This is a genomic window from Brochothrix campestris (assembly GCF_046058945.1).
Lineage (GTDB): Bacteria > Bacillota > Bacilli > Lactobacillales > Listeriaceae > Brochothrix > Brochothrix campestris.
Genome location: NZ_CP175511.1, coordinates 862,796 through 978,138, shown reverse-complemented (window position 1 = coordinate 978,138; position 115,343 = coordinate 862,796). Strand labels below are relative to the sequence as shown.

The 115,343-nt window shown below is 41.0% G+C and carries 113 protein-coding genes, 1 tRNA gene, 1 pseudogene and 3 other annotated features (2 of these 118 running past the window's edge); of the genes and pseudogenes, 29 read left to right on the top strand and 86 right to left on the bottom strand.

Translation table 11 applies throughout. From position 1 onward, the window contains the following. From ACJYYY_RS04915 to ACJYYY_RS04895, 5 genes are all read right to left on the bottom strand, one after another. Positions 1–736, bottom strand: the start of a protein-coding gene (locus ACJYYY_RS04915; RefSeq protein ID WP_408869181.1) for a glycoside hydrolase family 38 C-terminal domain-containing protein. The gene continues 1,874 nt to the left of window position 1, outside the view; only the first 736 of its 2,610 coding nucleotides appear in the window; it begins with the start codon at positions 734–736; the stop codon falls past the left edge of the window. A gap of 22 nt (positions 737–758) precedes the next feature. Continuing rightward, positions 759–1,211 (bottom strand): PTS sugar transporter subunit IIA, encoded by a 453-nt coding sequence (locus ACJYYY_RS04910; protein ID WP_035313153.1) that lies wholly within the window; start codon positions 1,209–1,211, stop codon positions 759–761. A 20-nt stretch (positions 1,212–1,231) separates the two neighbouring features. Further along, positions 1,232–2,710, bottom strand: a complete 1,479-nt coding sequence (locus tag ACJYYY_RS04905; RefSeq protein ID WP_232217883.1) for a PTS fructose transporter subunit IIC — start codon at positions 2,708–2,710, stop codon at positions 1,232–1,234. A 231-nt stretch (positions 2,711–2,941) separates the two neighbouring features. After that, the gene (locus tag ACJYYY_RS04900; RefSeq protein WP_035313157.1) at positions 2,942–3,631 is read right to left on the bottom strand and encodes a response regulator; all 690 of its coding nucleotides are present in this window, start codon (positions 3,629–3,631) and stop codon (positions 2,942–2,944) included. Further along, positions 3,628–5,166, bottom strand: a complete 1,539-nt coding sequence (locus tag ACJYYY_RS04895) for a hypothetical protein (RefSeq protein WP_408869180.1) — start codon at positions 5,164–5,166, stop codon at positions 3,628–3,630. The genes ACJYYY_RS04900 and ACJYYY_RS04895 overlap by 4 nt, the downstream gene beginning before the upstream one ends. A 387-nt stretch (positions 5,167–5,553) precedes the next feature. Between ACJYYY_RS04895 and ACJYYY_RS04890 the strand changes: the two genes are divergently transcribed. Together ACJYYY_RS04890 and ACJYYY_RS04885 are read left to right on the top strand one after the other, a co-directional pair. Further along, positions 5,554–6,882, top strand: a complete 1,329-nt coding sequence (locus ACJYYY_RS04890; protein ID WP_035313158.1) for a 2-hydroxycarboxylate transporter family protein — start codon at positions 5,554–5,556, stop codon at positions 6,880–6,882. Positions 6,883–6,925: 43 nt separating this feature from the next. After that, positions 6,926–8,083 carry an NADP-dependent malic enzyme gene (locus ACJYYY_RS04885; RefSeq protein ID WP_035313162.1) on the top strand — a complete coding sequence of 386 codons (1,158 nt, stop codon included), beginning with the start codon at positions 6,926–6,928 and terminating at the stop codon, positions 8,081–8,083. 152 nt (positions 8,084–8,235) lie between these two features. Here the strand turns inward: ACJYYY_RS04885 and guaA are convergent, their stop codons facing one another. The 3 genes from guaA to ACJYYY_RS04870 form a co-directional block, all read right to left on the bottom strand. Continuing rightward, positions 8,236–9,771 (bottom strand): glutamine-hydrolyzing GMP synthase, encoded by a 1,536-nt coding sequence (guaA, locus tag ACJYYY_RS04880; protein ID WP_035313184.1) that lies wholly within the window; start codon positions 9,769–9,771, stop codon positions 8,236–8,238. A 128-nt stretch (positions 9,772–9,899) separates the two neighbouring features. Next, on the bottom strand, positions 9,900–10,721 hold the full coding sequence (gene nadE / locus ACJYYY_RS04875) for an ammonia-dependent NAD(+) synthetase (protein WP_035313164.1): 822 nt from the start codon (positions 10,719–10,721) through the stop codon (positions 9,900–9,902). Positions 10,722–10,736: 15 nt separating this feature from the next. Continuing rightward, positions 10,737–12,230: a nicotinate phosphoribosyltransferase gene (locus ACJYYY_RS04870; RefSeq protein WP_035313165.1), complete on the bottom strand. Its 1,494-nt coding sequence runs from the start codon at positions 12,228–12,230 to the stop codon at positions 10,737–10,739. A 208-nt stretch (positions 12,231–12,438) separates the two neighbouring features. On the opposite strand from ACJYYY_RS04870, the gene mscL reads away from it, so the two are divergent. Both mscL and ACJYYY_RS04860 read left to right on the top strand, forming a co-directional pair. Beyond that, a complete protein-coding gene (gene mscL, locus ACJYYY_RS04865) occupies positions 12,439–12,825 on the top strand; it encodes a large conductance mechanosensitive channel protein MscL (protein WP_408869179.1) in 387 nt (128 codons plus the stop codon). A 384-nt stretch (positions 12,826–13,209) separates the two neighbouring features. Then, on the top strand, positions 13,210–14,460 hold the full coding sequence (locus tag ACJYYY_RS04860) for a LysM peptidoglycan-binding domain-containing protein (protein ID WP_408869178.1): 1,251 nt from the start codon (positions 13,210–13,212) through the stop codon (positions 14,458–14,460). A 53-nt stretch (positions 14,461–14,513) separates the two neighbouring features. On the opposite strand, the gene rapZ is transcribed toward ACJYYY_RS04860, so the two are convergent. From rapZ to ACJYYY_RS04795, 13 genes and pseudogenes are all read right to left on the bottom strand, one after another. Continuing rightward, positions 14,514–15,392 (bottom strand): RNase adapter RapZ, encoded by an 879-nt coding sequence (gene rapZ / locus ACJYYY_RS04855; RefSeq protein WP_035313173.1) that lies wholly within the window; start codon positions 15,390–15,392, stop codon positions 14,514–14,516. Positions 15,393–15,412: 20 nt separating this feature from the next. Next, positions 15,413–17,143, bottom strand: a complete 1,731-nt coding sequence (locus ACJYYY_RS04850) for a phospho-sugar mutase (RefSeq protein WP_035313175.1) — start codon at positions 17,141–17,143, stop codon at positions 15,413–15,415. A gap of 45 nt (positions 17,144–17,188) precedes the next feature. Further along, positions 17,189–18,145, bottom strand: coding sequence for a glycosyltransferase family 2 protein (locus ACJYYY_RS04845; RefSeq protein WP_035313177.1), 957 nt, complete (start codon positions 18,143–18,145; stop codon positions 17,189–17,191). Positions 18,146–18,222: 77 nt separating this feature from the next. Beyond that, positions 18,223–19,350, bottom strand: a complete 1,128-nt coding sequence (locus tag ACJYYY_RS04840) for a CDP-glycerol glycerophosphotransferase family protein (protein ID WP_408869177.1) — start codon at positions 19,348–19,350, stop codon at positions 18,223–18,225. Positions 19,351–19,972: 622 nt separating this feature from the next. Beyond that, positions 19,973–21,010: pseudogene (gene tagH / locus ACJYYY_RS04835) on the bottom strand (teichoic acids export ABC transporter ATP-binding subunit TagH); the annotation flags it as partial. A gap of 18 nt (positions 21,011–21,028) precedes the next feature. Continuing rightward, positions 21,029–21,787 (bottom strand): ABC transporter permease, encoded by a 759-nt coding sequence (locus ACJYYY_RS04830; RefSeq protein WP_051456956.1) that lies wholly within the window; start codon positions 21,785–21,787, stop codon positions 21,029–21,031. 196 nt (positions 21,788–21,983) lie between these two features. Next, the gene (locus tag ACJYYY_RS04825; protein ID WP_035314808.1) at positions 21,984–22,505 is read right to left on the bottom strand and encodes a type 1 glutamine amidotransferase domain-containing protein; all 522 of its coding nucleotides are present in this window, start codon (positions 22,503–22,505) and stop codon (positions 21,984–21,986) included. A 250-nt stretch (positions 22,506–22,755) separates the two neighbouring features. Next, the gene (locus ACJYYY_RS04820; protein ID WP_035314824.1) at positions 22,756–23,958 is read right to left on the bottom strand and encodes a phosphoglycerate dehydrogenase; all 1,203 of its coding nucleotides are present in this window, start codon (positions 23,956–23,958) and stop codon (positions 22,756–22,758) included. Beyond that, positions 23,955–25,052 (bottom strand): 3-phosphoserine/phosphohydroxythreonine transaminase, encoded by a 1,098-nt coding sequence (serC, locus tag ACJYYY_RS04815; protein WP_408869176.1) that lies wholly within the window; start codon positions 25,050–25,052, stop codon positions 23,955–23,957. The genes ACJYYY_RS04820 and serC overlap by 4 nt, the downstream gene beginning before the upstream one ends. 393 nt (positions 25,053–25,445) lie before the next feature. Continuing rightward, positions 25,446–27,116: an alpha-glucosidase gene (locus ACJYYY_RS04810; RefSeq protein WP_035314807.1), complete on the bottom strand. Its 1,671-nt coding sequence runs from the start codon at positions 27,114–27,116 to the stop codon at positions 25,446–25,448. Between the two features lie 13 nt (positions 27,117–27,129). Beyond that, positions 27,130–28,140, bottom strand: coding sequence for an aldose epimerase family protein (locus ACJYYY_RS04805; RefSeq protein WP_035314806.1), 1,011 nt, complete (start codon positions 28,138–28,140; stop codon positions 27,130–27,132). Then, complete coding sequence (gene pgmB, locus ACJYYY_RS04800; RefSeq protein ID WP_035314805.1) at positions 28,137–28,802, bottom strand: beta-phosphoglucomutase; 666 nt, start codon at positions 28,800–28,802, stop codon at positions 28,137–28,139. Before pgmB ends, ACJYYY_RS04805 begins: the two co-directional genes overlap by 4 nt. Positions 28,803–28,804: 2 nt before the next feature. Continuing rightward, positions 28,805–31,069 carry a glycoside hydrolase family 65 protein gene (locus ACJYYY_RS04795; RefSeq protein ID WP_035314804.1) on the bottom strand — a complete coding sequence of 755 codons (2,265 nt, stop codon included), beginning with the start codon at positions 31,067–31,069 and terminating at the stop codon, positions 28,805–28,807. A gap of 205 nt (positions 31,070–31,274) precedes the next feature. On the opposite strand from ACJYYY_RS04795, the gene ACJYYY_RS04790 reads away from it, so the two are divergent. Beyond that, on the top strand, positions 31,275–32,921 hold the full coding sequence (locus ACJYYY_RS04790; protein WP_035314803.1) for a PTS transporter subunit IIBC: 1,647 nt from the start codon (positions 31,275–31,277) through the stop codon (positions 32,919–32,921). A 1-nt stretch (position 32,922) separates the two neighbouring features. Next, positions 32,923–33,738 (top strand): endonuclease/exonuclease/phosphatase family protein, encoded by an 816-nt coding sequence (locus tag ACJYYY_RS04785; protein ID WP_408869175.1) that lies wholly within the window; start codon positions 32,923–32,925, stop codon positions 33,736–33,738. A 69-nt stretch (positions 33,739–33,807) separates the two neighbouring features. Here ACJYYY_RS04785 and ACJYYY_RS04780 read toward each other — a convergent pair whose 3' ends face one another. The 8 genes from ACJYYY_RS04780 to ACJYYY_RS04745 all read right to left on the bottom strand — a co-directional run bounded on the left by ACJYYY_RS04780 (position 33,808) and on the right by ACJYYY_RS04745 (position 41,704). Beyond that, complete coding sequence (locus ACJYYY_RS04780) at positions 33,808–34,794, bottom strand: LacI family DNA-binding transcriptional regulator (protein ID WP_035314801.1); 987 nt, start codon at positions 34,792–34,794, stop codon at positions 33,808–33,810. A 73-nt stretch (positions 34,795–34,867) separates the two neighbouring features. Next, the gene (locus ACJYYY_RS04775; RefSeq protein WP_408869174.1) at positions 34,868–35,665 is read right to left on the bottom strand and encodes a D-alanyl-D-alanine carboxypeptidase family protein; all 798 of its coding nucleotides are present in this window, start codon (positions 35,663–35,665) and stop codon (positions 34,868–34,870) included. 198 nt (positions 35,666–35,863) lie between these two features. Then, entirely contained in the window at positions 35,864–36,811 is a 948-nt protein-coding gene (locus tag ACJYYY_RS04770; RefSeq protein WP_035314799.1) for an ABC transporter permease, read from the bottom strand. Between the two features lie 3 nt (positions 36,812–36,814). Continuing rightward, entirely contained in the window at positions 36,815–37,861 is a 1,047-nt protein-coding gene (locus ACJYYY_RS04765) for an ABC transporter permease (protein ID WP_408869173.1), read from the bottom strand. Beyond that, the gene (locus ACJYYY_RS04760) at positions 37,854–39,389 is read right to left on the bottom strand and encodes an ABC transporter ATP-binding protein (RefSeq protein ID WP_035314795.1); all 1,536 of its coding nucleotides are present in this window, start codon (positions 39,387–39,389) and stop codon (positions 37,854–37,856) included. Before ACJYYY_RS04760 ends, ACJYYY_RS04765 begins: the two co-directional genes overlap by 8 nt. Before the next feature lie 91 nt (positions 39,390–39,480). After that, a complete protein-coding gene (locus ACJYYY_RS04755) occupies positions 39,481–40,545 on the bottom strand; it encodes a BMP family protein (protein ID WP_035314794.1) in 1,065 nt (354 codons plus the stop codon). A 230-nt stretch (positions 40,546–40,775) separates the two neighbouring features. Then, positions 40,776–41,279, bottom strand: a complete 504-nt coding sequence (locus ACJYYY_RS04750) for an SMI1/KNR4 family protein (RefSeq protein WP_035314793.1) — start codon at positions 41,277–41,279, stop codon at positions 40,776–40,778. A 137-nt stretch (positions 41,280–41,416) separates the two neighbouring features. Beyond that, on the bottom strand, positions 41,417–41,704 hold the full coding sequence (locus ACJYYY_RS04745; RefSeq protein WP_035314791.1) for a DUF1033 family protein: 288 nt from the start codon (positions 41,702–41,704) through the stop codon (positions 41,417–41,419). A 113-nt stretch (positions 41,705–41,817) separates the two neighbouring features. Here ACJYYY_RS04745 and ACJYYY_RS04740 point away from each other — a divergent pair, with 113 nt between their 5' ends. After that, positions 41,818–42,108 carry an acylphosphatase gene (locus tag ACJYYY_RS04740; RefSeq protein ID WP_232217942.1) on the top strand — a complete coding sequence of 97 codons (291 nt, stop codon included), beginning with the start codon at positions 41,818–41,820 and terminating at the stop codon, positions 42,106–42,108. A 55-nt stretch (positions 42,109–42,163) separates the two neighbouring features. On the opposite strand, the gene ACJYYY_RS04735 is transcribed toward ACJYYY_RS04740, so the two are convergent. The 13 genes from ACJYYY_RS04735 to ACJYYY_RS04675 form a co-directional block, all read right to left on the bottom strand. Then, positions 42,164–43,633 carry an ATP-binding protein gene (locus ACJYYY_RS04735; RefSeq protein WP_408869172.1) on the bottom strand — a complete coding sequence of 490 codons (1,470 nt, stop codon included), beginning with the start codon at positions 43,631–43,633 and terminating at the stop codon, positions 42,164–42,166. A gap of 11 nt (positions 43,634–43,644) precedes the next feature. Continuing rightward, positions 43,645–44,328, bottom strand: a complete 684-nt coding sequence (locus tag ACJYYY_RS04730; protein WP_035314790.1) for a response regulator transcription factor — start codon at positions 44,326–44,328, stop codon at positions 43,645–43,647. A gap of 294 nt (positions 44,329–44,622) precedes the next feature. Continuing rightward, positions 44,623–45,480: a prephenate dehydratase gene (gene pheA, locus ACJYYY_RS04725; protein ID WP_035314789.1), complete on the bottom strand. Its 858-nt coding sequence runs from the start codon at positions 45,478–45,480 to the stop codon at positions 44,623–44,625. A 64-nt stretch (positions 45,481–45,544) separates the two neighbouring features. Next, the gene (obgE, locus tag ACJYYY_RS04720; RefSeq protein WP_035314820.1) at positions 45,545–46,828 is read right to left on the bottom strand and encodes a GTPase ObgE; all 1,284 of its coding nucleotides are present in this window, start codon (positions 46,826–46,828) and stop codon (positions 45,545–45,547) included. A 103-nt stretch (positions 46,829–46,931) separates the two neighbouring features. After that, positions 46,932–47,675 carry a tryptophan synthase subunit alpha gene (gene trpA, locus ACJYYY_RS04715; RefSeq protein ID WP_035314788.1) on the bottom strand — a complete coding sequence of 248 codons (744 nt, stop codon included), beginning with the start codon at positions 47,673–47,675 and terminating at the stop codon, positions 46,932–46,934. Continuing rightward, complete coding sequence (trpB, locus tag ACJYYY_RS04710) at positions 47,662–48,876, bottom strand: tryptophan synthase subunit beta (protein ID WP_035314787.1); 1,215 nt, start codon at positions 48,874–48,876, stop codon at positions 47,662–47,664. The genes trpA and trpB overlap by 14 nt, the downstream gene beginning before the upstream one ends. Next, positions 48,876–49,454: a phosphoribosylanthranilate isomerase gene (locus tag ACJYYY_RS04705; protein ID WP_035314786.1), complete on the bottom strand. Its 579-nt coding sequence runs from the start codon at positions 49,452–49,454 to the stop codon at positions 48,876–48,878. The genes trpB and ACJYYY_RS04705 overlap by 1 nt, the downstream gene beginning before the upstream one ends. After that, positions 49,451–50,194, bottom strand: a complete 744-nt coding sequence (gene trpC / locus ACJYYY_RS04700; RefSeq protein ID WP_051456954.1) for an indole-3-glycerol phosphate synthase TrpC — start codon at positions 50,192–50,194, stop codon at positions 49,451–49,453. The genes ACJYYY_RS04705 and trpC overlap by 4 nt, the downstream gene beginning before the upstream one ends. Continuing rightward, positions 50,191–51,786: an anthranilate phosphoribosyltransferase gene (trpD, locus tag ACJYYY_RS04695; RefSeq protein WP_408869171.1), complete on the bottom strand. Its 1,596-nt coding sequence runs from the start codon at positions 51,784–51,786 to the stop codon at positions 50,191–50,193. The genes trpC and trpD overlap by 4 nt, the downstream gene beginning before the upstream one ends. After that, positions 51,783–53,114, bottom strand: a complete 1,332-nt coding sequence (gene trpE, locus ACJYYY_RS04690; protein WP_408869170.1) for an anthranilate synthase component I — start codon at positions 53,112–53,114, stop codon at positions 51,783–51,785. Before trpE ends, trpD begins: the two co-directional genes overlap by 4 nt. 71 nt (positions 53,115–53,185) lie before the next feature. Beyond that, positions 53,186–53,429 (bottom strand) — a binding site (T-box leader). Between the two features lie 56 nt (positions 53,430–53,485). Continuing rightward, positions 53,486–53,869, bottom strand: a complete 384-nt coding sequence (locus tag ACJYYY_RS04685) for an OsmC family protein (RefSeq protein ID WP_051456952.1) — start codon at positions 53,867–53,869, stop codon at positions 53,486–53,488. An 87-nt stretch (positions 53,870–53,956) separates the two neighbouring features. Next, complete coding sequence (glsA, locus tag ACJYYY_RS04680) at positions 53,957–54,880, bottom strand: glutaminase A (RefSeq protein ID WP_035314784.1); 924 nt, start codon at positions 54,878–54,880, stop codon at positions 53,957–53,959. Continuing rightward, positions 54,880–56,277, bottom strand: coding sequence for an amidohydrolase (locus ACJYYY_RS04675; protein WP_035314783.1), 1,398 nt, complete (start codon positions 56,275–56,277; stop codon positions 54,880–54,882). Before ACJYYY_RS04675 ends, glsA begins: the two co-directional genes overlap by 1 nt. A 279-nt stretch (positions 56,278–56,556) precedes the next feature. On the opposite strand from ACJYYY_RS04675, the gene ACJYYY_RS04670 reads away from it, so the two are divergent. Then, positions 56,557–57,198, top strand: coding sequence for an O-methyltransferase (locus tag ACJYYY_RS04670; protein WP_051456950.1), 642 nt, complete (start codon positions 56,557–56,559; stop codon positions 57,196–57,198). 103 nt (positions 57,199–57,301) lie between these two features. On the opposite strand, the gene ACJYYY_RS04665 is transcribed toward ACJYYY_RS04670, so the two are convergent. From ACJYYY_RS04665 to ACJYYY_RS04605, 13 genes are all read right to left on the bottom strand, one after another. Continuing rightward, positions 57,302–58,513, bottom strand: coding sequence for an MFS transporter (locus ACJYYY_RS04665; RefSeq protein WP_408869169.1), 1,212 nt, complete (start codon positions 58,511–58,513; stop codon positions 57,302–57,304). Between the two features lie 186 nt (positions 58,514–58,699). Further along, positions 58,700–59,596, bottom strand: a complete 897-nt coding sequence (rarD, locus tag ACJYYY_RS04660) for an EamA family transporter RarD (RefSeq protein ID WP_035314781.1) — start codon at positions 59,594–59,596, stop codon at positions 58,700–58,702. A 70-nt stretch (positions 59,597–59,666) separates the two neighbouring features. Next, entirely contained in the window at positions 59,667–59,960 is a 294-nt protein-coding gene (rpmA, locus tag ACJYYY_RS04655; RefSeq protein WP_035314780.1) for a 50S ribosomal protein L27, read from the bottom strand. Positions 59,961–59,965: 5 nt separating this feature from the next. After that, positions 59,966–60,307, bottom strand: a complete 342-nt coding sequence (locus tag ACJYYY_RS04650; RefSeq protein ID WP_035314778.1) for a ribosomal-processing cysteine protease Prp — start codon at positions 60,305–60,307, stop codon at positions 59,966–59,968. Positions 60,308–60,335: 28 nt separating this feature from the next. Beyond that, the gene (rplU, locus tag ACJYYY_RS04645; protein WP_035314776.1) at positions 60,336–60,644 is read right to left on the bottom strand and encodes a 50S ribosomal protein L21; all 309 of its coding nucleotides are present in this window, start codon (positions 60,642–60,644) and stop codon (positions 60,336–60,338) included. Between the two features lie 16 nt (positions 60,645–60,660). Next, positions 60,661–60,733 (bottom strand) — a sequence feature (ribosomal protein L21 leader region). 65 nt (positions 60,734–60,798) lie between these two features. Then, a complete protein-coding gene (locus ACJYYY_RS04640) occupies positions 60,799–61,179 on the bottom strand; it encodes a RidA family protein (RefSeq protein WP_408869168.1) in 381 nt (126 codons plus the stop codon). Positions 61,180–61,300: 121 nt separating this feature from the next. Further along, on the bottom strand, positions 61,301–62,092 hold the full coding sequence (gene minD, locus ACJYYY_RS04635) for a septum site-determining protein MinD (RefSeq protein ID WP_035314774.1): 792 nt from the start codon (positions 62,090–62,092) through the stop codon (positions 61,301–61,303). Between the two features lie 2 nt (positions 62,093–62,094). Next, positions 62,095–62,778: a septum site-determining protein MinC gene (locus ACJYYY_RS04630; RefSeq protein ID WP_408869167.1), complete on the bottom strand. Its 684-nt coding sequence runs from the start codon at positions 62,776–62,778 to the stop codon at positions 62,095–62,097. 30 nt (positions 62,779–62,808) lie between these two features. After that, entirely contained in the window at positions 62,809–63,360 is a 552-nt protein-coding gene (gene mreD, locus ACJYYY_RS04625) for a rod shape-determining protein MreD (protein ID WP_051456948.1), read from the bottom strand. Between the two features lie 16 nt (positions 63,361–63,376). Beyond that, positions 63,377–64,228: a rod shape-determining protein MreC gene (gene mreC, locus ACJYYY_RS04620; RefSeq protein WP_035314773.1), complete on the bottom strand. Its 852-nt coding sequence runs from the start codon at positions 64,226–64,228 to the stop codon at positions 63,377–63,379. Positions 64,229–64,312: 84 nt separating this feature from the next. After that, positions 64,313–65,329 carry a rod shape-determining protein gene (locus ACJYYY_RS04615; RefSeq protein ID WP_035314771.1) on the bottom strand — a complete coding sequence of 339 codons (1,017 nt, stop codon included), beginning with the start codon at positions 65,327–65,329 and terminating at the stop codon, positions 64,313–64,315. A gap of 381 nt (positions 65,330–65,710) precedes the next feature. Next, on the bottom strand, positions 65,711–66,373 hold the full coding sequence (gene radC / locus ACJYYY_RS04610) for a RadC family protein (RefSeq protein WP_035314770.1): 663 nt from the start codon (positions 66,371–66,373) through the stop codon (positions 65,711–65,713). Further along, on the bottom strand, positions 66,354–67,025 hold the full coding sequence (locus tag ACJYYY_RS04605; protein WP_035314769.1) for an A24 family peptidase: 672 nt from the start codon (positions 67,023–67,025) through the stop codon (positions 66,354–66,356). Before ACJYYY_RS04605 ends, radC begins: the two co-directional genes overlap by 20 nt. A gap of 207 nt (positions 67,026–67,232) precedes the next feature. Between ACJYYY_RS04605 and ACJYYY_RS04600 the strand changes: the two genes are divergently transcribed. Continuing rightward, the gene (locus ACJYYY_RS04600; protein ID WP_408869234.1) at positions 67,233–67,985 is read left to right on the top strand and encodes an ISL3 family transposase; all 753 of its coding nucleotides are present in this window, start codon (positions 67,233–67,235) and stop codon (positions 67,983–67,985) included. Between the two features lie 262 nt (positions 67,986–68,247). On the opposite strand, the gene ACJYYY_RS04595 is transcribed toward ACJYYY_RS04600, so the two are convergent. The 7 genes from ACJYYY_RS04595 to ACJYYY_RS04565 form a co-directional block, all read right to left on the bottom strand. Beyond that, a complete protein-coding gene (locus ACJYYY_RS04595; RefSeq protein WP_035313993.1) occupies positions 68,248–69,540 on the bottom strand; it encodes a folylpolyglutamate synthase/dihydrofolate synthase family protein in 1,293 nt (430 codons plus the stop codon). Between the two features lie 17 nt (positions 69,541–69,557). Beyond that, complete coding sequence (locus ACJYYY_RS04590; protein ID WP_035314007.1) at positions 69,558–72,194, bottom strand: valine--tRNA ligase; 2,637 nt, start codon at positions 72,192–72,194, stop codon at positions 69,558–69,560. A 48-nt stretch (positions 72,195–72,242) separates the two neighbouring features. Continuing rightward, positions 72,243–72,458: a binding site (T-box leader), on the bottom strand. 86 nt (positions 72,459–72,544) lie between these two features. Next, positions 72,545–73,840, bottom strand: coding sequence for a glutamate-1-semialdehyde 2,1-aminomutase (gene hemL, locus ACJYYY_RS04585; RefSeq protein WP_035313991.1), 1,296 nt, complete (start codon positions 73,838–73,840; stop codon positions 72,545–72,547). Between the two features lie 13 nt (positions 73,841–73,853). Continuing rightward, the gene (yihA, locus tag ACJYYY_RS04580) at positions 73,854–74,435 is read right to left on the bottom strand and encodes a ribosome biogenesis GTP-binding protein YihA/YsxC (protein WP_035313990.1); all 582 of its coding nucleotides are present in this window, start codon (positions 74,433–74,435) and stop codon (positions 73,854–73,856) included. 97 nt (positions 74,436–74,532) lie between these two features. After that, positions 74,533–75,783 carry an ATP-dependent Clp protease ATP-binding subunit ClpX gene (gene clpX, locus ACJYYY_RS04575; protein WP_035313988.1) on the bottom strand — a complete coding sequence of 417 codons (1,251 nt, stop codon included), beginning with the start codon at positions 75,781–75,783 and terminating at the stop codon, positions 74,533–74,535. A gap of 251 nt (positions 75,784–76,034) precedes the next feature. Beyond that, positions 76,035–77,315: a trigger factor gene (gene tig / locus ACJYYY_RS04570; protein ID WP_035313985.1), complete on the bottom strand. Its 1,281-nt coding sequence runs from the start codon at positions 77,313–77,315 to the stop codon at positions 76,035–76,037. A 125-nt stretch (positions 77,316–77,440) separates the two neighbouring features. After that, on the bottom strand, positions 77,441–78,304 hold the full coding sequence (locus ACJYYY_RS04565) for a hypothetical protein (protein WP_035313983.1): 864 nt from the start codon (positions 78,302–78,304) through the stop codon (positions 77,441–77,443). A 209-nt stretch (positions 78,305–78,513) separates the two neighbouring features. On the opposite strand from ACJYYY_RS04565, the gene ACJYYY_RS04560 reads away from it, so the two are divergent. Next, positions 78,514–78,587: transfer RNA gene (locus ACJYYY_RS04560), tRNA-Arg, on the top strand. A gap of 120 nt (positions 78,588–78,707) precedes the next feature. Here ACJYYY_RS04560 and ACJYYY_RS04555 read toward each other — a convergent pair. Continuing rightward, the gene (locus ACJYYY_RS04555; RefSeq protein ID WP_035313981.1) at positions 78,708–79,091 is read right to left on the bottom strand and encodes a hypothetical protein; all 384 of its coding nucleotides are present in this window, start codon (positions 79,089–79,091) and stop codon (positions 78,708–78,710) included. Positions 79,092–79,435: 344 nt separating this feature from the next. Here ACJYYY_RS04555 and ACJYYY_RS04550 point away from each other — a divergent pair, with 344 nt between their 5' ends. Next, positions 79,436–79,927, top strand: a complete 492-nt coding sequence (locus tag ACJYYY_RS04550; protein WP_035313979.1) for a DoxX family protein — start codon at positions 79,436–79,438, stop codon at positions 79,925–79,927. Positions 79,928–79,980: 53 nt separating this feature from the next. On the opposite strand, the gene ACJYYY_RS04545 is transcribed toward ACJYYY_RS04550, so the two are convergent. Further along, entirely contained in the window at positions 79,981–80,241 is a 261-nt protein-coding gene (locus ACJYYY_RS04545) for a DUF896 domain-containing protein (RefSeq protein WP_408869166.1), read from the bottom strand. Positions 80,242–80,328: 87 nt separating this feature from the next. Then, positions 80,329–82,449, bottom strand: coding sequence for a DNA topoisomerase III (gene topB / locus ACJYYY_RS04540; protein ID WP_408869165.1), 2,121 nt, complete (start codon positions 82,447–82,449; stop codon positions 80,329–80,331). Positions 82,450–82,700: 251 nt separating this feature from the next. On the opposite strand from topB, the gene ACJYYY_RS04535 reads away from it, so the two are divergent. Next, entirely contained in the window at positions 82,701–82,922 is a 222-nt protein-coding gene (locus ACJYYY_RS04535) for a DUF2187 family protein (protein WP_035313977.1), read from the top strand. A gap of 21 nt (positions 82,923–82,943) precedes the next feature. On the opposite strand, the gene ACJYYY_RS04530 is transcribed toward ACJYYY_RS04535, so the two are convergent. Continuing rightward, positions 82,944–83,621, bottom strand: a complete 678-nt coding sequence (locus tag ACJYYY_RS04530) for a hypothetical protein (protein WP_408869164.1) — start codon at positions 83,619–83,621, stop codon at positions 82,944–82,946. A 244-nt stretch (positions 83,622–83,865) separates the two neighbouring features. Here ACJYYY_RS04530 and ACJYYY_RS04525 point away from each other — a divergent pair, with 244 nt between their 5' ends. The 4 genes from ACJYYY_RS04525 (at position 83,866) to ACJYYY_RS04510 (ending at position 86,439) form a co-directional block, all read left to right on the top strand. Further along, the gene (locus tag ACJYYY_RS04525) at positions 83,866–84,096 is read left to right on the top strand and encodes a hypothetical protein (RefSeq protein WP_035313975.1); all 231 of its coding nucleotides are present in this window, start codon (positions 83,866–83,868) and stop codon (positions 84,094–84,096) included. Between the two features lie 175 nt (positions 84,097–84,271). Then, on the top strand, positions 84,272–84,793 hold the full coding sequence (locus ACJYYY_RS04520; RefSeq protein ID WP_408869163.1) for a YcxB family protein: 522 nt from the start codon (positions 84,272–84,274) through the stop codon (positions 84,791–84,793). A gap of 169 nt (positions 84,794–84,962) precedes the next feature. Then, a complete protein-coding gene (locus ACJYYY_RS04515) occupies positions 84,963–85,505 on the top strand; it encodes a hypothetical protein (RefSeq protein ID WP_035313973.1) in 543 nt (180 codons plus the stop codon). A gap of 19 nt (positions 85,506–85,524) precedes the next feature. Continuing rightward, complete coding sequence (locus ACJYYY_RS04510) at positions 85,525–86,439, top strand: ketopantoate reductase family protein (protein WP_035313972.1); 915 nt, start codon at positions 85,525–85,527, stop codon at positions 86,437–86,439. 73 nt (positions 86,440–86,512) lie between these two features. On the opposite strand, the gene ACJYYY_RS04505 is transcribed toward ACJYYY_RS04510, so the two are convergent. The 3 genes from ACJYYY_RS04505 to racE all read right to left on the bottom strand — a co-directional run bounded on the left by ACJYYY_RS04505 (position 86,513) and on the right by racE (position 88,566). Then, positions 86,513–87,025 (bottom strand): metallophosphoesterase, encoded by a 513-nt coding sequence (locus tag ACJYYY_RS04505; RefSeq protein WP_408869162.1) that lies wholly within the window; start codon positions 87,023–87,025, stop codon positions 86,513–86,515. Positions 87,026–87,146: 121 nt separating this feature from the next. After that, positions 87,147–87,755, bottom strand: a complete 609-nt coding sequence (locus tag ACJYYY_RS04500) for an XTP/dITP diphosphatase (RefSeq protein WP_035313971.1) — start codon at positions 87,753–87,755, stop codon at positions 87,147–87,149. Between the two features lies 1 nt (position 87,756). Continuing rightward, positions 87,757–88,566, bottom strand: coding sequence for a glutamate racemase (gene racE, locus ACJYYY_RS04495; protein WP_408869161.1), 810 nt, complete (start codon positions 88,564–88,566; stop codon positions 87,757–87,759). 157 nt (positions 88,567–88,723) lie between these two features. On the opposite strand from racE, the gene ACJYYY_RS04490 reads away from it, so the two are divergent. Further along, positions 88,724–89,149 (top strand): DUF2507 domain-containing protein, encoded by a 426-nt coding sequence (locus ACJYYY_RS04490; protein ID WP_035313968.1) that lies wholly within the window; start codon positions 88,724–88,726, stop codon positions 89,147–89,149. Between the two features lie 4 nt (positions 89,150–89,153). Here ACJYYY_RS04490 and ACJYYY_RS04485 read toward each other — a convergent pair whose 3' ends face one another. Next, positions 89,154–89,924 (bottom strand): Cof-type HAD-IIB family hydrolase, encoded by a 771-nt coding sequence (locus ACJYYY_RS04485; RefSeq protein WP_408869160.1) that lies wholly within the window; start codon positions 89,922–89,924, stop codon positions 89,154–89,156. A gap of 448 nt (positions 89,925–90,372) precedes the next feature. On the opposite strand from ACJYYY_RS04485, the gene ACJYYY_RS04480 reads away from it, so the two are divergent. The 4 genes from ACJYYY_RS04480 to ACJYYY_RS04465 all read left to right on the top strand — a co-directional run bounded on the left by ACJYYY_RS04480 (position 90,373) and on the right by ACJYYY_RS04465 (position 95,068). Beyond that, the gene (locus tag ACJYYY_RS04480; RefSeq protein ID WP_408869159.1) at positions 90,373–90,582 is read left to right on the top strand and encodes a DNA-dependent RNA polymerase subunit epsilon; all 210 of its coding nucleotides are present in this window, start codon (positions 90,373–90,375) and stop codon (positions 90,580–90,582) included. Positions 90,583–90,588: 6 nt separating this feature from the next. Beyond that, positions 90,589–92,265 (top strand): ribonuclease J1, encoded by a 1,677-nt coding sequence (gene rnjA / locus ACJYYY_RS04475; RefSeq protein WP_035313962.1) that lies wholly within the window; start codon positions 90,589–90,591, stop codon positions 92,263–92,265. Positions 92,266–92,424: 159 nt separating this feature from the next. Next, complete coding sequence (locus ACJYYY_RS04470) at positions 92,425–93,627, top strand: MFS transporter (protein ID WP_408869158.1); 1,203 nt, start codon at positions 92,425–92,427, stop codon at positions 93,625–93,627. A 247-nt stretch (positions 93,628–93,874) separates the two neighbouring features. Continuing rightward, complete coding sequence (locus ACJYYY_RS04465) at positions 93,875–95,068, top strand: MFS transporter (RefSeq protein ID WP_408869157.1); 1,194 nt, start codon at positions 93,875–93,877, stop codon at positions 95,066–95,068. Between the two features lie 76 nt (positions 95,069–95,144). On the opposite strand, the gene solA is transcribed toward ACJYYY_RS04465, so the two are convergent. Further along, on the bottom strand, positions 95,145–96,281 hold the full coding sequence (solA, locus tag ACJYYY_RS04460; RefSeq protein WP_035313959.1) for an N-methyl-L-tryptophan oxidase: 1,137 nt from the start codon (positions 96,279–96,281) through the stop codon (positions 95,145–95,147). Positions 96,282–96,460: 179 nt separating this feature from the next. Here solA and ACJYYY_RS04455 point away from each other — a divergent pair, with 179 nt between their 5' ends. Genes ACJYYY_RS04455 through ACJYYY_RS04435 form a run of 5 tightly spaced genes read left to right on the top strand, consistent with a single transcriptional unit; the run spans position 96,461 to position 100,080 of the window. Next, positions 96,461–96,988, top strand: a complete 528-nt coding sequence (locus ACJYYY_RS04455) for a hypothetical protein (protein WP_408869156.1) — start codon at positions 96,461–96,463, stop codon at positions 96,986–96,988. A 4-nt stretch (positions 96,989–96,992) separates the two neighbouring features. After that, positions 96,993–97,799: an SDR family oxidoreductase gene (locus ACJYYY_RS04450; RefSeq protein WP_035313957.1), complete on the top strand. Its 807-nt coding sequence runs from the start codon at positions 96,993–96,995 to the stop codon at positions 97,797–97,799. A 12-nt stretch (positions 97,800–97,811) separates the two neighbouring features. Continuing rightward, positions 97,812–98,618, top strand: a complete 807-nt coding sequence (locus tag ACJYYY_RS04445) for a transporter substrate-binding domain-containing protein (RefSeq protein WP_408869155.1) — start codon at positions 97,812–97,814, stop codon at positions 98,616–98,618. 18 nt (positions 98,619–98,636) lie between these two features. After that, positions 98,637–99,356, top strand: coding sequence for an amino acid ABC transporter permease (locus ACJYYY_RS04440; protein ID WP_408869154.1), 720 nt, complete (start codon positions 98,637–98,639; stop codon positions 99,354–99,356). Further along, positions 99,349–100,080, top strand: a complete 732-nt coding sequence (locus tag ACJYYY_RS04435) for an amino acid ABC transporter ATP-binding protein (RefSeq protein WP_035313954.1) — start codon at positions 99,349–99,351, stop codon at positions 100,078–100,080. Before ACJYYY_RS04440 ends, ACJYYY_RS04435 begins: the two co-directional genes overlap by 8 nt. A gap of 114 nt (positions 100,081–100,194) precedes the next feature. Here the strand turns inward: ACJYYY_RS04435 and ACJYYY_RS04430 are convergent, their stop codons facing one another. The 5 genes from ACJYYY_RS04430 to ACJYYY_RS04410 all read right to left on the bottom strand — a co-directional run bounded on the left by ACJYYY_RS04430 (position 100,195) and on the right by ACJYYY_RS04410 (position 104,399). After that, positions 100,195–100,872: a TrkA family potassium uptake protein gene (locus tag ACJYYY_RS04430; protein ID WP_035313953.1), complete on the bottom strand. Its 678-nt coding sequence runs from the start codon at positions 100,870–100,872 to the stop codon at positions 100,195–100,197. A gap of 15 nt (positions 100,873–100,887) precedes the next feature. Next, the gene (locus ACJYYY_RS04425) at positions 100,888–101,520 is read right to left on the bottom strand and encodes a response regulator transcription factor (RefSeq protein WP_035313952.1); all 633 of its coding nucleotides are present in this window, start codon (positions 101,518–101,520) and stop codon (positions 100,888–100,890) included. After that, positions 101,513–102,574 carry a sensor histidine kinase gene (locus tag ACJYYY_RS04420; protein ID WP_051456877.1) on the bottom strand — a complete coding sequence of 354 codons (1,062 nt, stop codon included), beginning with the start codon at positions 102,572–102,574 and terminating at the stop codon, positions 101,513–101,515. The genes ACJYYY_RS04425 and ACJYYY_RS04420 overlap by 8 nt, the downstream gene beginning before the upstream one ends. Next, on the bottom strand, positions 102,571–103,290 hold the full coding sequence (liaF, locus tag ACJYYY_RS04415; RefSeq protein ID WP_035313951.1) for a cell wall-active antibiotics response protein LiaF: 720 nt from the start codon (positions 103,288–103,290) through the stop codon (positions 102,571–102,573). Before liaF ends, ACJYYY_RS04420 begins: the two co-directional genes overlap by 4 nt. Positions 103,291–103,454: 164 nt before the next feature. Further along, positions 103,455–104,399: a S1 RNA-binding domain-containing protein gene (locus tag ACJYYY_RS04410; protein ID WP_232217910.1), complete on the bottom strand. Its 945-nt coding sequence runs from the start codon at positions 104,397–104,399 to the stop codon at positions 103,455–103,457. A gap of 150 nt (positions 104,400–104,549) precedes the next feature. Between ACJYYY_RS04410 and ACJYYY_RS04405 the strand changes: the two genes are divergently transcribed. Then, positions 104,550–104,861 (top strand): hypothetical protein, encoded by a 312-nt coding sequence (locus ACJYYY_RS04405; RefSeq protein WP_051456876.1) that lies wholly within the window; start codon positions 104,550–104,552, stop codon positions 104,859–104,861. A 54-nt stretch (positions 104,862–104,915) separates the two neighbouring features. On the opposite strand, the gene trmB is transcribed toward ACJYYY_RS04405, so the two are convergent. The 4 genes from trmB to pepV all read right to left on the bottom strand — a co-directional run bounded on the left by trmB (position 104,916) and on the right by pepV (position 109,016). After that, positions 104,916–105,554 (bottom strand): tRNA (guanosine(46)-N7)-methyltransferase TrmB, encoded by a 639-nt coding sequence (gene trmB / locus ACJYYY_RS04400; protein WP_035313950.1) that lies wholly within the window; start codon positions 105,552–105,554, stop codon positions 104,916–104,918. Positions 105,555–105,557: 3 nt separating this feature from the next. Continuing rightward, complete coding sequence (locus ACJYYY_RS04395; RefSeq protein WP_035313941.1) at positions 105,558–106,352, bottom strand: phosphotransferase family protein; 795 nt, start codon at positions 106,350–106,352, stop codon at positions 105,558–105,560. Positions 106,353–106,721: 369 nt separating this feature from the next. After that, positions 106,722–107,570, bottom strand: coding sequence for a D-amino-acid transaminase (gene dat / locus ACJYYY_RS04390; RefSeq protein WP_035313939.1), 849 nt, complete (start codon positions 107,568–107,570; stop codon positions 106,722–106,724). Positions 107,571–107,606: 36 nt separating this feature from the next. Further along, entirely contained in the window at positions 107,607–109,016 is a 1,410-nt protein-coding gene (pepV, locus tag ACJYYY_RS04385; RefSeq protein WP_035313937.1) for a dipeptidase PepV, read from the bottom strand. A gap of 174 nt (positions 109,017–109,190) precedes the next feature. Here pepV and ACJYYY_RS04380 point away from each other — a divergent pair, with 174 nt between their 5' ends. Continuing rightward, positions 109,191–110,039, top strand: coding sequence for an ADP/ATP-dependent (S)-NAD(P)H-hydrate dehydratase (locus ACJYYY_RS04380; RefSeq protein WP_035313935.1), 849 nt, complete (start codon positions 109,191–109,193; stop codon positions 110,037–110,039). 64 nt (positions 110,040–110,103) lie between these two features. Here the strand turns inward: ACJYYY_RS04380 and folD are convergent, their stop codons facing one another. From folD to ACJYYY_RS04350, 6 genes are all read right to left on the bottom strand, one after another. After that, positions 110,104–110,955 (bottom strand): bifunctional methylenetetrahydrofolate dehydrogenase/methenyltetrahydrofolate cyclohydrolase FolD, encoded by an 852-nt coding sequence (gene folD / locus ACJYYY_RS04375; protein WP_035313934.1) that lies wholly within the window; start codon positions 110,953–110,955, stop codon positions 110,104–110,106. A 53-nt stretch (positions 110,956–111,008) separates the two neighbouring features. Then, on the bottom strand, positions 111,009–111,401 hold the full coding sequence (gene nusB / locus ACJYYY_RS04370; protein ID WP_035313932.1) for a transcription antitermination factor NusB: 393 nt from the start codon (positions 111,399–111,401) through the stop codon (positions 111,009–111,011). Between the two features lie 41 nt (positions 111,402–111,442). Then, positions 111,443–111,805, bottom strand: coding sequence for an Asp23/Gls24 family envelope stress response protein (locus tag ACJYYY_RS04365; protein WP_035313930.1), 363 nt, complete (start codon positions 111,803–111,805; stop codon positions 111,443–111,445). A 20-nt stretch (positions 111,806–111,825) separates the two neighbouring features. Continuing rightward, positions 111,826–113,181, bottom strand: coding sequence for an acetyl-CoA carboxylase biotin carboxylase subunit (gene accC / locus ACJYYY_RS04360; RefSeq protein ID WP_035313928.1), 1,356 nt, complete (start codon positions 113,179–113,181; stop codon positions 111,826–111,828). A 12-nt stretch (positions 113,182–113,193) separates the two neighbouring features. Next, the gene (gene accB / locus ACJYYY_RS04355) at positions 113,194–113,637 is read right to left on the bottom strand and encodes an acetyl-CoA carboxylase biotin carboxyl carrier protein (RefSeq protein WP_035313925.1); all 444 of its coding nucleotides are present in this window, start codon (positions 113,635–113,637) and stop codon (positions 113,194–113,196) included. A gap of 189 nt (positions 113,638–113,826) precedes the next feature. Then, positions 113,827–114,888 carry a Xaa-Pro peptidase family protein gene (locus ACJYYY_RS04350; RefSeq protein ID WP_035313924.1) on the bottom strand — a complete coding sequence of 354 codons (1,062 nt, stop codon included), beginning with the start codon at positions 114,886–114,888 and terminating at the stop codon, positions 113,827–113,829. 175 nt (positions 114,889–115,063) lie between these two features. Here ACJYYY_RS04350 and ACJYYY_RS04345 point away from each other — a divergent pair, with 175 nt between their 5' ends. Further along, positions 115,064–115,343: the 5' end (the start) of a DUF1385 domain-containing protein gene (locus ACJYYY_RS04345; protein WP_051456875.1), read on the top strand. 692 nt of this gene lie beyond the right edge of the window; 280 of the gene's 972 nt are visible here — the first part of the coding sequence; it begins with the start codon at positions 115,064–115,066; its stop codon lies beyond the right edge, outside the window.

The window sequence follows — 115,343 nt, the reverse complement described above, 5'->3', positions numbered from 1 at the left end:
AGGCCTGATAGTTGCTTTCGACCAACTCATATTGCCCGTTGAAGGCCTTGTTGTAGGCTGAGATACGCTCACCTAGCTGATAGTCGACGTAACGTTGATCGCCTCCGACAGGTAATAGAAGCTCGTCACTCGTTGCGCCCTCCGCAATTTGTGTTAACATTGTTTCATTCACATCTTGTTCAATTAAACCGACTCCGACAAAATAGCCGTCTTTAATGTTAGCCACCGTCACAACTGAGCCATCTTCACTCGCCCACTGAAATTCACGGACGCGCGTTTGTTTGTGAGAGACACCGCGCCAAAAGACCGCTTCGGTCATGCCAAAGCCATTATATATTTTAGGCATGTCTTTACCTTGACCAAATGAATCAGGGAGATAGCCTATCTTCATTGCACCACCAAGTTTGTTTGCTTGGGCCATGCCAATGTTGAGGTTTCGTACAATTGACTCTCCCGCAATAATGAGTTCATCTGTTTGGGTGTACCATGGGCCAATTTGTAAGCGGTTGGCTCGCACGAGTCGTTCGATTCGCGGTGCCTGTTCAGGGCACGTTGCTAAATATTCATCCAGAATGCTCATTTGACCATCGAGTAAATAATAAGCGATTTTTTGCTCCTCTAACGCCTGTAGTACCTCATCCATCTGGTAGACGAATTGAATGAACGATTCGTTATTGGTGAAATACCACTCAAAATCCCAATGGGTATGGTGAATTACATGTACTTTTTTTGTCATTGTCAGCACCCTCTATTTCAATTTAGAAATCAATCTCATTAATTAACGCCGCTAACGTCACGGGGTCTTGTTCATGTAACACATTTGAACGAAACTCAGCATCAATTAAACGACGCGCAATCAAACTGAGTAATTTCAAATGTTCGGCGGCCCCTTCATTTGGAATGGTTAGAGCAAAAGCGACATGAATGGCTTTGCCATCGAGCGCCTGCCAGTCGATGGGATGCTTAAAGCGCACTAAAAACAACCCTGGCTTGATCACGAATTCCCCTTGACTGTGGGGAATCGCTAAATGATCTTTGAACCCTGTTGTGGCCTCGGATTCTCGTTGTTGCAAACCTAATTTATAGCCCGTTTCATCGGTGACATAGCCTCGTTCATAGGCAAAGTGGGCAATGACTTGAAAAGCCTCTGCCTGCGTTGTGGCTGTTTCATCAAACAAAAGATGGGTCTCGTTAAAAATCGTTGGGTTCATCTGCTATTGCCTCCTTTAAATTACTTACTCGTTATCGTGGTACGATTTTTACGCATGACACCAATGAGTAGCGCTGTCGTTAAAATCCCTGCACACACACATAAAATCCACGTGATAAACGGAATCGGTTGTTCCACGTAACCTACGAATGTACCTAACGGCGAGCCAATTCCACCGAAGAACTTACAACCCGTGGCAGCCACTAATCCTCCGGCGACGGCCGAACCAGCGACATTGGCGACAATCATCCGCAAGGGATCGGCGGCGACAAACGGGATTGCGCCTTCGGTCACACCGACGATGCCCATCCCAAAAGCGGCACTGGCTGCCACTTTTTCATCTTGTGAAAACTTCCGTTTAAATAAAATCGTCGCTAACCACACACCAAGGGGTGCAACTGAAATAGCGGCTTGCGTCGCTGTTTGTGGCACGAAATTAGTCCCATCAACGCCGTATTTTGCCATTGTATCGGTGAACACTGCCGTCCCAAAAACGAGGGCCGTTTTATTGACGGGACCACCTAAGTCAAAGCCAATCATCGCACCACAGACAACCCCGATAATAATCGGCGCACCGGCGTATGATTTATTAAGCGTATCGAGCCCACTGTACATCGCATCCATCCCGTGTGCTAAGGGTGAACCAATCACATAGAGCACGATTAAGGTAATAAGACCGGTTGCGACAAAGGGAATAATCATAATCGGTACAACAGGTTGAATCAATTTTGGAAATTTGATTTTCTTCAAACCTTTGACCATGTAGCCGACGATAAAGGCAACGAGGATGGCTCCGATAAAACCACCTCCTGCTTCTGCCCCTAAAAAGTCTGGATCATTGGCCAAATAAGCGCCAATCATTGCCGGCGCAATCGCGGGTTTATCCGCAATGGAGTTGGCAACAAAACCGGCGAACAACGGAATCATCAATTTAAAACCAATTTGGCCGACGTAAAATAGTTTCGACATTAAAAAACCCATCTGCGTCTGCGTATCAAAGCCCCAGTTGACAATCCGTCCTAAATCATCACGTTGAAAAGCGTATAAATTGGCAATTAATAAAATCAAACCGGCGGCGACAACCATCGGCACCATGTAGGAAATTCCACTCATTAAATGCGTGAAAATTGTCGTTTTTTCAGTGTCGTTGCCAATTTGAACTTTACCCACCTTCGAGCCTTTTTTTCCGAATACCTCTGCTTCACTGAAGGCTGTTGCGATTAAACCTTTGGCATCTTCAATTGCTGGTATTGATTTCGTTACATACAGTCGTTTACCGGTAAAGCGAATCGGATCGATTTTAATATCCGACGCCACGATAACAAGGTCTGCGGACGCAATATCGGCCGCACTTAACACGTTTTCGGCACCAATCGCTCCATTTGTTTCAACTTTCACGTCATACCCTAATGCTTTTGCGGCTTGTTCTAACGATTCGGCGGCCATATATGTGTGGGCAATCCCCGTTGCACAAGCCGTTACTGCGACAATCTTTTTCATCAAATCCCCCCAAAATTTCAATTTAGAAGCGCTTTCATACGCTTAATATACTATAGATGAACGAAATTAACTACTAGTCCTTAACAACTAGGTCGTAGTTTCAGAAGTTAGACATATGTCGGTTTTTTTATCAGCGTTCTGTTGGTTAAGTAAAAAAACAACTCGGAGTGAGTTGTTTTGTATTGAATACATGCTAATCTTTCACGGCCGATAAAAGCATATGTCTCCTTACTAATCACCTGGCAGCAAGTAATAGTAGCATTTATACGGGCGACCAATTTTGGTATAAATACTTTTAACTTCCAAGTGCTTTATTGACTCTAAATAATACAGATATTTACGTACAGAAACATGTGATAAGCCCGTTAATTGAACAACTTCATGGACTCTAAACGGTTGTTCCAATTTCACTATTACGCTTGTAATTAAGTGTAATGTTTCCTTTGACAAGCCTTTTTCTAGCACCTTGCTCTGCTTTGTTAATCCCTCTTGACATGATGATTCACCTGTCAGATAATCAATCATTTTTTGGTTCAGTGTTTCCTCAAGTAGTTTTTCGGATTTTTCAAAAAAACGATTGATACTTTTTTCAAATCTGTCAAATGTGAACGGTTTAATTAAGTAATCAAGCGCACCTAACTGAAAACTCGATTGCACACAACTTGTTTCATTAGCCGCTGTAATTAATATTACCTCTACTTTTATTAATTCATGCCGGATTATGCGTAACATATCCAATCCATTATTTTCTTTTAAATGTATATCTAGTAAAATTAGATCTACGCTTTTATCTTTAAGTAATTCGATTGCACTTTCCACATAATTTGCTGAATAGACATTTTCAAACCGATTAATTCTTTCTAAATAATTTCTATGAATAAACTCAACCATCGGATCGTCTTCAACAATTAATACATTCATAATAAGTCTCCTTCATATTTAATTTTAAAAATGAAAATCATCTCTGTTGGCTTTTTATCAATAAAAAAACTACCTTCTGTCGCCTTTAGTAGCTCCTTAAAATAATTTCCTTTAAAGATGCTGATTATTTTTTGACATTCTTCTTTATTTCGCTTTGTTTTATATTTTGAAATTAATTGTTCCTTTTCACAAGAAATGATTACCGCTAATTCTTGTGGACCTTGCTCTTCAATAAAAACATGGTGTATGTAGCGATATAAATTAACAATAGCAATTGTTTTTTCATAGTTTAAATTATTTGGCAGTTCAGAAGCTACCTCTATCTGTAAACTAATATTATAATTCGAAAAAGTCTCCCTTTCTCCTACTAAAAAACCTGCAATCATCGGGTTTTTCACCAAGATAGAAATGCTATTGGTAAACATTTCTTCGGGCGCTAAAATATCATTGAGATATATTTTCAACTGGATATATGCCTCTAAATCAACCAAACCATAAATGACATGTAGTTTGTTCATAAATTCATGTGATTTATTTTGTAATGTCGATGCATACGAGGTTGTATTCTCCAATTGATCCATAACTAATAGTGATGCAGTTGCATTTCGCAAAAAAACGATAAAGCCCACTGTTTTTTTTCTAACTACTATCGGTGCAATCGAAATAAGATAATCTTGTCCATTTTGACGATACAGCTGTTCGTCCTTCTTCTTAAAATCATAATGATCATTATCCTGTATTAAGACATCAATACCTTTTCCTTCAAGCAAAGAGAACTCTCCACCCAATTGGACATACAAAGTTTTTGCTGCCGTATTTGCTAAGGTAATTATCCGTTGATTATCTGTTACCAAAATCACATCTTTTGTCTCGTTAAGCATCGCATTTCTTTCTTCTAACAACCTAGTTATTTCTTTAGGTTCTAGATTGAGTAATTGACGTTTCAAGTAATATGCAACTAGAGATGAACCCATTAAAGCTATCAAAATACTAATCGTAAGTGAACATGCATATTCCTCACTTGCATGTTCAACTAACGCTTCTAAATTCGGTAACTTTATTCCAATTGCAACGACACCAATTTGTTCTGATCCTGAAAATATTGGAACAAATCCTCGAAGCGACTGACCTAACGTACCATTGCTAATGGATATTTGTTCTTTCCCTAAAAGCGCTTCTTTCTCATCACCACCTTCAAATCGTTGCCCAATTTCATTTGTATTCGGATGAGTGAGACGAATACCATCCATGTTCATAATAACAACAAAATCCAACCCATGTATTTCTGCTATTTTGTTTGTATACTGCTCCAATGCTACCGACGATTTATTCGATTGCAATGCACGTTTAATGCTATCTTCTATTGCTAATTGTTTGCCTATTCCCAGTAACAACTTTTCCTCTTCCTTTTTTATCTGCTTTTTATTCTCGTGAATAATCAATCCATAAACGACCGTATTTGATACGATTAATACTGCAATGAAAATAACAGATAATAGTAACCATAAACTGATACCCTTCTTCATAAATTTCATTAGAAAGTCACTCTCCTCCTCTCATTAAAAATAAACTTACTTTTTCCGCACTCCTCTTAAATCTTATATCTGTGGTACTAAGTTAGCTTCACTCTACTCCATTTTACACTATGATTAAATGTTTATTCAGTTTTTTAATCCAAAGAACTAGTCATAAGGACACATTTGAGTCATTGCGTTTTTAGTTTAACATCCATATGAATGCTTCTTGTTTTTCATTTTTTATCTCAACAGCTAACTTTTTCTGTCTTTTAAAGTAAGTTGTGGTTTGAATTTCTTGCCGAAGGTCATTTAAACTAATTAAACTACTTAAATTAGTTTAATTAACTTCATTATTTTTATACATGCCTCTAAACTAAACGTATAAGAAAGATAGGAGGCTACATAATGAAAAATAACAAACTAGTCACAACATCCGATACAAAAAGTCATTTTATTGGAAGATGGATGGAAATACGGATTGGTTATACTCCACTACCTGTCTACATTGTTTTAGCAACTATTATAATGATTACGGCATTCTTACAACAATTACCAGTAAACATGCTCGGTGGCTTTGCCGTTATCTTAACGATGGGATGGTTACTAGGTACAATCGGTGCAAATCTTCCTGTACTAAAACACTTTGGTGGCCCAGCTATTTTATCTTTACTTTTACCTTCGATATTAGTTTTTTTCAACTTAATTAATCAAAACGTGTTGGATTCGGCCAATATTTTAATGAAAGAAGCTAATTTTTTATATTTCTATATTGCATGTTTAGTTTGCGGAAGTATCCTTGGAATGAATCGTAAAATACTTGTCCAAGGGCTAATGAGAATGATTGTACCCATGATGGCTGGGATGATTTGTGCAATGGGAGTAGGAACCGCTGTCGGTGTTCTTTTGGGGTTAGATTGGAAGCATACTCTTTTCTTCATTGTCACTCCAGTACTAGCAGGAGGTATTGGTGAAGGAATTCTTCCTTTATCTTTAGGATACAGCGCTATCGTCGGTACTGGTAGTGAACAACTCGTAGCTCAACTTATACCAGCAACAATTATTGGTAATTTTTTTGCCATTATGTGCGCTGCTCTTTTATCGCGATTCGGTGAAAAACATCCTAAATATTCAGGTAATGGGCAACTTGTAAAGACTTCAAATGTAGACGATATGGCGGATTCACTCGATGAAGACAAGCGGCCTCTCGATATAAAATTAATGGGTGCTGGTGTTCTTGTTGCCTGTACACTTTTTATAACAGGTAGCTTATTACAGCATTTGACAGGCTTTCCTGGTCCAGTTTTAATGATTCTGGTTGCTGCCTTTTGTAAATATATCAACATTGTGCCAAAAGAAACACAATTAGGGTCAAAACAATTATATAAGTTCATTTCAGGAAATTTCACTTTTCCGTTAATGGTTGGTTTAGGTTTATTGTATATACCATTAAAAGATGTTGTTGGCGCATTGTCTTGGCAGTATTTCATTGTGGTTATCAGCGTGGTTTTCACAGTAATCGCTACCGGGTTCATCGTTTCACGTTTTATGAATATGTATCAGGTCGAAGCCGCAATTGTTTCTGCCTGTCAAAGCGGGATGGGGGGAACTGGTGACGTTGCGATTTTAAGCGCGACGAATCGTATGAATCTAATGCCCTTTGCCCAAGTTGCTACACGCTTAGGAGGTGCTATAACAGTAATTATCATGACTGCTCTTTTAAAAATATTCTTTTAAGTAGACTTATAAAAAAAAATACTATCACATTGGAGGAATAAAAATGATGAAAAATGTTACAGATTTAGCAATTGAGCAAGCCCGACTAAATGGCGGAAAAATAGCCACGGTATCTAAAGTAAACATCAATACACGCCATGATTTGAGTGTTGCATACACGCCTGGTGTAGCTGCCGTTTCTTCACTTATTGCAGCGGACAAACGTCTAGCTCGTGAACTCACCATTAAGAAAAACACAGTTGCTGTCATTAGCGATGGTTCTGCGGTATTAGGTTTAGGCAATATCGGAGCTGAAGCATCACTCCCTGTTATGGAAGGTAAAGCCGCTTTGTTTAAACGTTTCGCTAACGTTGATTCTGTGCCAATTGTTTTAGATACACAGAACACTGAGGAAATCATTCGTATTTGCAAGGCTATTTCACCTACCTTTGGAGGGATTAATTTAGAAGATATTAGCGCACCGAGATGCTTTGAAATCGAAAAACGTTTGATAGCTGAATGTGACATTCCCGTCTTTCATGATGATCAACATGGCACCGCAATTGTCGTTTTAGCAGCGGTTTATAACAGCCTCAAACTCATTAACACTAACTTAGCTGATGTGAAAATTGTGATAAACGGAGGTGGATCTGCTGGTTTATCTATTGCTAAAAAGTTCCTGGCAGCTGGTGCTGAAAATATTATAGTAGTCGATAAATCAGGCATTATAAGTGAAAGTGACGTTGCCTCTTTGGCTCCTCATCATCTTGAGATTGCAAAAGTAACAAATAAAAGCAATCTTTGTGGTACACTCGAAGATGCCTTAATAGATGCAAATATTTTTATAGGCGTCTCTGCTCCTGGTGCTCTTCATAAAGAATGGATTAAGAAAATGGCTGATAAACCAATCATTTTCGCTATGGCTAATCCCGTTCCTGAAATTTTCCCTGATGAGGCACTGGAAGCTGGTGCCTATATAGTCGGTACAGGCCGCAGTGATTTTCCTAATCAAATCAATAATGTCCTAGCTTTCCCGGGTATTTTTCGAGGCGCCTTGGATGCTAAAGCAACTAAAATAACCGAAAAAATGCAACTTGCTGCTGCAGCAGGTATCGCTAGTTTAGTCCCGGAAAACGAGCTGAGTCCCACTAACATTATTCCTGATGTGTTTCAAGAAGGGGTCGCTAGAGTGGTTGCTAAGGCTGTGATAGCTTCTTTTTAACTAAAAGAATTGAATGCTTGTTCTGATAGTGAAAATGTAACTTAACACGAATGATAAACGGGCAGGCTATTAATCTTGCCTTTTCAATAGGACATAAAAAAACCGTCACTCCTCAGAGTGACGGTTTTCCTTTGACTATTGATAAAGTGAGCTTATTCCCACTCAATTGTTGCTGGTGGTTTAGACGTAATGTCGTACGCGACACGGTTAACGTGAGCCACTTCATTGACGATACGTTGTGAGATAACTTCAAGCACTTCGTAAGGAATACGCGCCCAGTCACCTGTCATACCATCGATTGAAGTAACGGCACGAACAACCACTGTGTGATCATACGTACGTTCGTCACCCATTACCCCAACGCTTAACACGTTTGGTAAACAAGTGAAGTATTGCCAGATGTCACGGTCAAGGCCGGCTTTAGCAATTTCGTAACGTAAAATCGCATCTGATTCACGCACGATTTCAAGTTTATCTTCGGTTACTTCACCAAGTACACGAATACCTAAACCAGGACCAGGGAACGGTTGACGCCAAACAAGTTTTTCAGGCATACCTAATTCGATCCCTAACGCACGCACTTCGTCTTTAAATAAAGTGTTTAATGGTTCGATTAATTCGAATTGCATGTCTTCTGGTAAACCACCCACGTTATGGTGTGATTTAATTGTTTGCGCCGTTGCTGTCCCTGATTCAATGACGTCAGTATATAACGTCCCTTGAGCTAAGAAGTCAACGCCATCTAACTTAGTCGCTTCATCATCAAACACGTAGATGAATTCGTTACCAATGATTTTACGTTTTTTCTCTGGATCAGACACGCCCGCTAATTTACTCATAAAGCGTTCTTTTGCATCTACTTTGATGATGTTCATGTTAAAGTCACCGTATAATGTTTCCATTACTTGCGTGCCTTCATCTTTACGTAACAAGCCATGATCAACAAAGATACAGGTTAATTGATCGCCAATTGCACGGTGAATTAACACACCAACAACTGATGAATCAACCCCACCACTTAACGCAAGTAAGACTTTTTTGTCGCCTACTTTTTCGCGGATAGCCGCCACTTGTGCGTCAACAAAGTTTTCCATTGTCCAATCGCCTTTACAGCCACAAATATCAATCGCAAATTGACGTAACAATTCATTACCATAAACAGAATGACGTACTTCTGGATGGAATTGCACCGCATAAATGCGACGTGCTTCGTCAGCAATTGCAGTAATTGGGCATGATGGGCTTGTTGCTGTAATCGCAAAGCCAGCTGGGGCTTCAACAACTTTATCGCCATGACTCATCCAAACCACTTGGTCGTTTGGTGTGCCATTGAATAATGGGGCATTATCAATCACGTTGATTGATGCTTTACCATATTCACGGTTTGTTGCGCCTTCAACACGGCCACCGAAGTGTGTACTTAACAATTGCATACCGTAACAAATACCTAAAACAGGGATACCCATGTCGAAGAGACGTTCATCACAACGGAAGGCATCTTCATCATACACACTGTTTGGTCCACCAGATAAAATAATACCTGTTGGGTTCAAGGCTTTCATTTCTTCTAATGTAATTGTGTGTTCATGTAATTCACTGTATACACCAAATTCACGAATACGACGTGTAATCAATTGATTATATTGGCTACCAAAGTCTAAGACAATGATTTTTTCTACATCTTGCATCGGTTTAATACTTCCCAAAAATGTCACCCCACTCAAATATTTAGCTCTAGGCTATATCTTACTTATGATAACGAAAAAACACGTGTCAGTCAAGATAATTAGTCGAAAAAAGACCGCTTTTTTACGCTTTATTTTTTCCAAAATGAATCGAACACGGTAATCGGTAAATGCCGTTTATGTTCGGATTTGATGTACCATCCTTCGATTTTAGCCTGTGCCGTTTCGGACACAGCTTTGCCTTCGAGGTAGTCATCAATTTCATCATAGGTAACACCTAAGGCCACTTCATCGGATAAGGCTGGTCGATCTTCTTCCAAGTCAGCTGTCGGTGTTTTTGTATAGAGATGTTCCGGGCAACCTAAGGCTTGCAATAACGCACGACCTTGGCGTTTATTAAGACGGAACAACGGATTCAAATCGGTGCCACCGTCGCCATACTTCGTATAAAAACCAGTAATCGCTTCAGCCGCATGATCGGTTCCGATAACAGCACCCCCGCGGGCACCGGCAATCGCATACTGTGTCACCATTCGTTCACGCGCCTTAATGTTACCTTTCACGAAGTCACTTAAGTTCACACCAGCCGCCACAAGGGCCGCTTCAGTCGCGTCAACACTCGCTTTAATATTAACGGTCACTAATTCATCGGCCGCAATAAAAGCAAGGGCATCTTGAGCATCGGCTTCATCCAATTGCACCCCATAAGGTAGGCGCACGGTCACTAACCGCACATCGGCTCCTTCGGCCCGTGCTTCTTCAACCGCAATTTGGGCTAAGCGCCCCGCCAAGGTTGAATCTTGACCGCCACTTACTGCCAACACGAGTGTTTTTAAAAACGGGTGTTGTTTTAAATAGTCTTTCATAAAAGCAACACTTGTGCGAATTTCGGCTTGCACGTCAATCACAGGCTTCGTATGCAAGGTTGCAATAATTTCCGTTTGTAACGACATCTTCAGCACTCCTTTTTATAGTTCTGACCGATCAAAGTGAACACTGGTTGTTTCTTTGACATGGTCACGAATTTGTTTAATGTTTTCGTTGCGGTTTTCCCAACATTTATCGCTGAGGTCGACCGGGTATTCTTCTGGGTTTGAAATGCGTAAGTACTCATCCCACAACACTTTTTTACGCTCTTCGGCAAAGGCTTTAATCTCTTTCACATGTGGTAGATCATAAACGAGCTCACCATCGACAAATATATCGTGTAAGATTTCTTTGGCCGTAAAGTTTGAAACATCTTTTTGGATGTACGTGTGTACTGGATGGAACATCGTTAAGGTCTCGACACCGTCCATTGACTCATCGGCGAGGGTAATGTAGTCGCCTTCAGAATGTTGGCTCTCATTATCGATGATACGGAAGATGTTTTTGCGTCCTGGTGTTGTGACTTTCGAGCTGTTGCTTGACAGTTTAATCGTATCGGTATAATGGCCTTCATCATCGGCAATCGCCACCATCTTATAAACACCACCCAATGACGGTTGATCGTATGCGGTAATTAACTTTGTTCCCACACCCCACGTATCGATGCGGGCATTTTGGGCTTTGAGATGCATAATCATGTTTTCATCTAAATCATTCGAGGCCACAATCTTCGCATCTGGATAACCGGCGTCATCGAGCATTTCACGCGCTTTTTTAGATAGGAAGCTTAAATCGCCACTATCAATCCGAATGCCGGCAAAATTAATTTTATCGCCGAACTCATTCGCGACTTTAATTGCATTGGGAATGCCTGAATGTAATGTATCGTACGTATCAACTAAGAAAACGCAGTCCTTATGGCTTGTTGCATACTTTGTAAAGGCGACATATTCATCTTTGTACGCCTGAATCATCGCATGCGCATGTGTGCCTGACACAGGAATATCGAACAGTTTACCGGCACGAACGTTACTGGTTGAATCAAACCCTCCAATATAAGCCGAACGTGTGCCCCATAAAGCGGCATCAAATTCTTGGGCACGACGGGTACCAAATTCCATTACCGAGGCTTCAGGACCCGCGACGTAACGAATACGTGACGCCTTCGTTGCAATCAGCGTCTGATAGTTAATCGCATTCAACACTGCGGTTTCAATCAATTGACACTCTGCCAAGCCCGCTTCGACTTGAATAATCGGTTCGTTGTTAAAGACAATTTCGCCTTCAAGTACACTTCTAATCTTACCTTTGAACTTAAAGTCTTTTAAATACTGTAAAAAGGCTTCAGGATAATCGGTGTTTTCGCGTAAATAAGCAATATCTGAATCGGTAAAGGTCAATGTTTGAATGTAGCGAATGACACGTTCAAGACCTGCAAAAACAGCAAAGCCTGCATCAAAAGGCATTTTACGAAAATAAGCCTCAAACACCGCTTTTCTGTCAGCAATCCCATCTTCCCAGTATACTTTCATCATATTGATTTGATAAAAATCCGTGTGAAGAGAATAGCTATCATCAGGATAATTCGTCGTCATATTAATACTTCCTCTCGCATTTCATGCTATTTTTTGTACTCACCTTATTATACACATCTTTGCATAACAGGTGAACAAACTTTGCTTATTTTAACGGTGTCTTCGCGTATTTATGGATTTTATAATTGTTTTTTGTTTAGGCATTGCTAATCTCGCAAATATATCAGATAATTGTAGATGTACTATAATTTTTAGGGAGGTTATACATATGTGGAAAGAATTCAAAGAGTTTGCACTTAAGGGCAATGTGCTTGACTTAGCGGTCGGGGTTATTATCGGCGGCGCGTTCGGTGTCATTGTTAAATCACTCGTTGATGATATCATTATGCCATTAGTCGGAATTATCATTGGCGGGATCAATGTGTCTGACTTAGCAATCAAAGTTGGCGAAGCTACCTTAAAATACGGCTTGTTTTTACAATCGATCATTAACTTTTTAATTATCGCGTTCTCAATCTTCATGTTCTTGAAAGTCGCGAATACATTAATGCGTAAACGCGGTCAAGAAGCTGAAGTTGTTGAAGCTGTTGAAGAAACAAAAACAGAACAATACTTAAAAGAAATCGCTGAACTGCTTGCTGAAAAGAAAGCCTAATTAAAAAGCGTCATAATAGAACTGTAAATCGCTACGTTTCAAACAGTGATTTGCAGTTTTTTTCTGTTATCACGTATTCATACTTATATTAAGGGCTTTTTTTCGATTAAGCAGCTAACAATCGGGGAGAGAGTATCTTATTACAGGGGGGTCAATCTTACTTGTTTCATTGGTTGCTGTTCCACTTCATTTAAATCCCTTTACCTCGACTATTCCCCCTCCAATTCATGTACATTTGCTCTTTTTTGAGAAAAACCTCAAAAAAAAGTACCATTAAGCTCATCATTTGGTATAATTAATATAAGTATGAAGACCTAATGTACAATTGGCTCTAAATACACATCATCTTACTATTAACTTCAATTTAAAGGAGCAAATACAAATATGAAGAAAACTACAATAATTACAGGACTTAGTGCAATTGCCCTAAGTTCAGTAGTCCCGACCGCTTCAGCAGATACAACGACAAACGATAGCTATACGGTTCAAGCTGGGGATACTCTCCAAAAAATCGCTGCAAAATTCGGCGTTACTGTGGATACGTTACGTGCTAACAATCAATTAGGCAAGTACCTTACGATTGGACAAAAATTAATAATCACACAAACATCAGCCAATTTCACTGATACAAGCCAAGCACTTCCTTCCGGTAGTACAGCAGAATTTGCTAACGCGTTGGCAGCAACAGCTAGTCAAACCAATTTAAGCGATCATTACTTTACAAGTGTCATGATTGCGCAAGCGATTTTAGAATCACAGAGTGGGCGATCAGGACTGGCTCAAAACTACAATAACTACTTTGGCATTAAAGGTGCTTATGAAGGACAGAGCATTAATCTTTCAACGCAAGAAGAAGTTAAAGGTAGTTACACTACGATTAATGCAAGTTTCAGAGTTTACCCTTCACCAGCTGCCTCTGTACAAGATTATGTCGATCTTTTCACACGTACAAGTTGGGCAAGTTCACATTATGCTAAATTCATTAATGCCAAGACGCCTGCAGAAGCTACACAGGCTTTAACAGGAATCTATGCTACCGACAGTGCTTATGGCACAAAATTACTCCAATTAATAAATACTTATCAGTTAGAGCAATACGATACACAGGCTGCTAATAATCCAAACACTACTGGAGACACAACCTTCACTACGTATAAAGTAAAAGATGGTGATACGCTTAAAAAAATTGCGACTAAATATAAAACAACCTATGAAGCGATTGCTGCAACTAATAAAATTGCCGCACCATATACAATTTATCCTAAGCAAGAACTTAAAATTGCCATTATTAAAACGCCCACACAGGTCAAAACTTATACGGTTAAAAAAGGCGACACATTAAGCGCTATTGCTTACAAACACAAAATGACGTACACTGACCTGGCTGCCATCAATCACATTACGTCACCATACACTATCCAAGTGGGTCAAGTGATTTCCTTAGCCAAAAATGAAAACAACTCAACTGTCGCACCCTCAAAACCAGTTGTAACGCAATCTTACACAGTCAAAAAAGGTGATACCCTTTCTAAGATTGCCGCTAAATACAGTAAAACTTGGTCTGAACTGCAAAAGATTAATAACTTGAAAAACCCTAACCAACTATCAGTGGGTCAAAAACTAACAATTAAATAACCAAGCGATAACAAAAGGGAGGCCCATTTGAATATAGTGGGTCTCCCTTTTGCTTATTTATCGTGTAAATGCTTAGTAACATCTCGATGAGTCAAGGTGGTTTGATAGTTCGTTTCTAATGCTTGTGCGATATAGCGAGCTAGCGATACCGAGCGATGTTGACCACCGGTACAACCAATCGCGATAAGGAGCTGTGTTTTTCCTTCTCGTTTATACTTTGGCAAGCTATAAACTAATAAATCGAGTAGCTTATCAAGAAACTGCTCTGTATCGGGCCACTTCATCACATAATTATAGACATTATCTTCGAGGCCGGTTTGCGCTCGCATCACTTCATCATAAAACGGATTGGGTAAAAAACGGACATCAAACACAAGATCAGCATCAATCGGAATACCGTATTTAAAACCAAATGACATCACGTTGACATTAAAGACAGCTTCTGTTCCATTTAAAAAGTGAACCATTAATTTTTCACGTAATTGTTTCGGTTTCAACACACTTGTATCCAGTACAAGCTGTGAAACGCTCTTCAAAAAGGCTAATAGTTCCCGTTCTCGTTTAATACCTGAATACGTTGATTTCCCAGCGGCTAATGGATGTGAACGCCGTGTTTCTTTATAGCGGGTGACGAGGATTTCATCATCAGCATCAAGAAATAAAATGGTTAAATCGAGTCCAGCTTGCTTTATCAGATCACCAATATAATCATCAATTGATCCAAAGAAATCTTGCGATCGTAAATCCATTACCACGGCAATTTTATTTTTGCCTGAATTGTGCATCAGCTCCCAAAATTTAGGCAATAATAACGGTGGTAAATTATCAACACAAAAGTAATCCATATCTTCAAACGCTTGCACAGCAACGGACTTACCAGCCCCTGACATACCTGTGATGATGACTAATTCAACTTCGTTTAGTTTCTCCATTAACACTCATCCTTATTTAATTATTGGACTAACATCGTGACAGCTGTTTTTATACGCATTAGTTTATCAGCTGCTTTCATGGCTGTATCTGCTGAAACACAGTAGTAAAACTTGATTTTGGGTTCTGTTCCTGATGGTCGCACGCAGAACCATGAACCGTCTTCTAGATAGAACTTCAGAACGTCTGCTTGTGGCAAATCAAGTGTCGTGATTGTCGATGCCAAACAATCAGTTCGTGTTTGTTTCGCAAAATCTTCAATTACAACAACGTTTAAATCCGCTACTGTTTGTGGTGGTGTCGTCTTGAAGTTCGTCATGATACGGTTGATTTCTGCGACACCCTGCATGCCATCTAACGTAAGTGATACGACTTCGTCGCTGTAGTAGCCAAATTGGTCATATAATTTTTCTAAGCCTTCTAATACGGTCAACCCTGCTTGTTTGTATGCTAAGGTTAACTCTGCAAACATTAAACCTGCTTGCAAGGCATCCTTATCGCGTGTGAATGCTTTTAGCATATATCCATTACTCTCTTCGTAACCGAACTGATAAACAAATTTTTTATCTGCTTGCCACTGTGCAATTTTTTCACCGATATATTTAAAGCCAGTTAAGACTTCAAACATTGCCACGTCATAATGTGCCGCAATTTTACGGCCAATATCGCTCGTAACAATCGATTTAACGACTGCTGCGTTGTGCGGTAGTAAGCCCGACTGTTTACGTTGATCCAAGACATAATTTAAGATTAATGCCCCAATTTGATTACCCGATAAAATTTGATATCGTCCATTACTATCTGGCACTGCAACGCCAAGTCGATCAGCATCTGGATCAGTCGCTAACAAAACATCAGCGGCGATTTCATCACCCACTCTAATCGCATAGTTAAATGCTTCAATATTTTCAGGATTTGGTGAGTTGACCGTAGAAAATTCAGGATCGGGATTCATTTGTTTAGTGACATACTCAACATTGGTAAAACCGGCCACTTCTAACACTTGCGGCATGAGAACACCGCCCGTACCATGTAGTGGTGTATAAACGATGCCGACATCGTTACCATGTTTACGAATCAATGAGTCATTAATAACCACCGACTCCAAATCACATAAGTAAGGTTTATCGACGAGTTCACTAATCACTTTGATTTTCCCTTGTTCAATCGCCATTTCCGTATCAACTGCTGCCAACGTCAATTCGCGGCCTTTAAGCTGTTCTAAGTTCGCGACAATGGCAGCCACAGCAGATGGAGTCATTTGGGCTCCATCTTCACCGTACACTTTAAAACCATTATACTGCGCAGGGTTATGGCTTGCCGTTATCATAATACCATTATACGCTTTTAAATAACGAATCGCGTATGATAATTCAGGTGTTGGACGCAGACTTTCAAAGACGTAGGCCTTGATTTCATGCAATGCGAGCACACTGGCGGCAATATAGGCGAATTCTTGTGAGAAATGACGTGAATCATAAGCGATGACGACACCTCGTTTAACTGCCAACTTCCCCTGTGATAGGATGTATTGCGCTAAACCTTCACTCACCCAACGGATGGTGTATTCATTCAAACGATTAGTACCGACACCTAATACACCACGCATACCAGCTGTACCAAATTCGATATATTTATAGAAATGATCTTCTAGCTCGGTTTTATCCAATTTAATTTCATCTAATTCCTGTCGATTTAGCTCATTTAATTGCTCGAATTCATCCCAGTTATGAAACGCTTTTTTCCAACTCATTGTTTGCTTACCTCCAAAAACTTAACTAGCGTTAAGCTCAAATTTTTAGTTTTTTTTCTGCTGAGGATCAATTTTCTTATCATTGAATTGATCGATAAAATACAACGGTCTGTTTTTAGATTCGTTAAAGATACGTCCTAAATATTCACCGATTACACCTAGACTAATCAATTGAATACCACCAAGAAACAAAATCATGATCATCAATGACGGGTAGCCTGAGACATCTGAACCAAATAATAAGGTTTTTATTAAAATAACAATCATATAAATAAATGCGATGATCGATACGATAAACCCCGCCACAGTTGATATTCGCAATGGTACTGTTGTGAAGGATGTGAATCCTTCAATCGCTAAGTTAATTAAATTTAAATAATTCCATTTTGTCTTGCCTGCGGCTCGAGGCTGCCGATCAAACAACAATTCTTTTTTCTTATAGCCAATCCAACTAAACAGTCCTTTGGTATAACGTTGCGTTTCACGCATCTGCTTGAGTGCATCGACACATCGTCGGTCAAGTAAGCGAAAATCACCGGTATCTCTCTGCAAGGGAATACGGGTGGTTTTTTGTAACATTGCATAGTAACGTTGCGATGTTATTTTTTTCAACCAAGACTCGCCTTTACGACTGCGTCTTTTTGCATAGACATCATCATAGCCCTGTTCCCACCAATATACCATTTCTTCTATTAATGCGGGTGGATCTTGTAAATCAGCATCTAAAATAACAACGGCATCACCAGTTGCATAATCCAAGCCCGCAATCATGGCTGTTTCTTTACCATAGTTTCGTGATAAAGCTAGTATTTGAACACGTTGATCCTTTTGACGATAGTGATTAAGATGCATTAGCGTTCCATCAGCACTACCATCATCAACAAATAAATACTCAAAAGCATACAAAGGCAGCTTTTGTGACATAGCTATTAACGCTTCATATAATACACCAATAACTTCTTCTTCATTGTATGCAGGAATCACAATTGTGATTTTTTTCATCGATCCACCTCCAATTCAAACCATCAAACTTCGTCATTGTTATTATAACAGGTATTGCTGAGATTGACCGTATTGACCTACGATGCTAAATATGTGGATAATTTTGAAACTGCTTCACCAACAGTATATTGATTCCACCTTTGATTGTATGATTGAAAATCAAACGTCTCTGGGATCGCAATGGCCCGACTTACTTGTGCAGTCGTCGTTACAATCTTGCCAGGTAGCATTTTTTTCCAACTTGGTTGCAAACCTTGGAGCGAGTCGTATTCCTGTTGGTCGTAGCAATAAAATAGCATTTGGGGCACCTTCGCTAATAGCGAAACTTCAAACGGAATCGACGAATAATCACTAATGATTAAATCAGCCGCGGGATAATAGGTCCTGATATCATCGGATACTGGGACAATTTTCACAAAGTCATCTTCAATAAGATTCCCCTGAGCCACCCGAGGATGTAACTTTATTAACAGTAACGCCTGATGTTGATGTTCTTGACGCAATAGATCGATGTCAAGGGCAATTTCATTATTATTACGATACGTTGGTGCATATAACAACAGTTTTTTGGTACTGCTAACTTGGTATCGTGCACGTATCTTTTTTTTCAAATCTGACATTTTTTCCAAATCAAAATAGGCATCGGTTCGCGGCAGACCAAATGGCAACTTTTTTTTCGATGTGGCCGCTAGAGACCGACCAAAAATAGCCATCATCTGATCTGATCCGACAACGTAGCTATCTGTATAGTCGTACACTTTTGCAAAACGTTGCTTATCTGCCAGTGAACGATTTACGTTAGCTTTATTTTCACTACCGAACGTTTTTATCGCACCATTTGCATGCCAGACTTGGATGCATTCACAGGTGGCTCGTTTCGGCAAGGCACCTAAAAAGGCGAAGTAATTATCAATTACGATTTTTTGTGCGCTTACGAGCGACGGTACACAGTAAAAAATATGCCAGCCGTCACATCTCATCGAACGAATCGACGGATTTAACTCCTTTAAGGCTACAGTTGCACTGCTCTCATACAAAACAATTACCTGCCGTTGTGGAAAACGTTTATATAACTCATTTGCTACTGGCACACAGTTATCACCAAAAGATGCGATAAATACGATTTTATTACGCTGTGAGACACGCTCCAGAAAGAGCGCGTAAACACGTATGATAAACATATATAGTTCTTTTACGACTCCCATTTCAACACCTCTTGACAATTAAAGACGATCTCTAGAGACCGTCTTTAATGGCTTATTTATTATAAAAAGAAACAGTTTCTTTTGTCACTCTGTACTGATAATCTAGACCTTCAAAAAAGTAAGATTTATCCTTGCTATCAAAAAGCGTTTGGCTCTTCGTAATGTCAAGTGCTTCAACAGAAACATACTCTTTCGTTTCAATTTGAATAGAAGTAATTAGGTCTGCCTCGTCATAATGATATTTTAATTGACCGTCATAGAGTGAAATCACCTTATCTTCTGGAATATCTTTTGAGTTCATTTCAGTGATCACATCGGTTTTATTACGACCAAGATAGGCGGTAAAGTACTCAATCGAAGTAGCAATTTGACCATTGAAATAGTCAACAAAATCGGTCTTTTCAACATTATCTTGAACAATACTATCTGATTTATATTGAAAATTACCTTTTTCAACATAGTATTTACCGTCTTCAAACGAAATTTCAACAATTTTATCACTTTGACGTTTAACAGCTAGTTGCTGACCGATAATGACTTTTGTTGATGCTTTTGTTTTTAAAGTTTCATCGGTGTACAGTTCCACATTATTTTTGTTGAAACGGGCATTCTCAGAGACGTTTTCCCAAACGAGTTTGACTGGTGTCTTCGTTTTAGCGTCTTCCTCTGTTTTGACACTAGAAAAAAACATGCTTGCTAAGCTTTTGTTTGAAGCTATTGCAATCCCACTCGTGATAATAACAAAAGCAAGTAAGACGAGAATAACAGGTGTCCAAAGACTCCCTTTTTTCTGTAATTTTTCATAAGTCGCTTGATTTCGTACGAGGCGCGAGTCTTTATCCGCTGGATTTTGAACTTCCAATGGTATATAGGGACGTTTCTGTTTCGCTTTACATTCTTGTTGATATGCCGTTTTTTCGGCTGGTTTTAAACCGTTGAACCATTTAACATAGGCATCATACTCTTTTGCTACCTCTGCGGCAGGTCCATCCATCCGCAATTCGCCATAATGCATCCATACAATCCGATCACAAAGCGATTTAACTTGTGCTAATGAATGCGACACAAAGAAGATTGTTTTTCCTTGTGCTTTAAAGTCCATGATTTTATCGACACATTTTTGATAGAAGGTTTTATCACCCACACTCAATGCCTCATCAATCACTAAAATATCAGGATCGATATGAACCGCAATCGCAAAACCTAGTCGTGATTTCATCCCGCTTGAATAGCTTTTAACCGGTTGATTAATAAAGTCCCCTAAATCTGAAAACGCGATGATTTCAGGCATTAATTGATTAATTTTTTTCATGCTATAGCCAAGCATTAAACATTTCATACGAATGTTTTCAACACCCGTCAGTGGGCCTTTAAGGCCTGCTCCGATTGCAATCATCGATACTTCACCATTGATTTCAATTTCACCTTTTGTCGCTGGTGAGATACCTGCAATCACACTTGAAACGGTGGACTTACCTGATCCGTTCACACCGATTAAGCCAACTGTTTCACCTTCATGAACATCGAATGAAATATGACGTAAGGCCCAAAAATGTTGGGGTTTCTTTCGTTTGTCAACGAGTGCTTTAATACGATCCGACTTATTTTGATACAAATCATATTCTTTAGACACATCTTTGACGGATACTTTAATTGTCATAATGCATATACCTCTCTCTTAAACATAGTCAATAAAGTTTTCTTTGAATTTATCGTGTAACACACTACCTGCTACTAATAAGAACAGTGTAATCGCCCAAAAATAAATACCTAATGCAGGTGATTCCCAAAACCACGCGCGCGATAAGAAAACATCTCTAAAACCATCGACTAAATATAACATTGGATTTAGCTTAAATACATTTTGAATAGTTTCAGGCATACGATCAATGCTCCAGATTGCACCTGACACATAAAATAGCAGACGCATGACTGATTGAATGATAAATTGCATATCGCGAAACAGTACGGTTAGAGTTGATGTAAACAATGTTAAAGCATACAGAAAAACCATCATGCAAATAAAGTAGTAAATAAACTGTATCCACATAACAGTTGGAAAAACGCCTTTATTAAATAATAATACTAGGGCTACAGCTAACATCACAACATATCCTGTTAAACCAGAGGCAATATTAATCGATGGTAAGATATTAAGAGGGAATTTCATTTTACTAACGAGTTGCACCTTGTTCACAATTACCTTACTGCCACGTGTAATCACTTGGCTAATAAAGAGCCAGGTGACCATTCCTAATACAAGCCAAACAAAGAATGGCACACCACCTGAATCGCCTCGTGAGCCTTTTAAAGCCACACCGAAGATTAGATAGTACGTTCCGACTTGAATAAGTGGATTAATAATTTCCCACAACAACCCTAAATAGTGACTTTGATAACTTGCTCGGTCTTCATAACGGGCAATTCTAAAAATCATTCCTAAATGAGTAAACTGATCTCTTATCGTTCTAAATGTAACTTTCAAGCATACACACTTCTTTCTCTCGTTTTAATTCACTAATTAGCAGCCGCCTAATTTTGCTCTTATGTATTTTAACATAAAATAATTAACAACGGTAACATTTACCGGTTACACGTGTTGTCTTATTAATTGGGGCTAATTTCCAACGAGTTTAGTTTGCAATAACTTTAATAAATTCACGTAAATAATCAGGCAGATCTGGCGGACGTCGACTTGACACAATATGACCATCAACGACAACAGGCTCATCATGCCAAATCGCGCCGGCATTTGTCATATCGTCCTTAATACCAGGTGTACTTGTGACGTTAACCCCTTGTAAAATATTGGCTGAGATGAGTACCCAGCCCGCGTGACAAATTTGACCGATTGGTTTTTTAGCCTCATCAAATTCACGTGTTAATCGTAAAACATCCTCAAAGCGACGCAATTTATCAGGTGACCAACCACCAGGTACTAACAAGGCATCATAATCCGCACTGTTAACATCCGCAAACGCAGCATCTGATACAGCAGGCACACCATATTTACCTATGTATGTTTTGTTTTTTTCTTCAGCAATTAAATGGACTTCTGCCCCTTCTTCTCTTAACCGTAATATCGGATACCACAGTTCTAAATCTTCAAAGTCGGTGCTTACAAATGACAATATTTTTTTACCTTTAAGTTTCATTAGTTATTTAACCTCCTATAATTTATAATCCCTCTAAATTATAGCATATTCTCGCACGATTACGGTAATACAACAAAAAAAGCATGCCCTTTTTGGCATGCTCGAAACTGAAGATAAACGCTAGTCTAGATTGTGCCGACTCGCTCACTCGGGATTACGCATCATTAGTACGCGCACCGTCGCTACCAGTTATCTGAATGTTGACAGCTTCTACTTATCCTTAGTAGGCCGATTATCTTTTTCACGACGGCTAATTTGGTTGCAATGACTTTACCGGTTGAATCACTCGTACACGAATACTGCCAGCGATACTACTTAAGTCGCTAATTAATTGATTACAGTGCGTTAACGTACTTGTTTTATCTAAATCAATTAAAGTATAAGCAATTTTGCCGCGGCTGCGATTGATCATATCACCGATGTTCAACTGATGCTCTGCTAATTTAGTCGTAAATTGACCGACCATGTTCGGAACATTTTGATGGGCAATCGCAATCCGAATCGTCTCGCGATAAGGTAATTCAACCCGCGGAAAATTAACGGAATTACGGATGTTGCCTGTCTCTAAAAAGTGACTCAACTCTTTGGCTGCCATTATGGCACAGTTTTCTTCCGCCTCTATCGTAGAAGCACCTAAATGTGGTAAAATCCGCACGCCTGCTTGTCCAAATAAATGTTCATCGGCAAAATCCGCCACATAATGTGCCAGCTGTCCGTTTTTCAGGGCAGCAACGACAGCTGTCGTTTGAACCAATTCCCCACGAGCAAAATTGAGCAAGACAGCACCTGGCTTAATTGCCTTTATGCTGTCTGCATTGATCATTTCAGCGGTAGAATCCAACAACGGCACATGTAAGGTAACGTAATCACTCATCGCAAGCAATTGTTTCAATTCATCGACACGTTCAACCTCACGCGACACTTGCCACGCGGCCTCGACTGAAACATAAGGATCATAGATAACGACCTTCATCCCTAACGCAATCGCATCGTTCGCAATCAGGCGGCCGATATGGCCGAGTCCGACGATTCCTAACGTTTTGCCGTAAATTTCGGTGCCAACAAATCGTTTTTTACCTGCTTCAACACGGGTAGCGATATCCTCATTCGGTAATTGCTCAACCCAATTTGCACCATCAATCATTGGGCGGGCAATCGTGAGTAGGTTAGCTAACACAAGCTCTTTCACGGCATTAGCGTTTGCACCTGGTGTGTTCATCACAACGATGCCTGCATCATCACAGCGCTCAAGCGGGATGTTATTGACACCGGCACCGGCTCGCGCAATGGCAAGTACACTGTCAGGGAGTATTTCTTCCTGTAGATTATAGCTTCGTAATAAAATGGCATCGCTCGGTGTTTGATCATTTAGACGATATTTTGTCGGCGAGAGCAACCCTAAACCTTGTGGGGCAATTTCATTATAGGTCTTAATGTTATATGTGTGAGTCATCCGCGCGACACCTCCATCAATTGATTTTTTTTTGCGAACACGCTCATAAAGTCAATCAAAGCATCGACTCCTGCGAGCGGCATCGCATTGTAAAGACTGGCACGCATCCCCCCCACTGATCGATGTCCTTCTAAATTGACTAAACCGGCGGCAGCTGCTTCTTGCGTAAATTGCTTATCTAGCGTTGGTGAGGCTGTCAAGAAGGGAATATTAGTTAACGAGCGACTCGTTGGTGCGACTGGTGATGTATAAAAATCAGATTCATCGATGAAGCGATACAAACGTTCTGCTTTGGCGCGGTTACGCTCTTCCATTAAGGCTACCCCACCTTCTGCTTCAAGCCATTCCAACACGAGTTTGGCCATATAAATCGCAAATGTTGGCGGGGTATTATACATTGAATTTGCGGTTGCATACGTGTCGTAACTTAACATCGTGGGTAATAATGGTTGTGTTTGAATTAAATCATCACGAACAATCACGATTGTGACACCGGCCGGGCCGATATTTTTTTGTGCTCCAGCATAAATGAGCCCAAAGTCCGTCACATTATACGTACTAGAAAGAATGTTCGATGACATATCGGCAACTAAGATGGTTTTATCATTCATCCGCGGTAATTCTAAAAAGGCTGTGCCCTCTATCGTATTGTTCGTCGTGATGTGGACGTAATCATAAGTATCTTCCACTATGTTGACCTGTGGTAGTTCGCTATAATTCACATCAGCCGATGAGGCCAACACAGTTACTTCGACGTGTTTTTTCGCTTCAGCAATCGCTTTTTGGGACCACGACCCCGAGTCAATATAAGCAACACGGTTTGTATGTGCTAAATTGAGCGGAACCATTGAGAACTGTAAACTTGCCCCACCTTGTACAAATAAAACTTTATAATTATCAGGAATCGCCATTAAGCGTCGTAAGCTTGCCTCGGCATCTGCTAAAATCTGTTCAAATAATGCTGAGCGATGGCTTAATTCCATCACAGACATCCCTGACTGTTGATAATTCAAAAAATGCGCGTGTGCTTCTTTTAAAACAGCTTGTGGCATCACCGCCGGTCCTGCTGAAAAATTATAAATCGGATGTGTCATCGTAACACCTCTTTCTTTGTATTTTTAACATAAACCTAGTATATATTTAAATAACTAACTTTACAATGTTCGTATTTACCTCAAACCTTTTAATAGTAATTTTGTTTCCGTTTTCCCTTTAATTAAAATGAAATACGCTCTTATCATTTAATTTAGAGTGTCATACAGCCGATATTTATTTGAAAATAATATCTGAATTTTCATAAAATCGTGCTAAAAACGGCCCTTTACAGCATTTGTTCAAATTGACAAACCAAAAGACCCGACGATAAATTCGTCGGGTCCCCGTTTGTAGACAAAATCTAAAAAGACGTCATTTCTTCTTTAATTGTTGCTTTTTCACTTATCGTTACCGATGCCTATTTATACGTCACTATTTGCTAGGCGACACCTTTATTTCTGATAAATAATAGCTTCATATGGTCGTAGCCCTTGCAAGTTAGCGAAGTCAGGTGTTTGCTCATAATTACCTAACAAAGTTTCGAACGGGCCTTCAACAGCCAACGAAGGGCGTTCAGTCACTGCCGTATCACTCATATTAGCAATAACTAACAGTGTCGCAGTAGCTGTCGTCCTTGTATAGACAAAGAGGGCTCTGTCTGCCGGCAACAACAGTTCAAATTTACCCTCACGGAAAACGGGCTCACTTTTACGCAACGCAATGAGGCGTTGATAGTAATGATAAATCGAGTTTTGTTGATTCAATGCAGCCGCGACATTGATTTCTTGATAGCGCGGATTGACGTTTAACCACGGTGTACCCGTTGTAAAGCCAGCATGTGTGCTCGCATCCCATTGCATCGGTGTACGCGCATGGTCACGGGCTTTAAGATGAACAGCAGTCATAAATTCCTCTGCTGATAACAACTGTCGTTGCTCAACCAAATCACGGTAGGCATTATGTATCTCGACGTCATCGTAGTCACGCAATTCAAACTGATTGTTGACCATGCCAATTTCTTCACCTTGATAAATAAACGGCGTCCCTTTTAAGCCGTGAAGTACCGTTGCAAAGGCAGTTGCACTCGCTTCGCGATAAGTCGTATCATTGCCCCAACGCGAAACAACACGGGCTTGGTCATGATTTTCAAAGTAGAGTGTGTTCCAACCGTTATCATTCAGCCCATCTTGCCATAAGGCCAAATCTTGTTTCAGCGCGACCAGGTCGAACGGTTTAACAGCCCACTTTCCGAGTTGCTCCGTCGGTTGTGTATCAATATCCATATGTGAAAAAGTGAAAATCATATTTAATTCCGCCCGCTTTGGATCGGTAAACAGTTTCGCAGCTTCGACATCAGAACCGTTGCCTTCACCGACCGTCATCGCCCCAAACGGTTGTAACACTTCACGATGCATCTCTCTTAAATACTCATGCAAGCGCGGACCATTGGAATGATATTCACCGACAACGTAGTGTTCATCACTATCATAAGACGGAAAAGTCTGGTCTTTTGAAATTGAGCCAATCACATCCATCCGCCAACCATCAACCCCTTTTGCCATCCAAAAACGCATTAAATCATAAATTTCTTCACGTAATTGCGGGTTTTCCCAATTGAGATCGGGTTGTTCTTTCAAGAAATAATGAAGGTAATATTGTTCAGTCACATCGTCCCATTGCCAAGCACTACCCGAAAACATTGAGCCCCAATTATTCGGTGGCGAGCCATCCGCTTGTGCATCTTTCCATATATAGTAATCACGATATGGATTATCCTTCGCTTTTTTGCTCTCAAGAAACCAACGGTGTTGATCCGAAGAATGATTGGCAACTAAGTCCATAATAATTTTCAAACCACGGGCATGGGCCTCATCGATCAGCTGATACATATCGGCATTCGTTCCAAACCGTGGATCAATCATGCGATAATCACTAACATCATAGCCGTTATCTTTTTGTGGCGACATAAAAATCGGACTCAACCACAGGGCATCTACACCTAACTTAGCCAAATAGTCTAACTTTTGAATGACCCCTTGTAAATCACCAAAGCCATCACCGTTGCTATCTTTAAAACTACGGGGGTAAATTTGATACACCACGGCATCCTTCCACCATTCCATCGAATTCCCTCCTTTAAATTGTATCGAACGTATAAACACTCTGATATTGTTTCGTTTCGCCTGCCTCGATCACAATATTACCAAAGTCGGGGTGATGAATCGCATCAGGTAACATTTGTGGTTCAATCGCCAAACCGAGTTGTGAACACATCGGTCGTGTGTCATTCACCACATAGGCTTCGTTCATTCCAGTCGTCGAAAACAGCACAACCGCAGCCGCTGTCGTCGCGATTTGCAGGCGACGACCACTGCTATCATCCGTAACAGTTACCGCAGAAGGTGCCTGTGGTTGCAGCAAAAAGGGCGTGTCTAAACCAGCCGCTTCTGCCTGACAAAATTGCGTAATTGTTTGACCTGAACGAAAATCAAAGGCCGTTCCGGCAACTGGCAACAAACGGCCAGTCGGACATTTCGTCTCATCGACTTCGGCCATCTTATCAGCCGCAACCTTTACCTGATGTTCACTCACGGTCGCCTTCAAGCCACCACTCAAATTAAAATAACTATGATTGGTCGGATTAAATAATGTGCGTGTGTCGCTGTGTCCCGTTGTCGTAATCGTCATTCGGTTATCGGCTTGCAATTCATACGTTACTCGCATCGTCAACGTTCCCGGATAACCTTGATCACCCGCTGGCAGAACGATACACATAGTGACGGCTGAATCAGTCACACTTTCAATCACCCACACACGATGACTAACATTATTTATGCCACCATGAATATGCTGATTGCCTTCGTTTTGACTTAATTGAATAGTGTCCCAGCGACCATCGCGAATACGACCGGCCACGCGTCCAATCGTTGCCCCAAAGTAAGGCGAGTCGTTAACATAGCTCGCCAAATCGCCAAACCCTAACACGACGTTTTCTAATACGCCATGGCGGTCTGGCACATCTAGCGCTAACAAGGTCGCACCATAATTCATCACCGCGAGACGTAGCCCTTGTGCATTCGTCAGTTCGACTTTTTCGACCAATTCACCGGCGACTGTGCCAAAAGCTGAACGTTGCATCGCACTCATAACTGAGCCGCTTCCCATACTGATTTAACCGTCGCTAATTTGAGACCTGCTGTGCTGGCAAAAATATGATTGGCTGGCGCCAGTTCAGTCTCATCTCCTACAGCAATCGACACCATCTTGGCCGCGTTAATCGCTTCAACACCGGCAAGGGCATCTTCGACACCGACACAGTCACTTGGCGCTACGTTTAACTGGGCAGCAGCAGTAAGGTAAATATCCGGTGCCGGTTTACCTGCGGCTAACTGAGCAGGATCAACAATCGTATCAAAGCGCTCACTTAACCCTAACTTACTCAGAATAAATGGCCCGTTGCGACTAGCTGATGCCAGTGCCACCGACAAACCTGCAGCTGCAATCTCATCTAAGAATGCTACAATTCCTGGTAAAATATCGTTAGCATCTAAACGGCTAATTAACTGTAAGTAGTTGTCGTTCTTACGCTCGGCAAACTGGTCTAATTGAACTTGACTATAAAGACCAGTTTTACCACCGTGCGCTAAAATACGCGCTAACGATTCGGTGCGACTAATGCCCTTTAACTGCTCGTTGAATTGTCCATCAATTGTAATCCCTAACTCCGTCGCTAGCTGTTGCCACGCCACAAAGTGAAAACGGGCTGTATCAGCAATCACGCCATCTAAATCAAAAATAACGGCTTTCATCTTTACGCCTCCTTTGTTAAAGCGACAGTTTGTTCGTCCACTTTAATTGTAATTGACTCACCTGAAATGAGCGTCACCTTTGTACCAGTCTCATCGACACTAATAAGTAACAGACGGCCACGGAAGTTAATATGGAAGCTATAATTATCCCATTTTTGCGGAAGAAAGGCCTTAAATGACAGTTCATCATTGCTGACACGCATGCCCGCAAACCCTTGGACAATCGCTAACCAACTCCCTGTCATCGAAGTGATGTGTAAGCCATCTTCTGTATCGTTGTTGTAGTTATCTAGATCAAGGCGAGCGGTGCGTTCATACATTTCAACCGCCTTATCCTCATAGCGGATTTCCGCTGCTAAAATTGCATGCACACTTGGCGATAAACTTGACTCATGTACGGTTAACGGCTCATAGAAATCAAAGTTTTGTTGTTTTTGGGCGCGCGTGAATCGTTCAGGGAAGTAGTAGATACCTTGCAAAACATCGGCTTGTTTAATATAAGGCGAACGTAAAATGCGGTCCCATGACCAGTTTTGATTTAGCGGTAACGCCGTTGGATCAAGCTCAGCTACCGGTGTCAAATCCTTATCTAAGAACGTATCATGTTGTAAAAAGATCCCTTCTGTTTCATCTGTTGGCAAATACATTTTAGCTGCAATGTCGCCCCACTGTTTTAATTCAGCCACCGATATGTTCAAGGCTGCTCGCTTTGCTTGACTCAGTTTCGGTAACGTTTCAATCGCGTAGTTCAAGGTCCATTGTGCCATGAAATTGGTGTACCAGTTATTGTTGACGTTGTTTTCGTATTCATTCGGACCTGTGACACCGTGAATCATATACGTATCATTTCGTTTTGAGTAATGCACGCGGTCGGCCCAGAAGCGCGCGACTTCAACAATCACATCAATACCTTTGTCGAGTAAGTACGTTTCATCGCCAGTATAGTTCGCATGGTTATAAATAGCGTACACCATCGAGCCGTTACGATGAATTTCTTCAAAGGTAATTTCCCATTCGTTATGACATTCCACACCCGTAAAAGTTACCATCGGATAAAGTGCACCCGCAAGCCCTTGTTGACGAGCATTATGTTGTGCCTGTGGCAATTGTTGGTGACGGTAAGCAAGGAGGTTTTCAGTTACCTCAGGCGCTGCTAATGCCAAGTAAAACGGAATTGCAAACGCTTCGGTATCCCAGTAAGTGGCACCACCATATTTTTCGCCCGTAAAACCTTTTGGCCCGATGTTGAGGCGTGAATCTTCGCCGTAATAAGTCGCGAATAATTGGAAGATATTAAAACGAATGCCCTGTTGTGCTGATGCATCGCCTCCGATAACAACGTCAGCCAGTTCCCAGCGTTGATGCCATAAGCGTTCATGTGCCGCTTTTGTATCGTCATATGACTGTGGTGCTAACGCAGTCACTAACCGTTCAATTTCAGTCTTAATCGCTGTGACGGTTTCAAAATCACGTGATGTTACAACGAGCACTCGTTTGCCAATCGTTGCAACCGCGGCTTCAGCTAAGTTTGCTTCATACGCAACTGCAACAGCCGCGGCTTTAACGGCTGGTGTTAATGCCTCAAATCCGGTTTGGCTATGAGTCATTTTAAATCCCACAGTAAAACGTGGAATATTAAAATCGTTCGCTATCGTACGGCCAATCAATAAGCAGGACTCACTCGTCGCTTCTTTTTCAACCACTTCCCAAAACTTATCATCATAGTTGGCATCTTCATTGCTGACATCCGCATCAATCGCAGAAACGACTTTAACACTAGCAGGTGCACCCTTATTTTCAAAGCTGACTTGAACCTCGCATAATTCTTTTGTCGCAATGCTCACAAACCGCTCAACCGTAATCTTAACGCGTTTTTCGCCTTTATGAACAACAAATGAACGGGTCAGAACACCATTGTACATATCTAATGCTTGTTCATAGTCGCTTACCTCATCAACGTATAAGTCGACTTCCTCACCATCAATGAAAAACTGCATTTTTAAAAAGTTAACCGTATTAATGACTTTACCAAAATAATCGGGGTAACCATTCTTCCACCAACCAACGCGTGTTTTATCTGGGTACCATACACCAGCTAAGTAGATACCTTCGTGTTTGTCACCTGAATAGGTCTCTTCGAACATGCCACGCATGCCCATATAACCATTACCGATACTCGTTAAACTCTCTTGCAGACGTTTCTCTGCTTTATTTAAGGTCGTTGTTGTTACCTTCCAACTATCAATAATTGTTTGTGTCTCTGTCATTTTAATTCCTCCTATGGTTACGGTCCGAAATAAACCGTTTTCATTTCTATGATTCCATAATACTACGCAAACGTTTGCACTGTCAATTGTTTACTTACCCTCCTTTAATCTAAAAACATCTTTTAAAATCCGCTTGACATTTGTAAGCGATAACAATTATACTTTAAGCAAACGTTTGCATAAGCGTTACTAAGGAGGAATTTCAATGAAACAATTACTATCTTTTGAGTTTTGGCAAAAGTTCGGCAAAACCTTACTGGTTGTTGTCGCCGTTATGCCAGCAGCTGGTTTAATGATCAGCCTCGGTAAAATCTTCGCCATGTTCGACATTACCTTTTTCACTCGTGTTGGCGCTGTCACCGAACAAATCGGTTGGGGCATCATTACCAACTTAGCCATTTTATTCGCAATTGCGATTGGTGGCTCTTGGGCCAAAGAAAAAGCCGGCGGTGCCTTTGCCGCGCTAATCGCCTTTATTCTTATTAATACGATCACAGGCGCAATCTTCGGTGTTTCTTCCGACATGTTAACAACGGACGGAGCAACAACGACGACCTTATTCGGCACTAAGATTTTAGTGAACGGTTACTTTACTTCTATTCTAGGTGCACCCGCCTTAAACATGGGTGTATTCGTCGGTATCATTGCCGGCTTCCTCGGTGGTAACTTATACAATAAGTATTACAACTACCGCAAACTGCCAGATGCCCTTGCTTTTTTCAACGGCAAACGCTTCGTACCGTTCATGGTTATCTTCTGGTCAATTATTATTGCCTTAATTATGGCAATTGTTTGGCCATTCATCCAAACAGGCATTAACAAGTTTGGGATTTGGATTGCGATGTCATCTGCCTCGGCACCCTTTATCGCACCATTTATTTACGGAACACTCGAACGTCTGTTGCTACCCTTTGGTTTACACCACATGTTAACGATTCCGATTAACTACACGTCATTGGGCGGTACCTATACCATTATGTCAGGCGCCAATGCCGGGCAACAAGTATTCGGGCAAGATCCTTTATGGCTCGCTTGGGCAAGTGATTTATCTCAGTTCAAAAGCATTGGTGATATGGCGTCATATAACAATTTAGTTGATACTATCACTCCCGCCCGTTTTAAAGTCGGACAAATGATTGGTGCGACAGGAACATTAATGGGGATTGCATTAGCAATGTATCGTCGTGTTGATAGCGACAAACGCAAGAAATACAAATCAGTGTTCTTCTCTGCTGCAATTGCTGTCTTTTTAACTGGGGTTACGGAGCCACTTGAATTTATGTTCATGTTCTGCGCACCATTACTGTATGTAGTGTATGCCTTCATCCAAGGCTTAAGCTTCGGTTTAGCAGATATCATTTCACTGCGGTTACATTCCTTTGGTAACCTTGAGTTATTAACACGTTTACCACTTTCACTCAAAGCCGGCTTAGGACTTGATATTATTAATTACATCATCTCATGTATTGTCTTCTTCGCCATCGCTTACTTCGTGGCCTACTTCTTAATCGGCCGTTTTAAATTTGCGACACCAGGTCGTTTAGGCAACTACATCGATGATATTCCTAGTGATGATTCAGCTGAGACATCAGCTAGTAAAATTGCAACAGCTGATAAGCAAGTGCAAGGCATCATCGCTTGTCTCGGTGGCGCCGATAACATTATTGACGTCGATGCCTGTATGACTCGTCTGCGCGTCAGTGTAAAAGACGCCAACATTGTCGGTGATGAAGCTGAATGGAAAATGCTTGGCGCCTTAGGTTTAGTGAAAAAAGACACTGGTATCCAAGCGATATACGGACCAAAAGCAGATGTTTTAAAATCCGATATTAACGATACGTTAGGTTTATAAGATGAACTGTTTAACCTTAAATAGTCATAGTTTAATGGGCGAGTACGCCTCGATTCAAGTTGCTACCTTAGCAGACTTCATTGCAGCCGAAGCAATTGATGTGATTGCCTTACAAGAGGTTAACCAAACGATGACCGCCGCACCATTAAAATCTAACGACCGTTACCTAGCTGTGACAAGAACGCAACTACGGGCTGATAACTTCGCGGTCGAGCTTATTGCTGCCTTGGCAGAACGCGAACTCAATTATTATTTCAGCTGGCTCCCTTGCCATATCGGTTACGATCGTTACGACGAAGGTGTTGCAATGCTAACCAAAACAGCACCGATTGCTACCAAAACGATACACTTCTCAGAAACGAGCGCTTATGATGATTACCATACACGCCAGGCGGTTGGTGTCCAGCTTGCCAACAACGATTGGTTCTTCAGCATTCATAGTGGTTGGTGGCAAAGTGACGGTTCCGAATTCAGCTATCAATGGCAGAAACTGACATCCGCATTGGCTACGCTGGCTGGTCGGCAGTTTTTACTCGGCGACTTTAATAATCCAGCCCACCTTCCAAAGCAAGGCTATGCGCGTATTTTAGCTGACGGCTGGTATGATACGTACAACCTCGCGACTCATAAAGATGACGGTGTGACAGTTAGTGGCGCAATTGATGGTTGGCGTGAGAACCAGGCTAACGACAAGCGGATTGACTTTATCTTTTGCAATCAAAAAGTTGACGTCTACGAAGCGCGTAGCGTCTTTAACGGACGCAACGAACCTGTTATCTCTGATCATTATGGGGTCTATGTTCGCATAAAAAACTAATAAAAAACCAGTTACAACGATTAACACAATCGCTGTAACTGGTTTTTTTATTGCTTGCAAATCGCATATTCAGCGCACAACTAACTTATGTGGCACAATGATTTTCGATACGAGCGCATCCTTTGACTCAATGTATTTCATCATTAACACAACGGCCTCAATCCCCAGTTGTTTCGCATGAATATCAATCGAACTAAAGGCCGGGCTACTCATCTGTGAAAAGAGCGAGTTATTAAAGCTGACGATTTGTCGTGTCGTGTGCGTACTGCCGTTAATCGCTTGTTGAACCATCAAACCAATGATGTCATCTGAGGTGACGAAGGCGCTCACTTGCGGATGTTCTTTTAGCCAGGCATCAAAACTTGCTCGCCCATCGGCTAACAAGCCCTCAGCGACGTTAAACGTATATTCATTTGTAAGTCCAGCCAGACGCAATGCTCGGCGAAAGCCTGTAAAACGATCGAGATTGAATAACTGTTCTTCATTGTTATACACAAAGGCGATTTGGTCATGTCCAGCCGCAATTAAATGTTCCGTCGCATCTTTCGCTGCTAAAATATTATCATTATCAACATAAGGCGTTTCATTTTCATACACAACTGGTTTCCCGACTACGGTATAGCCGATTTTTTGCTCATGTAAATAATCAACGACAGGATCATTCATCTTTGAATAAAGCAAGATGAAATTTTGAATCCGACCGCGTTTGACCATCGTCGCGACATTTTCAACCAATTCCTCATTTGTATCACCAGTCGCAATCGTCACCATATACTGGCGTTCATTGCATTCTTGATTAATACCACGTAAGATTTCCATAAAAAAAGGATTTTGAAAAATTGCCGGCCCGGCCACCGGTAAAATCACGCCAATTGTATTACTCGTTTTGTTCGCTAAATTGCGGGCCGCATAGTTGGGTTCATAACCGAGTTCTTTCATTGCGTTAAAAACGAGCTGTTTTGTTTCATCACTAATGACTTTGTTATGATGCATCGCTCGCGAAGCAGTTGATGTTGAAACACCTGCTAACGCTGCAACGTCTTTAATTGTTACCATCGTCTTAGCCCCATTCATTATAATCTACTACTAGTATACAATAAAGCGGCGCTAATCGCTTGCAAAGTGGTACTTAATATTTAACAATTCCATCTGGGTATTTCATCGCGTATTCTTCATATGTTAAGCCGCTGTCAAATACTTTTTTGGCCAACGATTGGCCGATGTAGCGAAAATGCCATGATTCATATTCGTAACCGGTAATCGCGTCTTTGCCTTCGGGAAAACGTAAAATATAGCCATATTTATAAGACTCTTTTGCGAGCCACTTGCCTTCGGCCGTTGTTTCAAACCCTTGTTCGGCTGCAAATTCTCCCGCCGCATTGCTAATATCGATCGCCAAGCCGCTTTGATGTTCACTGGTGCCTGGCAACGCACTATATGTTAAGGCCTTTTCTTTACCATCTTGTTGCACGTAACCATCAAATATACTAACCTGAGTATCATACGAACGGAAGGCTGAAACGCCTGATAAATGGATAGCTTGTTTCTTCGCTGCAGCAAACATCGTTTCTAGATGAGTTGCCGCTTCTTGCCGTAACATACTACGCTCAACCACTTGCTCACCAAACACAAACGGTACATCAGGATGGACCAAATCGGTCGGCGTATAACCATCAGGAAACTTATTATGCTTATTCACGAGTGCATTAATACGCTCTGGCTCTTTTATCGTCACTACACCTTCTGTATTAAGGACAACTGTCGCTTCGACCTTCTTTTTTTCGGTTGAATCGGTTGTGCTTTTCTCCTCAGATACTGCGACATTATTTGTTGTTGGTTTGGCGGTCTCTGTCTTAGCTGCTGAACAACCGCCCAACGCTAATAAAAGCAGTGTTGTTCCTACAATGATACGTTTTTCTGTTTTCAACGTAAAAATCCTCCTTGAAATAGCAACAATCGTTACTTTTCATTTCGTACAGTTGTACTTTATCTATTTTAAACACTTTCACCCTTTTTTTCCATTAATTATCTAAAAAAAGACCTTTTTTAACATAATTCACCTCAGAAACGTTTAAGACAAAAAACAGGATGGCTAATTGCCATCCTGCTTGTTAAACCCCATTAATTACTTCGGCTTGACGTAATTAACCCCGTTTGCCTTCGGTCCTTCAGCCTTACCGATTAAACCAGCAAGCGCAAAAATCGTTAGGACATACGGTAAAATTTGCATAATAATCGTTGGCCAATGGCTGAAGAATGGCAATGAACCACCAATAACAGCGAGCGACTGAGCGAAACCAAAGAATAAACCAGCACCTAAGGCGCCGAGTGGGTTCCACTTCCCGAAGATTAACGCAGCTAACGCCATAAAACCTTGACCAGCAATCGTTGTCGCATTGAAGTTATTAGTAAATGACTGTGCGTATATTGCACCACCAATCCCACCTAACATTCCTGACATAATGACTGCCATATAACGCATACGATTGACTTTAATCCCCATTGTATCCGCCGCTAATGGGTTTTCACCAACTGAGCGTAAACGGAGACCAAAAACAGTTTTGTTCAAAACAAACCAGATTACAATCGCAACAATAATCGCGATGTATGAATAGTATGAGATACGTTGAAAGAAGATTTCACCGATAATTGGAATATCTTTTAATAATGGGATATTACTATAATCGACATTTTGAGAAATCGTTTCTGTTTGGCCTTTGCCATAAATAATTTTAGTTAAAAAGACAGTTAAACCGAGGGCCAAGAAGTTCAACGCCGTACCGCTGATAATATGGTCCGCTCTAAACGTAATCGTTGCAACCGCATGAAAGAGGGCAAATACACCACTACAAACCATCGCAAATAAAGTCGCAATTAACGTTGTCCATACACCAAATGTATCAGCAAACGTTAAGTTAAAAACAATCCCTGAAAAGGCACCCATAATCATTAAGCCTTCTAGCCCGATGTTGACGACACCAGCACGTTCTGACAACAAACCACCTAACGATGTAAAAATAAGCGGCGCTGCCATTAATAAAGTTGACGAAACAATTAATGATAATGTATCCATCGTTTAGCGCCCTCCTTTCTTAGACAGTTTTTCCATTGCCCATTGGATGATATAGCTTGCAGCTACAAAGAAAATAATGAGCGCAATCACAATATTAACCAATTCATTCGGAATACCGGCCTCAACTGAAATCGTTGTTTTACCGATGTTTAAGGCCGCAAATAGGAATGAAGAAAAGAGAATCCCAATTGGAGATAATGCTCCTAGTAAGGCAACCGCAATCCCATCAAACCCAATGCCGGATACTGATCCTTGCGTGAAGGCAAAACCAAAGGTACCGAGACCTTCCATCGCGCCTGCCATCCCTGCCAAAAAGCCAGAAATAAGCATTGCTAATATAATATTACGACGCACATTCATACCAGCGTAATGCGCCGCATTTTCGTTGTAACCAATCGCTTCAAATTCATAACCGGTTGTCGTTTTCTTCATAAAGATCCAGATAATAACAACGAGGACAAGCGAGATAATTAAGCCCCAATGCAAGGTTGAAAACTGGGTAATATCTTCTAAAAACGGCGATTTTAATGATGCCGTCTCTTTAATCACGTCAGTTTGATCTTTACCATCTGAGAAAACACCATGAATCAGCCAGTTAAACACATAAAGCGCGATGTAGTTCATCATAATCGTGATGATAACTTCATTAACTTTTAGATAAGCTTTTAGTAAACCGGGTACAAACGCCCATAAGGCACCACACAGACCACCAATTAAAATAGCAAGTGGCAAGTGGATGAACTTAGGTAAATCAAACAACGTACCTGCCCAAACAGCACCAATCCAACCCATTAACAGTTGACCTTGTGCCCCAATATTGAACATGTTCATTTTGTAGGCAACGGCAATCGCTAGACCAACTAAAATATAGGGTGTCGTTAAACGCAGGGTTTCGCCTAAGTAATAACTATTACCAAAGGCGCCGTACGCTAACGCACTGTACCCCGCAATTGGATCATAGCCAAATGCTAGCATGATGATTGCGCCAATGAGTAAGCCAAGTACAATCGAAGAGACTGAAATAATTAAGCCTTGCCACCGATTAGTCATGCATTCCCACCTCGCTCATCTTTTTATGTCCCGCCATATATAAGCCGAGTTCTTGTTCGTTCGTTTCGTTTGCATTCAGCACCGCGACGATTTCTCCTTCATAAATAACCGCAATTCGGTCACTCACATTTAAAATTTCTTCGAGTTCATAAGACATTAGCATAACTGCCCGTCCTAAATCTCGTTGCTCAATGAGGCGCTTATGAATAAATTCAATCGCACCGACATCGAGTCCACGCGTTGGTTGCGCTGCAATTAACAACTTAGGCGATCGTGTAATTTCACGGGCAATGATAGCCTTCTGTTGATTACCACCCGATAATTTACCAGCTGGTACATGTTCACTGCTTGTACGCACGTCATATTCTGCAATTAGACGATTTGCAAACTGATCAATTTCTTTTTGATTAAGAAATCCATGCTTGCTTAATGGTGTTTTGTAATACGTTTGGAGTGCTATATTGTTAGCTAGAGACATTTCCAACACAAGTCCGTGTTTATGACGGTCTTCTGGAATATGACCTAGACCTTTTTCCGTAATTTGACGAGGTTTTAAATTGTGTATCTTTTCCCCCGATAATTGAATACTGCCCTTTTTCACCTTGCGCAAGCCAGTAATCGCTTCAATCAATTCAGTTTGTCCATTGCCATCGATGCCTGCGATGCCTAAAACTTCGCCGGCCTTCACTTCGAGACTTAAATGTGATACTTTCTCAATCTTATGTTTTTCCTCGGTAACAACCAAATCATTAATTGCTAATACGACTTCCTGCGGATTTGCTGCTTTTTTTGCGGTTGAGAACAACACCGTACGACCGACCATCATATTTGCTAAGTTCTGAGGTGACGTATCTGAGACGTTAACGGTACCAATCCCTTCACCTTTACGAATAACTGTCACGCGATCACAAACGGTCATAATTTCTTTTAATTTATGTGTAATTAAAATAATTGACTTACCTTCTTTAACAAGACGCTTCATAATCGCCATTAAATCAATGATTTCTTGCGGTGTTAAGACGGCGGTCGGTTCATCAAAAATCAAAATATCGGCGCCACGGTATAACGTTTTTAAAATTTCAACCCGTTGTTGCATTCCAACACCAATTTGATCGATGCGCTTATACGGATCAATTTGCAAGCCATATTTATCTGATAAAGCAACAATTTCAGCAATTGCTTCTTTTTTCTTAATTAAACCTAAACGTGACGGTTCATGTCCTAAAATGATATTTTCGGCCACAGTAAATTTATCAATGAGCATAAAATGTTGATGCACCATTCCGATACCAAGATCATTTGCTTTATTCGGACTTGAGATCCGTTCTGTTTTACCTTTGACTTTAATTTCACCGCCATCGAGTTCATACAAACCAAATAAGACGTTCATTAACGTCGATTTACCTGCGCCATTTTCGCCTAATAACGCATGAATTTCACCAGGTTTAACCTGTAAATTTATGTTGTTATTTGCTACAAAGTCGCCAAACTGTTTGCGAATATTTAACATCTCAACCACATATTCCAAAAAGGCGTCCTCCTACATTCAATTTTTTAATTAAAAAAGCTGGACATCGAAATGACCAGCCATTACTCATATCATTACTTGTTTTGTTTACCTATGGTTTTTCTGGCACTTTAATATCGCCAGCTGTAATTTTTTCTTTGTATTCTTTTACTTTGTCTAACACTTTTGCGTCAATGTTATCTGTTGAATCTGCAATCCCAACAGCATCATCTTCTAAGCCGTAAACAGTTGTTTTTCCACCAGGGAATTTACCATCTTTAGCTAATTTAGATGTTTCTTGGACTGCGATATCCACACGTTTGATTTGTGACGCTAAAGCAACATTGTATGTTTTGTCACCTGTTTTAACTTCACCTTGATCGGCTTGGTCACGGTCAACACCCATGAACCAAATTTCACGTGATGGATCTTCTTTTTTCAAGTTACGCGCTTCAGTGAAAGCACCGTTACCTGATGCACCAGCTGCAGAAAGAATAATATCTGCATCGTCATTGTACATTGTTGCTGCAATTTGTTGTCCTTTATCAGCTGCGACAAATGAACCAACATATTTCACATCAACTTTAGCTTTAGGGTTTGATTCCTTAACACCAGCAGTGAAACCAGCTTCGAAACGACCGACAACTTCACCTTCCATACCGCCGATAAAGCCAACATGGTTTGTTTTAGTTGTTAATCCGGCAATTACGCCCATTAAGTATGCACCTTCGTTATCCGCAAAACGAATACTTGCAATGTTATCAACGCCTTCTACCACGTCATCAATCAATGCGAAATGTGCCTCTTTTTGTTGTTTAGCTGTTTCAGTTACGGCTTTTGTTAATTGGAAACCAACACCGAAAACAAGGTCGAAATTACTACGAACAGCGCTGTTTAAGTTTGTTTTGTAATCTGCTTCATTGGCAGATTGGAAGTAGTCATAGCCTGACTTACCTTTTTCTAAGCCATTATCTTTCCCAAACTGTTTCATACCTTCCCAAGCTGATTGGTTAAATGAACGATCATCTACCCCACCTTGGTCAGTTACCATTGCAACTGTAAATTTGTCATCTTTTTTGTCCTCAGCTTTTTTCGTTTCTTTATTACCACATGCTGCTAAAAATGAAGATAAAACGACAACCATAATTAATACAACTGCTAACGAGCGTTTTTTCATCAGTTGTTCCTCCCCTTAATCCTTTTTTGTAAAAACACGATTGTTGTAATTGCTTACACAATATAACTTACGTGTTTAGTTTACTCTATAGAATATATCATGTTAAAGCTAATAAATAAACAGAAAATTAGTTTTTTTTGAAATGATTAAATTTTCTGACTATTGACCGTTAAAAAAACTCACAAATAACAAGTGGTTTAAAATGCCACCGTTTATTTGTGATTCTTTTTTTAGATTGTTTCAATCGCTTCAAGGAATACATCACTAATATGCTCCGCAATTTGAATACGACGTGTAATGAGCGGCTCATCATCATCACTACCGATTGGCAACGGGAACTGATACAATGTTGGGTCTTCATCATCTAATTTAATATAATAGTTATCGCCAGTACCTGCAGGTTCACTTCCAATACAAATATAATTCAAGTGTACTAAATCAATGCCCGGAAATTCTTCCATTGTTTCTTCAATAATATACTGTGGTTCAAAAAATTCAATCGCTGTTTCACCACTGTAGTTTTCATTGGTGGTTTCAACATTCCAACGCAATTCCAAGTTGATAATCGGATAGTCCCCGATCAGCTCACGATACCATTTCGGCAATTTAACGGGTAGTTCTTTCGCTAACATTTTCAATTCTTCTTTTGAGGCTTTACGACCCGTTAACTTGACCTCTGCATCATCTGCTGCTTCGAAAAATTTTTCTATAGCATTTCCTAATTTAGGCTGCAATTATCTCTCACTCTTTTCAATTGATTTTATAATTAAGAAGCGACTTCTTACTCTCTCTATAACACAAATTGTGTATTCATCTCTATTATAATATGTTTTGTCTGCTTTTAAAAGGGTTTCCTTTAAACTGATAGCGATCAAGATGACTTTCCATCTTTAAGTAGGAGTAAACCGTGGAACACTTGCAAATCATCATCGCATTCTTCACAAAAACTCTTTTCTTCCTCGCACCAGAAGGCCGCCTGCTGTTCTTTCACCTGATGATACGGGTATGTTGTGGCTAACCTCTCAAACGCTGACTGATAGGCCGTAAGTGCGAGCGATTCAGTCGCTAACTGTCGTTCTGAGATGATGTCTTCTCGCCAATCTTCAAAGAACCACCACGGCTCATTAAAACTTTCTGTTTCGATAACAGTCCAATGCATCGGTGTCACACCCTTTCGTACAAAGTTAATTATTTGAGCAAGGCTACTACTTCTATAGTAAGGTTCCTTCTCCCATATTTCAATTAAAACGTGTTAAACTAATAAAAAAAGGAGTGATTACCATCGCATCGCGACACAGTTGTCGTATTCAAGCATTCGGTACCGTCCAGGGGGTTGGCTTTCGTTATGGTACCTTATTTTTAGCGAAAAAGCTAGATATTACAGGAACGGTTGAAAACTTACCCGATGAAAGTGTCTTAATACTGGCCCAAGGTTCTGAAGATGCTTTACTCACCTTTATTGCGCGCTTAGAAAAAGGACCGACGCGAGCAGCAAACGTCACTCATTTAGTAATCAGTTGGGAAAACGGCTCAGTTTCTACAACCGATTTCACCATCATCTAATTAAAAAAGCTAACGACCTTTCCGCACGTTTGCGTGATTGGACGTTAGCTTTTTGTTAACTCTTTTTAAGGTTTTGTTTTTTTGCTGTTTTTTTTCGAGCGGTTTGAATAACTTCTTCTTCCATTAACGGTAAACTAATGGTAACAGTCGTTCCGATGCCCACTTCACTCGTTGCAGTTATCTCTCCACGATAGCTAACGACCAATTGTTTTGCAATCGCTAATCCAAGTCCGTTACCACCCACTTCACGCGTTCGTGCTTTATCGACACGATAAAAACGATTAAACACTTTATCAACTTCGGTTGGGTCGATGCCGACTCCATAATCAATCACATTAATGACTGCTTTATTAGCGACCTCTGTCAAGGTGATTTTAATCTCCTTGCGTTCGCTCGAATATTTTACGGCATTGTCAAACAGGATAATTAAGATTTGTTCCAGATGATTCCGTAAAATGAGCGAGCGTAATACCAAATGTGGATTATGTTCATACGTGATTTCAAAGCCCTCATGCAAAATTTCAAAATTGCGCTTTACTTGTTCCACAGCCTCATTTAAATTAGTAATTTGTAACTCAGCTGTATTTGATACTTGTTCAGCACGTGATAAATCAAGCATTTCCTGCACTAACTTTTTCATCCGTTTCACCTCAAACAGCGAGGCATTGAGTGATTCTTCTAACACGGACGGATCATCCTTGCCCCAGCGATTGAGAAGGTTCAGGTGCCCTTCAATGATTTGAACAGGTGTTCGCAGCTCATGCGAGGCATCTTCGACAAAGTGTTTTTGTTGTTCATAGGTAACTTCCATCCGATGCATCATATCATTATAAATCATCAATAGTTCACTAATTTCATCCTCGGCATCAATGTTTTTCACCCGCGCCTTAAAACCACTTTCACGACTGTTAATCATCGAGCGTGCTAAATCTTTAATTGGCTGTAGTAAATGCAACGCCATTACATAACCTAGTAAGGCACTAAAGATTAAGGCGATAAAATCTAAGATAAGCAAGGTCCAAAACAAGTATTTCATCAATGAATTGACGCTCGTTAACGGATTAATCACCTGCACATAGCCAATAATATCGGCATTATTTTGCAATATCGGTTTATAACCTACAATCATGCGACTGCCTTTAATCGTTTTTTCACTGACCGTTAAAGCCTCAACTTTTTCGAGTGGAATATCGTATTTTTCTTCACCACCGTATTGCGCCGGATACCATGTACTGCCATCCGCCTTCAATATACGGACAATGAGGCCTCGATTATAAATATTTTCATTGAGGCTCTCATTATCAATCGGAAACTCTGTTGCACTCACATCGAGCCACTTTTTTCCGACCAGTGAAAAAGCAACATTATTCAAGGCTGTTTGCACCTTTGTTTTTTCTTCATTTAATAACATCGTCGCAACGCCTTGATAGATGGCGACCGCAAAAACAGAGAACGTTAAAAAAATCGCGACGCTTGTACCGAGCATCCACTTATATTTTAAAGACCTGTTTTTAACATTGAGCATTTTATGAACTCTCATGTACGCATCACATAACCTGTTCCGCGCACGGTTTGGATATAACTTTCTTCACCCGGACGATCGATTTTATTACGCAGATAGCGGATGTAAACATCAACAACATTCGTTTCAACTTCTGTTTCATAGCCCCAAACCTTATTAAGTAAGACTTCTCGTGTTAAGACGATGTTAATATTACCCATTAATGTTAACAACAAATCGTATTCACGTTTCGTTAAATCGATGACTTCGTCACCCACTAACACAATCCGACTCTCTTTTTCAACCGTTAAATCACGGTAAGTAAAGGTCGTTTGTTTTTTAGTCGTTTCCGTATGTTCAACTCGACGCAACAACGAGCGAAGGCGCGCTAATAGTTCTTCAATCGCAAACGGCTTCACGATGTAATCATCGGCCCCGTGGTCAAGACCTGACACGCGGTCCATCACACTATCACGTGCGGTTAGCATAATAATCGGTGTCTGTTTACCATTTTGGCGAATGCGACGGCAAATTTCAATGCCATTTAAACTCGGTAACATTAAATCAAGTAAGATGGCATCCCACTCGCTGGTTAGCGCCAACTCTAAGCCTTCTCGTCCATCGTTAGCAATTGTCACTTTATAATTTTCATGTTGTAATTCAAGTTCAACAAAACGTGCTAAGTTTTTTTCATCTTCGATTAATAGTATATTACTCATGTTCGAACCTCCACCTTCAATTTATCCTATGTCTTGTTATTATAGCGATAATTAGCCGTTATTTAAAGTTTAAAGGTTTTTTGCAACAAAAAACAGGTGAAAACAGAAAACTGCTTTTACCTGTCGACCTGCGACGGAATACGGTCGCTCTCATTTTTCTTCCAAGTCGGGCGCTTCTAACGGTTAAAATCACTTTTAATCTATCCAGTTCTTTTAACCAGAAGGCTTCAACTTTCAGATAAACGCTTGCGATGGAATATAGTCGCGCTCATTTTTCTTCCAAGTCGAGCGCTTCTAACAGTTAAAATCACTTTTAATCTTATAAACATCATAAGAACCGAGTACTTTAACCTTGCCACCAAGCAAACCAATTTCACTTAAGGCATTGGCCAATAGGCGGTTGTCTGCTCCGACATCCAAATCAATGTGAAAAAAGTATTGACCGAGGCGTGTTTTAGTTGGACGTGATTCAATTTTGCTCATATTGATATTGCGCCAAGCAAAGGTTGAAAGCATACTATGTAACGTTCCCGAGTCATTATCTGGCAACTTCAACAAAATCGTTGTTTTCGTTTCAATTGCGTCAGCTTCATTCGGAATAACGGTGTCACTCATCGCGATAAAACGCGTCTCATTTTGGCTATTGCCTTGGGCGTTCGGGCATACAACGTTCAGTTGATAATGCTCCGCTGCAAACAACGGTGCAATTGCTAATATATTTTCATCTGGATGCTGTGCGACATACTCAGCCGCAAAAGCTGTACTCGAAACGGCCACCCGTTCAATATACGGAAAATGATTCGTTAAATAATCATGACACTGCGCCAACCCTTGCGGATGCGACAACACCTTCGTTGCCTGATGCCAATCATGTTTACCATCTTGATTAATCATGATGTTTTGTGAAATCGGCAAAATATACTCACCTCGAATTAGCGGCACATCATTTTGATATAAATAATCCAATGTAACGTTTACGGTTCCTTCAATCGCATTTTCAAATGGGACGAGACAGGCATCAACTTGTTTTGCAACAACTGCATCAAGGCATTCTGAAATAGTTGCAAATGCGGTATGCTGCTCTGTGGGAAATGCACGATGGACTGCCTGAAACGAAAAAGTTCCAATCGGTCCTAAATAGCCAATATTCACTCAATTCACTCTCCTTAAATAAAAAGCAAAGTCAAAAATGACTTTGCTTTGATTATTTCCTTGCTTAATCCATGAACTCGAATTCAAATTCAATAATACGAACTAAATCGCCATCTTTAGCGCCACGGTCACGCAACGCTTGATCGACACCAAGCGAACGTAATTGACGTGTGAAACGTGTCACTGACACTTCACGATCGAAGTTTGTCATTGCGAACAGACGCTCAATTTCAGAGCCACTTAAGACCCAAACAGCATCTGATCCACGCGTGATTTCAAAGTCTGGTGAATCAGCCTTATGTTTGTACATCACGACTTGTTCTTCAGTCGGTTCATTGTTCATTGGGAAGTACTCTGTTGTTTCTAATTTGTTAGCAATTTCTAATAACAGATTGTTTAAACCTGTTTTAGTTAAAGCCGAAATCGGGAAGACAGGATACAAACTATCAATTTGTTTTTTGAATGTTTCTAAGTTTTCTTCTGCACCAGGCATATCCATTTTATTGGCTACAATAATTTGGGGACGCTCTAACAAGCGGAAGTTGTATTGTGATAATTCATCGTTGATTTTGTTGAAGTCATCGAACGGATCGCGACCTTCAGTTCCTGCCATATCGATAACATGCACAATAACACGCGTACGTTCGATGTGTTTCAAGAACTGGTGGCCTAAACCAACACCCAATGAAGCACCTTCAATTAAACCAGGTAAGTCGGCCATTGCGAAACTACGATGATCGGGTGTATCAACCATTCCGAGGTTTGGTGTCAGCGTTGTAAAGTGATAATCGGCAATCTTAGGGCGCGCTGATGTAACAACCGATAATAATGTTGATTTCCCAACACTTGGAAAACCTACTAAACCAACATCGGCAAGCACTTTTAATTCAAGTTCTAAGTTACGTTCTTCGCCTGGTTCACCGTTTTCACTAATTTCTGGTGCTGGGTTGGCAGGTGTCGCAAAACGACGATTACCACGGCCATGACGACCCCCTTTAGCAACAACAGCACGTTGACCGTGTGTCACTAAATCGGCAATTAATTCGCCAGTATCGGCATCTTTAACGATTGTACCTGGTGGAACTGGTACAACATAATCAGGGGCACCATGTCCGTGCATCCCTTTACTCATCCCGTTTTCACCTGGGTTTCCTTTAAAGTGACGCTTGTAACGAAAATCAACAAGGGTTCTTAAGCCTTCTTCAACTTCGAAAACGACTGATCCACCTTTACCACCATCGCCACCGGCAGGTCCACCATTCGCTACAAACTTTTCACGACGGAAAGCAACCATACCATCGCCACCATCGCCACCTTTTACATATATCTTAACTCCATCTACAAACATCATATTCGGTTTCCTCAATTCTTTACTTCATTACTTATCATTATATCTTAAGTCCTGCGATAAGTAAAACAACGATTCTTCAAAATCAGCCTTATTTAACTGTTTATTGCTTCGTTGCTTGAATTAAGCTACCAATTGGGGCCGATTCTCCCGCTTCGAGGAGGTCGACAATCCGACTTCCGACAATGACACCATCACAATGAGGCAATAGCGCCTTGACTTGTTCTGTTGAGGCAATGCCAAATCCTGCCATTACAGGTACCGTTGTCTTTGTTCTCAACTCCGCCAAAAAGTCATAAATGGCCGGATTAAAGGCCCGTCTTTCACCGGTGACACCTTTAACTGTCACCGCATAAATAAAACCACGCGCTTTTTTTAACATTTGCGTTAAGCGTTCGCCAGTTGATGTTGCTGTTACTAACGTAATCAATAAGACATCATGCGCTTCGAGCAATTGCCGTAACTGATGACTCTCTTCAAACGGCATATCGGGTACAATCACGCCCGACACGCCATTTCGTTGACATTGCTGGGCAAACGATTCATAACCAATCGCAAAGAGCGGATTTAAGTAAGTCATTAAGACGATTGGTGCCGGTTTAGCCGTTATCGTTCCAATCGTCGTTAGTAAGCCTTGCAAAGTAACACCTGCGCGTAATGCCTTCAAACCTGCGGCTTGAATGACAGGTCCATCTGCTACGGGGTCAGTAAAAGGAACACCGATTTCAACAATTGTCGCCCCTTGAGCAACCAGTGTTTGATAGTCTTTGACTAATGTTTGGTTGCCCATCATGTAAGCGATAAAGGCTTTGTTTGTCGTTGCTAATGTCGTCTCAATTGCATTCATCAGTGGTTCCTCCTTTTTCAAACCGTTCTTTTAGCTGGGCGACATCTTTATCACCACGACCAGATACGGTGATTACCATGATTTCTTCCGGTGACATATCGGCGGCGATTTTTAGCGCGAGCGCAATTGCATGGGCGCTTTCAAGTGCTGGAATAATCCCTTCTTGGCGACACATCACACTAAAGGCAGCAACCGCCTCGTCATCGGTGACCGCATGGTACTCGGCCCGCTTCAAATCATGCAACAAACTATGCTCAGGCCCTACACCAGGATAATCCAACCCGGCCGAAATCGAGAAAACTTCGCTCACTTGACCGGCCTGATCTTGCAATAAGTACATGAGTGAGCCATGCAGTGCGCCCACACTGCCTTTCGTTAAGGTCGCTGCATGTTTGCCTGTTTCAATACCCGACCCACCCGCTTCGGCACCATATAATTTAACGGTGGTATCTTCAATGAAGGGATAAAACGTCCCAATTGCATTCGATCCGCCACCGACACAGGCCACTAAGGCATCGGGTAAACGTCCTTCTTTTTCGTGGAGTTGTTGCTTGATTTCAGTCCCAATCACACTTTGAAAATCACGAACCATTTGTGGAAAGGGATGTGGCCCTAAGACGGAACCCATTAAATAATGGGTGTCATCAACATGAGCAACCCAATAGCGGAGTGCATCATTGACCGCATCTTTGAGTAAACCTTCACCGCTTGAGACAGATACCACTTTTGCCCCTAATAGTTCCATTCGAAAGACATTCAATGCTTGACGAGCGACATCTTCCTCCCCCATGAAAATAGTACACTCCATATCAAACAAGGCACAGACGGTCGCTGTTGCAACGCCGTGTTGACCTGCCCCTGTTTCAGCGACAATTTTACGTTTGCCCATCCGCTTCGCGAGCAAGGCTTGACCGAGGGCATTATTAATTTTATGTGCGCCAGTATGATTTAGATCCTCACGTTTCAGATAAATTTTCGCACCACCAACATACTTTGTTAAGCGTTCTGCCAAGTAAAGTGGTGTTTGTCGACCGACATAGTCTTTTAAATAATAGGCCAATTCTGCCTTGAAGTCTGGATCCTCTTTATAGCGGTTATAAGCCTCATTGAGCTCGAGCACTGATTGCATTAATACTTCGGGCACATAGCGACCGCCGTAGCGACCAAAATGGCCATCTTCATCTGGATAAGTGTAAGTCATTATTGTTCCTCCTTCGTTAGTTGCTGCACAGTTGTGATGAATTGAATGATTTTATTGCTGTCTTTGCTGCCGTTTGTTTCAACACCACTGCTAACATCAACGACAGCTGGTTTTACAATCCGAATCGCCTCGCTTACATTGGCAGCGGTTAAGCCACCTGCAAGCCATAGCGGGTGAGCTCCAGCTGTAATCGCTGACCAATCAACGACCTTGCCACTACCCGGTGTCGGAGCATCGATGAGTTCTGCGTACACAGCGTTGGAGACAGGCGGTTCCATTAGGGAACGTGCTTTAATGAGTGGTCGCTCCAGTAATAAGTCAGACGGAAGTGCGCCATGAATTTGCACAAAGTCTAAACCGATGACCGCTATTGCCTCTTGAATAAAGACCGCTGTTGGTTCAAGAAACACCCCCACAACCTTCGCGTTGCCAGCCATTTTGCGCAGGTTTGCCGCCTGTGCAAGACTCACTTGGCGTTTGCTCGGGGTTAACACAAAACCAATGTAATCGGCACCAGCCTTCGCTGCCGCTGTCACTGCTGCTACGGTCATCAAGCCACAAATTTTAACAGCCGTCATCGAAACATCACCTGCAGTGCATCGGCATCACGCATCATCCCTTCACCGATTAAGACGCCATCAACCCCAGTCGCTTTAATGGTGGCGATATCTGGCACATTTAACATGCCACTTTCTGAAATAACAGTAATCGTCGGCGGAATTAAGGCACGTAAACGGGCAGTAGTCGCTAAATCAACGGCAAAGGTTTCGAGGTTACGATTATTTATGCCAATTAAACGCGGATTGAGCTTGAGAGCCACTGCGAGTTCGCCCTCATCATGAACCTCAATTAACACATCCAATTCCAACGCTCTTGCAAAGCGATAAAGCGTCGCAAGTTCAGTTGGAGTTAGTGCCGCCACAATTAAGAGCACTATGTTTGCCCCAGCACTTTTGGCTTTTAAGAGATGCGCTGTCGTTGTGATAAAGTCTTTACATAGAATAGGCAGTTGCACTGCCGCGCGAATCGCCTCTAAATCGCTAAAATCACCCTTGAAATAATACGGTTCACATAGCACGGAAATCGCGCTTGCGCCTAAGGCCTCATAACGCTTTGCCTGTGCCACAACATCGACCGTGGCATCAATTATTCCCTTTGAGGGTGATGCCCGTTTGATTTCAGCAATCAGACGAAAGTCCGGGGCAGTTGGTGTCAAAAAAGGGGCTTTGTTAGCCATGCTCAAGTGCAATTGTTCCGATTGATAGCCTTTGACGCGGTCGCTATTTTTGGCAATAATTTCGGTTAAAATACTCATCATCCAATCGCCTCCGTTGTCGTTTGTAAGTAATGTAATTGTTCGGCGGCGCGCTGTGAATCAATCGCTTCTTCTGCAAGTTTCACTCCTGCAGCAAAAGTGTCCGCCAGTTCAGCTGCCACTAATCCGATTGCACTGTTTAAGACAACCGCATCACGATAAGGGCCTTTTTTACCCGCCAACACCTCGGTCAAAATCGTCGCATTCGTAGCGACGTCTTTACCTTTCAACGTCTCGTTGCCCTGTTGTCTAAAGCCGAGTCGTTGCGGATTTAAGGTTGTTAATTGATAGCTGTTGTTTGCAATGATGGCTAACTGATTGTCACCCGCAAGCGAGGCTTCATCTAGCCCACCATAGCCATGAACGACAATGGCTTTTTTTCGACCTAGCGCAACGAGCACTTTTGCCATCGGTTCGACTAAATCTGCACGATACACACCAACGACTTGATAATCGAGGGCATAAGGATTTGTTAATGGTCCGATAATATTAAACACTGTCGGAATACCCAATGCTTGGCGTACACGCATTACTTGTCCGAGGTGTGGATGAACATGAGGTGCGAATAAAAAGGTCATCCCTGTCGTTGCTAATTGATGGTCAATCACGGCTGGCGTCGCGTTCAATGACACATTTAAGGCCTCAAGCACATCGGCGCTGCCACTCTTGCTTGAGATGGAACGATTGCCGTGTTTCGCTACTTTAACACCTGCACCTGCTAGTACGAACGCCGCGGTTGTCGAGATGTTAAAGGTGCCTGAGCGATCACCGCCTGTGCCACAGTTACACATTAATTGACGATGTCGTTGCGGTAACGGCAAGGCATGAGCTCGCATCGCTTCGACAATACCCGCGATTTCAGCGGCTGTTTCACCCTTCATTTTTAAAGCCATTAAGAAGGCTGCGATTTCACTATCTGTCAATGACTGATCGAACAATCGATTGGCCGCTAACCGCGCTTCTTGCTGTGAAAGATGCTCGCCAGCGCTTAATTTATTTAAATATTCAGTAAACGATATGTGGGAGCGGGCCCGTTGCACAAAATTATCAATTAAACGTTGGCCGGCTGGGGTGCCGATCGATTCAGGATGGAACTGGATGCCATAGAGCGGCAGGCTGCGATGTTGAATCGCCATAATTTCACGATCATCATTGGCGCGAGCCACAATCTCAAACGTGTCTTCAATCTTGGTTTCATCGACTACGAGTGAATGATAACGCATCGCTTCAAAGTCAGCGGGCAGTTGTTTAAAGATGCCAACTTGCTGATGACTAATCGTACTTGTTTTTCCGTGCTTGATTTGCTCAGCTTGATTCACCTGATAACCAAAGGCTTGAGCTAATGCCTGATGGCCTAAACAAATCCCTAACATCGGTATTTTAGCACCTAATTGTTGAATTAGTGGCAAACAGATGCCCGCATCTTCTGGACGTCCTGGTCCTGGTGATAAGACAATCCCACTCGGTTGGAGCGCTTCAATCGCTGCAACCGTCAAGGCATCGTTGCGAACAACCTTGACTTCTTCACCGCTTAACAGCAGTTGATGATACACATTATATGTAAATGAATCGTAGTTATCAATTAGTAAAATCATTTCGTTACCTCCATTAAGGCCTTTGCCTTGTTGAGCGTTTCTTCATATTCGGTTTGTGGCACTGAATCTAAGACGACTCCAGCACCGGCTTGCACGTGTAAGACCTTATTCGTCGCCACCATTGTGCGGATTGCAAGTGCAAAATCCATCGCGCCATTATACGAAAAGTAGCCGACACCACCGCTGTAGATGCCACGTTTGACCTGTTCCATTTGGTTGATTAAGCGCATCGCGGCAATCTTGGGCGCACCACTTACAGTGCCCGCTGGCAAACTCATGCGCAGCGCATCAAACGAATTATACTCGGGCGCAATCACCGCTTCAACCGTCGAAACAATATGCATCACATCGCTGTATTTCTCAACTTTTTTAAAAGAAGTAACGGCCACCGTTCCTTTCGCGGCAATCCGACCAATATCGTTACGGGCGAGATCGACCAACATCGTATGTTCCGCTACCTCTTTTTGATCCGCCAGTAAGTCAGCCGCAAGGATATCATCTTCTGCTGCGGTTTGACCACGACGACGAGTACCTGCTATCGGCTTCATCGTCACTTGCTCACCATGTAAGGCCACAACACTTTCAGGTGATGAACCGATAATGAGACAGTCATCCATTTCTAAATAATATAAATACGGTGACGGATTCCGTCGTTTTAAACGCCGATACAGTTCAAACGCATCACCTTCATAAGGCGCACTTAGCCGTTGCGAGGGCACCACTTGAAAAATATCACCTCGCTTAATTGCCGCTTGCGCCTGTTCGACCATTGCCTCAAAGGCTGTTTGACCAACATTACTCGTAAAGTCACCGACACTAACTTCCCCTTGGGTGACACGTGACTCTGCTTTTAATAAGCGTGCGAGCTTTGCACTGTTTTCTGCAGACCGAACACTCGTAACAAATACTTTTTGTTCAATATGATCAAAAATAATGACTTCTTCATAAAAATACAACTGTGCTTCAGGTAAATTTAATGGGTCCGGTAGATAGTTCCCGATTTCTTCGTATTGATGAATCGTTTCATAACCAACGTAGCCCAGGGCACCACCGATGAACGGAAAATGCTCATTTTTAACTTTTGTTTGTGCCATCACAGCTTCAACTACTTCTAAAAACGGCTCTGAGGCTGTCACACCATTATGGGTGACGGTCCCATTCATTAAGGTCGTCTTCGCCACCGGATTTTGACAGATGAATGAGTAGCGACTATTAAGACCAAAGCGGAGCGAACTTTCGAGCAAACATTTATTTGACCCGTTTAACTGTTTAAAAATACGGACTGGTGTAAGTTCATCCGCTTCAATTTCATTGATGAATAATGACATGTTGACGCCTCCTTTTCGTTAGTAGTTAAAACAAAAAACGTCCTCTTACAAAAAATCATACTGATTTCTTGTAAGAGGACGTTTAATCGCGGTGCCACCTCTTTTAGTAAACAACAAAAGATAGCTTTTGTTGTTTACTCACTCTTCGGATACTACCATATCCTATCTCTGTAACGGGAGAGCCCGTATTCGCTTACTACTTTCAGCGAATCTCTCGAAAGTCCATTCAACCGGCGTATATTGATCGGCTCTCACTGTCCCGACTCGCTCATCAATATATCATTCCGACCTACTACTCTTTCTCAACGATTTTTTCTGCTTAACTAACTTAGTTATTATCTTACCTTGCTTTCACTTTAAAAGCAAGCCTTTTAATCTATAAAAATAATTTCTTCCATCACTTCGATGTCTTCATTCAATGATTGAATGACCGGGCAGTTGCCATGAATCAGACGTAAAGCTTTTTTAATTTTAACCTGTTGCTCACTCGCTGCACGCATTGTAAACGTCACTTCAATCGCATTAATTGGCATAGCTTTATGAGCTTGATCACGCTCATATTCGACTTCTGTTTTAATGAATTCGTAAGCTATTTGTTGTTTCGTTAAAATACTTTCTAAAACATAATTGGCACAGCTTGCCACTGCTAAAACGGTAACTTCGACGGGTGAATAACCGACTTCTTTTTTCAATACGAGTTTTCCATCAGGTAACGCAATTTCAAGCCCGTCTTGACCAGGTACTATTTCCATCATCTGTTGTCATCTCCTCTAACTGCTCTGTATGTTAGCTTTAATTATAGGCTATTTGCCAGAAATAACAACTGAGATGTTCTGTTGTTGTTAAAAGACAGAAAGATTATACTTTTTGACGAGTGCCATTAGGAAGTGAACACCTGCAACACTGTTTCCAACTTCGTCAATCGCCGGCCCATATAAACCGATGCCAATCGGACCTTCGAGTATTTCAATCGCACCGCTTTTAACGACCGCAATAATGGCACCAGATACACCACTTTTAGCGGGCAAACCCACAAAGGCAGCAAACTTACCGGATGAATTATACATCCCACAGGTTAACATCAATGCCTTCGATACTTTTAAAATCGCACCGTCAATACAAATCCGTTCATTTTGACCATCTTCCGCAAAGAAAAGGGCAATTTGAGCGAGGTCACTCACTGTTACCTCAATCGAGCATAATTGCAAGTAAGTTTGAATCGCATTTTCAACACCTGCTTCTAAATAACCATTGGCCTTTAAAATATAAGCAATTGCTCGGTTATGATCGGCGGAATCATATTCTGACTGGTAGGTTTTTTGGTTAATTGTCACTTCTTTTTGCAAAAGTGTTTCTAAAAAAGTCAGCACAGTGGCGACTTTGTCGGTCGGCGTGTCACCCGGTAACATCGATGCCACCGTAATCGCACCGGCGTTTATCATCGGATTAAACGGTTTCGTGTTGGCGCTCTCGAGTCGAACAATCGAGTTAAACGAATCGCCCGTTGGCTCGACATCAACATAGTCCATCATCCGTGTCAGCCCATGATAATCAGCCGCCAACATAAAACTAATCACTTTCACGACACTTTGCAACGTAAATAAGGTGTCGGTTTCTCCATAGGCGTAGCTTTGCCCTTTATCTGTCAGACAGACTGAAAAATGCGCGGCATCTGCCTCAGCTAAGGCCGGGATATAGGTCGCAACCTTTCCTTGAATGGTCGTTTTACGACTTGTTTCAACCAATTGTTCGAGTAGTTGTTGCATCAGACACCTCTTTCATCAGGTACGAGCGAAACGTACGGTTCACCGTTAAGCCTCGTTTTAAGTTCAGCTTTGGCAGCCGGTATAATCGCCGAATCTGTAAGCGACGCAATCGCGGTATTGACCATTAATTCAGCCGCTTGCATCATCCCTTTGTGACCGACTGTGGTATTGCCATGGGAGACAACTTGCCACGTATGAGGTGGCGTCCCCATTGTCCAACATGCTGTGGCGACTTGAACTGTCGGCACCTTCCAACTGACATCTCCCACATCGGTCGATGCCATCATCGTACTTTCGGGTAATAGTGGTAGCGGGTAGTGATTTAGTTTTTTATCAGCTAACGCCTGCACCAACACATCGGGGAACAACGCAGTCGCTTCAGCCTGCGTCTGCGGATCAAATGTTTCAAAAATCGCTGACGCATATGCATATTCCTCCGCTGTATACGTTACTGGCGTAATCTTTTCAAGTTGTGCTTGCATGACATTGGCTAAGACAGTATTCGGAATTAAGTTTGATGCAGCTCCTTTAAAGTGGTAGTTCATTGAGGTTTCGGTCATTAATGCCGCACCTTCCGCAATTTTTTTAACCCGTTCAAACACTGACATCACCTGCGCTTTTTTGGGCGCTCGAATTAAATAAGAAACCTCTGCCTGTGCTTGCACGACATTAGCAGACAGTCCGCCTGCATTGGTAATCGCATAATGCATCCGCACATCACTCTCAACATGTTCTCGCAAGAAATTGACACCGACATTCATTAATTCAACCGCATCTAACGCGCTCCGACCAAGATGTGGCGCAGCCGCCGCATGGGCACTCTTCCCCTCAAAACTAAAATCAACGGCATAGTTCGCTAGGCTCGAAATGTTCATGACCGCGTTGACGGTATTTGGATGCCATGATATCGCTAAATCAACATCGTCAAAGACGCCCGCTTTTGTCATCACTGCTTTACCAGAACCCGCTTCTTCTGCGGGACAACCATAAAAACGCACAGTAATCGGTGCATTGGTCGCTTCGATATAAGCTTTCAAAGTAATTGCTGCCGCAAAAGAGCCAACACCTAATAAGTTATGACCGCAGCCATGACCATTTCCCGCTTGTTCAAGTGGTTGGTAGGCAGTTGCACCACCTGCTTGACTGAGATTAGATAACGCATCGTATTCGCCTAAAAAGGCGATTACTGTTGGTCCCGTTCCAAACTCACCTTTAACGGCTGTTTCAAGTCCAGCAACGTTACGTTCAACAGAGAAGCCTTCGTCATCCAATGCCTTTGCCATCAACGAAACCGCGTGTTTTTCGTAATAATAAACTTCCGGTACTTCCCAAATCGCATCGCTTAATTGCGTAAATTCCGTTTTCTTGCCATCTAAAAACGCCTGTGTATTAAACATTATAGAACCCCTTTTCATTATCTTATATACATATACTTTATTCAAAACTGCCTCTCAAAGCAAAACCAACAACCAGGATTAATTAACCAACTAACTTCCGTTTATAATACCATATTAGTAGTAAACTATTAAATCATTCCTCCTTATTTAACACTATATTAAATTCCCTTAAAATAAAGCAAAATTGACGATTTTAAGAGCAATATCATTTTTTATCGCAGAAAAGGGTTGGCAAGTTTATGTTACAGTCTTATACTAGTAGAGAATGGAGTGAGAAACGTGTCAGAATTTAATTTAACAAAACAATACATTGAAGAAACTTGCAGTTACGAGCCTGATTTTTTCCATCAAATAAGAGATAGCATTATCGCTGCCGGCATTAATGAAATGAGTATTGATGCTGATTCAGCCCAACTGTTGCGAGTACTTATTAAAACAGCGGGCGTAAAAAAAGTATTAGAACTTGGAACCTTAGGTGGTTATAGTGCTATTTTATTTGCCTCTATTTTACCGCACGATGGTCATGTTACAACGATTGATAACGACATTCGCTACCAACCACTCTCCAAAGGAAACGCTGAAAAAACCGGTTATAAAGACAAAATCACCTTTATTTGTAACGATGGTTTAAAAGCGATGGAAGCCTTAGCTGCTGAAGGCGAAACATTCGACTTCTTCTTTATCGATGCGGCTAAAAACAGCTATATTAACTACTATGAATGGGCTTTGGCAATGGCAAAACCAGGTTCGTTAATTGTAGCGGACAACACCCTTTGGAAAGATGAAGTACCTGACCCTGATAAAACATCAAATCCGATTCGGGCGATGCGCCGTTTCAATGAGTATGTCGGCAAAGACGATCGTGTTGATGCGATTATTACAACGACAGGTGACGGTATGACTATTGCCCGTGTGAAATAAATCCCATCAATGTTCAGCATATATTTTAAACAGGTTTAACTATTAAAGAACAGCCTCTAACTTCAGTCTCACCCCACCACAAGCGCTTGTGGTGGGTTTTTCATTACGATTGATCACTTGAATGAGTGTCAACCGACGTACTCAATAACAACATGTTCGGGACACAGATAGCCGCACAGGCCATTAACAAATAACAGACACTCACATAAGAACCATCCGTATAATCAATCAGAAACCCGATTACGACAGGGGTCGCAAACCCGGCCAGTTGCCCACCTGTATTCGCAATCCCCATCGCTGTTCCGACGACCGCCTGTGGCAGAGCTTTCAGCAAAATACTTGGTAATAACACAACGATATACGTAATAAAGACCATAATCAACGATTGGTAAACAATGAAACCCACGATTGTTTCGGCAAAAAACATCAAATAGAGGCAAATGACAATCCCGGTTGCAAATAAAGCCGCCACTTGTTTGTTGGCTTGGAGCGATAATTTATCAATGAGTACCCCATAACAAAACATACAAACAAGCATGATAAGTCCAGGCACTAATTGCAACAGGCCAACCTCAATTAACGCTAAACCTCTTATATCTGTTAAATATTTTGGCAACCATGAAGTCAGTCCCCAATTCACTGCATAGATAGCAAAAAAAGTCCCTAACAAGAGCCACATTAGCGGACGGTGGAGCAACGATTTAAACACCTTTGCAACGCTAGTCTTTCCCGCCTTTTTCAACGGGGGCACGTCGATGTATCGTCGATAAAGCAGTGTCACAACCAAACCAACTAAACCAGCACAAACAAATACTAACCGCCACCCAATGCTAACAATTAAATAGGAGCCTATCAGCGGAACAAGCACTAATGTTATCGCTGCTGACGCTAATAAGAGCGACATCGCCTTACTCTGATGTTTTTTGGGAAACACTGATGCAATAACCTTTGCGGCGGCTGGTTGAAAACCACCTTCACCAATGCCAAATAAAAAACGGATAATAACCAATAACACGAACGATCCCGCAATTGCGGTTAAACCCGTGAAAATTGACCACATTAATACCGCTGCTACTAAAACAACTTTGGCACCGATCTTATCGGCTAAGATTCCGCCTGGAATTTGCATCAAGGCATAGCCCAAAAAGAAAGCGCTCAAAACCCAGCCTGTTTGCGTCGCGGATAATGTCAGTTCGTCAGCCATATGAATAATCGCGTAATTAATCACCGTTCGGTCTAAGTTACCTAACCCCCAACCAATACACAATAATAGCAACATCGTTTGGCGTGTTTTTTTTAAAGTTGTTGCCGCCATTGTAACCCTCCTCTCCTTCTTTACATAGCGGATACAGATACTGTTACTCGAGCCGTTAGTTATAACTAGTTTATTTTAAAAATCAGCAATACGTCAATTAATAACCGCACACAAAAAACTTATCTCGCTTCAATGTCGAGATAAGTTTAATGCAGCTGTATTTAGTCCTAACAGTACTGTCGTCTGTTATTTTTCACGATGTTTCCTAATTGTTGCCACTGAATAAATCAAGAGACCGAGCCAGATTAACGCAAAGCTAATCGCATGCGTCCGAGTAAAAGCCTCATTGTAAATAAACACTCCGAGCAGTAAACTGATGGTTGGTGCAATGTATTGCATAAACCCAAGCATGCTCAACGTCACTTTACGGGCGGTAAAGGCAAATAACAATAACGGAACAGCTGTTACAAGCCCTGAACAAATGACGAGCAACCACGAGACGACTGTTGCATTGTTCGTCACGAAGCTTTGATCACTGAAAATATAATACCCCCATAAAAGTAAAGCAAATGGGGAAACAAACAAGGTCTCAATCGTTAAGCCTTCGATGGCTGGAATATCCATTTTTTTCTTGAGTAAGCCATAAAATCCAAATGAAAAAGCAAGAATAAGCGATAAAGAGGGAAACACACCTAAACTCAAGGTCATCACCATCACACCAGCAAACGCTAAAATAACAGCCACAACTTGCGCACGGCTCAAGCGCTCTTTTAAGAAGATGACACCCAGCACAATACTTACAATCGGATTAATATAGTACCCGAGGCTTGTTTGTAAAATATGATTATGGTTAATCGCCCAAATAAAAACAAACCAGTTCGTCGAAATGAGTAAGGCCACTAATAACATTAGCAGAAACTGTTTCGGGCTGCGAAAAATCGCTTTAATAATAACAGAAAAAGATTGCCATTTTTTCGTGAAAATGACGGCTAACACCATAAATACAGCAGCCCAGATAATTCGTTGTGCTAAAATTTCAAGTGGCAAGACATCCGATAGTAATTTAAAAAAGAGTGGGATAAACCCCCACATCACGTATGTTAATAAACCAGCAAAGATACCGACATTACTTTTTCGCTCCAATTTCTTTCATTCTCCCTTTAATAAAAAAAAGAACAAAACCATAGCGGTCTTGTTCTTTTATTTGTGTTATTTATGCTTCTTGAGCTACAGGATAGACAGAAACTTTCTTCTTGTCACGACCTACGCGTTCGAATTTGACAACACCATCAACTTTTGCGAATAAAGTATCATCGCCACCACGACCAACGTTTGTTCCTGGGAAAATACGAGTTCCACGTTGACGATATAAAATCGAACCCCCGCTTACGAATTGTCCATCAGCACTTTTAGCGCCTAAACGTTTTGATTGTGAATCACGACCATTGGCAGTAGAACCACCACCCTTTTTATGGGCAAAGTATTGAATATTTAATTGTAATAACATATGTTTCACCTCCAGCTATTTTTTATCTGAATAAATTCAGCATAACTTGCTTCTAAGGTAGTGAACTGTGTTAATAGAGCTTCCGCTAACAATTGAACATCCTTTTGAATCTCATCGCTTAAATCAACCGGTAATGAATAATAAAGGTAACCTCCACCATCCTTTTCTTCAATATGTGGGGCCTGGTCGACATGCAAACTAATTGCATTAATCATTCCAAATATCACTGTTGAAGCACCTGCACACACTAAATCTTTACCAGACTCAGCATAGTCAGCGTGACCTGTCATTTCAATTGCAACGATTTTCTCAGTCTCTTTCAATCGGTTTACATTTACTTTTATCACACGTCATCAGTCCTTAATCGTCTTTTACTTAAGCGTTGATTTTACCAATCACGACTTTTGTATAAGGTTGACGGTGACCTTGTGTTTTGTGATAGTTTTTCTTAGGTTTGAATTTGAAAACGATAACTTTCTTTTGGCGACCGTGTTTTTCAACAGTACCAGTTACAGTTGCGCCTTCAATCAAAGGAGCACCAACTTTTACTGATTCACCACCAACGAATAATACCTCGTTGAATGTCACTTCAGCGCCAGCTTCAGCATCCAGTTTTTCAACGTAGATTACTTGGCCTTCTTCAACTTTTAATTGTTTACCACCTGTTTTAATAATTGCGTACATTCTATGCACCTCCTCTTAGTTTACTTAGACTCGCCACTAGCAGGCGACACTGGGTTCTTAATACCTGTAATGCGCGGTTACAGCAGCACGGGTGCTACATACATAACATGTTAAAATATACCATAGATTAACCGAGTCGTCAACGCTATTCTCTTTATTTTTTTATTTCTGCGATGATTTCAATTTCAACGAGGGCCTTTTTCGGCAATGCCGCTACCTCGACACAACTACGAGCGGGACGCACATCACCTAAGGCTGCTGCATATGCCTCGTTAAGTGCCGTAAATTGACTTAAATCGGTCGTAAAGATCGTTGCCTTTACAATATCATTATAGCTGCCACCACAGCTTGCTAGTAGGGCTTTAATGTTTTTCATAACCTGGTCTGTTTGAGCAGTGATAGTTTCACCAACCATTTCACCAGTCTGTGGGTCTAATGGGATTTGTCCCGAAAAGAAGTGAAGATCGCCAACGATTTGCCCCTGTGAATAAGGACCAATTGCCTGTGGTGCATCAAGTGTTTGAATTTTTTTCATGCTAATTCCTCCTTATCTATTATACGCATTAGTGTATCATAACTTTCATCTGTTTCACCACTGATGCCCATCTAAAAAAATACCCATCCGAAATTATATTCAGATGGATAACCAACACTATTTATTTCTTCCCAAACAGGCGTTTAAAAAAGCCGACTTTATGCTCTTTAATTTGCATTAATGGCACTGACTCTCCCATAATACGACGCGCAATATTGCGGTAACCGAGTGATGCCTTCGATGTATTCGACAACACAACCGGTTGCCCGTTATTTGACGACTCAATCACAGCCTCATCATCCAAAATAATGCCTAATAAATCAATCGCTAAATGCGACGTAATGTCTTCTACCGCCATTGAACGCCCATCTTCAACCATATTGACACGAATACGATTAATAATCAGTTTCGGGGCAGGGAATTCCTTTTGCTCCAAAAGGCCGATGATACGATCTGCATCACGAACAGACGAAATTTCTGGCGTTGCAACAACAATCGCACGATCAGCTCCGGCAATTGCATTTTTAAATCCTTGTTCAATTCCTGCTGGGCAATCTAAAATAATATAATCATAATCGTCGCGGATACTATCCACTAACGATTTCATCTCTTCACCTGTAATTGCATCTTTATCTGAATTTTGTGCGGCTGGTAGCAAAAAGAGCTTACCATCAAATCGTTTATCCTTCACTAATGCTTGGTGTAACTTACAGCGTCCTGTGACAACATCAACGATATCATACACAATTCGGTTCTCTAAACCTAGAATAACGTCTAAATTCCGCAGACCGATATCCATATCAATTAGACAGACCTTTTTACCCTGTAATGCCAGTGCTGTTCCTATATTAGCGGAGGTTGTTGATTTACCGACGCCACCTTTACCAGATGTAATTACTATAGCCTCTCCCACAATTAGCGTCCCCCTTTTTCAGCTGCAAAAATCGACTTTGTATCAGCGTATTGATCCAATGCTTCGATTGTTATATTATTCTCTTTATCTAAGTATGCAATCGATAAGCGTGTAGCAATTGTTAGTGCTTCTTCCTTATCGATTGTTCGTACACTAGAAGCAATTCTTAACTGCGCAGGATATTGGAAACACCCGATGATAACAGCCTTCATGTTACCATTTTTACCCGCATGTATCGTTCCTTTGACTTGCCCCATCACAAACGCGTGTTCAACGACTTCTACATGACCGCCAGGATTTATTTCTCCGACAATAAGCATATGCGCTCCTGATTCAACCAGTTGTCCTGATCGGATTAAGCGCGATAATGGCAATACCTCATCTTCATGTTTCCATTTTTCCGCGGCATTATTAGTCATCACGTTCGTTCGTATTTTACTCACAATCAAATCACTTTTATCATGGATAACGCGAATGATTTTTTCTTGGAATTCTTTTGATAAAATGCGATAGCCTGTTTCAACAGTCACCGGTGTCCGTTTGACTGTCTCGTTGATTTGTTTATTCGGTCTCTTTTCTAACAGGTCATTCAATTCTTTGAAAAGTGTATTATAGCCTGATTCATCCGATAATTGTATGACAATGCCATCCTTAGTCCCTTTTAACTGAACTGCTTTTTTTTCCATCTTTTGACCCCCTAGAAATTTATGAGTGAATTACAATTTAACCTGTGTCGCTGAAATCCCCTTGTTTTCTCGTTGCCATCGTTTGAGTAGCATTGTAAACGGAAAATAAACAATTAAAAAATATGCCATATTGAATAATAAGGTTGTTGTTAATCGTGATGTAACATACGGTAAAAAGGCAATTGAGACACTTTTCAAACTTGAGAATATCAAGTAAGCTCCAAATTCACTAACGGCAACGCCAAAAATAGACACAAGTAACACCATTAGAAAGGATCCTTGTAAATAGTGTAACAATTTCCCACTGATGTAGACAACTACCGGAAATACTGCAAAGTACACGCCGATAATGCCAATGTTATAAACATCATAAATCAATCCAAGAATTAACGCGTATACAAGCACTTGGTTACGAGGTATATACGCCACCATCATAATAAGCATGACAATAATAAAATGAGGAATGTATTTCGTTGCCCCATAAAAAAGCGTGTGCGCAAAATAAAAGCTGACTGTATTTTCTAAAATAAAACACAGTCCCATTATGATGGGAAGTAGTATTCTTGCAGGTATTTTTTTCATACTAAGCACTCCTCACCTATGACTCAGTATCAATCGTTCTTTTTGCAACGAGTACTGTATCAAAGTCATATAAATCTGCCTCAGTTTTTATATTTGCTGTTTGTGATAAACCAAACTGATCATTTTCGACACTTTCAATTTCACCGACAAGTAGACCACCTGGAAAACGACCACCGTAACCTGTTGTCACTACTTTTTGACCTTTTTTGAATTTTTGATCAATCGGTAATTGTGTCAATTGTATCGTGTTTTCTTCTTTATTATAGCCACTAACAATACCATACGCCTTTTTATTCTCACCTAACTGCACCGCCGCACTAATGCGTGTGCGCGAGTCTGATGAGCTTAACAATTCAACAGACGATGATTTTGCGCTGACTGATTTAATTTTACCGACCAATCCTTTGCCAGTTGTAACAGCCATATTAGGCTTAATACCATCTAAAGAACCCTTATTGATTGTTACTTGATCGAACCAACCATCAGGGTCACGCGAAATAACTAAACCGGAAATCGGTTCAAATTCTGATAGTGTTTTTTTGACATCAGACTGGTTTTTCAAGTCCTTATTTTCTCGTTTTAACGTTACCACATCACTTTGAAGTTGGCCCAACTGTTCGACTTGCTCTTTTAGTGATTTGTTTTCTTCATAGGTTGAAGTTAAATCTCTTACACCATCAAAGAGACCAACAACAAAATTGACCGGTTTAGAGATGATATTCGAGGCAAACCCCACAACATCATACACAAACAATTCTGGTAAAGAGGCATTCTCACGGTCGCGTGAGGTAAAACCAACCAGACTTACAAATAACACTACTGCTACAAGTAGTATTAATAAACGTTTATTTAAGAAAAAACGTGGCATAGTACCAACACCTCAACATATTTAATTTTATCGCGTTATAAAGAATGAATAAGACAGTCATGTACACTGTCTTATTCATTCTGACTATCTACCTTTTTTTGCGTTTTTGAACAAGTTAATGTTATCTAATGATTTACCTGTCCCAACTGCTACACAGTCTAATGGGTCTTCAGCAATCACAACAGGCATGTTTGTTTCTTCGGAAATCAAACGGTCGATATTGTGTAATAAAGCACCCCCACCTGTCAAGACAATACCTCGATCCATAATATCGGCAGCCAATTCTGGCGGAGTACTCTCTAAAGTTGTTTTAACAGCATCAATTACTTGCATCACTGAATCGTGTAAAGCCGTGCAAATTTCTTGAGCAGTAATCTCGATTGTTTTAGGCAGCCCTGTTACAAGGTCTCGTCCGCGAATATCAGTTGTTTGTTTTTCTAAACCTTCTGGATTTGCTGAACCAATTTCCATTTTAATTGCTTCGGCAGTACGTTCACCAATGAGGAGATTATATGTTTTACGGATGTAGTTGACGATTGCTTCATCGAGCTTATCACCAGCGGTACGTTCTGAGACAGCAGTTACAATACCTCCAAGTGAAATAATTGCCACTTCTGTCGTACCACCACCAATGTCTACTACCATACTACCTGTTGGTTCCCAAACTGGTAAGCCCGCACCAATCGCTGCCGCAAACGGTTCCTCGATTGTATAAGCATCACGTGCTCCCGCTTGACGCGTTGCATCTATGACAGCTCGTTCCTCAACGCCTGTTACACCAACGGGAATACAAATCATCACGTGTGGTTTGCCAAGACCCATGCCTTTATTCAATTTATCAATGTAATATTTCATCATCGCCGCGGTAATATCGTAATCAGCAATAACACCATCTTTCATTGGACGAATCGCGACAATATTTCCTGGTGTACGACCAATCATATTGCGAGCATCACTACCGACCGCTACGATTTGACCTGAATCTTTATTGATTGCTACGACAGATGGTTCGCGTAAAACAATCCCTTTTCCTTTTGCATAGACTAATGTATTCGCGGTTCCTAAATCGATACCGATATCTTTACTCCCAAAACTAAACATTTTCCAGACTCCTTTTTTAATGGTAATTTTTATAGTTATCTAATTTACATTTATGAAATGATTAACGTGCTCATTGTTACCGTCACTACTTAATTCATTATATCATACCTTCAGCCAATGACTGTGGCAGACCATGTATAGCGCCTCTTTTCTGATGAAATAGACAGACTGCTGAGACATTTAAAGATAGGACAATTATCAATCATTAAGACAACCTCCGCGCTATCTTAATTATTTTAACATAGCCTTAACTCTTTTTAAATGAATTGTGTGTTAAAAGCTGAATAAATAACCGCATAACCCTCGTTTCAGCTTATTTTCAACAAAATTAGAACACTCGTTCCTTTAATTGCTACTGTTACTATCTTCATTCGCAATCAGTTAATAGTCACCGCGACTAAAACTATAAAAATCACCATCACCAATAATGATATGATCGACTAATCGCACGCCAAGCAGTTCACCACTCTCACGCAAGCGTTTTGTTGCGCTTATATCGGCCTTAGACGGCCTAATATCACCCGATGGATGGTTATGAAAGCAAATAACATTAGCCGCATTATAGTGCAACGCTTTTAAAAACACTTCACGTGGTGAAATTAATACCTCATTTAAACCACCGATATAGAGCGTTTCGCTGTGAATAAACTGATGTTTACTATCTAAATACATACAAATGAAATGTTCTTGCGTCAAATAGCGCATTTTTGGCAAGACGATTCCGACTGCTTCTTCTGGCGATTCAATCGATTGCTTATGCACAAACGATTCAACTGCTAAACGTTTGCCCATTTCGAGCATTGCTAGTATTTGGGTCGCTTTAACTGGACCGATACCTTCTATGGTCATCAATTCTTTATGAGAGGCCTGTTGTAAGTGACTGAGCGTTTCATACTGCCGTAGAACATTTGTTGCTAATTGATAAACCGAATGTTTAACTGTACCTGTCTGCAAGATAATCGCTAATAATTCTTGCGTGGATAATTGTTCTGCCCCATACGCGATTAAACGCTCACGTGGTTGTTCAACTAGCGAATCCACCATCAAAAACACCTCCTGTCATAATAAAATAAGCCATGCTAATAAACGGCACAAAGGGAATCGGCTGACGTTGGCGTTTGAGCATTGTCCACACGAGACCAAGTGCTGCTGCTAAGCCGATTAACCAAATAAATTGTAATGGTGGCACTCCCCACCCTAAGGCTAAAAACAAACAAATATCACCACTACCAATCGCACGGTTAGCACTCAGCCACAGCAACAAACAAACTGCCCCATTAATAACGAAAACTGCTATTACAGCTGTACCATGTAAACTAACCAATAATAACGCCAAAAAAATCACCATTGGGAGCGGAACATGGTAACTCTGCCAATCGACAAACGAGAGCCAAATTAACACAAGATAGACACTGCCTTGAACAATTGCACTGACACTCATATCAAAACCAATTGGAACCAGAACAGCAACAACAACCAATTCACTCAATGGGTAAACCCATTTTAGTGGTTGCTGACAACAAACAGAGCGTCCGCGTAAAGCGCAGAAACTAACGATTGGTATGAGTTGCCACCACTGTAGGATTGAACCACAGTCATCACAGCGTGAACGTCGACGCCATAAGGTATTTTCCGTTGCATAAGCCGTGGCACTCCAATAAATAAACGAACTCAACACATAACCGAGAATAATCATGGCGACTCCTTTTTTCTTTTAAGTATAGCAACAATCAGTGCCTGTGTTATAACTGATTCTCGCGCTTTGACACTGCTAGACTGGCCATAATGCACGCATATTCGTTAAGCACTCCGTCTCTTTAAGCCAAACTAAAAAACCCTCCAAAAAAGAACCTTTTTGGAGGGTTAACAATTATTTCGGTTCTATAATTTATGGTGTTGGTGAATTTTCACTGATGCGAAAAAATATGAAATCATTGATATCCTCCCATCTAGAAGATTACATCATCTCAGAGATTACTTTTCAAATTATTCATCTGAAGCGAGAGCTTCTGTAAAAACGATTGTCATCGATATGAACGCCCCTTACGGGTCTTTAATTAAAGAGGTGTTCTCAAATGCAGATACCATCATCGATCGTTTTCATTTGTCCCAATTAGTAACACGTTCCCTTAATCAAACACGCATTAAACTCATGAACCGTTATGATACTTCAAACTCAGAAGATAAAAAGATTTATCGTAAACTCAAAGCGTATTGGAAATTACTTCTCAAAAACAAAACAGACTTAAGCGATTTTGATTATCGCTATCATCGTTTATTTAACGGACAAAAAAGTTCGAGAGGAATCATCGATTACTTTATGACACTGGATGTTGAATTCAAAGAAACGTACGAACTAGCACAGCAATTACTGATTGCGCTACAACACAAAAATTTCCCTGCTTACCAATCACTGATTCAGACTAAAAAACCTTTCGTTTCTTCACAACTGAAACGCAGTTTAAAAATATTAAACAAGCATTTACTTGCAATCGAAAATAGCTTTAAATACAAGGATTCCAACGGGCATTTAGGAGGGATCAATAACAAAATAAAAGTGATTAAACGGATTTCGTTTGGTTACCGTAACTTTTCAAATTTCAGAAACAGGATTCTACTCGGATTCAATCATAAACGCATCGCTCCCAACTCGTAATTAATTGACTCTTTTACTGTCTTTTAATACGCGAGAGCCTCAATAATAAACGTGCAGCGTCATGACGTTTGTGAAGGCGACTCTAGCGGGAAAAGTGGCAGCTGAATACCCCCCAGCGGAGCGCGGAGGATGAAGCGTCACCCGCAGAAAGCGTCCTTCACATTAGGAATGACTACAAAAAAAGCAGCTACCAAAAAAGGTAGCTGCAAAAATGACTTATTTTACTAAATTTTGAATAACAACACTATTTGACATAGAGCCCTTATTTCAACGCCAATAAATACGCCCGTACTTCTGCGATAAAATACAGTGACCCTGTCACTGCAATGACGGTATCATCAGCAGTTGCTTCTTCAATGAAGGTAGTCAGCGTCTGACGCCAATCCGCTGCATGCGGCAGTGCAAATTGCGTGGCCTTCGTTTGTAGCTGACTAGCTGTCATTGCCCGTGGATAATCAAAAGTCGTTAAGGTCACCGTGGTGCTTGATAGCGTTAATAAACGCGCCAACATCGTATCCAGTGGTTTGTCAGTTAAGGCTGAGAAAAGCACCTGTTTCGGTTGTGAAGGGTACATTTTAGCCAGTGTGTCGACAAAAGTCGTCATCCCCTCATTATTATGCGCGCCATCTAACACAATCGTTGGCTGGTGGTGCACCGTTTCAAACCGACCGGGCCATTTTGTTGTGGCAAGCCCTACTCGTATTACGGCTTCGGTCACATGTGGATAAAGCGGTTGTAATAACAGCAACGCTTGTATCGCCACCGCTGCATTACGCAACTGATGATCTCCTACTAAACCGACAACGACATCTCTGTAGACGTCATCGGTCGTTTTAAAAGTTAAACGATTGTCAGTTACCTGTTCGATTGTATAAGCCTGACCCACCTCGTAATAGGGCGCAGACTGTTCGAGTGCCCACTGACGAAACAATGGCTGCAACTCAGCCTGTGTCACTCCAGAAACGACCGGACGATTCGGTTTGATGATACCGGCTTTCTCCGAGGCGATTTTGGCGAGGGTATCTCCTAAAATGCCAATGTGATCCATCCCGATTGTTGTAATAACACTCAGTATCGGATCAATCACATTAGTACTATCTAAGCGGCCGCCAAGTCCGACTTCAACGATGCCAATATCAATCGAGTGCATCGTCGCAAAATAATCGAAGAACATCGCTGTAATCACTTCAAATTCAGTCGGTTCACCATAAGGCGACGTCGCCATCGCCTCAACAATCGGGCGTATTTTTGTAATCAATGCTACCAGTTCGTCATCACTGATTGGTTGCCCATTGACGCTGATGCGCTCATTGAACGTTTCAATGTAAGGCGAGGTAAAGGTACCAACTTCATAACCTGCCGCTTGTAAGGTTGTGCGCAAATACGCAACGGTTGACCCCTTACCGTTCGTTCCCGCAACATGGACCCAACGATTTTTCTGTTCAGGATGCCCGAGTTGCGCAAGCAGATAAGTCATCCGTTCAAGTCCTGGTTTAATACCGAGGCGTAAACGTGAGTGGATCCACGCGATTGCGTCGTCGTACTGTGTCGTCATCTGCTTCAGTCCTTTGACTATAGGTTAGCTAACTCTGCGATGCGTTGTTCAACAAGCGCATGTTTTTCTAAATAATCTTGTTCTTTGGCACGTTCAACAGCCACAACCTCGTCTGGCGCATTAGCGACAAAACGTTCGTTGTTCAGTTTTCCTTGCACACGAGCCACTTCTTTTTTCAATTTATCGAGTTCTTTAGCTAAACGTTCCGTTTCAGCTGCAACATCAATTAAACCTTGCAATGGCAAGTAAATTTCAGCGCCTGTGACAACAGCGGTCATTACTTGTGCGGGCACGTCTAATTCCGTATCAATTGTTAATGTTTCGGGATTACAAAAACGCTCAATGTATGATTTATTTTCGACTAATAACGCTTTTACTGCTGGCGTTTTCGCTTTAATCATCATTGTAATCGGACGGCTTAAGGGCGTGTTCACTTCTGTACGAATGGTTCGAACCGCACGAATTACTTCCACGTATAATTTCATCGCTTCAGCCGCTTGCTCGTTGTTCAACTCAACACGTACAGTTGGCCATGCAGCAGTAACAATCGATTCGCCTTCTGTCGGTAATTGTTGCCAAATTTCTTCGGTTACAAATGGCATGAATGGGTGTAGCAAACGTAAAATATTATCCAATACGTAAGCTAAGACCGCTTTCGTTGTTGCTTTAGCGGCTTCATTTTCACCGTAAAGTGTAATTTTACTAATTTCGATGTACCAATCACAGTAGTCATCCCAAATGAAGTTATTTAATTGACGACCAACTTCACCGTATTCATAACGGTCCGCTAACTCCGTTACACGTTCGATTGTTTCGTTTAAACGCGTGAGTATCCATTGATCACTAACATCTGTTACGTTGCTTAAATCGATGTCTTTCGCTTCAAGACCGTCGATGTTCATCATTACAAAACGTGAGGCGTTCCAAATTTTGTTGATGAAGTTCCAGGTTGCTTCAACTTTTTCGTAGCTGAAACGTAAATCTTGACCTGGCGATGTGCCGGTTGTTAAGAAGTAACGCAATGAATCGGCACCGTATTTATTAATGACTTCAATCGGATCAACACCATTACCGAGTGATTTCGACATTTTGCGACCTTCTTCGTCACGAACCAAGCCGTGAATCAGTGCATCTTCAAACGGACGGCGACCGGTAAATTCAACCGATTGGAAAATCATCCGTGATACCCAGAAAGCGATGATATCGTAACCCGTTACAAGGACATTCGTCGGGAAGTAACGTTTGAACATTTCTGCGTCTTCGTCTGGCCAGCCCATTGTTGAAAACGGCCACAAAGCAGATGAGAACCACGTATCTAAGACATCGTTATCCTGTGTCCAGCCTTCGCCTGCAGGAGCTTCCATCCCAACATGTACCTCACCAGCTTCGTTATACCAAGCTGGGATGCGGTGACCCCACCATAATTGACGTGAAATACACCAGTCGTGAATGTTTTCCATCCAACGTGTGTACTGGTTATCGAAACGATCAGGCACAAAATTAACTTTGTCGTCTGATTTTTGTAAGTCAAGTGCTTGCTCAGCTAATGGCCCCATTTTAACGAACCATTGTTTTGATAAGTACGGCTCAACCACTGCATCAGTACGTTCAGAGTGACCAACTGAATGAGGATGATCTTCGATTTTAACGACTAAGTCTAATGCTTCAAAGTCTTTAATAATCGCTTTACGACAGTCAAATCGATCCATGCCATTATATTTGCCTGCTTTTTCGTTCATTGTGCCATCTTCGTTCATTACGATAATACGTGGCAAGTCATGACGGTTACCAACCTCAAAGTCGTTTGGATCATGTGCCGGTGTAATTTTAACGACACCTGAACCAAATTCACGTTCAACATACTCGTCGGCAATGATTGGAATTTCACGGCCGATAATCGGTAATGTAATCGTTTTGCCGATGTATTGTGCATAACGTTCGTCGTCAGGGTGAACAGCAACCGCTGTATCACCAGGAATTGTTTCGGGACGAGTAGTCGCAACTTCTAAGAAACCTGACCCGTCTGTTAACGGGTATTTTAAGTGATAGAAGTGACCGTTTATGTCTTTATGAATAACTTCGATATCAGAAAGTGCTGTTTGAGCCGCTGGATCCCAGTTAATGATGCGTTCACCTCGGTAAATCAACCCTTTTTCGTACAACGTGACAAACACATTGTTGACCGCTTTGTTCAAGCCTTCATCAAGTGTGAAACGTTCTTTTGAATAATCAAGTCCTAAGCCCATGCTTGCCCATTGTTCACGAATGTGACCGGCATATTCTTCTTTCCAGTCCCAAACTTGCTCAACAAATTTTTCACGGCCTAAATCATAGCGTGAAATACCTTCTTCACGTAATTTAGCCTCTACTTTTGCCTGCGTTGCAATACCCGCATGATCCATCCCTGGTAACCAAAGTACATCGTAGCCTTGCATCCGTTTTTGGCGGGTAATAATATCTTGTAAAGTCGTATCCCAAGCGTGACCTAAGTGCAATTTACCTGTTACGTTTGGCGGTGGAATTACAACGCTAAACGGTTGTTTAGCCTCGTCTCCTGTTGCTTCGAAAAAGCCTTTTTTTACCCACCAGTCATAACGGCCGGCTTCGATTGCTTGTGGATCATATTTTGTTGCTAACGGTTCTTTGTTTGTCATTGTAATCATCCCTTTCTGTCCATATAAAAAATGCCCCATTCATCCTCAAAAAAGGACGAAAAGAGCATTCCGCGGTACCACCTTTATACTTCCCCCTTAGAGGAAAGCACTTCATTTACGTAACGGCTCGCACCGGCTTTTTTTACTATGAATTCAAAAAAGCAACTCAGAGGCTACGTTCAACCAAGGATTAGAGAAACTTGCAGCAGCCGTTTCCTCTCTGAACTAATCACTTGATTTACTCTTCCTCATCATCGTTATTGGCAGTATTTAAGTTTCGTTTATTGTAGCATTTCACAGCGACATTCGTCAATGGTTCACCCTCATATCGTCAACACGTGTGCCAGTACTTACTTTTGCAAGATGGCAAAGGTATCTTCCATCGCATTCAAGGTCGCATCAATCTCAACATCGGTGTGGGCCGTCGAAATAAACAAGCCTTCAAACTGCGATGGCGGCAAGTATATGCCACGATCGCTCATTTCACGATAATAGTCACTAAAGCGCGTCAAGTTAGAGCGATTCACATCATTAAAGTTATGAATCGGTCCATCAGCGAAGAAGAAACCAAACATCGAGCCCGCACGGTTAACCGTTACGGGAATCTGATGGGCGCGCCCAATCGTTTCGATACCCGTTGTTAATTTATCAATGATGCGATTAAATTCCGCATACACTGCCGGTGTTAGCTGTTCGAGTGTTGCCACCCCCGCAGTCATCGCTAACGGATTACCCGATAGCGTACCTGCTTGATAGATGTTCCCTGCTGGCGCAACCTGTTCCATGATTGCTCGCGGACCGGCATAAGCCCCTACCGGCATGCCGCCACCGATGACCTTACCTAAACAAGTTAGGTCTGGCGTCACACCGAAATGGCCTTGGGCACATTGTAATCCCACACGGAAACCGGTCATCACTTCGTCAAAAATCAGTAACGCATCATAACGATGTGTTAGGCTACGCAAGCCTTCCAAATAACCTGCAATCGGCGGTACAACACCCATATTACCTGCGACTGGTTCAACAATCAGCGCGGCAACTTGTTGTGGATGTTGTTTTAATACTGCTTCAACAGCCGCTAAATCATTGTAAGGGACTGTGATTGTATCCGCAACAGTACCCTTTGTAACACCCGGCGAATCAGGTAAACCTAAGGTAGCCACACCCGATCCCGCCTTAATTAAGAGCGAGTCGCCATGACCATGGTAACTACCGATACATTTAATGATGAGGTCACGACCAGTGTAGCCTCGCGCTAAACGCAGTGCGCTCATCGTTGCCTCGGTGCCCGAGTTAACAAAGCGGACAGACTCCGCAGATGGTACCCGTTTGATAACTTCATCAGTTAATGCGAGTTCGCTCAAATGATTTGCACCAAAACTCATGCCTTTGGCTGTCATTGCTTGCACGTCTTGAACGACCCGCGGATTGGCATGACCTAAAATAAGTGGCCCCCATGATAAAACATAATCGATGTATTTATTGCCATCGATATCATATAAATAAGCCCCTTCGCCGCGATCGATGTACACCGGTTCGGTATCAACTGAATTAAAGGCTCGCACCGGACTACTCACACCACCTGGCATTTTGGTAACAGCGCTTTTAAACGCGTGTTGTGACTTGCTAATATTACGTTTCGGCATGATGATTCACTCCTTACATGAATTTCTCGATGATTTTCCACGCTTGGTCTTTTCCTAGACCACTTTCAGATGAGAAGGTAACAATATTATCATCGGCGTCGAATTTGAGTGTTTCTTTGATTTCTTTAATGCTTTTTTGCCAGCGCCCCTTCGGAATCTTATCCGATTTAGTCGCGATTACAATGACACGAATATCATGATGTTTTAAAAATTGATACATTGCCACGTCATCACTTGACGGTTTATGGCGCATGTCAACAATTTGAATAACTGCTTTTAGCGGTGGTCGGTCGGTCATATATGTTTCCATCATCACGCCCCATTTGGCACGCTCACTCTTTGAGATTTTAGCATAACCATAGCCTGGTACATCGACAAAGATTAGTTTTTGTTCCACTTCATAAAAATTTAGTGTCTGTGTTTTCCCTGGCTTAGATGAAATACGTGCCATTGCTTTACGTTGTAACATACGGTTTATAAATGATGATTTACCGACGTTCGAACGACCAGCTAAGGCGAATTCTGGCAACTGCCCTTTTGGGTATTGCTCTGGTCTAACAGCCGAGATTAATAGTTCTACTTGATTTACTTTCATCGTCTCGCTCCTTAAAAAAACTACCTTGGCTATAGCACAAGGTAGTTAGCTTATTTACTTGCTCATTTTATATTATACACTAGCAACTGCGGTTGTGCTATGCCATTGCAATTTCAGAGCCGTCTTTCAAGCTTAATAACGGTTGTTCTTCGCCGTTGACAACAGCTGCTGTAATCTTACATTTCGTCACATCTTCACGGGTTGGCACTTCGTACATCACATCTAACATAATATGCTCGATGATTGAACGGAGACCACGTGCACCGGTGCGTCGCTCAATCGCCAGTAAGGCAATCGCGCTAAGTGCATCAGTTGTAAATTCAAGTTCAACGTCATCTAATTCTAATAAACGTTGGTATTGTTTCACTAACGCATTTTTAGGTTCTGTTAAAATTGAAATTAAAGCCGGTTCATCTAACAACTCGAGTGAGGCCATTACTGGTAATCGACCGATAAATTCGGGAATCAAACCGAATTTCAAGAGATCTTCTGGCACTACTTTTTGCATCAATGATTCATCTTCATTGATTGTGTTGTTCTCTTTGCCAAAACCAATCACTTTTTCACCTAAACGATTACGAACGATGCCTTCAATGCCATCAAATGCACCACCAACGATAAAGAGGATTTTGCTCGTATCAATTTGAATAAATTCTTGATTCGGATGTTTTCGTCCACCTTGAGGAGGTACACTTGCAACTGTACCTTCTAAAATTTTAAGCAAGGCTTGTTGAACACCTTCACCAGAAACATCACGTGTAATTGAGGTATTCTCTGATTTACGGGCAACCTTATCGATTTCATCGATGTAAATAATCCCTTTTTCTGCACGTTCGACATCAAAATCAGCTGCTTGAATCAGTTTCAAGAGAATGTTTTCGACATCTTCACCGACATAACCAGCTTCAGTTAAACTGGTTGCATCTGCGATTGCAAATGGTACATCGAGTACGCGCGCTAATGTTTGTGCCAATAATGTTTTACCACTACCTGTTGGCCCGATTAAGCAAATATTACTTTTTTGCAATTCAACATCGCCTTCGGCTTGTGACGCAGTTGCTTGAATGCGTTTGTAATGGTTGTATACCGCGACTGATAACGCACGCTTAGCACGATCTTGGCCGATGACATACTCATCTAAGGTTGAACGAAGTTCACTTGGTTTTGGTAACTCTTCAAAGATGGGTGCTTGTACAGCATCCAATTCTTCTGTGATAATTTCATTGCATAAATCGACACATTCATCACAAATGTAAACGCCTGGCCCTGCAATTAATTTTTTGACCTCATCTTGTGATTTGCCACAGAATGAGCATTTTAACTGGCTTTTTTCATCGAATTTTGACACGAACGTCACTCCTTAAATCAACTCGTACATTAAGATAACAACTGCCCTTATCCCGCTCCCGAATATGCTTATATTTCTATATTTACTATACTCATTGCACCCTCAAGTTGCAACTAAAACACTTACACAGATTATATCTTATTATTTTTTTCTAGGACGCTCTCAAAATTGACAAAAAAACACCTTGCAAGAAGCTTATGATAAACAACTTCTTACAAAGTGCTAGTTTAATTGAGCGTTGTCAGTATAACTTAAGCTTCTACTGAACTTTCAACTACAAATTTAACTGCTTTACGGATTTGTAAATCTTCAGTAACAGTTGTTAAATCGCCTAATGCCATACGAACTGTTGCTGCGTCCATTTTGTACATTTCAGCTAAACGATCAACTTCTGTGTTAATTTCTTCTTCAGTTACTTCGATGTTTTCTGCTTTAGCGATTGCATCTAACACTAAGTTAGTTTTAACGCGACCAGCAGCGTCAGTAGCCATTTGTTCATCTAATGCTTCTTCAGTTTGACCAGTGAATTGGAAGTAAAGTTCAGTTGTTAAACCTTGGGCTTCGATATCTTGAGTGAATTGTTTTTTCAACATTTCTTTTTCTTGTTCGATCATTACAGCAGGCACGTCAACTTCTGCGTTTTCAACAGCTTGACCTAATGCTTGGTTTTCTTTTGCTTGAACAGCTTTAGTTGCTTTATCTTCAGCTAAACGTGCTTTAACTTTTTCAGTTAATTCAGCAAGTGTTTCCACTTCGTTGTCGATGTCTTTAGCTAATTCGTCATCTAATTCTGGAACTTCTTTTGTTTTAACTTCGTGGATAGCTACTTTGAATTCAACAGCTTTACCAGCTAAGTCTTCTGCTTGGTAATCTTCTGGGAAAGTTACGTTAACAACAACGTTTTCTTCAGCTTTTTTACCTTCTAATTGTTCTTCGAATCCTGGGATGAATGAACCTGAACCTAATTCTAATGAATAGTTCTCAGATTTTCCACCTTCGAATTGTTCGCCATCTAAGTATCCGTCAAAGTCGATTACAACTGTATCGCCTTTTTCAGCAGCGCCTTCTTTTAATACTAATTCAGCTTGATGACCTTGTAAGTGAGTTAACTCATGTTTAACATCTTCATCAGATACTTCAACGTCAGCTTTATCTACTTTAAGACCTTTGTAATCGCCTAATTTAACTTCTGGTTTAACAGTTACAACTGCTGAGATAACCCAGTCAGAATCTGCTTCGATTTTTTCGATGTCGATGTTTGGAGAAGCAACTGGGTTGATTCCTGTTTCATCGATTGCTGCAGGATAAACTGTTGGTAATAATACGTCTAATGCATCGTTGAATAATGATGCTTCACCGTACATTTGGTTAAACATTTGACGAGGTAATTTACCTTTACGGAAACCTTTTGGTGCCAATGTTTTACGAACTTTTTTGAACGCTTCATCTAAAGCTACTTTTACTTCCGCTTGCGGAATAGTGATTGTTAATTTACCTTCGTTACCTTCTAATTTTTCCCATTGTGCTGTCATTATATAATTCCCTCCAAAATAATGAACGTTTTTAAAGTACTAACGTTCGATATATGTTATTTGTTTTTTAATTTCAACCTTTATCAGTATATACTATACATCGCGTTCATTTCAACTGATAATTACTAAAACCCGATATTTTCTAACGCGTAACGGTCGATTTCATCTAAGATAAGTGCTTTTTGCATTTGCTTGTCAGAGTGGTTTACCCCGTGATAAATCCGCTCTAACCAGCTGACATACGCTTCGACCCATTCATTCAACTGTTGTTGTGATGGTACTTGGGGATAGAGCGCCGTTTGATGGCGGCGAATAACAACAACCGCTTCATTTGCTAAATCAGGGGTGTTATCGGCTAAACGTTTTACAACCGCTTCAATTAACGCGTGATAAAAAAGATTTTCACTGCGTAATGGCGTATGAGCGGGTACGCAATCGAGCGTTTGACCACGGATAGTGAGACGGTATTGTTGTTCATCGCCAATACGATGCAACGCTTCAAGTGCAAAGACACGCTGAGTAACAGTGAGCGCCTTATGTTGGAGCAACGCTTGTATTTCAGGTTGGTAAAATTGTATCTGTACCTCATTACCCGTTTGAAGCAATCCGAGTTGATCGTGTAATGGCCATTGTGCTAATGCGTGCTGATGCTTTTTAAAACCGGGCGTTAAGCGTACAACCTGTTCTCCCGTCGCTTCTTCAGCGACGACTGTCGCTTGAAAACCCTCGATCTCAGTCGCATCAATCAACCACTGTCGATAACACTGGTGCTGCTGTGTTGCCTCAAAGGCTGGCGCTAATTGCTGAATAATGTCACGATCTGTGGTAACAATGCGCATGTAATCTTCACCAACATTTATTGCTTGCTGATAGTTTCGCTCTGCTAAGTACACGTCGATTAATGCCGTTGCCAGTTGTCGATCCTCTGGCGCCATCCGTTGGGCCGAAATCAATACTTTTTTAAGCATCATATCTTCTTCTCGACTCATTTGTTTGTTCCCTCCACCTCTGTTTTCCTTCTTCGTCATTATCTAATCTGATGAACTCGGTGTCAACTGCAACTTTCTTCTATAAATATGGAAGCAGCATCTATTTGGTGCTCATTAAGGGTGTTTAAGTTTATTTCAGCAATACTATTGACTTTTTCCGTGATAAATCATACAATAAGTTTTGTTGAGTACAACATTGTTTCACATTTGTCCTGATAGCTCAGCAGGATAGAGCAATGGCCTTCTAAGCCATCGGTCGAGGGTTCGAATCCCCCTCAGGACATAATTACAACCCCTCCCAACCCTTGATACATAAGTGGTTGGGAGGGGTTTTTGCGCTATAGCAATAAGATTGAAAATGAGGATGGTGGCATGATTTTGCTAGTAAGCATACACCTATCATTTATTGTGTTCGTTTGGTCAGTGGCAATACAATCGTTAACTGGCCAGCCACCACAGCTTTATTTTCTAACCACTGGTAGTCCACCTTCATCCGACAACGGCTAATTTCCCACGGCAATTGATCATGACCTTCGCGTAGTAATTCGCCTAGTACATCCTCCATCAAATCGATGAGCGACTCCGGCTCCGATGCTTTTTCATAGCAAACAATGGTTAATTGTGTCGTTTTTTCCGATGGTGGGACTAAAATATCAGCATTGTTTTGTGTTGTCATCGTCAGCATTGGCAATCGTACCTGCGCTGTTGGCAATAAATGATGCACATCATGTCCTCGTTGCTTGATACGAGCAAAAATGTCGGCATATACATCAAAATAAGCATACATCCTCTCACCCCCTCGTCTTTCTAACTCTAGTATAAGCAACAAGTTGTGTCGTTTGCGAACAAAAGGGCTGTTCAAACTGAACTGTCAGGCGGCCAAAATTAGAACTAATTTAAAAAAGTTGTTGATTTTACCATAAAAATTAGTATTTTATCTCAAAACAGCTTCCGTGTTAATATTTTTGTCACATTTTTATGGCTAAAATCGTAAATTAAGCAAAACTGATTGTTAAATAAAAAAGAGTTACATATACTAAAAGAGTAATAAAAATAGTTACATCGATAAATGCACATCATTCATTTTTACTTAGTTCAGAGAAACAGCTCAATTATGAGGGAGGAATTATTATGTTGAATTGGTTACGAACAAATAAAATTGCAATGGCAATTTTAACAGTCTTACGGGTTTATCTTGGGTATCAATGGTTATCATCTGGTTTCGGAAAAATTACAGGAGATACAGCCTTCAGCGCTGGCGGCTTAATTAACAACATTGTTGCAAATCCGGTCACAGGACCTGAGGGTAACGCTTTATATCCTGCATACAACTGGTTCATTGAAACATTTGCAGCAGGCAACGTTGAATTATTCAGTTTCCTCGTTATGTGGGGCGAATTATTAATTGGTCTTGGTTTAATCGTCGGACTCTTTACTAAAACAGCCGTATTCTTCGGAATGGTAATGAACTTTGCTTTCTTATTCGGTGGCACTGTCTCAGTTAACCCATTATACATTTTAATCGGCTTCTTCATTATTGTTGGTGGTCAAAACGCCGGTAAAATTGGACTTGATTTCTACTTCCGTAAATTTATCGCATCAAAAGCTAAATCAACACGATAATACACTACATAAAAAAAGGCCCTCTGGCAGTTGCCAGAGGGCCTTTTTCATCGTTAAACACGCGGGAATTTATTACTAATAATCGTACTCGCATGTTTTTGTTTATTACGCTCATCTTTAATTTTTTTAGGGGTCACATCGTTGCCTTGTTCGTCCATAATTTTAAGGCCAGAAACCGTATTTAGTACTTGCCCTTTGATTTCAGCTAAGTAGGCTTGGCGTAACACTGCCTGTTCTTTTGTCTCCGCTTCAGTTAGTCCAGTTTCTTTTTTCTTTTTTGCTAACGCATTAATGCGATTCAAATCCACTTTCATTAAGACCACTCCTTCGTTCGATTCATGGTCTTAGAATAGCATAAAAGTAAGCGACTGTCATTCCATTGGTTCAAAATGGTCAAACTTTTATTTAGCTTTCGTAAATGGAATAAATTTGAACGCCACTTTATTTTCATCGTCCAACCGTAAACTGGCATTGAATTTTTTCCCATTTTTACTAATAAATCCTTTTAAAAGATTAGTTTTACGTGTTTTCAACAGTTTCACACACATCGTCCGACTGATTTTTTTATTTAATATTTTTTTGAAGATGACAAAATCACAACTTTCACAGCCAAACACCTTGAATTTTTCAAGTACTGCTTTTCCACAGGTCGGACAGGTGCCAATCGCTTGCGACTCGGCCGTCACATCAATCTGAGCTGTCGCTAATTGTTGCGGGACAACTGCGATTAAATGTTCAATAAAGCGTTGGATACTGCCTAAAAAGGCAGCCTGTGTCCCTGTGCCATCATGGATTTTTTTTAAGTAACCTTCCCATTTCGCTGTCATCTCAGCGCTTGAAATTTCTACATCTTTAATATTTTCACACAGGACGCAGCCTTTGTCGGTCACCCGTATTTGACTTGCGTTCACCTCAATATATTCTTGTCGCTTTAAGGTTTCTAGGATGTTCGCACGTGTGGCTTCTGTACCAATACCCTCAATCGCTTTTAGAATTTTTTTCGCCTCAGCTTCACTGCCTTTTCCAATCGTTTTCATGGCGGTAATTAACGTCCCTTCAGTATATACAGGCGGGGCTTTTGTTTCACAGGCTTTATCGACTAAGGTGGCAGCAACCTGTTCGTGCAGTTGCAACTTCGGCAAAGCAGGCAAATCGTCTTTTTTTACTTTTGGCGTGGTCGTTGCTAAAATAGCTTTCCAACCGCGTTGTTTGACTGTTCGTCCAATTGTTTTAAACGGTTCTGTCTCAACGCTTGTTTCCACCGTTGTTTCATCATACACATACGGTGGGGCAAACATCGCAATCGTTCGTTTGACAATTAAATGATAGAGTTTTTTTTCAAAGTTCCCCAGTTTCGCAAGACTCGCGGCGCTCAGTTTCTTTTTAGTTGGGATAATCGCATAATGCTCTTGTACTTTTGCAGCATCAACATACCGTTTATTCGCATTCAAGCGCGGGTCACTGATTTCAACCTGCTCGATGTTACAATAATCGCTCAGTCCACTCTTTAAATAGTTAAATTCAGCCGGGGTAATGAAATGACAATCCGTTCTTGGATAGGAGACTAATTTACGTTCATATAGAGTCTGTACTATTTTTAAGGTGCTCGCTGGGCTAATTTTATATAAGCGGTTGGCATGACTTTGCAAATCAGATAATGAATACAATTGCGGTGAAGCAACTTGTTTTTGTTTGGTTTCTAACTTGGTTACTCGCGCTGGCTGTTCTGTCTGATAGGAAATGTTCCCTTTTTTGAAATAAGCCCGTAAGTCGGCGAGTGATTTAAACTGTTGCTTATGCTTTGCACGGTAATGACCGTGTTCTGCCTCAACTTCAAGGTACGCTTCGTAATACGTTTCCGGTTTGAATTCAGCAATCTCCTGTTGTCTCTGCCAAATTAAAAACAAGGTTGGCGTTTGTACACGACCAATCGAAAACACACCAGTCAGCCCCTTTTTTTGCAACAATAAGGTGTACAGGCGACTAATGTTCATTCCGACTAACCAATCACTAATTTGCCGTGTTTGCGCCTCAATATAAGCGGAATAATAATCAGCACCTGGTCGTAGCGTTGCGAACCCTTTACGTATCTCGTCGGATTCGAGCGAGTTAATCCAGAGACGCTGCGTTGGCTTCTGAGCATTACCACTGACCTCAATGATAGAACGCGCGATATTTTCACCCTCACGATCACTATCGGTCGCAATGATAATTTGATCCGCTTCATCCAAATAACTTTTGACCTGTTTAAAATGGGCTCGTTTATCTGCTGTCACCTTAAATTGATAGCGTTCAGGAAACATCGGCAATTGCTGCAACTGCCATTTTTTCCAGTCAGCAGTATAATATTCTGGATTTTGCAACTCGACTAAATGACCATAGGCATAAGTGATAATGACATCGGCTGTGAACAACTCATCTTTAATCGCAAAACCACCGGCTATTTTTTGTTTCGATTGAAAGCTATCTGCATATGCTTTTGCTTGACTTGGTTTTTCTGCTAAAATAACAATTTTTGTCACAATACCTTCAACTCCTAGCATGTGTTTACTTTTGTCTCTCCAGTATAACATTTGCGAGCTGCTGAAGGGATTCGTATTTTTTTTCATTAAAAACTAATAATTCTAAAAAATAAAGTTGACTTTAGCAAGAAAACGGTTACAATGTTGTTATAACATCATATTTTTATATTATATGTTTTCTAATTTGAAAATCGGGTAGATAGCGTTAAAGTCTTTAGGGGTCTAATTAAACGATAAGGGGTGTTTCAATTATGGCATTATCAAGCGTGGCTTTTGACAGTAGAGGTAAACAGGTGGAAAAAGAATGCGACTTCAACATCGGTGATGCGGTTCAATTCAACCGTAGTGGTATTTTCTTTAAGGGGACAGTCATTAAACTGTACGATAACTCAGCACTCATCGAACTGTATGATACACCTGCCTATGACTTCAACAATACGGTATGCAACTATAAGCGACTTCAATTAATGTGATACAGCTTTTTCAGCGATCTACTAATGGTAGGTCGCTTTTTGTATATCCTTCTCTTTAACCCACTGATAGATACGATCGAGTAAAAAAAGACGCTCCGCTGTAATGGCTGTTGTGGCTTTCTTCTGAATTATTTTATAACCTTGTGCCCGTTCTGTCTCGCTAACAGCCTTACCATTCGGCCATCGTTTACAGGCATACTTCAACCGCACAACATCTCCTACTTGCACAGGCAAACGCAGATGTGACATTGTTCCCCTTTCACAGCTCAGCTCTGCTTCAATACATTCAATCATTTCGGCCACGTTTATCGTATCATCTTCACAAAAAATCGTTTTCGGACTAACAGCTATTCCTAAGCGTTTTACATCCTCCGCTATTTGTTGACACAAGACTTTTAAATTCTGCTTTTGTTCAATTAGTGAATCTGTCGTCAAATGACAAACTGTGTAACTAATTAGTGCATCGCTCGTTTTATTTTGACAGCGATGAGAACTGATACGATTGATATTTTGCGCACGATAGATGGTGTCATGATTCACATAATAATGCGTGACATGCCTTGGACTTTTACGACTTTTCTCCAGCTTCATTTGCATCATCAGTGGTGTTTTCGTTGATGTCATCATATAAATAATCAGTCCTCTTGGAACTAGCTCAACTTGCTCTGCTTTACGAAAATCTTTATATATTCGTCGCATACTTAACCTCCTCAAAATGCTTACATACATCTATCATAGCTGATGTTTTTTCAAATGAAAAATGATAACGTGAGTCCGCAGAAGAACATTTTACAATATTTATATCTTTAAAGATAGTCATTAATTCGCCTTATTTAGGCGAGTTCACAGAGCTGTCATAATGACTTACGTTTAAGACGTTATTTGTCTGCTATACTTGGTGTTGTAAAGAAAGATATCAATCATAACTAAGGAGATGTTTTAAATGGAACAAATCACAAAAGTCGGTATAAATGGGCAGTACTTCGATATTTCAATTAGAGAAGTTATCAGTGATATCGCCTATACGATTGTTTACAATCCCTTAACAATCAAAGATATTGATCTCGCAGATGAATGGGTCATTACAACAGCTCAAGGTATATGTAAACATAAAATTGCTGCGATTGAAGCAGATGAGCGTCACCACACACGTCGCGTTTTTTTACAAGCATAGCAAATAGCATTTCCGAAACCTATTGACACTAAACTTGCAAGGTGTAGGTATTGCCTGTAATCCGAGAACAACGATCTTTCGTCGTTGTTCTTTTTCCATTCACAGTTACTAAAGAAATTTATCAAGCACAGTTTATGCTATACTAAGAATAATTGTAGCTAGGAGGAACAAAAAGATGGTTATCCACTTCGAAGCATCGACACATGCTTTAATTTCTTACCAAGAACAAAAGTTAAAGCATTCACCTGTCTTTTTCGCTTTTCGCTTTATTTATAGCATCTTAGTAACTGTGATTGTCGGTTTGTTACTGTTTTTATATGAGCAGACCCTTACGGTTATTCTTGTAAGCAGTGCGATTGTTTTTTTTATAACCACGCTTGTTTTTTGTGCCACACCATTATTTAGTTTCTTATTGAGTTGGATTAGTAAAAAAATCACACCGAATACAGCCTTTCCGGTTGAATTAAAGCTCGATGATAACGGATTATCTGCCACTCTTGCTAGTGGGACAACACGGGCACAATGGCATGAGTTTAAACAGATTTATCATGACGATACCTTTTATTTTTTGACAACCAAAAAGGAAGTCTTCACCCTACCAATTGCTTGCCCGATACGGTTCAAACAGCTGATTGGCAAACAGTTAGAGCAACATAATCGCCGCTGTAAAAACAGTTCTTATTTTATCAATCTATAGTTATTTTATTTTAAAATTGTTTAGTCTCTAAAAACTTGGGTAATAGTAAGATATAGTTATTCACGTAACTATAGTTCATGATTCTCTCCCCCTATTGAGATTATGAACGCCCCTACTCTTGGCGACTTTTTATAAGTCGTCTTTTTTATTTTGAGGAGGAATTATTTACATGGTTGTTTTACTTATAGGACTCGGACTATGCTTACTGCTCCTTTTCATCGTCCAGTTATTAACTAAGCTTTTCAAACGAAAAGCTATCAAAAAAACATTTTTCACTTTAATAGCCGCGCTTCTACTAATAACAATCGGCGTTATTTTAACACCTGCTTCTGCAACTGAAGCAACAGAACCAATCGAAAAAAGCAGTGAATCAAGTGCTGCTGAAACGATTGCATCTGACATCGAACCAAACGAGACCACGACTGCATTATCACAGCAGTCGCAAGCGACTGAACAAACAAGTCACACACACAACTCAGCAACAGACACCGAAGCGCGGGCGACACCAACACAAACAATCGACACATCAGTAAATAATAGCAGTACTAGCCATACGCCTGCTTCAACAAGCAGTGTTAGCACAAGTATGACAACTGGCAGCACACCACCAGCGACTTCTTCGTCGACTGTGTCGGATTCATCTGCTCCAAGCAGCAGCGCTAGTCATACTGAAGAATCTGTCCAAGCAGATACAATTACATCAAATGAATAACTAACGGAGGTCTCATATTATGAAAATTGCTATTTTTGGCGTTGGCGCCATCGGCTCGATTTTCGGCCGTCTTTTTACTGAAGCTGGACACGAGGTCACCTATATCGCTCGTGGTAAAACCTTAGCTGTTATCGAACGTAATGGACTTACAATTAAAAGTATTTGGGGCGATTCAAAGGAAGCTGTTATCGTTAAGTCTCGTGATGAGGTCTTATCTGAAACATTTGACTATCTTTTTTTAGCCGTTAAAGCAACTGGCATTGATACGGCCATTGCTGAATTGAGACCCTTGATGAAATCAACAACTGCCCTTATTTCGGTCTTAAATGGCATTGGCAATGAAGAAAAACTCGCAGTAGCCTTTGGAGCAGACAAGATTGTCGGCGGAAGTGTGCTCATGTCCGCTGTACGAATTGATAATGGCATCATCCATCATATCGGTAAAGGAGACTTAGCTGTTGGACAATGGGATGAACAAACCGATGATGAGCGTCTGCCTGCTTTAATTACTTCTTTGGCACAGACCCCATTAAAAGCCCGCATTGTGCCTAATATCCGTGAACAAAAGTGGAATAAGTTGTTATGGAACATTGCCTTTAATCCTATCAGTGCCTTAATGCGTCAAAAAGTAGGCACTATTTTAGCTGATGAACATCTTGCTCGAATTATTCAGCAGATGAAGACTGAATTTTTAGCGATTGCCGCAGCCTATAACATTTCAATTTGGCCTGAGAGTCATACAGGGATCGAACAGCCCGATGAAGGTTCCTTACAACATCTACCTTCGATGGCTCAAGACCGTCTTGCTCAGCAAGAAATGGAACTAGATGCTATTTTAGGTCAGCTGATACAACTCGGCGAGGATAAACACCTACCAGTCGCAACGCTCTCAACCATCTTTCATCTTTTAAGTTATGAACAAGAACATTACTAAAATAACTGCTTGACCACTAAAAAAGCCGATACAGACAGGATAACACCTGTTGTATCGGCTTCTTTAGTTACTTTTATTGCTTTTTAAACACTTGCGTAAGTGCCGTTAATTCGTTATCACTGTCATCCATAAACTTAACAATGATCTCGCTTGCGGTATCCTCAACGATTGCATATGTTTTTTCGCTACGACCACGAGGCAACGAAATACTACCTGGGTTTAAAAAGAGAATGCCATCGCTGTATTCACAGCCGAGTTCATGCGTGTGCCCAAAAAAGACATAGTTTGCTTGACGCATCTTCGCACGATCTTTCAAAATTACAAGATTCACTTTAATGTTAAATAAGTGACCGTGAGTGACAAGGATTTTATTGCCATCCACTTCCCCGATCCATTCGGTTGGATAAACACGACCAAAATCACAATTACCACGGACAATGTTGTAGCCTAATACCGCTTCGTCATCAGCTAACAACTCCGAATCCCCACAGTGAAAAAAAGCATCAACCTTTCCACTATAAATATCTTTTAAATGTAACAACGCTTCCCGATTACCATGATTATCACTGACAACTAAAACTTTCATCCTGTGCTTCCCTTCTCTTCTTACTTATATTAAATACATTGTCGCATGATTTTTCGATTTTGACTAGTTATTTAATTACAAAAAAGTGATAAATATAATTTTCAGACCCACGATACTCTAGTTATTTTGATACTAAGGCAATCAAGTTTGGCAAATCAAGTGCTAATTGTTTAATGGCGTTGCCACGGTGACTGATTAGATTTTTTTCACTCATCGTCATTTGAGCTGTCGTTTTACCAATTGATGGCACATAGAAATAAGGATCGTAACCAAATCCCGCTGTACCGATTGCTTTTTTCGTTATTACACCTGCGATTTCACCTTCATAAAAACGAGTTGCTTCATCAGGAACAGCGACAGCTATCGTGCAGTGGAATTTTGCTGTTCGATTAGTCGTGCCTGTTTTAGCAAGTTCAGCTATCAGCTTGGCATTATTATTCGCATCGCTCTTCGGTTCACCCGCATAGCGAGCAGAATAGACACCAGGTGCCCCATCAAGAGCATCTACACTTAGCCCAGAATCATCACTAATAACCATTTGATTTGTTAAATTCGCAATTGCTTCTGCTTTTAAAGCGGCATTTTCTTTGAAGGTCTTACCTGTTTCCTCAATTTCTGGTATTTCTGGGTAATCATTTAAGGTTTCAATTGTTATGCCATAATCTTCAAATAACGCTTTGAATTCGAAGGCTTTCCCTTCATTATGGGTTGCTATCAATAATTTTTTCATATTATTTCCTTTCTTGACCGATTTTTGCAAACTCGACGACCATTTGTGGTAAGCCTAACCAGTCGGAAGCGATGCCTCCAAATATTTTGGGAGAACCCGTCGTAAAAAAACGATGCTGTTGCGGTTCATCTGATACATTGCGCAACGTGAAATAATCAAGTAACATACTGACTTCACTCGCTGTTTCAAGTCCTGGATTAATCACCTTCACTCGCGGGCCTAGCACATTTTCAATGATAGGTTGTAACAATGGATAATGTGTACAACCGAGTACAAAGGTATCAATACCACTGTTTTTAAACGGGCGTAACGATTGAGCCACCACTTTTTTTGCGACCGACCCTTTGTACTCTGAACTTTCGACGAGTGGGGCAAATTTGGGACAGGCTAATGATTTAACGGCCACCTGATGATTTAATAAGCTCAAGGCGTTCGTATAGGCATCACTTTTAATCGTTCCTTCAGTGCCAATGACACCGACTTGACTGTTTTTTGTTGCTTTAATTGCAGCACGTGCTCCTGGTTGGATGACACCAACGACCGGAATATCCACATTGTCACGAATATAATGTAAGGCTGCTGCCGTTGCTGTGTTGCAAGCAATCACGAGCAACTTAATATTATGTGTTAACAAAAACTGTGTCATATCCATCGTGAATTTACGTACTTGCTCTGGATCACGCGGCCCATATGGACAACGTAAAGTATCACCTAAGTAACAGATGTTTTCATTGGGTAACTGACGCATAATTTCTTTTGCAACAGTTAAGCCTCCAACACCTGAATCGATAACGCCAATTGGTTGATTCATATTTTTTCGCTCCAATTTTTTATTAGGATGGTTTTCTTCGGAAAAGCCGTTGTTCACTCACAGCGGGATTTTTACCTTTTTCAACTGCCGATACTATTTCTATTTTCTATTTAGACAGCAATAGTTTATAATGGATAACGAATGAAAGGAGCGTATTATGACTGATACAATGACATCCCCATCACCACAGCTCGGATACGAGCTCATGCGACACTTTGTTTTACCTGATATTCTCGGGGAGGAATCGCACAGTTTGCTCTATTTACTAGGCAAAAATTTAGGTAGAAAATTCACATTCAGTAGCATCCCTGAACTACAAGCTTTTTTTATTGAAGCTGGTTGGGGCGGACTTAACGTCAAGTCAGAAAGTAAAGATGCAATTGTTTTCCGCCTAGAAGGCGAACCGGTTAAAAAAGCATTTGCTTTAAATGCCGAACATTCGTTTAATTTGGAAGCTGGCTTTTTAGCGTCTAATTTCACTAGCATCACCGGTTGCTATACCGAAGCTGCTGAAGAGATTAGCAAGCAACGCGTCTCAATCACAGTCAAATGGGACCGTAAAGAGTCAAGCACCATTGTTTAAGCTGTTAAATCAGTTTAAAATGGCGTAGCCCCTTCATAATCCCATCTTCATCTACGTGGTCGGTTACATAATCGGCCACTTTTTTTAATGGTTCTTTACCATTCCCCATCGCAATCCCATGTCCAACTAACTGGAGCATTTCATAATCATTCATCCCATCACCGAATGCATACGTATTTTCAAGCGGAATCGCTAATTTTTCTAACAACGCCTGAATCCCATCAGCTTTTGAGCCATTAGCTGGGATGACATCCATCGATTGCTCATGCCAGCGGACAAATTTATAGTTGGCAAATGCCTCATTGTAACTTGTATCGTAACGTTGATCAGCAAACACAAGCATTTGATAAATATCATTTGATTCTGTGAAATTAGGGATAACCTTCGGATAGGTGATATTAACAGACCCAAGAGCGTCTAGTACATCTAGATTATTAACCTCATCAAATGCCAGTGTCTCAGAACCCGCGTAAACAAGCGCATGATTATTCGCATCCGTTAACGCTTGCAGCTGTTTCAATTCTCCCAACGGCATTGGGTTACGGTAAATAACCTCACCCTCATGCATAACGTATTGACCATTATAACAAATCACTGTATCGACTTCGAGCTCTTCGCTAATTGCGGTCACATTAAAAGGTGATCGTCCAGTAGCGATTGCAACTTTTATGCCTTGTTGTTGCAGTGCCGCAATGCTATTTTTCGTTGATTGCGGGATCTTATTTTGAGAATCAAACAGCGTGCCATCTACATCAAAGAAAACGATTTTTGTCATTATTATTCCAAACTCCTTCTTGCTGCTATTTTTAAACTTAATACATGCAATTATACCACGAACAGTAACGTTTCTCTTCTATCAATCACTCATCCTTGAGGATTTATTAGCAAATTTAGCTAAATTCGTTGAAAGTGAATTATTTATTAGTGTGCCAACGTATTTTATGGTAAACTGATTATAGAAGATTTGTTCGGATATATTGTAAACACTTATTACATATGCGTTGACCTTGTTGTGATATCACAGCTGTGTAAAATGGTTTTTATGCAAAAAGCCTTTTACTCGCAGTTGTTCATGTTGCAAAACATATAATCGAGCATCCCACTAGGTGATGTTTAATTCATTATACGCCTAAACTAATAAGTCTATCCTGCAAGTTTTAACATTAGAGTTTAGAGGTTTACCTCATAAAATATATTTCATAGAGAAAAAGGAGAAATTTTACATGATATACAAAGTATTTTACCAAGAAAACATGATTGAAACACCGTTACGCGAAAACACAAAAAGCTTAATGATTGAGGCTTCTTCAGTTGAAGATGTTCGCAAAAAATTAACTAACCGTGGTTTTAACATCGAATTCATTGAACTTATGCGAGATGCCCAAATCGCATACGAAAAAAATGATCCTGACTTTAAGTTAGAGGAAATTTAACTTCGTATGAAACTTGTAAAAAATAACGAGACTGCAGTCTTTGCCCTAGGTGGCTTAGGAGAAATCGGTAAAAACATGTACTGTGTGCAATTCCAAGATGAAATCATCGTAATTGACGCAGGCGTGAAGTTTCCAGAGGATGATTTGTTGGGCATTGATTACGTTATCCCTGATTACACTTACTTGATTGAAAATGCGGATAAAATTAAAGGCGTGTTTATTACCCATGGTCACGAAGATCATATCGGTGGTATTCCGTTCTTACTTAAACAAGTTAACTTACCAATTTATGCAACAAAATTAGCACTCGGCTTAATTCGTAACAAATTAGAAGAACATGGTTTGTTACGTACTGCTGAATTGATTGAATTCAACGAAGACGATGTCTTTAAATTCCGTAAAACAAGCGTTTCGTTTTACCGAACAACGCACAGTATCCCTGATGCGTTTGGGATTGTTGTAAAAACACCTTCAGGTAATATTGTTGAAACGGGCGATTTCAAGTTTGACTTCACCCCCGTTGGTCAACCAGCTAACATTACGAAGATGGCTGAACTTGGTAAAGAAGGCGTCTTATGCCTTCTTGCAGATAGTACAAATGCAACTGTTCCTAAATTCACGATGTCAGAAAAAATCGTGGGGAATAGCATCAAAGATATTTTCGAAACAGTTGATGGGCGGATTATCTTTGCAACCTTCGCTTCCAACATGCACCGTGTGCAACAAGTTGTTGAAGCTGCCGTTGAAAAAGGACGTAAAATCGCTGTCTTTGGCCGTAGTATGGAGTCTGCTTTAGAAATCGGTCAAGAATTAGGTTACATTGCCGCACCGAAAAACACCTTTATCGATGCACACCAAATTAAGCGTCTACCAGCTAATCAAGTTTGTATTTTATGTACTGGTTCGCAAGGTGAACCGATGGCTGCGTTATCACGTATCGCCAACGGAACGCATCGTCAAATTCAAATACAACCAGGCGATACGGTTGTTTTCTCTTCATCACCGATTCCAGGTAATACGGTGGGCATCAACAAAACAATCAACCGTCTCTATCAAGCCGGTGCTGATGTTATTCATGGTAAATTGAATAACATTCATACCTCTGGTCACGGTGGAATGGAAGAACAAAAACTGATGCTTCGTTTAATGCAGCCTAAGTATTTCATGCCAATTCACGGTGAATACCGCATGCTTAAGAGCCATCAACAAACAGCCATCAACTGTGATGTCCCTGCCGATAACACCTTTATTTGTGGCAATGGTGATGTGCTTGCCTTAACACAAGACTCTGCACGTATTGCCGGTCGTGTCCCTTCAGGTACAATTTATGTTGATGGAAAAGGTGTTGGTGATATCGGTAGCATTGTGCTTCGTGATCGTCGTATCTTATCCGAAGATGGGATTGTGTTAGTCGTAACAACCGTTGACTTTAAAAACCAACGCGTAATGTCTGGTCCTGACATTATCTCTCGTGGCTTTGTCTATATGCGTGAATCTGGCTCATTAATTAATGATGCGCAATCCTTGATTACACGTCGCTTACAAAAAGCGATGAATGGCAGCAAGGAAATCACTCGTCATGATATTAAATCACTCGTGATTGATACGTTAAACCCTTACTTCTATGACAAGACAAAACGTCGTCCGATGTTATTGCCTGTTATTATGGAGTATGATAAATAAACTAAAAAAACCGCTTAGTCGCATTGTCGACTACGCGGTTTTTAACTGTCCGCTGATAGGTATTAGGACACGGCATAAAAAGACTTTTTACATATTTACTCCTGAGTGAATGTGGGATATAGTGACAGGAATAGCATCGATACTTAGGAGGAGACACCCATGGAAACAACATCCGCGAATAAGAAACGTCATCTCGGCTTGATTATCACCTTGATGATGGGGTATACAATGGCTTATATGGATAAATCACTGATTTCGACAGCAATGATTCCGATTGCGAAACAGTACAATCTCTCATCATCCCAAACAGGCTTGATTATGTCAGCTTTTTTCCTCAGCTATGCCTTAACTCAAATACCGAGTGGTTGGTTAGCTGATAAGTTTGGCTCAAAGATTGTGTTGCTAACGTCGCTCAGTTTCATTACCGTGTTTGCCTTCATTTTTGGGATTGTTAGTCATTTATTTATCTTTATGCTCATTCGTTTTTCAGCTGGTGTTGGTCAAGGTGGCTACCCATCAGCTACCTCACGTGCAATTACCGAAAATTTTGATCAAAAACAGCGTACCTTCGTGCAATCACTCATGCTTTCGACATCAGGAATCGGTGGGATACTGGCCTTTACCTTAGGTGCTAATTTAATTGCCGTCAATTGGCGCTATGCCTATCTTTTATTAGGCTCACTTTGCCTAATTGCTACGATTTTGGCCGCTCTCTTTTTGCCTAGAAAAGAACCCGCCAACGCAGCAACAAAACAAAAAACACCGATTAAATACGTCAGCTTATTGACCAATCGTAATGTCTTATTACTGTTTTCCATCCTCATTCTCGTCAACTATTTATTGTACGGCATTATGTCTTGGCTACCGACCTATATGAGTCAACAATTTGATCTGACAATCAGCACATTAGGCATCCTACTAGCTATTAACGCAGCCTTTCAAACAGTCGGTTCATTCAGTGCAGGCTTACTCCTCTCAAAATTTTTTTTAGGAAGAGAACGACTCTTTATCGTTACACTTTGTCTTGCCTCTGCCCTCTTTTTAGTCGGTTTCATACTCGCAACATCACTCGTCGTATCGATGATTCTCTTGCTGTTGTTAACAACCTGTTCAGTCGCAGCCTTCACATCGATTTTCAGCTGGCCTCATAAACTCTTTGATGAATCGATCATCGGTTCTGTTATTGGCTTAATTAATACCGGTTCGGCCGTCGGAGGTGTCTTAGCACCAATGACCTTAGGTTTCTTAATTGAAGTTGCCTCTGGTTCCTTTTTCTTAGCCTTTATTTCGATGGCAGTGGCAATATTAGCGTCAGCAATAATTATTTTATTTATTAGACCTAAAGCAACATCAGCTCATTAAACAGCGTACAACTTGGAAAGAAAATGAAGTCTCTTAGACTCTATCTGCAGTCACGTCATCTTGTACCCGAAGTCACTTGAACTAACGTTCAAAGTAAAATCAGTTTAATTCGACTTTGTCTACAGTCTGGGACATCTCTCACCGAGAGATGTCTTTTTTTACACAAACAGCTATTTACATTCGTCATCAAATAAGGTATATTAGCACCATAAATATAACCGATACTTTTAAGGGAGGCGATTTTTTGTTGACAAAAGAACAGCGTGAGAATGGCACAATTGGTTTAATTGTAACATTAATGATTGGTTATACGATCGCTTACATGGATAAAGCGATGATTTCTACTGCTATCATTCCTATTTCTGCTGAATATCAACTCAGTTCAACTGAAGCAGGTTTCATCATGTCTGCCTTCTTCTTAAGTTACTCGTTAACACAAATCCCAAGTGGCTGGTTAGCTGATAAATTTGGCGCTAAGGCAGTGTTGTTGACCGCGCTGAGCTTAACAACAGTTTTTGCCTTATTGTTTGGACTCGTGAGTAACTTACTTATGTTTATGCTCTTTCGTTTTTTTGCAGGCGTTGGACATGGCGGTTATCCGCCAGGCTGTTCGCGTGCGATTGGTGAGTATATTCCAAAAAAGCAACGAACTTTTATTCAATCGCTCATGATTGCTACCGCTGGTTTAGGTGGGATTCTCGCCTTCACTTTAGGTGCTAACTTAATCGCACTCAATTGGCGTTATGCTTACCTTCTGTTAGGCACATTCTTTTTTATGGCCACAGTATGTGTCGCACTTTTTTTACCGGGAAAAGCGAAAAATGCTACCACCCAAAAAACTGAAAATAATAAACCTAACATAAAATACCGGACAATATTACTCAATAAAAATGTCATCCGTCTTTTTTTAGCGATGATTCTCATTAATTTTTTACTGTATGGGATTGTCTCCTGGCTCCCATCGTATTTGAAAACAACCTTCTCACTCAGTATTGGCACCATTGGTTTGTTACTTGCTTGTAACGCTGTTTTTCAAACATTGGGCTCCTTTTTAGCCGGTATCTTAATGTCGCGTTATTTCGCAAACAAGGAGCGCCGACTGATTGTTTGCCTCTGTCTTGCAACAGCCTTATTTTTAATCGGCTTCATGTACTCTTCGGTCTTAGCACTTTCAATGATACTGCTCCTCTTACTCTCCCTCTGTTCGACAACTGCTTTTACAGCCATGTTCAGTTGGCCCCATAAATTATTTGATTCCTCCATTATCGGTTCTTCCATTGGTTTAATTAATACTGGATCGGCAATCGGTGGTTTCATCGCTCCGATGACCCTCGGATTTCTAATCCAACTCGCGTCAGGTTCGTATGTCCTGTCCTTTTGTTCAATGGCTTTGGCCGTTGTTATTTGTGGGGGCATTGTCTTGTTTATCAAAAAAAAATGAGTTTCGCTTACTCAAACGCTTTTCTTCAATTTGCTAAAAGCCTCCTCAAAAAAGAGGGGGCTTTTACTGTCTAATATTATTGAAAGCGGTCCAATGAAAATGGCGAAATATCGAGTGTTGTTTCCCCTCTTGTTACAAGGTCACTGACAATTTCTCCCACTGCGCTAGCAAACTTAAAACCGTGACCCGAAAAACCAGCCGCAATTGCTATATTTCGATAAGTAGGATGTAAATCAATCACAAAATCTTCATCTGGTGTCATCGTGTACATGCAGGTTTTCCCTTCTTTTAAAGCGCCTACCTGTGGCATAAAACGTCTTAAAAATTCGGTTAACTCTTCTTCGTCACCTTTAACTGTTCCAAAGGCTTGTTTTGGTTCATCGGGATTAATCGGTAAACCACCATCATGACGACCAAGTTTGAGTCCCGCACCAGCCACACTCGGAAAACCATAGTAAGCTGAGTCTCCCAAATCAAACGCAAAGCCTGGAAATGACTGTTCGTCATATAAATCATTAGTTGCCTCATACCATGCAAACGTCTTGCGAATCGGGGTCACAGGTAACTTTAAATCGAGTTGTTGTAACAACTCACCTGCCCAAGCACCGACTGAAACAATCACTGCATCGGCCGTAAACACGGCACCATCAGCTGTTTCAATCGTAACTGGTTCATTGCCTTGTTGCGGATTAATACGGATGACACGACTGTTTAGACGCAGTTCAGCGCCTGCCTTGAGCGCCGCTTCACGATAGGCTGCAATGCACTCCTCTACTAATAAAATCCCCGACGTCGGTTCAAAACAGCCTAACAAATCCGCTGGTAATGTCAGCCCGGGCCATTTTTCATTAACTTCTGCAGCCGTTAAAACAGCTAATGGGAGCTCAAACGTCTTCGCACTTTCGCAGACATTTCTAACAAATACACCATCGCTCCGACCTACATTGAGAACACCCGTCTGCTTGAATATTTCTCGTGGTGTTTCGGCTTGTAAGGTCTGCCATAGCTCGCTGGCACGGATAGCAAATGGAACATATTCGACCCCTTCACCATAGGCATAACGAATAAGACGTGTTCCACCATGGTGACTGCCCTGTTCATGTGGTGGATTAAAGGCGTCTAACATCAGTACCTCTTTCCCTTGATTGGCTAAAAAATAGCCTGCTGCCATTCCCATTGAACCAGCCCCAATAACAATATGTTGATAATGCATTTAGTTCTCCTCCTAAAAAATATTTTAACTGCACCTAAATCCGACTATGTCAGTGAGGATTGATAACCATTCACCAAAACAGTCCCGATTTTAAATTGACTAATTCCGATAAGTTTACTATACTTTAAATGGTTGAATATTCTCATAATTATAAACGAAAGCAAAGGGGTTGTCTATTCATGGTTTATGTTACACCACTCACTTATGAAACAGCATCACCGAAAGCACAAGCAGCCTTCGAGGATCAGATTAAACAACATGGTCGCATCACTAATATGAAAAAAACACTACTGCATTCTGTCCCAGCCTTCGAGGCCTTAATGACTTGGTATCCTCTCCAACGAGAAGTCGCCGCTCTTATTGGTGAACGGGCGACTAACTTTTACTGTTATGCAATTTCGACAACGAATGAGTGCTTAATTTGTTCGATGTTCTTTAAAAAGATTTTAGATGATTTAGCGATTGATTTCAGCACATTCGCTTTCACAGACGAAGAAAACGACTTAATTGCCTACGGTAAAACCCTTGTTGCTGATGCGGCCAATATACCACCTGCCTTAGTCGCTCGCTTACGGTCACGCTATAGCACTGAAACATTCGTCTTATTAACGGCCTTCGGTTCAATGATGATTGCGACCAATTTAATCAACACTGCTTTACAGGTTGAGCTCGATGAAGTTTTACTACCCTATACGAAAAGAGGCTAATACAATGACAAACACATATGCTAATAAAACCGTCTTTATTACAGGGGCCGCCAAAGGTCAAGGACGTGGTGTCGCCCTCGCGTTTGCGAAGGAAGGTGCCAATATCATCGCCTTCGATCTTGGCGAAAAGATTGACTACCCTGCTTACAACCGCTCGTCGAATGATGATTTAGAACAACTTAAAAGTGACGTCGAATCCTTAGGTGCCCGCATCGCCATTTTCGCCGGTGATGTTCGGCAGGTGGATGACGTCAATTATGCCGTCGCTAAAGGCATAGAAACCTTCGGGAAAATCGATGTTCTCTTTAGTAACGCTGGCATCTGCGCTTACGGTCTCTCATACGAGCTGACTGAATCTGAATGGGATGCGATGATTGACATTAACCTTAAAGGGGGTTGGCTCGTTTCCAAAGCAATTATTCCACAGATGATTGCACAAAATAGCGGTGTCATCATCTATAATTCGTCTGTCGCAGGCTTACGTGGAATGAACCGAATTTCACATTACGCTGCTTCAAAACACGGGCTTGTCGGGCTGGCAAAATCGCAGGCGATTGAACTTGCCCCCCATCATATCCGCGTGTTGACCCTTCATCCGACCGGAGTCAATACACCGATGAACGACGGACTTGCTGAAATGGAAAATGCCACAGCCATTGAAATTGCAGAGCGTTCAGCCGGGAACCTTCAACCCGTTCCATGGGTTGAAATTGAAGATATTGTCCACTCGGTGCTCTTTTTAGCCAGTGATAAAGCACGCTTTATTACAGGATCGCAATACGTCTTAGATGCCGGATTACTCACCCAATAGGAGGACATTATCATGACCTTAAAAAAAAGCGTTATCGGTTTGACACTATTAAGTTTACTCCTTTTAAGCGCCTGTGGCACTAACACGGCTGATTCAACAGCACCAAAGACAGACACGATTAAAGTCGGTACGATGGGAACGTATAACCCTTTTTCATATGAAGATGAAGCCGGTCAACTGACTGGGTACGACCTCGAAGTACTACGACTCGTTGAAAAGAAGGACCCTTCACTTGCATTTGAGTTTGTCGCTGGTCCATGGGACAGCTTATTTGTCGGTTTAGACGCCAATAAATTCCAGCTGCTCGCTAATCAAATCACTTCGAATCCTGACCGTCTTAAGCATTACACCTTATCAGAGACACCCTATTTTAAGAGTGTTTCCCAAATTATCGTTAAAGCCGATAACCAAACATCTATTACAACATTGGCGGATTTAAAAGGGAAGAAAATTGGATTAACAGTCGGCGATTCATTTACACGTATTGTTGAAGACTGGAACAAGGCCAATGGAAATATTCTTAAAATTAACTACTACGAGCAAGACATTACGACTATTCTTGAAGATATTGAAAATGGCCGACTTGATGCCACTGTCAATGATCCGATTATGGCAAAAAATAAGGCTGCTATCCAAAAATTACATATTAAAGCAGTAGGTAACATTATTGCCTCAGACCCGACCTACTTTATCGCAACCAAAGATAAGCCTGGTAAAGCGCTGATGAAAAAAATTGATGCCGCACTTACGAGCTTAAAAGAAGAGGGTAGTTTAGCCAAATTATCAACGAAATGGTTTGATGAAGATTATACAAACTAGCATCAGAAAGGACCTGTTATGCGCGAACTCTTAGACTTTGATTATATGCTTGCTTCCTTACCCACCATTTTAAAAGGTGTGCCCGTTTCACTCGCTATCGCATGTATTGCCTTTGGTTTCGGTTTGATACTGGCACTATTAATTGCCTTAATCCGACTCTATAACGTACCTGTCCTGAAGCAATTAGCCATTTTGTTTGTGTCCTTTATGCGTGGAACGCCCTTACTGGTGCAAATCTTTTTAGCTTATTATGGCCTTCCCTTAGTCATTCGTACACTCAACGAAACCTATGCCTTTACTTGGGATATTTCATTTATTCCTGCGATCTATTTTATCTACGTTGCCTTTACCCTTAATGCTGGTGCTTACTTATCAGAAACCATTCGCTCTGCGATTCTAGCCGTTGACAACGGTCAATTAGCCGCTTGTTATTCAGTCGGTATGACCACCACACAAGCATTACGACGTGTCATTTTACCACAAGCGCTACGCATTGGCATTCCTAATCTCTTCAATCATTTCATTATTCTCTTAAAGGATACTTCACTAGCTTTTGCTGCGTCGGTTCCTGAAATATTAGGCGAAGCGAAGATGATTGCCGGTCGAACATCACAATTTTTCGAAGTTTATATCGTCGCCGCACTTATTTATTGGGCCTTATGTTCCATTCTTGAACTGGTAAGTGTCATACTTGAACAGCGCTTGACTAAACAAACAGGAGGGCTACGTTATGATTAAAATTGAGAGGCTCACTAAAACGTTTGGCGACACGACTGTCTTACACAATATCGATTTAACTATTGCCACTGGTGAAACAGTTACAATTATCGGGCCGAGTGGTTCCGGTAAATCAACCTTGCTCAACTGTTTAAACCTCCTCGTTACCCCTGATGAAGGCTCGGTCACGATTGGAGAGGCCTTTTATCAAGCACCAAAACTTTCAAAAAAAACACGACTGACTATTCGCAGACAGTCGGCGATGGTATTTCAAAACTACAATTTATTTGCCAATCTGACAGTCGAAGCCAATGTAACGGAAGCGTTAGTCACCGTCTATCGCTGGTCAAAAGCCACCGCCACACAGCGCGCTTTAGAATTGCTTAACGACGTTGGTTTACGTGATAAAGCAAAGCTGTATCCTCACCAATTATCAGGTGGGCAAAAACAACGGATTGCCATTGCACGTGCTTTAGCAATCAAGCCGAACGTCATCTTATTCGATGAACCGACGTCGGCACTTGATCCCGAATTGGTAACGGAGGTATTACATGTTATCCAGTCAGTTGTCAAACAAAAAATCACCGCCATCATCGTTACCCATGAATTGGCCTTTGCCCGTGACGTGTCTGACCGAGTCGTGTTGATGGCTGATGGACAAATTGTCGAACACAATACGACAGCCGCTTTTTTTGATCATCCACAACACGAGCGTACGAAACAATTCCTCGCTGCTTTTTCATAACAAAACAACATTTCTAGACAGTCTTAGCCTTTCTTAAACAAAGGGTCTGTTTGGACTTTGTCTCCAATCTAAAACAGGCGTTCAGCTCCTTATCTCGGAGCTAAACGCCTGTCTTTATTCTAGTTTTTCTTTGAGACGCTCAATGTCAGTATCGGCACCAATAACCATTAAGGTATCATTGACCTTAATGAGTTCTGTTGGTGCTGGATTGACCATCATCACGCCAGCACGTCGAATTGCAACCACATTTAAGCCGTACTCAGAACGGACTTTTAACTCGATTAACGAGCGTTCTTTAAAGCGTGTATTTTGCACTGACAATTCAACTAAACTATATTCATGGCTCAGTTCTAAGTAATCAATCACATTACGAGACGCAATATAATGAGCAATTCGTCGACCCATGTCACGTTCAGGGAATACAATACGATCGGCACCAATTTTAGAAAGCACCTTCCCATGACTTTCGTTTTGGGCCTTAACCGTGACATGTTTGACACCCATTTCTTTCAGGAGCAAGGTGATTAAAATACTCGCCTCAACATCTTCACCAATCGCGACCACAACATGATCAAAGTTGCGAATGCCAAGGTTATTCAGAACATTTTCATCCATTGAGTTACCAACAACCGCATGGGTGGCAATGTTTGCATAAACGTTGACCCGTTCTTCATTAATATCAATCGCCAATACTTCTTTACCTAAATCGATTAATGTTTCACAAATACTGCCTCCAAAACGACCGAGACCAATGATGGCATAGTTTTCATCTTCTTCACGGTATTTTACCACTTTTCTTGCCCCTCTCTATTCGACGAGTTGATGTTTAAACGCATAAATGACCGCTTGGGTGCGATCGGATACATCAAGCTTCGATAAAATATTACTTACATGTGTTTTAACCGTCTTTAAGGTAATGAACAGTTCATCGGCAATTTCTTGATTCGAACGCCCTTTTGTAATTAAGAACAATATTTCACGTTCACGCTTCGTTAACTCTTCATGTAACGGCGTTTCTTGCGGGCGTGTGAGACGTTTCATCATCTTGCCTGTTACTTCTGGCTCCAGCACTGAATCGCCCTTATACGTCATCCTAATCGCACTCGCAATCTCACGTGCTGCTGATGTTTTGAGCATGTATGATTTTGCCCCCGCCTCTAAGGCTGGATAGACTTTCTCGTCATCAATAAAGCTGGTGACAATAATAATTTTTGCTTCCGGCCAAGCAGACATAATGGCACGCGTGGCTTCAATGCCATCCATCTCATCCATTACTAAATCCATCAAAATGATATCTGGTCGCAAAGCCAATGCTTTTTCAACACCAATTTGACCATTTTCGGCTTCTCCGACCACTTCAATATCTGCTTGAACAGCCAAATAGGAAGATACACCGAGACGAACCATTTCATGATCATCTACTAATAACACACTAATCATCTGCTTCACCTTCTTCTACGATTGGGATTTTTATTTCAACACTCGTACCTTGTTTTGGAAAGCTAATTATTTTTAAAGAACCACCTATTTCATTGATCCGTTCTTGCACATTTTGCAAGCCATATGAGCCTGGGTTCGCATTAAAAGCAGTCACTTCAAAGCCTTTACCGTCATCCACCACTCTTAAAATGGCAATCTTTTGCACCTGCTTAAAATACACATTGAGATGGTGCGCCTTTGCATGTCTCATCGTATTACTAATCAATTCTTGGACTACGCGAAACAAATGATTCTCTAGCGCCGTTGGAAAAACGATTGGATCTATCTTCCAAGTCATTTTAAGTGGCACCTTCGATTGCAATTCACGTAGTAAACCTTCAATCCCCTGTTGCAAGGATTTCCCTTCAAGTAACACAGGTCTCAGATGCAATAATAACGCTCGCATTTCTGATTGTGATTCGTTGATTGTTTTTTCAATGAGATGAAGTTGGTTGACGATAACTGGTGGCAAGGCTGTTTCATCGACCGTTTCATTTACAGCCGAGAGCATCATCGTCGCCGCGAATAATTGTTGGCTGACCGAATCATGTAACTCACGTGCGAGCCGTTGTCGCTCATTCATCAAAATATCTTCTTTTGTTTGCGTCGAGATGCTTCCCTTTGTTTGCTCGCTCAGTTGTTGTGACGCAATTACCTGTTGTTGATAGCGTGTTTGCAAATCAATGACTGCACGTTTCATCAACGTGATTTCTTTGAATTCTTTGACACCCGTTGATTGAATCGACTCTGGTAATGTTCGAGTAACGCGCATTTGACGATTGACGGTATCGAGCTGTTTACGTAAGTTTACCGACAAAACACCGCCAAGCACGCCACCAACTATTAGAGCAATCGTTAGAAAAATGACTCCGACAGGTATACCTGCATAGCCACCTGTCCAAAAAAGTTGTTTAAACGTTAACGATGTTTCCATTATAACACCGATTATTACGACCAACGTTAGTATAAAAGTGAGGAGCGGTCCGGTAATCACACCCCATTTAAAAAGACTCATACGTGCATCACCTCGAGTTCACCAATAATGACGGATACAACCAACTTTATTTTATAGGTTGCTTCTTCATAATTATCGGAATAATGTACAAGGTTTTCTTGTCGTAGCACCGTGGCTGTCTCACTTTCTTGATAGTTGAGTTGTCCCGAAAAAGCGGAATAATCGAGGGCGATACCAACGTCAATTGGCACAACAATGCGCATATCTCCAACCAGACCACGAATCATCGCGATGTTTTCTCCTGGTGGCAAGACAGTGTTTCCTAAATCGATTATAACGTTTCCGATACCAAATTGAATGTTAATATTATCCCATTCGAACGGTGTATCGCCATAATGATAGTCACCGATTAGTTTATTTTTGGCCAATCGTTTTGTTTCTCTTGTGCGATTTGGCTCCTGCAACTGCACATTAATTAAATCAGCTGTATGCTTGATATCGAATAAATGTTTAACAAACAAAATTAAGCCGATTAACAAGCCCAATCTGAAACTAACAGTACCTGCAATCGCTAATACGATGCAGACAACCCCCAGCCAGAACAAAACACTGTGCTGATTGGGGCGCTTCTGTTTGTTACGTTTATACATAATAAACATTAACATGAGACCCACAATTAATAAAATTAGCAATTCGCGATGAAACATTAGTTCAACGACCGTCGTAATTAACAAAACAATCAATAAACGCGAATATAAATGCTGTTTACTCTTCATTCAGCTACCTCCTCTATAAAGCAGTGTACAACCTACTTTACATATTAAAAAGCGAAGAAGTATACCGTTCTATCGAAAAGTATACTCATTCTCACTATTATAATTGTTTTGTTCTCAGTTGTAGAGCTACTAACGGTCGATTCAAACTACGACCTTAGTCTTATTTATGCATCGATATCTTCACTAGTGACAGTTTCTTCTGTGTCAACAAGCGCTGGCATCGCTACTATTTTTGTCCAACCTTCTTCTTGTGTAATTTTACGCGCCTTCATTAATTGACCCAATGCGCGCTTGAACTGTGCTTTACTAATCCCGAATTTAGAACGAATATCATCAGGTGATGATTTGTCTGTATATGGCATTTCACCATCCATGCGGATTAAGTAAGCTTCAATCATTCCTGCATCTTCACCAATTGCTTCATGTGCGCGTTTGCGTAATGACATATTTAACGTTCCATCAGGTCGTACTGCAATGACACGACCTTCAACATGTTCACCTAAACGCGGTTCAATATCACGTTCTGTTTCGTGAATGTATGCCAGATGATTATCGTCGGTCAATAAGAAACTACCCGCGCGAATCAAACGATAAATCGTGCCTGAAATGTTAGTGTTCTTCAGTTCTTCGCCCGCTTTTTTTATAATCGTTTTAATGACTTCTTCTGTCGCCAATACACCCCAAAGACGGTTTTTATCATCAACCCGCATCGCTAACAAGAGACGGTCGCCTTTTTTAGGCCAAATTTGTTTCAACGGTGGCATATCATCCATTGAAACGACTAAATCTTTTGGTAAACCAATATTCACAAACACACCTAAATCACGACGGACTGCGACAACTTCACCCCAGCTGTAGCGATCTATTTGTACTTTAGGAATGATAGCCGAAGCAATGACTTCTTGATCGGTATCATTTAAAATGAACACTTCTAATTCTTCGTCTAACTCGACTGTTTGATTTTCTTTTAAGTATTCACGTGGCATTTTATAGATATCTTCAAAACCGTCCGTCACAAAGATATTTTTTTCATCCATATTTTTCACTTTAACTGTTCTCGTAACCCCTAAATATTTCGTTTGACCATAGTTTTCCATTTTATTCGTCATCCTCTCGACTCTTCATCACTTATTATAACTTACTTTTACGCTTATTACAGTATAACTCTTTAAAATACTTATACCCCTCTTTTTTCACCGTCATACTTACATTAGTGTATAATGAAAAGTAACAGACCAGTTGAAAGAGAGGTAAACAGCATGAAACCAATCACTTTTATTTCGGGTGTTTTAACCGGCTTAGCCGTTGGACACCTTGCTTACCATTACATTGTTGAACCGCGACAACAGGCTCACCCTGACAAGGTGTTACAACAGCTCAAGGCTCAGTTTAAAGATAGCTATGACATTAAGAATTCTTGGATTTCTTATGAGACTCAATCCTATCAACATCTTGGCCTAGCTTACGACGTCTTGCGTGGTGGCTTTTCAAACAGCGATTTCACCAAACGTTATGAGTTCATTGCCGATAGTAAATCAGGTTTGCTGATTGACTTATTTCCCATCGCATAACGCACTACATAAAAACAGGTTGCCGTAGTCCAATGACTGCTTCAACCTGTTTTTTTAATGGAATTTAACTTCACAACGGTAGATTGGTTGGCCTTTGGCCGAGAATTTTTGTTCATACTCCGTTTGAACATTGCCTTCCATCTCTGAGGCATGTAAATCAAGACTGACGTACTCGAGACTTAAACCAAAGTTTGTGAAACTTATTAAAGAATATTCAAATAAACCACGGTTATCTGTTTTAAAATGGATTTCTTGTCCTGGGACTAACACATCTTGGTATGATTTCAAAAACGGCTCTGATGTTAGACGGCGTTTTTCGTGACGTTTTTTTGGCCACGGATCCGAGAAATTCAAATAAATCTGACTGATTTCACCTTGTTCAAAAAACTCTGTCAGTAACGCACCATCAGTTGGTAATAGTTTGATGTTTTTTAAGTCTTTCGCAATAATTTTATCAAGAACATCAATCATGACACTTTTTTGGATTTCGATGCCGATGTAGTTGATTTCAGGATGTAATTCAGCCATTCCGGTTACAAATTGACCTTTACCTGTACCAATTTCAATATGGATTGGGTTGTCATTACCGAACAACGCTGCCCATTTGCCTTTCATTTGTTCAGGTGCCATGATGACACATTCTGGATGTGACTCTAATTTCTCTTGAGCCCACGGTTTATGTCGTAAACGCATTTTCTATAACTCCTCATCATTTAGAACTTTATTTAGCTTCAAGAGCCATTTGTTCATTTCATTTAGTCGCCCACTTTGATGCTTTGTTTTAATTGTTAAAATAATATGGCTGAGCATGTACCATTTTAATTTAACTTGTAATAAGGGTGTCATCACGGTGCCATATTCTTCCAACCAAGTATTCCACTTTTCTTTCGGAATATAAAGATAGAGCAACATGCTTAAATCCACACTAACATCAGATAAAACGGCTCCCTCCCAATCGACAAGGAACAACTCATCTTCATCCGATAACAACCAATTATTATGATTGACATCACCATGACAAACAACAGCGGTCATTGCTCGCGACACACGTTCTTGATTGTTACGCAAATAGCTTAGTGCTAGTTGTACATCTGGATGACGACTAATGTCTTGCTCAAGATCAACTTTAACATGAGCTAACCAGTCTTTAGGGTACATCACATGCGTTTCGATTTTTTTGAGCAATAAGTTTAACGCCCGCGAGGTATGAATGCTACGCATCATATTAATCACACGTGCACTCGTCATTTCGTCATGTGTCAACAATTGGCCATTTGCCCACTTCTGCGCTGTAATGACATCGCCATTTTCTAATCTTTGTGTCCATTTTAAACGAGGCACAAATCCTTCAGCTGACAGGACGGCTAAAAACGGGGTTGAATTTCGTTTTAAAAAGAACTTACCTTCATGATTCGTCGCGTAATAGGCTTGGCCTGATTCGCCACCAGCAGGTTGTAATTCATCCCATTGTCGTCCTAAATAATGTGTCATCTGTGTCGTGCCTCCTTCCTAATTAATTTAATTGAGTGGTTTATAACAAATATTTTCCATTCTTCTCATTGGTAATATCTGCTACTTTAAACTCTCATTTTTTAGTGACTGTTCACCCATTATATTTATAATACACTTCTTATTCTAAAGTGTTAGAACGCGTACGTCAAGACAACAAACGTTCGATTATTGAATAGTTTCCGTAGATGCAAGTTTCACTGTTTTTCAAAAAAACTAGTTGTTCTTTCGCAACAAAAAAACCACCAGCTCTTTTAAGGCTGGTGGTTTTAGACTGAAGTTAAACACTTTTATTGGTTGTATTCTTTACTATAACAACGTTTTTTCGGTCATACATCAGGTAGATGTCGTCTATTTGCCACACTCTTTTTCAATTCTTAAATCATAGTAACGCTGAATTTCGGCTGTTACTGGGCCACGTTTACCATCGCCAACTTGTTTGCCATCAATCGCAATAATTGGGGTTGCATCGTGCCCTGTGCTTGCAAGCATTACTTCATCCGCTGCAAACAATTCCTCCAACGAGAAAGCCTCTTCCACAACTGGAATATTAGCCGCAGCAATTGCTTCCATAATTACGATACGAGTAATTCCTGGCAAAATCAAGTTGGTAAGCGGATGTGTTTTAACAACACCATCTTTAACAATCAATAGTGATGATGATGAACATTCCGTCACTGTACCGTCACGATGTAAAATTGCTTCTTCAGCACCTGCACGTTGTGCCTTTGTTTTTGCCATACAGTTGCCAATCAGGTTCAATGTTTTGATATCACAACGTAACCAACGAATATCATCGGCTGTAATAGCAGTAACACCTTCTTCTAACATTTTCATATCACGGGGATAAGCTTTTGTTTGGCCGGTGATAATTCCTTCAGCGTCATCGTTAAACGCATGATTACGTGGATCTTGATTCCCACGTGTCAATTGAAAATACACATGACCGTCAATCACATTATTTGCTTTAATCAAGTCATAAATAAGACCCGTGAGTTTTTCACGCGTATAAGGTATAACAAGTTCCATTTTCTCAGCACTTGAGTAAAAACGGTCCATGTGTTCTTTTTCGGTAAATAATTTACCATTAAGCACGCGAATCACTTCATAAATTCCATCACCAAACTGATAGCCACGATCAGCAATGCTCACAACACCTGCTTCACTTGCAACGATTTTATCTTTAACTAATACGTTCATCCTATTCACTCCCTTATTAAAATGATGATACCTCTTTTATTTTGCTAATTCGTAAATCGCTTCAGCATAGATAACAGAAGCCTTCACTAAATCTTCCCATACTGAGAACTCATTTTTTTGGTGCATTGTATCAACTGATCCTGGGAATGCCGCTCCAAAAGCAACCGCTTCTGTTAAGTAACGTGCGTATGTGCCGCCACCAATTGATAACAATTCTGATTTTTCGCCCGTTTCTTTTTCATATACTTTCGCTAATGTGCTTACTAAGAATGAATCTCCATCGACATGTGATGGTTTTTCATCTTCAAATAAAGTGATGCTACCGTTAAAGGCTGTTGCTTTTGCAGCAATCGCATCTTTAGCTGTAGGCATATCGAATGTGTACGGGTAACGGAAGTTCAAACCGAATTTACCGCCATCTTTGCCAAATGATAATAAGCCGACGTTCATTGTTAAATCACCTGACTCGTCTTCTGCCGCAATACCAAAGTGTTCTGCGCGCGTGTCATCATATAAATATTTCATTGCAAACGATACAAAGTCGTTCGCTGATCCAGCAATATCATAGCCTGACAAGAAATGTAACAACGCTAAACCTGCGTTAACACCGTTACGTGGTTCCATTGCATGAGCTGATTTACCAATGACTGATACTGTGATTGTATCATCTGTTGCTTCAATTGAACCTTCTAATGCAGTATTAGCGTCGATGTATTTATTGAAAGCAACCATCATTGATGCTGTGTCACCAACTTTTGTTAATGTTGCACTAGCGTCTGCGGCAACCATGTTATAACGTTCACCTGCTGTAAATGCTTCTAATTCAAACTCGCCTTTTTCTGCTGGTCGGTTATTTTCGAATGAAACATCGACTGATGAAATCCCTTTTTCAGTATTGATAATCGGAAACTCTGCATCAGGCGCAAAAGCAATTGTTGGCATTTGTTCATTTTTAAGATACGTTTTCAAGCAGCTCATGCCACTTTCTTCATCTGAACCGATAAAGAAACGAATTTTTTTAGAAACCGGTAAGCCAAGTTCTTTGATGATTTTAAGACCATAGTAGGCTGCCATTGTTGGCCCTTTATCATCGCTGACACCACGGGCAAATAATTTACCATCACGCATTTCTGGTTCATATGGTGCAGATTCCCAACCGTTGCCTTCCGGAACAACATCGACGTGACCTAAAATACCGACAATTTCTTCACCTTGTCCGTATTCGATATGTCCTGCGACATCTTCGATTACTTTTGTTGTGAAGCCATCTTTTTCGCCCATTGCCATCATAAAATCAAGAGCTGCTTTTGGACCAGGCCCAAATGGAGCGCCTGCTGTTGCTTTATCATCTTCACGTACACTACGGATACGTAAAAGGTCTTTTAAGTCTTCGAGCATTGCATCTTGACGAGACTCAACCTCTTGTTTCCAGTTTATGTTTGTCATCTCAATCTCCCCATTCTCTCTACATTCATCATCTACATGATACCCCTTTATTTTACACGTTTTCGCATGAATAATCTAATTTTTTTAACAATGATACACATTGACTGTTTGACCTCATTTTTTTAGCTTATACTTCACTGATAAACAGTTCGATTAATCTGAAAGGAGCCTACTATGAAACAGTTAAATCAACAGCTAATCGATGCCTACTTTTTAGAAATAAAGCGCCACAAGTATAAGAAAAGAGCGATTCTAATCGTTGGCGGTTGTGAAAAGGCTGGTGGAAGCACCATTCTTGCCGCTCAAGCTTGCATTCAGGCTGGTGCTGGAGCAACGACAGTTGCCGTTTCACAAAATGTTCGTGCGTCATTTAGACATCTGTTACCAGAATGTCAAACGCTCTCCTTTATGAACACAGCTGATTTATTAGTAGCTGTCAAGAAGGCCGCCATCATCTTAATTGGACCTGGTCTGGGACTCGATAAATACGCAAAATCCGTCTTCGAAGTAGTTTGTGAACACGTGACAGCTCAACAAACATTAATCTTAGACGATGACGCCATTGCCCTTTATAGCCTCCTCGAACCACGTCTACTGACAAAGAAGGTCATAATAACACCTAAAGCGAGCACTTGGCGCCATTTAGCAAAACACAACACCCGTAAACAGACCCCTCTTTCACTCCGAATTGAACAAAAACGTCTCGCTGCTATTATTGTTTTAAAAGAAAGACAATTGGTTGTGTGCACTGATGACGAGGTGTATTACAGTGCTATCGCTTGTGCTGATGGATTAGCCGACGATATCCCTGACAGCCTAGCTGGTCTTATTGCTGGCTTTTGTAGTCAGTTACCTTATCCAATAAAAGCAACCTTAGTCGCTACTTATTTGTACACTCGTCTATTAAATGACCTAAAAAACACTCAGCATACGGTACGGCCATCGGATATTAATAACGCCTTACCACGTTTCATCAAAAAAATCTGCCGTGCACAGCTTATCAGTCAAAATAAAAACAGGTGACACCAAAAAGGCCACTCTCATTATTGAGAGTGGCCTTTTTGAAGTTTAAACGGTTCTTTTTACTTTAGTTTGTATGACGTTCGGCTGAAATCAAGGTATTTTCTAACAACATTGTAATTGTCATCGGACCAACGCCACCCGGTACTGGTGTAAGGTAACCAGCAACATCAATACAGTCATCAAAATCAACATCGCCACAGAGCCTGTTGTTTTCATCACGATCCATACCAACATCAATTACAATTGCTCCTGGTTTAAGGTGTTCTTTTTTAATGAACTTCGCTAAACCGGTCGCTACAACTAAAATATCGGCCCGTTTTGTGACTGCCGCTAAATCAGTAGTCCGTGAATGCGCAATCGTTACCGTTGCATTCTCTTGCAACAACAGTTGCGCAACGGGTTTACCAACGATATTACTACGGCCAACTACAACCGCTTCTTTGCCAGCAATTGTTTCGCCTGTTGATTTTATCAACCGAATAATTCCGGCTGGTGTACATGGAACAAACGCTTCTTTGCCAATTGCCAAATTACCGACGTTGATTGGATGAAACCCATCGACATCTTTTAACGGTGATATACGATCGAGCACCTTATCGGCATCGATTGTTTTTGGTAACGGTAACTGCACTAAAATACCGTGAACCTCTTCAGCTTGATTCAATTGTTCAACCACCGCTAACAATTCTGCTTCAGAGGTTGTCGCCTCTAAACGGATAACTGCTGAATTAATCCCCGCAGCAACTGCGCGTTTTTCTTTATTACGCACATAGACCTGTGATGCCTGATCTTCACCGACAAGTACGACGGTTAAACCAGGTTTCACCCCTGTTTCTGCCGTAAATGCTTCAATTCGTTCTGTAATCGATACTTGCGTTTGTGCTGCAATCTGTTTGCCATTGATGATGTGACCCATGTATTCGTCCCCCATTCAATTCGGTTAATTGTGTAAAGTATCGTTCTTAGTTGTTACTGTTCGTCGATAGCTGCTGCGATGTTAGACATCATGCCGTTAACAAATTTACGCGATTGATCATCGCCAAATAAACGTGATAAATCGATTGCTTCGTTAATAACAACATTTGTAGGTGTTTCCTTATCAAAGAGCAATTCGTAGGTTGCAATGCGTAAAATCGCTAAATCGACTTTGTTAATCCGCTCAATGCGCCATTTAACAAGATGGGCTTTAATAATTTCATCGAGTTCAGCTTCTTTTGCCAACGTCCCTTTAACAAGGCTAACTAAATACTCATCAGGTTCTGATGTCACGTTATTAATGGCTAATTCGACTGTTAACTCTTTATCAAAGTTGAATTGGAATAAAATTTGAACCGCTTTCTCACGTGCTTCACGTCTTTTCATTTCTTCTTTTCTCCTCTATTTACATGCTCTCGTTTTGCTTGTTAAGCATGTTTTACAATTTGAATATCTACCACATGAATATTGACTTCTCGGATGTCAAGATTTGTCATTGTGTATATCGTTGATTGAACATTTTCTTGAACTGCTTCGGCCACAAGTGGAATTGCTTTACCATAGGCAACTGTAACATAGACATCCACAACGATCGCATCATTTATCATATCTATTTTAACACCTTTTGTATAATTTACACGCCCAAATTTTTCGGCGAGTGCATTATAAAAAGTTCCGTGCATATCGACAACACCCTCAACCTCACTAGCAGCAATACTGGCAATGACCCCAAGGACTTCAGGTGCGACTTCCACCTGACCTAATTCTTCATGATTTAGCGCTTGTACCATTCGCTTCACCTCCAAATTTATTAGTTATCATTCATTACATCGTATGTTTCTAAAAATTTCGTATTAAAATCAGCATCGATGAATTTTTCATGTTTTAGCACTCGTTGATGGAACGGAATCGTTGTTTTAACGCCTTCGATGCTAAATTCAGCTAACGCACGTTTCATACGGGCAATGGCTTCTTCACGTGTCGCACCATGCACAATTAATTTTGCAATCATTGAGTCATAGTAAGGCGGAATTTTATAGCCTGGATAAACAGCTGAATCAATACGAACACCATAGCCTCCTGGCGGTAGATAAAAATTAATCAAGCCCGCTGATGGCATAAAGTTGTTGCTCGCATCTTCCGCGTTAATACGACATTCAATCGCCCAACCGTTACTCTTAAGGTCTGCTTGAGTCACACTCAACGGATTATTATTCGCAATAGAAATCATTTCTTTGATCAAATCAATACCATAAACTAATTCCGTCACGGGATGTTCGACTTGAATACGTGTATTCATCTCCATGAAATAAAATTTGTTTTGATGATGGTCAAAAATAAATTCAATCGTTCCCGCACCAGAATAATCAACCGCTAAGGCTGCTTTCACAGCTGCTGTTCCCATTTCCGCGCGTAACGCATCAGTTAATGCTGGCGATGGACATTCTTCAATCAATTTTTGCATCCGACGTTGCACGGTACAATCACGTTCACCAACGTATACGGCATTCCCAAAATTATCGGCTAATACTTGAATTTCAACGTGACGGAAGTCCTCGATGAATTTTTCAAGATACACACCTGGATTACCAAAGGCAGCCGCTGCTTCTTTTTGCGTGATTTGAACGCCTTCGATAAGTTCTGCTTCATCATAAGCGACACGGATACCTTTACCACCACCACCGGCTGTTGCCTTAATAATGACAGGGTAACCAATGCCTTCGGCGATTTCACGAGCATCTTCAATACTTGCTACAATGCCAACAGACCCTGGTACAACTGGTACACCAGCGGCACGCATCGTTTCACGGGCCTCATCTTTTGTTCCCATTTGTGAAATTGCTTCGGGTGAAGGACCGATGAAAATCAGTTTACACTCACGGCAAATTTCAGCAAAATCCGGATTTTCTGATAAGAAGCCATATCCGGGATGGATCGCATCACAGTTTGTTAGTTTAGCAACACTAATAATACTACTTGTGTTTAAGTAGCTTTCAGTTGATGGTGCTGGTCCAACACAGTATGCTTCGTCTGCTAATTGAACATGCAGCGCTTCTTTATCTGCTGTTGAATAAATAGCCACGCTCTCAATATCAAGTTCCTTGCAGGCACGAATAATTCGAACAGCGATTTCTCCACGGTTAGCAATTAAAATACGCTTAATCATTTTGTCGTCCCCTTAGTTTTCTTTAATTTTAAATAGTGGTTGATCAAATTCAACAAGTTGTCCGCTCTCAGCAAGCACTTCGACAACGACACCATCTACATCAGATTTAATTTCATTAAACAATTTCATTGCTTCAATAATACAAACAACTTGCCCTTTAGACACACGGTCACCGACCTTAACAAAAGCAGGCGATTCAGGGTTAGAGGCACTATAAAATGTTCCGACCATCGGTGATTGAATTGCAGTTCCTACTACTTCAACAGGCGCTGCTGTTTCACTTATAGTAGCAATTGGCGTTGGTGCTGCCATCGTTTGTGCAACAGGTGTCGCTGCAACAATTTGTGTTTCTTTCTTAAGTACAACTTCACCTTGCTCTGTTTTGTAGGCAAATTCAGTCAAAGATGAGTTATCAATGACCGCGACAAGTTCTTTAATCTCTTTCAGTGTTAACATTATATGCACTCCCTTATGTTCTTCTAAAATTTTTACGCGTCTGATAGACATACGCCACATCTAATATACCACTTTTCGTGGACATTCTCCGCTTAATTCTAGCACATTTTGACATATATTTAAATAAAAACTGTTCTCGACAACTATTTCTAGTTAACAAGAACAGTTTTTGTACGATTGGTCAATAGACTATAAAACAAGTAATTTTTTCGATGACTGTGTTAATACTTCAATCCCGTCTTCTTTAATGAGAATATCATCTTCAATCCTTACACCACCAACACCTGGCAAATAAATACCAGGCTCATCCGTGATAATATGGCCGGGTTGTAGCACATGTGTTGATTTCATTGAGGCGTTAGGGCCTTCATGAATTTCCAAGCCAATGCCATGACCTAGTGAATGGCCAAACGCATCGCCATAACCAGCTTTACTAATAACATCACGTGCAATCTTATCAACAGCCACACCCGTCATCCCTGCTTTAATTTGTTGAATAACAGCTTCGTTCGCCGCCAGAGTGACATCATAAATTTCGCGTAATTGCGCGCTCGGTTGACCGACTGCAATCGTCCGAGTCATATCTGATACATAACCATTGTAGTAACACCCAAAATCAAGGGTAACAAAATCTCCTGTTTCAATTACCTTATTTGAGGCAACACCATGTGGCATCGCTGAACGATGACCTGAAGCCACAATCGTATCAAACGAAGCACCGGTTGCGCCTTGACGCATCATGTTAAATAACAATTCATTTGATACTTCTTGCTCTGTCACTCCTGGTCGAATAAAATTAAGAATATCAGTAAACGCTTGGTCGCTAATTGCAATTGCCTGTTTGACAATCGCGATTTCAGCTGGTGTTTTAATCATTCGTAACGGCTCAATCACACCACTTACTGGTTCTAATGTAGCCGTAAAAGTCGATTGCAATGTCTTATACAACGTCATGCTCACAAAATCGGACTCGAAATGAACGGTTGCGAGCTGATGCTGCGCTAAACACTTATTTGCTTCGGCGTACATACTCGAGTGTTGCTCAACAATCTCAAAGTCTTGGCATTCTTCCGCCGCTTGTTCTGTGTAGCGAAAATCAGTAATAAAGTAGGCCGCTTCTAGCGTAATTAAGGCGATACCAGTCGAGCCTGTAAATCCAGTAGCATAGCGTAAGTTATAAGGACTCGTTAACAATAAGGCCTCGATTGCTTTACTCTTCATTGCTTGTCGTATGTTTGTTAATCTCTCCATGTCAGCATCTCCTGTCGTCGTCTTATTTTCTGCTTTATTATATCATAACTTCATCAAAGTGCGAATATTCACAAAAGCCTGTTTTTTTAGAGGGATTAACCATCAGACGGCCGTAATCTGCCTCAGATATGCTATACTTAACAGTAGATTTTATAAAGTAAAGGAGCATCATTGCATGGAACCTAAAAGTGTTTATGGTGGTCAAGCTGTTGTTGAAGGCGTCATGTTTGGCACGGGTAAACATACCGTGACTGCCGTCCGTCTCCCCGATGACAGCCTGACCTACTATTACTTAGAACGTCAGTCCCCTAACTGGGCCAGACGCTTAAAAAAAATCCCCTTCGTTCGTGGGATTATCGCGTTAATTGAGTCTACTAAGGTTGGCGGTAAGCATCTAACTTTTTCGGCTGAACAACAAGAAGTCGATGAAGTAGCACCTGAAAAATCACGTTCAA

Coding starts and splice junctions, on each gene's coding strand:
- ACJYYY_RS04910 (WP_035313153.1), bottom strand. CDS start 1,211: ATGAACCCAACGATTTTTAACGAGACCCATCTTTTGTTTGATGAAACA.
- ACJYYY_RS04905 (WP_232217883.1), bottom strand. CDS start 2,710: ATGAAAAAGATTGTCGCAGTAACGGCTTGTGCAACGGGGATTGCCCAC.
- ACJYYY_RS04900 (WP_035313157.1), bottom strand. CDS start 3,631: ATGAATGTATTAATTGTTGAAGACGATCCGATGGTTGAGTTTATTCAT.
- ACJYYY_RS04895 (WP_408869180.1), bottom strand. CDS start 5,166: ATGAAATTTATGAAGAAGGGTATCAGTTTATGGTTACTATTATCTGTT.
- ACJYYY_RS04890 (WP_035313158.1), top strand. CDS start 5,554: ATGAAAAATAACAAACTAGTCACAACATCCGATACAAAAAGTCATTTT.
- ACJYYY_RS04885 (WP_035313162.1), top strand. CDS start 6,926: ATGATGAAAAATGTTACAGATTTAGCAATTGAGCAAGCCCGACTAAAT.
- guaA (WP_035313184.1), bottom strand. CDS start 9,771: ATGCAAGATGTAGAAAAAATCATTGTCTTAGACTTTGGTAGCCAATAT.
- nadE (WP_035313164.1), bottom strand. CDS start 10,721: ATGTCGTTACAAACGGAAATTATTGCAACCTTGCATACGAAGCCTGTG.
- ACJYYY_RS04870 (WP_035313165.1), bottom strand. CDS start 12,230: ATGACGACGAATTATCCTGATGATAGCTATTCTCTTCACACGGATTTT.
- mscL (WP_408869179.1), top strand. CDS start 12,439: ATGTGGAAAGAATTCAAAGAGTTTGCACTTAAGGGCAATGTGCTTGAC.
- ACJYYY_RS04860 (WP_408869178.1), top strand. CDS start 13,210: ATGAAGAAAACTACAATAATTACAGGACTTAGTGCAATTGCCCTAAGT.
- rapZ (WP_035313173.1), bottom strand. CDS start 15,392: ATGGAGAAACTAAACGAAGTTGAATTAGTCATCATCACAGGTATGTCA.
- ACJYYY_RS04850 (WP_035313175.1), bottom strand. CDS start 17,143: ATGAGTTGGAAAAAAGCGTTTCATAACTGGGATGAATTCGAGCAATTA.
- ACJYYY_RS04845 (WP_035313177.1), bottom strand. CDS start 18,145: ATGAAAAAAATCACAATTGTGATTCCTGCATACAATGAAGAAGAAGTT.
- ACJYYY_RS04840 (WP_408869177.1), bottom strand. CDS start 19,350: ATGGGAGTCGTAAAAGAACTATATATGTTTATCATACGTGTTTACGCG.
- ACJYYY_RS04830 (WP_051456956.1), bottom strand. CDS start 21,787: ATGATTTTTAGAATTGCCCGTTATGAAGACCGAGCAAGTTATCAAAGT.
- ACJYYY_RS04825 (WP_035314808.1), bottom strand. CDS start 22,505: ATGAAACTTAAAGGTAAAAAAATATTGTCATTTGTAAGCACCGACTTT.
- ACJYYY_RS04820 (WP_035314824.1), bottom strand. CDS start 23,958: ATGACTCACACATATAACATTAAGACCTATAATGAAATTGCCCCACAA.
- serC (WP_408869176.1), bottom strand. CDS start 25,052: ATGACACATCCGATTTATAATTTTTCAGCAGGACCGGCGGTGATGCCA.
- ACJYYY_RS04810 (WP_035314807.1), bottom strand. CDS start 27,116: ATGGAATGGTGGAAGGATGCCGTGGTGTATCAAATTTACCCCCGTAGT.
- ACJYYY_RS04805 (WP_035314806.1), bottom strand. CDS start 28,140: ATGAGTGCGATGCAACGTTCAGCTTTTGGCACAGTCGCCGGTGAATTG.
- pgmB (WP_035314805.1), bottom strand. CDS start 28,802: ATGAAAGCCGTTATTTTTGATTTAGATGGCGTGATTGCTGATACAGCC.
- ACJYYY_RS04795 (WP_035314804.1), bottom strand. CDS start 31,069: ATGACAGAGACACAAACAATTATTGATAGTTGGAAGGTAACAACAACG.
- ACJYYY_RS04790 (WP_035314803.1), top strand. CDS start 31,275: ATGAAACAATTACTATCTTTTGAGTTTTGGCAAAAGTTCGGCAAAACC.
- ACJYYY_RS04785 (WP_408869175.1), top strand. CDS start 32,923: ATGAACTGTTTAACCTTAAATAGTCATAGTTTAATGGGCGAGTACGCC.
- ACJYYY_RS04780 (WP_035314801.1), bottom strand. CDS start 34,794: ATGGTAACAATTAAAGACGTTGCAGCGTTAGCAGGTGTTTCAACATCA.
- ACJYYY_RS04770 (WP_035314799.1), bottom strand. CDS start 36,811: ATGGATACATTATCATTAATTGTTTCGTCAACTTTATTAATGGCAGCG.
- ACJYYY_RS04765 (WP_408869173.1), bottom strand. CDS start 37,861: ATGACTAATCGGTGGCAAGGCTTAATTATTTCAGTCTCTTCGATTGTA.
- ACJYYY_RS04755 (WP_035314794.1), bottom strand. CDS start 40,545: ATGAAAAAACGCTCGTTAGCAGTTGTATTAATTATGGTTGTCGTTTTA.
- ACJYYY_RS04745 (WP_035314791.1), bottom strand. CDS start 41,704: ATGCATTGGACTGTTATCGAAACAGAAAGTTTTAATGAGCCGTGGTGG.
- ACJYYY_RS04735 (WP_408869172.1), bottom strand. CDS start 43,633: ATGCTCAATGTTAAAAACAGGTCTTTAAAATATAAGTGGATGCTCGGT.
- ACJYYY_RS04730 (WP_035314790.1), bottom strand. CDS start 44,328: ATGAGTAATATACTATTAATCGAAGATGAAAAAAACTTAGCACGTTTT.
- obgE (WP_035314820.1), bottom strand. CDS start 46,828: ATGTTTGTAGATGGAGTTAAGATATATGTAAAAGGTGGCGATGGTGGC.
- trpA (WP_035314788.1), bottom strand. CDS start 47,675: ATGAATGCAATTGAGACGACATTAGCAACGACAAACAAAGCCTTTATC.
- trpB (WP_035314787.1), bottom strand. CDS start 48,876: ATGACTTACACTTATCCAGATGAAGATGGCCATTTTGGTCGCTACGGC.
- ACJYYY_RS04705 (WP_035314786.1), bottom strand. CDS start 49,454: ATGACGGCTGTTAAAATTTGTGGCTTGATGACCGTAGCAGCAGTGACA.
- trpC (WP_051456954.1), bottom strand. CDS start 50,194: ATGATGAGTATTTTAACCGAAATTATTGCCAAAAATAGCGACCGCGTC.
- trpD (WP_408869171.1), bottom strand. CDS start 51,786: ATGATTTTACTAATTGATAACTACGATTCATTTACATATAATGTGTAT.
- trpE (WP_408869170.1), bottom strand. CDS start 53,114: ATGTCATTATTCATCAATGAAATTGAAGCGGATGAACTTACACCAGTC.
- ACJYYY_RS04685 (WP_051456952.1), bottom strand. CDS start 53,869: ATGATGGAAATAGTACCTGGTCAAGACGGGCTTGAAATTGCGTTACCT.
- glsA (WP_035314784.1), bottom strand. CDS start 54,880: ATGCAACAACTACTCGAACAATTGGTTGAAACAAGTCGTAAAACGACC.
- ACJYYY_RS04675 (WP_035314783.1), bottom strand. CDS start 56,277: ATGTTTAATACACAGGCGTTTTTAGATGGCAAGAAAACGGAATTTACG.
- ACJYYY_RS04665 (WP_408869169.1), bottom strand. CDS start 58,513: ATGGCGGCAACAACTTTAAAAAAAACACGCCAAACGATGTTGCTATTA.
- rpmA (WP_035314780.1), bottom strand. CDS start 59,960: ATGTTATTACAATTAAATATTCAATACTTTGCCCATAAAAAGGGTGGT.
- rplU (WP_035314776.1), bottom strand. CDS start 60,644: ATGTACGCAATTATTAAAACAGGTGGTAAACAATTAAAAGTTGAAGAA.
- ACJYYY_RS04640 (WP_408869168.1), bottom strand. CDS start 61,179: ATGAAAAAAATTCAAACACTTGATGCACCACAGGCAATTGGTCCTTAT.
- ACJYYY_RS04630 (WP_408869167.1), bottom strand. CDS start 62,778: ATGGAAAAAAAAGCAGTTCAGTTAAAAGGGACTAAGGATGGCATTGTC.
- mreD (WP_051456948.1), bottom strand. CDS start 63,360: ATGAAAAAAATACCTGCAAGAATACTACTTCCCATCATAATGGGACTG.
- mreC (WP_035314773.1), bottom strand. CDS start 64,228: ATGCCACGTTTTTTCTTAAATAAACGTTTATTAATACTACTTGTAGCA.
- ACJYYY_RS04615 (WP_035314771.1), bottom strand. CDS start 65,329: ATGTTTAGTTTTGGGAGTAAAGATATCGGTATCGATTTAGGAACCGCG.
- radC (WP_035314770.1), bottom strand. CDS start 66,373: ATGGTGGATTCGCTAGTTGAACAACCACGTGAGCGTTTAATCGCGTAT.
- ACJYYY_RS04605 (WP_035314769.1), bottom strand. CDS start 67,025: ATGATTATTCTCGGTTATGTGTTGAGTTCGTTTATTTATTGGAGTGCC.
- ACJYYY_RS04595 (WP_035313993.1), bottom strand. CDS start 69,540: ATGACGACACAGTACGACGACGCAATCGCGTGGATCCACTCACGTTTA.
- ACJYYY_RS04590 (WP_035314007.1), bottom strand. CDS start 72,194: ATGACAAACAAAGAACCGTTAGCAACAAAATATGATCCACAAGCAATC.
- hemL (WP_035313991.1), bottom strand. CDS start 73,840: ATGCCGAAACGTAATATTAGCAAGTCACAACACGCGTTTAAAAGCGCT.
- yihA (WP_035313990.1), bottom strand. CDS start 74,435: ATGAAAGTAAATCAAGTAGAACTATTAATCTCGGCTGTTAGACCAGAG.
- tig (WP_035313985.1), bottom strand. CDS start 77,315: ATGACAGCACAATGGGAAAAATTAGAAGGTAACGAAGGTAAATTAACA.
- ACJYYY_RS04565 (WP_035313983.1), bottom strand. CDS start 78,304: ATGAGTCGAGAAGAAGATATGATGCTTAAAAAAGTATTGATTTCGGCC.
- ACJYYY_RS04555 (WP_035313981.1), bottom strand. CDS start 79,091: ATGTATGCTTATTTTGATGTATATGCCGACATTTTTGCTCGTATCAAG.
- ACJYYY_RS04550 (WP_035313979.1), top strand. CDS start 79,436: ATGTTGAATTGGTTACGAACAAATAAAATTGCAATGGCAATTTTAACA.
- ACJYYY_RS04545 (WP_408869166.1), bottom strand. CDS start 80,241: ATGAAAGTGGATTTGAATCGCATTAATGCGTTAGCAAAAAAGAAAAAA.
- ACJYYY_RS04535 (WP_035313977.1), top strand. CDS start 82,701: ATGGCATTATCAAGCGTGGCTTTTGACAGTAGAGGTAAACAGGTGGAA.
- ACJYYY_RS04530 (WP_408869164.1), bottom strand. CDS start 83,621: ATGCGACGAATATATAAAGATTTTCGTAAAGCAGAGCAAGTTGAGCTA.
- ACJYYY_RS04525 (WP_035313975.1), top strand. CDS start 83,866: ATGGAACAAATCACAAAAGTCGGTATAAATGGGCAGTACTTCGATATT.
- ACJYYY_RS04520 (WP_408869163.1), top strand. CDS start 84,272: ATGGTTATCCACTTCGAAGCATCGACACATGCTTTAATTTCTTACCAA.
- ACJYYY_RS04515 (WP_035313973.1), top strand. CDS start 84,963: ATGGTTGTTTTACTTATAGGACTCGGACTATGCTTACTGCTCCTTTTC.
- ACJYYY_RS04510 (WP_035313972.1), top strand. CDS start 85,525: ATGAAAATTGCTATTTTTGGCGTTGGCGCCATCGGCTCGATTTTCGGC.
- ACJYYY_RS04505 (WP_408869162.1), bottom strand. CDS start 87,025: ATGAAAGTTTTAGTTGTCAGTGATAATCATGGTAATCGGGAAGCGTTG.
- ACJYYY_RS04500 (WP_035313971.1), bottom strand. CDS start 87,755: ATGAAAAAATTATTGATAGCAACCCATAATGAAGGGAAAGCCTTCGAA.
- racE (WP_408869161.1), bottom strand. CDS start 88,566: ATGAATCAACCAATTGGCGTTATCGATTCAGGTGTTGGAGGCTTAACT.
- ACJYYY_RS04490 (WP_035313968.1), top strand. CDS start 88,724: ATGACTGATACAATGACATCCCCATCACCACAGCTCGGATACGAGCTC.
- ACJYYY_RS04485 (WP_408869160.1), bottom strand. CDS start 89,924: ATGACAAAAATCGTTTTCTTTGATGTAGATGGCACGCTGTTTGATTCT.
- ACJYYY_RS04480 (WP_408869159.1), top strand. CDS start 90,373: ATGATATACAAAGTATTTTACCAAGAAAACATGATTGAAACACCGTTA.
- rnjA (WP_035313962.1), top strand. CDS start 90,589: ATGAAACTTGTAAAAAATAACGAGACTGCAGTCTTTGCCCTAGGTGGC.
- ACJYYY_RS04470 (WP_408869158.1), top strand. CDS start 92,425: ATGGAAACAACATCCGCGAATAAGAAACGTCATCTCGGCTTGATTATC.
- solA (WP_035313959.1), bottom strand. CDS start 96,281: ATGCATTATCAACATATTGTTATTGGGGCTGGTTCAATGGGAATGGCA.
- ACJYYY_RS04455 (WP_408869156.1), top strand. CDS start 96,461: ATGGTTTATGTTACACCACTCACTTATGAAACAGCATCACCGAAAGCA.
- ACJYYY_RS04450 (WP_035313957.1), top strand. CDS start 96,993: ATGACAAACACATATGCTAATAAAACCGTCTTTATTACAGGGGCCGCC.
- ACJYYY_RS04445 (WP_408869155.1), top strand. CDS start 97,812: ATGACCTTAAAAAAAAGCGTTATCGGTTTGACACTATTAAGTTTACTC.
- ACJYYY_RS04440 (WP_408869154.1), top strand. CDS start 98,637: ATGCGCGAACTCTTAGACTTTGATTATATGCTTGCTTCCTTACCCACC.
- ACJYYY_RS04435 (WP_035313954.1), top strand. CDS start 99,349: ATGATTAAAATTGAGAGGCTCACTAAAACGTTTGGCGACACGACTGTC.
- ACJYYY_RS04425 (WP_035313952.1), bottom strand. CDS start 101,520: ATGATTAGTGTGTTATTAGTAGATGATCATGAAATGGTTCGTCTCGGT.
- ACJYYY_RS04420 (WP_051456877.1), bottom strand. CDS start 102,574: ATGAGTCTTTTTAAATGGGGTGTGATTACCGGACCGCTCCTCACTTTT.
- liaF (WP_035313951.1), bottom strand. CDS start 103,290: ATGAAGAGTAAACAGCATTTATATTCGCGTTTATTGATTGTTTTGTTA.
- ACJYYY_RS04410 (WP_232217910.1), bottom strand. CDS start 104,399: ATGACGAATAAAATGGAAAACTATGGTCAAACGAAATATTTAGGGGTT.
- ACJYYY_RS04405 (WP_051456876.1), top strand. CDS start 104,550: ATGAAACCAATCACTTTTATTTCGGGTGTTTTAACCGGCTTAGCCGTT.
- trmB (WP_035313950.1), bottom strand. CDS start 105,554: ATGCGTTTACGACATAAACCGTGGGCTCAAGAGAAATTAGAGTCACAT.
- ACJYYY_RS04395 (WP_035313941.1), bottom strand. CDS start 106,352: ATGACACATTATTTAGGACGACAATGGGATGAATTACAACCTGCTGGT.
- dat (WP_035313939.1), bottom strand. CDS start 107,570: ATGAACGTATTAGTTAAAGATAAAATCGTTGCAAGTGAAGCAGGTGTT.
- pepV (WP_035313937.1), bottom strand. CDS start 109,016: ATGACAAACATAAACTGGAAACAAGAGGTTGAGTCTCGTCAAGATGCA.
- ACJYYY_RS04380 (WP_035313935.1), top strand. CDS start 109,191: ATGAAACAGTTAAATCAACAGCTAATCGATGCCTACTTTTTAGAAATA.
- folD (WP_035313934.1), bottom strand. CDS start 110,955: ATGGGTCACATCATCAATGGCAAACAGATTGCAGCACAAACGCAAGTA.
- nusB (WP_035313932.1), bottom strand. CDS start 111,401: ATGAAAAGACGTGAAGCACGTGAGAAAGCGGTTCAAATTTTATTCCAA.
- ACJYYY_RS04365 (WP_035313930.1), bottom strand. CDS start 111,805: ATGGTACAAGCGCTAAATCATGAAGAATTAGGTCAGGTGGAAGTCGCA.
- accC (WP_035313928.1), bottom strand. CDS start 113,181: ATGATTAAGCGTATTTTAATTGCTAACCGTGGAGAAATCGCTGTTCGA.
- accB (WP_035313925.1), bottom strand. CDS start 113,637: ATGTTAACACTGAAAGAGATTAAAGAACTTGTCGCGGTCATTGATAAC.
- ACJYYY_RS04350 (WP_035313924.1), bottom strand. CDS start 114,888: ATGGAGAGATTAACAAACATACGACAAGCAATGAAGAGTAAAGCAATC.